The sequence below is a fragment of the Bosea vestrisii genome (genome assembly GCF_030144325.1).
GTDB classification, from domain to species: Bacteria; Pseudomonadota; Alphaproteobacteria; order Rhizobiales; family Beijerinckiaceae; genus Allobosea; species Allobosea vestrisii_A.
The window spans coordinates 4,037,654-4,151,114 of the sequence record NZ_CP126307.1 but is presented as its reverse complement, the minus strand read 5'-3'; the positions used below and the strand labels follow the sequence as shown (position 1 = coordinate 4,151,114).

Genomic DNA, 113,461 nt, shown 5'->3' with positions numbered 1-113,461 from the left:
ATCAGCGCCTTGGCCTCGGGCGTATTGAGATGCAGCCAATCCTTGTGCTGCACGGTGTAGTCGCCATCCCGGATCAGGATCGGTGGCCGGCGGTCGGGGATGATGATCGCTTCGAGCGCGAAGCGATGCTGCTGGTCGAGCGGCTCGCGATGGCGCAATCGGCGCAGCGTCTCCTCGGTGTCGGCGCGCAGGGAGTCAGGCGTCCCCTCCGGCACCAGCTCCTCGCTCGCCTCTCGGCGGGACTCCAGTGCCGCGGCGGCGCGCTCGCCCGAGGGCAGGCGTGCGAGCGGGCTCTCCCGCTCGCCGGCTGCATCCTGGGCCATGATGCTGCTGAAGAAGTCGACCGATGCAGATCCGCTCACGATGCATTTCCTGTCTCGGGTAGCCTTGTCGGGACGCTGTTCTCCCGTCAGCGATTCGCCGCCGTCAGGCGCGCTTTGCTCGCTCAGTCTTGCCGGCGACCTTTTTCTTCGGCGCTGCCGTGCGTCGGCGACGAGGCGCCTCCCGGCCGGCGGCAACCTCAGGCCGGCCTGGCTGAAGTGCCTCGAAGCCGTCCTGCAACTGCCGGGCGGGGACACTTTCCCGACCACCGGCGAGCGTGGCGACATAGGCGCCGATGCCGGCCGCGATGCCCGCGGCCACCCTGTCCTTGTAGGCCGCGGTCTGCAGCCGCCGGTCTTCGTCGGGCACGTCCATGAAGCTGACTTCGAGCAGGACGCAGGCTGTCGCGGCGTCGTGGGAGTTGGGGTTGAGGACGCCAAGGCCGAGTGTCTTGACGCCGCCCCTGTTACGGTCCTTGAGGCCTGTCGCGGCGAGGGCGGCGGCCTGCACCGCCTTGCACAGCGCTGCGGATTTCGGGAAGTGCGTCGTATGGCAGAAGGTCTCGGTCCCTTGCGTCGCGCCGTCGAAGCCGTTGAAGTGGATCGAGACGAAGACGGGGGCTTTGAGTCTCGCCGCGACCTTGGCGCGGGCGGCCAGCCCCAGATTGTCGTCGGTCGTCCGCGTCAGCACGGCGTTGTGGCCGGCGGCCGCGAGCGCCTTGGCGACGCGCTTGGCGACATCGAGAGTGGCGGTCTTCTCCAGCAGCCCGCTCGGCCCCGATGCATGGTTGGCGTCGGATCCGCCGACGTTCCTGCTGCCGCCGTGGCCGGGGTCGATCACGATATCCACCATTGTAGCCTCCCTCCTGCTTTAATTGGCGCGCGCCTCAGTGCCCGTCGCTCGACCAGTGCGGCGGGTCGCTGAGCAGCTTGATGACGCGGTATCCCTGGCCGATCGCGATCAAGCGCGAGTTCGAACCGTTGCGCGGGCCGGTGGTGATGGTCTCGATCGCACCATCGCTCCGTTTGATGGTCAGCGGCCCCGTCCATCTGAGCGTCATGTCGACGGCCAGCCCGTCGGTATGGCGCGAGTTGAGCGATGGCGGCTCGCGAAGTCCGGGCGAGATGCCGTAGGCTGCGACCATCGCGCGGGCGGCGGCGAGGGACTTCGCCGGCGTCGGGTGGCTCCAGGTGATAGGGACGCCGGCCATCGCCGGTATGATCATCGCGTCGAGTCCCTGCTTGGCGATCCGCCAGGCAAAGTGCATCAGATAGGCCCGCTCGGGTGGCCGCAGGGTCGCGGATATGGTGACGCTGGCGCCGGCATCCCGCAGAGCCTCGACGAAGGCCGTCGCGCGGTCGCGGAACGGCTGCGCGAGGTCATCGAGCGCGCGGCTTGTCGGAAAGAACGACACCCAGTGCGCGCCCGATAAGCTTGCCGGCGGCGCAGCGGCGCCTTCAAGTCCGCGCGCCGCGCCGCGGCGCTTTACTGGGCGCGTCAGCAAGGTTTCGAGGGCGGTGACCCGCCTGCGGACCGCCTCGGTGCTCGGCTTCGGCGGCACGAAGGCCTTCAGCGCGCGCTTGAAGTAGGTGCGCCGGTCGTCGAGGCCCTGCAAAGCGGGATTGATCCGCTTCGTCACCGCCACGATGTCCTTCTCGGCGATCCCCGTCGCGACATCGCTGATCTTGTTCCGCCGCCAGTAGGCCAATGCGATGGCGAGCGCGCTGTCGGCGGTGCGGCAGAGCTCGGGCATCTCCTCCAAGGGCATGCCGAGGAGGTCGCCGGCCTTCCGGAAGTTGCCGCGCCCCGTGAGCTGGATCAGGCCGCTGCCACGGTAGACCCAGCCGTCATCTGGGTTCACATTGCCATTGCGGCCGGCATAGACATAGTTGGCGAGCTTCTGCGGGCTCCTCAGATATCCTGCGGCGAAGGCCGCGCCCGGAAAGCGCGTCTGGCCGAACACCTTTATGAGCTGTGCGGCCTTGGTGTAGTGCAGGTTCTCGTCGAGGCGGCCGAGGCAATATGTCTCGGCGGCGATCTGCGCGATGAAGTGGGCGATCCGGACGGGCGTGTCGAGCCCGGCCTTCGGGAATTCTCGCGGCGCCTCCGTCAGAATTGCTTCGAGGATATCCGATGCGGCCGCGGGACAGACCATCTTCAGGCGCGCCGCGGTGACGAGCTCCATGACCCCCGATCCGGACATCCGTTCCTCCTGAAAACGAATGGCGAACACCTGCGCGGCGTGCACGCGTATACAATTCCATTACTCTTGCTAAAACTCAACGGAAGCTGCGTCACGATAACTTGCGAGCGTGCTTTACGACAATACCGACTCATGCTTGCATGCCCTCTAAACTTGTGCAAGTCAATTGAGGGAGCTTCGGGAGTGGCGCGATGGCGGTCGTGGAAGAGGGCACGGCGTTGCTGATTGGCGCACAGGGAAAAGAACTGACGCGGAGGCCCACGAGCGACCATATCAATATAGATTTCCAAGTGTTTGCGTGTAATGTTAAATATTAAAGTGTCATACTTGTAGTGCTTTTTTGACCTATAAATAGAATATTAAGATATTAAAATTCTATTTATACTATACAAAATATACTCTGGATTAAAGTTTATATCGAGGAAAATTTATTCAAAACTAAGATGTCTAAGACCTCTCTGTTATTGGTGTCAAATGACGATAGTATGCTTATGAGTGAGATATCCAGATCACGTCCATGTTGACGGCTCATATCGACCTTTCGCTGATCGGTCTCGCAGGAACCCTGAACCTGATGCGCGAACGACTGCATGACGCGCCTGGGACACGCCAGAGTGTATTGGCCAAGCGCTGCGGCTCATGCCGCCGACGATCGCCGACTATATCCCGGGCTGCAACTGCCGGGCTCTCGACCCATGAACGAAACGAAACCTCCCACGCGGGCATCGGGATGATGGGGAGTCTTGTTCTTAGTTTCTCCGGGTGAACAAATCGATCAGCAGGTGAACGCAATGGACTGGGATCAACTGTCGGGTTTGCAGCAGAAACTGTTAAGGGCGGCCATCCTCTCGTCATATGTCAACCAGACAAGCTTTAGCATGTTTCTCACGGCTGAGCTGAACAAGCCGCCGCTCGCGAATTTCACCGCGGGCAGAAGTTTCGAGGAGCGAATCTTTTCATTGATCCAGGTTTCCCAAGCCGAGGGCTGGACCGGCGACCTCGTCGACGCGTTGCAGCGCGACCGCCCGCGCAATCCTCTCATGAGATCTCTTTCCGACACGATCAGGCTGGCGGAGGTACGGCCGGCCGGTGGCGGAGACGCAGGGCGGGGCCGTTCCTTCGGACTAGAAAGGATCGTCAGCGGTGGAGGATTTGCCGATATCCGTGTTTGGGCGGAGAAACTCGCTCAGATCTGCGAGGCGGTTTGTCGGATCGAGTCGCCGGCCGGAAACCCCTGCGGCACGGGCATCTTGGTCGACCGCGACCTGGTCCTGACGAACTTTCATGTGGTCGAACCGCAATTGATCGGCAATGTTGCGGAAACGGATATCGTCTGTCGCTTCGACTTCGCCCGCGATGCCGCCGGAATCTCGGACGGCACGCCTATCGGACTCGCTGGTGGCAGCGGGTGGAACGTCTGGTCGAGCCCATACGATCCCCAAGCCGACATCGGCGGCGCAGGTCTTGCCAATCCGCAATGCCTAGATGCCGCATTGCTCCGTCTGCTCCATCCTGTCGAGTCGAGCCGCAAGCCGATTAGGTTGCAGCCGAACGCCACCACGCCGGACGATGGCCAGCCGGTCCTGGTGATCCAGCACCCAAGAGGCACGCCGATGGCCCTGGCGCTCGGTTCCTCCCTCGGCCTCAACCAGAATGCAGTCCGGCTGCGCTACAATGCCGATACCTTGGCGGGATCTTCCGGTTCGGGCGTCTTCAACCAATCCCTCGAATTAGTCGCGCTTCATCATGCCGGCGATCCCGCCGCGATCATCCGTGCGCGATACAATCAAGGCATTCCCATATCAGCGATCGCGAAAGCAATGCCCAAGTCCTTGCAGGCGAGTTCGCTCCGATAGTGTTGGAGCTCGCGGCCGCGCAGAGACCGTAACACCTTCGTTGCCGAGGCGTGGACGGCGGCAAACGCGTCGTTACGGCAGGGAAGTGTGCAGCCCCGTCAGTGGGCCAGGCGGATCATGATAACACTTGCTCTTTTCTATATACGCGACTGATAGTGTATCTGTTAGAACCCTCTGAGCCAATTTCCCAGTTGGGAGGCTAGAATGGCTTACCTTGACGGACAGGGCCTCGCAAGCCTACGGGACGCAATTTCAGGCGGCGGCAAATTCCAACGCGGATTTGTCGGGCAGGATGACTTTGCCACGTTTGTAAACGAAAGTTTCAGTCTAAATTTTAACAATATATCAAAGGGTGAGTCTTTTAGCGAAAAAGTATATAATTTTATCGACGAGCTAAATGTTAAAGGTGATATCGACGAATTTCTATATTTATTGTCTGAATACTGGGACAGGAAGGATCTTCTTCAACTGATTCGAAATCTGCTAGACGAGATAGAGGGTACCGAATGTGCACGTTCGTATTTCGTCAGCTATGCAGGCTTGGAAAAAGAATCCAAGACAAATCTCACGAGGGCCGGCGCTTTCAGTTCTCTTGACGGGTGGGCATGCCTTCCTTCAGGGGATCGCAAGATCATCAAGCTCACCGAAACGATCAAGGGAGAAATCGACCGGAGCGAATTGTTTGTCGCGCTCGTTGGACGTTACTATGTCCGATCGGATAAGCTACAGGGCGAGATCTTCGACTATGCCCTCGACAACTGGCGTGCGAGTCTGAACCCTGCCGATGGGCATCGGTCGAACCGCCGCTTTGCGGTTCTGTTCCTGGATCAGGCCGGGCGGAATTGGTGGGAAGATAGGTATGCCGCGAGCGTACGGCAGTCGGACTCACTGTTGATCGAGGACATCGGTGCGGACCTCGCGATGTCAGCGCCTTCGATCCGCGATTGGCTTGCAGGTGCGTCTGGGATTGGGCCTAAACCTGACGAGAGCCAGCTTAAGCCCGAAGGGGGGCGTCCAAATTAGATGGGGCGCCGCTTGAGCCGGAAGAGGTTCAACCTGAGCCCAATGGCACGCAGCCTCAGCCGAACATGCCCACTCCCGTCATTCTCCTCGGAGAACCCTTCGGGACGTCGCCGGACGAGGCGCAGCACGCACTGAAGGCACTCCAAGACATATTTGGTCAACAGGTCACCCGTTGGCCTGACAATTGGTATTTAGATCTACTGCTCCCGACCAACACGGCGCAGCAGATGCTGCAGCAAAAGATGATCTTCGTTCGTGCCGTCACCAATACAGCAGCAAGCGTCGGCGAGGTCCGCAACGCTCTCAAGCCATTCCTTCTGAACAGGTTCGGATTCCTGATCGGCGACGAAGAGGAATGGAGGCAGCGGTTGGGGACCTTCACCAGAATCTATTGGCGGCCCAGCGGTCCAAAATGGATCATGGATAGCGCCGAGCCCGCCGAGCTCGGCTGGACCGGCGAGGCTCAAAGTATCGGCATACGCCTGGCTCAGATCGCCAATCTCGCCGGGCTGCACGAAAGCGCCCGGGTGGTCCGCTACGAGGATCCCAAAGCAGACGATGCCGAGCAGACCCACAGAAACCGCAAAATTCTTGCCGACAGTCTGGAATACGCAGCCCGCGCGGGGAAGAACGGTGTCGCCACCAACACGGTGCGGATCTCGTTCTCCAATCTCGAGGACAGCGTGCGCCGCTTCGTTCCTGGCGGACTAAACGTCATTGCCCTCCATGATCTCGAGGCCCGCCCGCGAGATCGCGACGACACCCTGCTTCGATTTGCGGGAGCGGATGCCCGGATCGACAGCGTTATCCGGAGCCATTTTCCGCCGGGATTCGAGGACGAAATCATCAGGGTCGCGGTCTTGCTCAAGAATCCCTCCGAGTTCGACGGCTTGACCTTTAACCAGGAAACCGCTGTCTATCGCTGGAATCTTCTGAAATGTCCGACCGATCAAGCCGGAAAGGTATCGCCTGACCCAGCCGATCTCAATAACCTTATAACGGAGGCATCCTTCCGGCTGCAAAAGATGGGGACAGGCGCGTGACTGCGCGCGAGACCCCTCGTTCGGCCAGTCAGGTCATTGCGTTCATAGAGCGTTGGCGGAGCGGGGATCGAACCTGCGTACCGGCCAGCGCCGGCGCTTTAGTGGCGATGCCCTATCCCGGCCTGCGAAGCTTCAAGAAAGAATTGAATGAGTTCTTTTTCGGGCGGGAACGCCAGAAAGCGGACCTGAAGGCGTTTTTCACTGGCGAGAAGTCTGGGGCTCCATCCGGGGGCGGCGGATTACGTTCGTGGTCGGCGGATCGGGCAGTGGAAAGTCCTCGCTGACGCTCGCAGGTTTAATCGCAGAGCTCAATACCATTGCGATTCCCAATCAATCCGGCACTTGGTACGTCGCCGAGACGCGGCCACAACGGGATGCGACCAAGGAGTTCATAAACGGCCTTGCACAGGTCGTTATCGGATTCTTCGACAATGCGCGCGTTAGGTCGGAGACTCCCGAGGAAGGCGACGCCCGGATCAAGAGCCTGGCGGACGAATTTGGAATACAGATCGCAGACGCGCGCGATCGCAACGAGATTGCAACAGTCTGCCGCAGCGAGGTCGAGCGGCGCCTGGCTCCGGAGCCCGGCAAGGCCGAGCGGCGCAGCATCGATGTCAACGCGCTCTTCGCGTTCGTGGACGACATGGTCGACAGGCTCGATCAGATGGCATCGCAACTGCAGCGCTCGGGTAGCCCATGCCTTCTCATCCATATCGATCAGTTCGAAGAAATCTTCCGGGAGGAAACCGACCCTGACGGCCGCGAAGCCCTTCTTCAGGTCCTTCGCAGCATCCACGAATACTCGCCGCCGAATCTGTTTCTCGTCGCCACCCTGCGGAGCGAGGAACTCCATCGCTGTTCCGAGTACGAGGGGCTGTCGGATGTCATCAACAGCTCGATGTACCTCGTCGATCTCGTCTCGGCGGAGGAGATCGAGCGGGCCATCGTCGAGCCCGCGAGGAGGCAGGCGTCTCTGTGGGCATTGCCGACCACCCAGACTCGGACGTCGCCTTACACACTGGAAGCGTTGGGGCTCTTAAAGCGCGCCTATCAGCAAGCCGGATCCACCGTTGGTCACACGGCAGACCAACTGCCGCTCCTGCAGCACCTGCTGCCCCTGGTATGGACCGCAGCGGTCGACGACTGGCTCGGGAAGAGAGACCAGACGCCTTCGGTGGCCTTCGAGATCACAGGTCATCATATTCGGTCCATCAAGGGATGGAAGGCTCGCGCCCGCAGCTCCAGTAAGGAGCAGGCTCATAGCGATCTCGGGAACTGCCTTAATGCCCATGCCGATGAGGTTTTCAAGGAAGCCATCGAGAGGTGGCGAGGCGAGGCCATCGATTGGAAGATAGCCAATGACTCCCCCGAGAACCGGTACGCGGAGGCCGCGGCACTGGTCGCCGCCTTCACCGCACTGGCCCTGCTCGACGACCGCGGGCGTCCCGCCCGCAGGTTCGCCACTCTTGGCGACATGATGGCCACGATCGGAAAACCCGTCACCCGCGACGGCCTCGCGCGCGGCCTTTCAGCCTTCGAGGACGCAGGCTTCATCGAGCGCATCGGCGAAGGTTCGGGCGCCCAATACAACGTGAGCCACGAGGCGTTCATCCGCAATTGGAGCAAATACGTTTCGTGGCTGGAGGAAAAACGCTTCCTCGAACAGAGGTTGCGCGACATCGATTACGGCTTGCAGCGCAAACCCGGGCAGGGATCGGGATCGTTCCTGGATAGGGTCATGGCCACTCGGCCTCGTGATGCCTACAGTCTGATCCCGGATGAGACGGGAAAAAGCCTGCAGAAGATTTTCGGCGCCTCTCCCATCTACAGCAGAAGCTGGGCGGCCGCAGCCCTGCCAAAATCAGGTGCGTCCGGCAGAAGCGACGAGACCGTCCCGCTAGCAAGTCCCGGCGATCGCCTGGAAGCCGTCGAAAGCGCCTGGCAATTGGCGCAGTGGTGGCAGACCCATGGCCCTAAACGTCAAGCAATCGTTTCCTTGGCGGCTATCGCCGTTGCCTCCCTCGCCGTGCTGCTGGCGTTTCTTGCGGTTTTTTTATCGCGGATTGTTGAAGAGAAAACATTACTCGCCCAAGATTTGGAGAAGAAAAATGCGGAAAATGCGGAGCTGGCGGCACGAAATGAAAAGCTCGGGCAGCAGCTTCATCTCGCTCTGATCGCGCAGAGTTCTTCGACTCCAAGTAATAGCCGCACTTCCGTCAACGACCGCGAGGTTTTCGCTGCATTTAAAATCGCGGAAACCTTTGCGGATAATAAACTCGAACCTGATATTAGACAGAGATTGAGAGAAACGGTTTCACAGCTAGACAAGGGTACCAGGCAGATCCTCGGCCAGGAAATTTCCGTTCAGTCCAGGGCCAAGCTGAATCGCATGTCCCGTCAGCCAAAGCTCCTGCTGGAGAACTACCAGCAAGCTCACTGCGAAATCACCGAACCGGGCAGTACTGAGAAAGGTATCCATGCCCAAATTTCTGACAGCATGGCCGTAGGTTTCTGGACTGATGACGGACTGATGTGGACGCCACAGGCGCGCCCGCTGAATGCATTGCAGGAGCCGCAAGGCATTCCATCGGCCGCGCCCCTAAAGCTGGACAACGGCTACCTGATCTGCCTGTCACATGACGCAAGATGGCTGCTGTTCTGGTCCAATTTCGAGCAGTCGCCCGTACTGACACGGATCACTTGGCGCGAACACCAGGGTGTCTACAAAGTCAACATGTCCACAAAATTCCGCCAGGCGCGATCCGCGGAAGCATTTGCGCGGCTGCGCAGTGCGCCATTCAAGGCAACCTTCGGTGACATTACCGCCCGCAGGGATGCCCGCAGCCGCGTGGATCAAGTATCGTCCTTCAACAATGAAGGCGCGGCTGGGTTCGCCATAAAGGGCCCGGAAGGTGGGATCTTGATATGGACATCCAGTGGGTTGGACGACGCCAATGACGCTGTCGCCGCCGGTGACAAGGCAGCGTTGCCGCCGGATACTGCGATGAGCTCATGTCAGTATAAGCGGGTTTCGGCCAAGAGCGGGACCGGCGGCGGCGAGATCAACGAGTGTACAATTCCCGTCCCCGAACTTGATGGGCACAACCATATTCTCGCGATCTCGTACGATCCCAAGAGTTGCGAGGATCCAGAAAAATGCAGCTCGTCCATCGAGCTGCGGTTTGAAACAGATGCGTCACCGGACCAGGAGACGATCGTCAGAGCTAAAATCCCCCATTCCTATGAAACCATTAAGAAAGCCGGGGTCTGGAACGGCTGGCTTTGGCTGCAGGACACCGCCGGCCGACAATGGCGCTACATCGTATCGAAGCAAAGGGCAGATGCCCTTTTGGAGCTGCGGTGGCTCGGCGTGGAGTGGAAGACGCCGGACGGATCCGGAGAGGCTGAATACAGGCCCTCGATGAGCTGCATGCAGCTCGCATCTTGCAAGCGGATGATGGATGCGAGTGAAGATGACTGGCCCGGAGCTCCATCCAAACCTGGCGGACCAAAGCCATGAAGAAGACAAGTACAGTTGTACTGCTCGGCCTCGGCCTATCCAACGCTCACGCGCACGAGGTCGATACCGATCCGATGAGAGAGGAGCCACCTATCCAACGCATCGAGGAGATACGCCGGGCGTTTCTCAAAGCACTCAATGAACCACGGGACTTGCCGAGCTCCCTGACCCATAACCGGATGGCGCAGTATTGGCCGAACTGGCCGAATTTCAACAACTGGAACAATTGGGGCAATGGATGGCGGAACTTCTGAGATCAAAGCCCCCTCCCGGAAAGACCAGTCTTCTCGTCCTTCAGTCCACTTCGTTCTGCAATATCTCTTGCGAGTACTGCTATCTCCCGGACAGGAACAGACGCCACGTCATGTCCCTGGCAACAGTGCAAGACGCGATAGCGTTTATCTTCAATGAGAATTTGGCGGCACCGGACCTGACGGTATTGTGGCATTCCGGCGAACCGCTCGTTCTCAAACCGGACTGGTATCGCAAGGCCTTTGATGCCGTTTCGCAGGCCTGCCCGCAAGGCGTGGCACTCCCTCATGCCATCCAGACCAATGCCACACTTATTAATGGCGAATGGTGCGACCTATTCGAGGAATATGGAATCCGCGTCGGTGTCAGCCTGGATGGTCCGGCATCGATTCATGATGCACGTCGCAAGACTCGATCCGGTCGGGGAACGCACGATCAGGTCATGCGCGGGGTCAGCTTGCTGCAGAAGAGACACATTCCCTTCCACGTGATCGCGGTGGTCAGTGCGGCCAGTCTCGACGCAGCCGACGATATCATCGATTTTTTTGCATCGCATGGGATCACCGAGGTCGGGTTCAATATCGAAGAGATCGAAGGGGCATCCAAGACCTCGACATTGACAGCATGTTCAGCGGAGCGCGTTTACGACTTCTTCGAACGTGCGATCGAACGGGCGTTAACTTTCGATCCGCCCGTGATTGTCAGAGAAAAACGCGATTTTCTTCACTTTCTTGCCAGCCCAATCTTCGGGCGAATGTCGTCTAATGCCCAGAATAGCCCTTTTTGCATTGTCACGGTCTCGGCAAACGGGGAGCTGTTCACGTTCTCGCCGGAGCTGGCTGGCCTGACCGATGTCGAGGGAACGTCGTATTCTTTAGGATCTTTGCCAGGAGCCTCCCTGGAGGGGATTTTGAAGTCGGATCGATTCCAGTCGATGTCGCGAGAGATCCGGCTGGGTGTAGATCTCTGTCGCTCATCCTGCGCATATTTCGACGTCTGCCTCGGTGGCGCACCGGTCAACAAGCTGGCTGAGAATGGCACGTTCGCCAGTGCCCAGACGATGTATTGTCGTTTTGCCCATATGGCAGTGGCGGATGCCGTTCTCAACAATCTGGAGAAATCACTGACTCAGAGAGCGGTGAGAGCCAGCGACGGCGTGGACAACTGATGCCGGTCCCTGATGTGTGGCAGCCGCGTAATCCTAACCGCTTCGTCGGAAACCCAACTATGGCCGCCAAGCCCCCATGCATCAGACCAAAACCGGGCCACTTAATCGGGGCAGGCCAGAACTTGCCGTTGAACGACACGATGAAGCCCTTGTCCGGAAACTGCTGGGCGAAAGTATCGTAGCATCTCAGCAAATGCCTAGCCAACGAGGCGTGTTGAACGCGCCAAGCCGATTACACAGCATCCTCACAAGGCAGTTGGCCACCAAACTGGATCACTAGAATGCGGTCATTCTAGGCGTCAGGATGGAATGCGCCCCTTGAGGCGGACAGCGTGACGGTGAGCAATTGACCGGAGAGCCGGGCTTTCGAAGGATGAAAGCCCATGGCCCGACACCGCACTCACAGCATCGAATTCAAGCGTCAGGTGGCGCAGGATTACCTGGCCGGCGAGACGCTCCACAGCCTCGCCCGTCGGCATGACCTGTCGCGCAACCTGATCCGCATCTGGATCCAGAAGTTCGAGGGCGGCGCCTTCGACGCCGCCGCCGATACGGTCGAAGCCTACGGGGCGCGCATCGCCGCGCTGGAGCGGCTCGTTGGCAGACAAGCTCTGGAGATCGAGTTCCTAAAGGGGGCTCTGAAGCACGGACCGCGGCCGAGAAGTGCGACTACATCCGTCGTCACCGGCCCCGCGGCATCTCTGTCGCAGAAGGATGCCGGCTGATGGGATCGCGCGTTCGACGTACTACGACAAGCCGGCCATCAGCATCGACGACACCGCGCTCGTCGAGACGACGACGGCGATCTGGCCGAGCACGGTTTCGTCGGATCGATGGGGCGACGCGGCAATCCGTACGATAACGCCAAGGCCGAGAGCTTCATGAAAAAGCTCAAGGTCGAGGCCGTCTATCCGATGGCCTACGAGACCTTCGAGGATGTCGCTGCCGACCTTCCGCGCTTCATCGATCAGGCCTACAACGCCAGCCGATTGCATTCCGCGCTCGGCTATCTCAGTCCGCAACAGTTCGAGAATCAACACGCTCGGCTCACGGTCAAATCCGCAGCCTGATCCTGTCTACCCCAGGGGCGTACTCCAGGAATAGGCCAGCTTTGGCTGCGTAGCGCACCGCCCAAAACCGGACATTCCCAACGACTGCAAAGGGCCATTAGCTCCGCTTGGCACTTCCCGGTTCCGGGACTCCAGCTCCTTCGTGAGTACGATTTCGACACGCAAGAATCGGCTCCAAGATCAAGCCCGGCGCCTTCATTCCTCGCGCGTGGCAAGCGTCCCAACGAAAACAAGGACTTGCGTCCTTGCTCGCGCTAAGGATTAATAGGTCCGTTCATGAACAGGTTGTGGCCGCCGGCGGCGGCGATCTCGAGCACGCGCTTGGCGCTCTCCTGGCCCTTGATCTCGCGCAGGTCAGGCAGCCGCCCGCTCTGACGGGCGACGGCGGGCTCAGGCCGCGCCATCACCTGCGTGCCCTTGAAATGGTTGGCGAGCTGGATCAGCGAACGAGGCGCGAGGATGTCGAGGTCACGCGCCGCCCAGGCCGCTTCCGGCCCGCTCGCCGCCGGGCAGATCAGCCCCTGCCCTCTGCCATAGGCCGCGATTGCCGCCGGCAGCACGCCGGCGACGGGCGTTATCGAACCGTCGAGGGCAAGCTCGCCGAGCACGGTATAGCCCGCGAGCGCATCGACCGGGATCGCCCCGATCGCTGCCATGACGCCGAGCGCGATCGGCAGATCGTAATGGCTGCCCTCCTTGGGTAGGTCGGCAGGGGCGAGGTTGACGGTGATGCGCTTGGCCGGCAGCGCCAGTCCCGAGGCGATCAGCGCGGCGCGGACCCGCTCCTTGCTTTCGCCGACCGCCTTGTCGGGCAGGCCGACCAGGATGAAGGCGACGCCGCCCGGCGTCACCTGAACCTGGACATCGACGGCGCGTGCCTCGATGCCCTCGAACGCCACCGTCGCGACCCGCGTCACCATCTATTCGCCACCCCGACCCCGCGCAGTGACGCTAACGGAAGCGCGCTATGGTTGCAAGAACAGACAGGGAACTTTTTATGGCAAGCGCCTCGCTGCAGCCGGGCAGCATCGCGCCGGCTGCAGTGCGGTTCTCGCGCAGGAAGAACATGGCGGCCTCCGTCGGCAATGGACGCAGATATAGGTATTGGCCATACGAACGCCCGGCGCCGGCCGCGAGGAGGCCGCTTCACCGTCGCGTGACGATGCCGATCTCGGGTTTGCGCGCAGCACCGATCCAGAGCAGCAGGAAGCCGAGCAACAACCCGGCCGCCGCTGTCGGCATCTGCAACGCATGCACAAGCACCGGGTCCCAGAGCAAGGGATGAAGATTGCGCTCGACGGCAGGTTGCAGCAGGCGGAAGCGTTCGCCGACGAGCGTCAGCAAGGTCTCGCCGAGCGGCGTGAAGCGCAGGAGCGAATTGGCGATCGAGCGCGCCCCGTCGGTGAGCAGCGTGACGAACCCGCCCGCGACGAGAACATAGCCCAGAATCCTGACGAGAAAGCGCAATTCATCCCCCGATTCCCGCGATGGCCGGCACTGGCGCGGCCGGCCCGCATGTGTCCCCGCACCCGGAGCATTGCAACGGCAAAGGACAATTGCGCGCAACCCCGCCGAGCTGTGGCATTAGGCCTTGAAAGAAGCGCGCTTGGACGCCATAAGCAGCGCGCCGGACAGGTGGCCGAGTGGTTGAAGGCGCACGCCTGGAAAGTGTGTATACGGGAAACCGTATCGCGGGTTCGAATCCCGCCCTGTCCGCCAGCTAGTCTTCGAGTTTTCCTACGTACCGCAGAACCACGCAAAATGGCCGGTATATCCGGGCCCTGGACCGCGTCGCGCGCTTCTCTCCTTCACGCCGGTCTACAAAATTGGCACGTCCCCCGGGCCCAATTCGGCTCGGCCCCGCGCTACTGCGGTTCTCTGCGACAATCGCAATAGCCAAATTCGTGTCGCTAATTGGCCCTTTCCGGGCGCTCGGATTGTCTGTTTTCCGGCGGCGCGATCAGATACTCTGAATACTCGCGAGTCTCAGGGCCGCATCAGCGCGGCTTACGGGCCAGACTCGGCCAATTGGCGTCGGCTTGGGCGATGTAGGCCTGGGTTTTCGCCAGCCAGGTCTTTCGCACGCCGAGGTCGTAGTTCAGGTAGAGCCTGCCATCGACAATCGACCAGGCTTCAGGCTCGATCTTGACGAGATAGCCGCGCGAGGTGCCGTAGGCGCAAAAGCCGCCATAGGCCGGCAGATAGCGCTGCGGCTCCGCTTCGAACAGCATCTTGTGCTCGGCGCTGATGAAGCGCCAGGGTGGCGCCGCCATGGCTCGTCGAAAATTCCGGCTTGCCGAGCAGCGGTCCGCCATTGCGGAAATAGGCGACCGGGTCATAGCCGCGGATCGCGAGCCCGTCCGGCGAGCCCAGCGTATTGACCGGGTGGGGCATGTCGGCCCAGGCAGCCGGGCCGGCGAACATTGCGCCGGCGAGCAGGATGAAGCTGCGCCTGTCGAGCATGGCGTTTCTCCTTTGATGGGGCTGTTCAGGCGGCGCGCGCTTCCAGAGCCTCGAAGACATAGGCCGCGAGGTAGCCGTAGATCGCGTGTCCGACGAGACTCATGACGGACAGGCGCGGCACGTCGCTCAGCAGGAAGTGCTGCCCGGCCAGCGGGGCGAAGAAGGCGAGCGCGATGAAATAAGTAATCACCCCCCAGATCCAGCCGTCGGCCGGCATGCCGAAGCTCTTCACCCGGCGCGTCAGGAGCCAATAGCCGAGCGGATAGAACAGGAAGCCGGTGGCGAAGTGCAGCAGCTTGGCGGTTGGTGTCGAGATCGCCAGGCCGAACTGATGGGCGAAGAGCGACTTCACCAGCTCCGGTGGTTCCAGTGCGTATTCGGCGAACCAGGCGGTCGGCACGGCCGAGAACAGCTCCCAGAAGCCGAGCCCGGCGAAGCCGCCGAGGGCGAGGTTGATCATCGTGCGGGTAGAAGGCAGGGCGAACCCCTGGGACAGGGCAGTCGTTGTCATGGCTTTCTCCTGTGCTGCGCATCAATGCGAGATGGCGAGGGGCGTCGCCACGATTGCGAGCGCCGCGGTGCGGCCGGCTGACCGCTGTCGCAGCTGCGCCAATCTCCGGGCTGCGAACAGGTTGGAACCGCCGCGCTGGGCGATGCGCCCGCTGAGGACATGGTTCGCGCGGTCGTGGTCTCCGGAGCGGATCAGGCTTTCGATATAGGCCTGCTCGAACAGGTCGCGCTGGGCATGGCTGCCGCCGATCGCGACGAGCCCGCTGCGAGCGGCCCCGAGCAGGCGGGCGGCCTCGGCATAGTCGCCCTCGCGGAAAGCGATCAGACCGAAGGCCGCAAGCGCGCCGTTGCGGGCGGCCTCGCGCCGTTCTCCGCTGGGATGGGTATGGCAGTCCTCGACCAGCGTGCGGGCGATGCTCTCGGCGCCGTCATGGCGCCCGGCACCGAGCAGCGACACGGCATAGTGCAGGTCGGCGAAGACCAGGCGGCCGTCATCGACGCGGCCTTCGGCCTTGGCGGCGAGCTCCTCCCAGCGCGTGCCGACATCGACGCCGGCATAGTCGAGCCGCGCCAGCAGCGAGGCACCATTGGCGATGTCGCGGAAATCGTCGGTCTGCTCGCCGCGAATGTCCTCGTCATAGAGGCGCAGCACCTCGGCGGTTTCGCCGCGCTCCAGCCGGAACAAAGCGAGGTGCCAGACGATGTGGAAGCGCAGATTGTTGGCATGAGCAAAAGTGCGGCCATCGCCGAGCCAGGCGACGCCCTCATCGGCGCGGCCGGTCATTTCCATGACATGGGCGACGGCGTGGCGGCCCCAAGCATCTCGCGGACTCAACAGCACGGCGCGGCGGCCGGCGCGCTCCGCCTCGGCATAGAAGCCCTGCTCCTCGAGCGCGAAGGCGTAGCAGCCGTTGACATAGCCGGCGAGCGGATGGCTCTCGCTAAAGCCGGACATGACGCGGCGCAGGCTGGCCAGCATCTCGGGCTGGTCGCCGAGCATGAAGCGCAGGCCGTGCGCGAGCTTCAGCGCCAGCACGTCGAACGGGTGGGCTTCGAGAATCATCTCCAGCCGGTTCGCCGCCTGGCGTGGCGCGTCCGCGAGCCAGAGCGCCAGCGCCTCGGCGACCATCCGCTCGCGCCGCGTCACCGGCCGCTGCGCGGCTGAGGCCCGCGCCCTGGCGAGGCAGTCGCGCGCTGCACCGAGCAGTTCCGGTCGGGCCAGCGAGAGCAGCATCAGGCCCTTGGCGGCATGGGCGAGCGCGAAATCAGGGTCGGCTTCAAAGGTCCTGGCGAGATGTTCCGGCGCGGTCGCCGCATGGGCGAGCAAGGCCTCGAGCGTGTCGTTCCAGGCGAGCCTGGCGGCATCGCTCGCGACCGTGACGACATCGCCGGAGAGATCGTAATACATGGGCTGCTCCATTCGGGCGCCTCGACGAGGCGCTTGCAGGGGAGTTCGCAGGGCGCCGATCAAACGGTGTTCAACTCGCTTCACGGACCCGTGTTGGCGGGGCGGTCGCCACGGGCTCCGCCTGCGGCTGGGCCTCCGTCCTGGGCGTCGGCTTTGCCCAGGGCGCGCTCTTGAACCAGCCGACCACGACCGCGACGCCAAGGATCAGCGCAAAGCCGGTGAGGTTCAGCAGGGCGATGACCGGCTCGCTGCGCCCAGCCATTTCGGCGACGGTTCCGAGCAGCCGCGCCAGCACGACGCTGGCGAGGAAGGCTGCGAGCGATTGCCGGCCGATCAAGATGAGGAGATGGCCCGCCCCGCGGTCGAGCCGCTGGCGATAGGGCTCGATCAGGCTCAGCACCAGATAGGCCAGCGCCAGGAAGTGCAACACGCGCAGGATGTGCAGGTTGCTCTTCTCTGCCTCGGGCAGGATCAGGTCGCGCAGCGCCCTGCGCCGCCGGCCAATGCTCGAGGATGCCCCAGAAGGAGAGCGGCAGGCAGAGGACGATGAAGGCGGCCGCGGCCGGCACGAGGCGCCTGTCGCGAAGCTGCGGCACCGGCAGCCATGTCATGGCGGTGAAGAAGCCGATGAAGAAGATCAGCTGCCAGGCGAAGGGATTGAGGAACCAGCCGGCGCCGTTCCAGGGATTGCCGGGCAGGTTGAGGCCCCTCGTCCAGGCCAGCGCATAGAGCGCCCCGGATAGAGCAAACGGCAAGGCCGGATGCAGGCGCCGCAGCGCCATCATCACCGGCACCAGCGCCAGGATGACGAGGTACATCGGCAGGATGTCGAGATAGTCGGGCTGCCAGGTCAGCGCGACGAGGCCAAAGAGCGCGCCCTCCGGGTCGACCACGAGCGGGCCGAACTGCCTGGCAAGCTCGGCCAGGCCGAAGGCGCGGTCGAGCAGGCCGGCAAGGGCGATGATCGCCAGTACCAGCCCGAGCTGCGCCCAGTAGACCTGCCAGATCCGGTAGGCGATGCGGGCCGTGCCGAGCGCCAGCCCGCGCCGCACGAAGACACTGCCGAAGGCGAGCGCGCTGGCGATGCCTGAGCAGAAGACGAAGAGCTCGGCCCCGGACGAGAAGCCGAAGCGTGCGGGGATGAAAGCGTTCCAGCTGTTCGCCGGCAGATGCGCGACGAAGATGATCAGCATGGTCAGGCCGCGGAAGACGTCGAGCCGCTCGTCGCGCGGCCGCCTCGCGCTCGGCAGGGTTGGGCTCATCAGAAGGCTCCCTGGTAGCTCTCGGCGTCGATGCGGCAGGCGAGGAGCGTGAAGCCCTCGCGCCGGAAGGCGGCCTGCGCCTCGCGCTTCAGGCTGCCGCGATCCTCAACGGCAACGCCATGACCGCCCATGGCGCGGGCGACCGCGGCAAAATCGGTCGCGCCGAAATCGACGCCGGCGCGGGCAAGACCCATCTGGCGCTGCTTCAGCGCAATCAGCCCGAGGCTCTCGTCGACGAGCGTGACGATGACGACGGGAAGCTTGAGGTCGCGCAGGGTCGCGAGCTCGCCGAGCACCATTTCGAGCCCGGCATCGCCGACGAAGCAGAGCGTCGGCCGACTGGAGCCGAGCGCCGCACCGGTGGCGAGCGGCAGGGCGCAGCCCATGGTACAGAGCCCGGTCGATTGCAGCAGGCCGCGCGGCCGATCGCAGGCCCAGATCTGGCTGAGAAGGATGCGGTGCGCACCGGAATCGGCGGTTGCGACGGTGCCGGCCGGCGCGGCCTCGCGCAGCGTCGCGAACACCGCATGCGGTCCCCAGGCCGCGGATGCGGCAAAGGCTGCGCGGAACTGCGACCGAACCTTGTCCGGCTCATTGGCCGGCCATGGTCGGTTCGGCATCTCGCCCACGGCCAGCAAGGTCAGGATCGCACCGACATCGCCTTCAAGCCGCAGAGTCGCGCCATGCATGCCGTGCGGCATGTCCTCGGCGACGATGTCGATGACGCGCTTGTCGGTCGGCCAAGGATGGCGCCAGCCTTGCCGCATCTCGATCGGGTCGTAGCCGGCGAGCACGATCAGGTCGGCCGCCGCGATCAGCGGCTGCACGATCGCGTCGGCCCTGGGCGACAGGCCGACGCCGCCGATCACGCGCGGGTCGTTCTCGGGCACCAGCCCCTTGGTCTTGTAGGTGGTGAGCAGCGGCGCGCCGGTCAGCGTCAGGAAGCGGTCTAGCGCCGCCGCGCCATCCTGGTTGACGAGGTCGAGCCCGGCGATGACGAGCGGCGCCCGCGCCCCCGCGATCATCTCGCGCGCCGCGGAGAGATCGGCCGGGATTGCCGGCTGCTGTTTCGGTACGGCCGGTGGCGGCCGCCTCGTGACATGCCCCTCGGCGACGGAGATCGGCAGGTCGATATGGACGGGCCCCGGCCGGCCGCGCCTGGCGAGCGCGATCGCCTTCTCGACGACGAGGTCCTCGGTGCCCGGCGCAGCCCGGAAGCTTGCCTTGACCAGCGGACGCAGCACCGCCTGATGGTCGAAGACCTGATGCGTGTAGCTCTCGGCCAGCGCCTGGTCGACGCAGCCGGTGATGAAGATCAGCGGCACGCGGTCCTGCTGCGCATTGGCGACGACGTTGACCGCGTTGGCGACGCCGGGCCCGAGCGTCGCGACCAGCACCGGCAGAGCGCCCGTGGCGTGCCAGAGCCCCTCGGCCATGAAGCCGGCGGCGTTCTCGTGCTTGGCGAGCAGGAAGCGGATGCCGGCCCGCTCCAGCGCATCGACCAGTGCCAACACCTCGCCGCCGGGAATGCCGAAGGCATGGGTCGCGCCCGCTGCAGCGAGCCGGCTGGCCAGCAGGTCCGCGCCGGTGACGAGATCGCCTCGGACGGCGCTCGCGCCGGCTTCGGGAAATTTATCGTGGCGCATGCTGTCTCTCCGGCGCGCCGCAGGAGCGGCTTGCCGGAGAGATCGCGCGGCGAGGCGCTTTGGTTACATCTTCACGGGGATTTGAGGCTGGCGCCCAGCCATCAGGGGCGGCAGCGCTGTCTCGCCACCATGTTGAAAGCTCCTCCCGCGAGCGGCCAGCGTGGCGCTCCTCGCATGCGAAGTGCAACGGGCCGACCAACTGGCTTCATCGCCTCGTAACGGGCTTGTGAGCCCGGTGTCGGCATGCGACGGAATAAGCCGGATTCCGTCTTGCCATCCGGGAAAAGTGCTTCAACCTTTTGTCACTCGCTGAACTCGAAACGCAGCTGCGACCGGTCTTCCTCGCCGCGCTGGCCGGCGACGCCGCGGCCTACCGACTCTTCCTCGATACGATCAGTGCCCGGCTGCGCGGCTATCTCAGGCAGATGCTGGCGCGCGCCGGCCGCAGCGAACCGAGCGAGGCCGAGGACGTGCTGCAGGAGACGCTGCTGGCGCTGCACCTCTCCCGCCACACCTATGATCCGGCGAGCCCGGTCACCGCCTGGGCCCATGCGATCGCCCGCTACAAGCTCGTCGACCATCTGCGCCGCAGCGGACGTCATGCTGCAAACCTGCCAATCGACGACGAGACCTATCAGCTCGCCGCGCCGGGCGGCGACGCTCCGGATGCCCGGCTCGACCTGGAGCGCGCCATGCAGGCCCTGCCGGAGCGCACTCGCACGCTGATCGATCGGGTCAAGCTCCAGGGCGCGAGCGTGGCCGAGGCGGCCGGTGCCGCGGGCATGACCGAGACGGCGGCCAAGGTCGCGATCCACCGCGGCTTGCAGGCCATGGCCAAGTTCCTGTCGAAGCGCGGCCGGCGGCCAACATGAACCCGATGCGACATCGACGCCCCGTAACCTTTCGCCGGCTTGCCGCGAATTCCTTCCCGAACCGAACCCATCCGCAAGATCAGACATGCAAACCGACGACCTGATCTCCCTGATGACCGCGAGCCACCGGCCCGTGGACACCAACTGGCTGAGGCGCGCGGTCTGGATCGCCGCGCTCGCAGCGCTCGCGGCCACGGTCGCGCTCGTCCTTATCACGCTCGGGACGCGGCCTGATCTCGCGAGCGTGTGGATGACGCTTCCGGTCATGGCGAAGGCCCTGCTCGGCACCAGCGTCGCGACCATTGCCCTCGTGCTGTTCCAGAGGAGCCTGCGTCCCGGGCTGAAGACGGCGCGGCTTCTGCCGCTCGTCGCGATTCCACTGCTGCTGGCGGCGGGTTGGGCCCTGTTGACCCTAGCCCAGGCGCCGGCCGAGCATTGGAACGCGCTGGTCTTCGGCCGCTACTGGCGCGCCTGTCTCGTCGCGGTGCCGCTCTACGCGCTGTGCCCCCTCGTCATCCTGCTGATCCTGGCACGCCGGGGTGCGCCGATAGACGGGCGCCTCACGGGAGCTTGCGCCGGCCTGGCCTCGGCGGGCCTCGCCACGGTGGCCTACAGCGTGCATTGCCCCGATGATGCGGCGCCGTTCCTGGCTATCTGGTACACCCTCGCCATCGCGATCGTGACGGGCATCGGCGCCCTCGCCTTTCCGCGCTTGGTCCGTTGGTGAGGTAACGCAAGCGGCGGCATCGACCGACGTCATCGAACGATCCAATGTCGGCACCCGAGAAGAGCGAATACTTGGAATTTGCGCCGAGTGGCCAGATAGGCTCGGCACGCATCTATACGTGCGGCCAAATTCATCGCCACCGCTGCTATAGATGGGGCGAATGCCGGAGATGTCCCGGCAGAGCAGGAGCAGATTGTGAGCGAGCGATTCGAACGTCACCGCCAACCCTGGACACATGAGGAACTCGAGAAGCTAAAGTTGCTCGCCAAGAAGGGCATGGCACTGAAAGCGATCTCGAAAGCGATGACCCGCAGCGAAGAATCCATCAAAGACCGCGCCAAACTCGATGGCATCGGGATCGCCAAGCTCCGTTAGGGCGTGTTCACGGTACGGCTTTGGGGCGCAAAGCCGACGTCCGCTGTTGGGCGATGACGCAAGCTCAATTCTTGGCGCGTTCCGGCCCGCTGAACCTCGACAGGGGCGAAGAGCACGAAATTTACTCGCCTTCTCGAAGCGTTCCGCGACCTGCAACATCCCTGGCAGTCTGGCCGGCGAGAGGGACCAGCCCGGCTTGACGAACATGACGCCTGAGGGCGGGACCGGATACGGCTTGCGCTGAATCCCATATGTCGATAAGTCTCGACATATGGAAAATGAGCAAGTCATCCTTTCCCTCGCCGCGCTGGCCCAGAGCACCCGTCTCGACGTATTTCGCTTGCTGGTAACGGCCGAGCCTGAGGGCTTGCCTGCCGGCGAGGTCGCCCGGCGTCTGGATGTCCCGCACAACACGATGTCGTCGCATCTCGGCATCCTGAGCCGAGCAAGGCTGATCCGCTCCGAGCGCTTCAGTCGCTCGATCGTTTATCGCGCCGACCTCGACGCCCTTCGCTCGGTCGTCTCGTTCCTCCTCAAGGATTGCTGCGGCGGCCGCGCGGAAATCTGCGCGCCGCTGCTGGCCGAACTCACCCCCTGCTGCCCTCCGAAGGTCACGACCGATGCCTGACCGCATTCACAACGTGCTGTTTCTCTGCACTCACAACTCCGCCCGCTCGATCATGGCCGAGGCCCTGCTCAATCATCTTGGCGAGGGTCGCTTTCGCGCTTTTTCTGCTGGCAGCGAAGGCGGCCCTGGTCCGAAGCCGTTGGCGCTCAAGGTACTCGAGGCCGAGGGTATCGCGATCGCGGGCCTGTCTTCGAAGACCTGGGACGTGTTCGCGGCGCCCGGTGCGCCTGTGATGGACATGGTGATCACGGTTTGCGACCAGGCAGCCGGCGAGGCCTGCCCATTCTGGCCAGGCCAGCCGATCACTGCACATTGGGGGATCGAAGATCCCTCGCATGTCGAAGGCTCGGAGATTGAGCGCGAGCGCGCGTTCGTGACGGCGCTGCGCTACCTGCGAAATCGCATCAACGTACTTCTTTCACTGCCAGTTGCCAGTCTCGACGAGATGGCGCTGGCGCAGCGTGTTCGTCAGATCGGCGCGCTCGAAGGTGCAAGCAATCGCGCGTCAGGCGCCTGAGGTCATCATGTCGATTTTCGAACGCTACCTCACAGTGTGGGTCGCATTGTGCATCGTCGTGGGCATCGCTCTCGGCCATGTCATGCCCGGCGTCTTTCAGGCGGTCGGCGCGGCCGAGATTGCAAAGGTCAATCTGCCGGTGGCCGTGCTGATCTGGTTGATGGTCATCCCGATGCTGCTGAAGATCGACTTCGCCGCACTCGGCCAGGTCGGCAGGCATTGGCGCGGGATCGGCGTCACGCTGTTCATCAACTGGGCGGTCAAACCATTCTCGATGGCGGCGCTGGGCTGGTTCTTCATCGCCTGGCTTTTTCGCCCCTGGCTGCCGGCCGACCAGATCAACAGCTACATCGCCGGGCTCATCATCCTGGCGGCGGCCCCCTGCACGGCCATGGTCTTCGTCTGGTCGAACCTGACAAAGGGCGAACCGCATTTCACGCTGAGCCAGGTCGCGCTGAACGATGCGATCATGATCGTCGCGTTCGCGCCGATCGTCGGCCTGTTGCTCGGCCTGTCGGCGATCACGGTGCCCTGGGGAACCCTCGTCCTATCGGTCGTGCTCTACATCGTCCTGCCCGTGATCGTCGCTCAGCTCGTTCGCGGCCGTGTTCTGGCAAGCGGCGGACAAGCGGCGCTGGATTGCCTGCTCGGCCGGCTTGGCCCAGCCTCGCTCGTTGCATTGCTCGCGACGCTCGTCCTGCTTTTCGGCTTCCAGGGAGAACAGATCCTGGCGCAGCCGACGGTAATTGCGCTCCTTGCGGTGCCGATCCTGATCCAGGTCTACTTCAATGCCGGTCTCGCCTACCTGTTGAACCGTGTTGCCGGTGAACAGCACTGTGTGGCCGGTCCATCGGCGCTGATCGGTGCCTCGAACTTCTTCGAGCTTGCCGTCGCCGCCGCAATCAGCTTGTTCGGGTTCAATTCCGGAGCGGCGCTCGCAACTGTGGTCGGCGTGCTGATCGAGGTTCCAGTCATGCTCACCGTAGTCTGGATCGTGAACGGGTCGAAGGGCTGGTACGAGCGCGGAAGCGGCGTTCGAAAGGTGCAGGCCGCCGAATAATTCGACAATCGTCGAAATATGGCTTGACGACTTCTCGCGCGTGGCGCAGTTTACTTCCATGAAAGTCGAAGAAGCAGCAAAACAGCTTGAGGCGCTCGGCAATCCGACTCGCCTTGAACTCTACCGGGTGCTCGTGCGCGCTGGTCATGGCGGGCTACCGGTCAACCAAGTGCAGGAGCGTCTTGGCATCCCGGCCTCGACCCTCTCGCATCATCTTCAGCGCCTCGTGCAGAACGGACTGGTCTCGCAGGAACGGCAGGCCACGACGCTGATCTGCCGCGCCCAATACCCTGCGATGGCCGCCCTGCTCGGCTTCCTCGCGGATGAATGCTGCGCTGACGAAGCCTGCGCCGCGTCCGAGCAGGCCGCTTGAGGCGCCTTTTTATTTGCCTGATAATTCGATCCTTCTAGAAAAATAGGAGAGCTTGTGATGAGGGAACTTCCCGTAGCCGTCATCGGTGCCGGTCCAGTCGGCCTCGCTGCCGCCGCCAACCTCGTCTCGCGCGGCCTTGCCGTGAAGGTCTACGAAGCTGGCGCCGCGGCCGGCGCGAACATCAGCGATTGGGGCCATGTTCGGCTGTTCTCGCCGTGGACCTACAACGTCGATCCGGCGGCCCGCTCGCTGCTGGAAAAGGCGGGATGGCAGGCGCCAGATGAAGCCGCTTATCCCACTGGCGCCGAGCTTGTCCGGGAGTACCTCGCGCCCCTTGCGAAATCCCCTGCACTGACGCCGGTCATCGAGTACGGCGCGCGCGTCAAGGCGATCGGCCGGCGCGGTGTCGACAAGGTCGTCAGCCGCGATCGTGAACTGCATCCTTTCCAGCTGACCATCGTCGATAGCGATGGGCGCGTCCGCCGCGAGCTTGCGCGGGCGGTCATCGACGCTTCGGGAACCTGGACATCACCAAATCCGCTTGGGGCGGGCGGCGTGACCGTGGAAGGTGAAGAGACGTCCCGCGACCGGATCGCCTACAGCATTCCCGATGCGCTCGGCCGCGACCGGGTAAGCTATGCCAAGCGAACCACGGTGGTTGTCGGCGCCGGCCACTCGGCCGCGAACGTGCTGCTCGATCTGGCCGAACTTGCCGCAGCGGAGCCCGCCACCAAGGCGATCTGGCTGACGCGCGGCAGCAATCTTGCTCGCGTCTATGGCGGCGGCGCGAACGATCAGCTCGCAGCGCGCGGCGACTTGGGCCAGAAGCTGCGGCAGCTCGTCGAAAGCGGCCGCATCGAGCTCGTCGCGAGCTTCGCGATCACAGCCGTGCGCCAGTCGAACGGCCAACTCGCGCTCGACGGTGAAACACCGGAGGGCGCTCGCACGGTCGGGACCGTCGACCGGATCGTGGTTTGCACGGGCCAGCGCCCCGATCTGGCCCTGACCCGCGAACTGCGCATCGCGCTTGACCCGTGGCTGGAAAGTGCCAAGGCACTCGGGCCGATGATCGATCCCAACCTGCACTCCTGCGGCTCGGTGCCTCCGCACGGGCACCGTGTGCTTTCCCATCCGGAACCGGGCTTCTACACCGTGGGGATCAAGAGCTATGGCCGCGCGCCCACATTCCTGATGCTGACCGGCTATGAACAGGTGCGTTCGGTCGTCGCGGCGATCGCCGGCGACATGGCGGCGGCCGACAATGTCCAGCTGATGCTGCCCGAAACCGGCGTATGCACGAGCGCGCCTGAGAGTGCCGGTTGCTGTGGCGGGCCGGCTCCGAGCGACGCAGACGCCTGCTGCGTCGACGACGCTTCCGCCAAGGCACAAGGCAAGTCAGGTTGCGGCTGCAGCAGCTCCGCAAAAACGAGTGAATCCACCCAGGCGCAATGACGACGCTTGCTACCTCCGAAACGAGCCCGCCTCCGGCCACCGGAATCGGACTCATCATCGCTCTGGGCATCACTCAGGTCGCCGGTTACGGCGCGCTTTATTACGCGTTCGCCGTGCTCGCCCCTAGTATGACCAGGAGCATGGGTTGGGCGCCCGAATGGACCTATGGCGGCTTCGCTCTCGGACTGCTCGCCGGAGGCCTCGCTGCGCCGTTTGCAGGGCGCTTGATCGACAGATACGGCACGCGTCGGATGATGAGCATCGGCAGCGTGCTGGCGAGCCTATCCCTCTTTGCCTTGTCCAAGGCCGAGGGCTTGGTCAGTTACTATGCGGCGATGATCGCCCTCGAGGTCGTATCGACGCTGGTTCTGTACGACGCCGCGTTCACGGCTCTCACCCAAGCGCATGGCGCCGGAGCCAGGCGGGCGATCAGCAAGCTGACGCTGATCGGCGGCTTCGCCTCGACATTGTTCTGGCCACTCACAACCGCCCTGGTGGCGCAGGCCGATTGGCGCACGATCTACCAGGTCTACGCGGTCGGCTATCTCGCCGTGGCGCTGCCATTGCACGCTCTTCTATTGCCTTGCGGCCGGGCGACGTTCGCCGCAAAGCCAACTCAGCCGACCGAGACGCAAGATTCCGAAGCCTATCTTGCCGGCACGGCCCGCCGTCGCTCCTTTGTGCTGCTGGCGATCGCGTTCTCGCTGCAGGGCTTCGTCGTCTCGGCCATGTCGGTTCACATGCTGACGCTGCTGCAGGGCTTCGGCTTCAGCGCGGCTCTAGCGGTCGCCCTCGGCGCCATGGTCGGCCCGTCGCAGGTGACCGGACGGCTCATCGAGATGTTGTTCGGCACCAACGTGCCTCCAGTGACCACTGCATGGGTCTCGGGCGCGCTGATGCCGCTCGGATTCATGCTGCTTGCTTTCGGCGGTGGCACTGCCGTTATCGCGGGACTATTCGCGATCACCTACGGCGTCAGCATGGGCCTGAGTTCGATCGTCCGTGGCACCGTTCCGCTCCAGCTCTTCGGTCCGGCCGGCTATGGCGCCATGCTCGGCAAGCTGTCGGCACCAGGCCTCGTCATCCGCGCTGCTGCCCCGCTCGGATTTGCCGTGATGATGGAGCGGGCGGGGCTTTCAGCAAGCACGGCGGTCTTGGTCACGTTGTCTGGCGCGGCGGCGCTTGCGCTGCTGCTGCTCGCGCGGGGCGGGCGGCGGTAGAGCAGCCACGTTGGTGCTTAAAAGCACACCTCGCGAGTTTGGCGTTGAGTCGGGAGTCAACTCCGATCGGCTTAGTACTGATGTCCGGTTCCAGGCAGCATGCCAAACTCGGCTCCTGGCGCAGAGCTGACGGGTAGGGCTACTGTCCTTCGAAGAAATAGACGCCCTCGGCCAGTCCCCGGCCACAGCCATCAATGGCAAAGACGCTGCCCGAGAGCGGCGCTTCCGCGAGCTGCTGGGCGGAGAGGCGGATGCGCGCCGAGGTCACGTAGAGCGTCTCGCGATTGGGCCCGCCAAAGGTGCAACTCGTCGGGCGCGGCACCGGCAGATTGATTGTCTGGTCGATCCGCCCGTCGGGATCGAAGCGGATGAGCTGCCAACCATCCCATTGCGCGCTCCAGACATAGCCTTGCGCATCGACGGTCAGGCCGTCGGGAACGCCCATATGGTCGAGTGTCTGGGCGAAGACGCGGCGGTTTGTGATCGTCCCGCTCTCGGCGTCGAAATCGTAGACGAAGATCGTCCGGGCCAGCGAGTCGGTGAAGTACATGCGCCGATCGTCCGGGCTCCAGCCGAGCCCGTTCGAGATGCCGATGCCGCGTTCCAGGCAATGGACAGAGCCATCGCCATCGAGCCGATAGAGGCTGCCGGCGCCGGGAGCGACGCCCATATCCATGGTGCCGGCCCAGAAGCGCCCACGCGAGTCACATTTGCCGTCATTGAAGCGGTTGTTCGGCTTGTCGGCTTCCGGGTCGATCAGCGGCGTGGTCAGGCGGGTCTCGGGATCGAACAGGGCAAAGCCAGATTGGGCAGCCAGGACCAGTCCGCCGGTCGAGCAGTGGGTGAAGGCGCCGACGAGCTCCCCGAGTTCCACGACGCGATCCGTCCCGCCTACCGGATCCGAGCGATGCAGGGCGGGAGCGAGGATATCGACCCAGTCGAGCCGCTTCTCAGCCTCGTTCCAGACCGGCCCCTCGCCGAGGAAGGCCTGGGTCTCGACCACGCAGCGCGCTCTCGTCGTCGTCATTGCAGAACGTCTCGTTTCCGGTTGTGAGAAGGCGGCCTGGCCCGTAATGCGCGCCGCCGCTTTCAGCAGGTCGGCGCCAATCTCGTGCAGGCGCTCTGTCGTCAGGCGGAAGGCGGGGGCGACGACCGCCAGTGCGCCGATGGCGCGCCCGCCATGGTCGAGGATCGGCGCGGCGACTGAGCGCTGCCCCATGGCGAATTCCTCGTCCTCGACGGCGTAGCGGCGGGCCTTGGCGATATCGAGCTGTGCGTCGAGCAAGGGCAGTTCGGCCAGGCTGCGCGCCGTGTGCGGGACGAGCTTGAGTCGGGCCAATATGGCCGGCCGCAATGCCCGCTCGGCGAAGGCGAGGATCGCCTTGCCGGCAGCGGTACAGTAGCCGGGCAGGATGCTGCCTTCCGCGAGGACGATGCCCCCGTCGCGCGCGTCTCCAGCACTTTCGAGCAGACGATGTCGGGACCGTGCGGCAGGGCGACGAAAACCGTCTCGCCGGTCTGGACCTGCAGGCGGACGAGCTCCGGCTCAATAAGGGTCGGCAGATCGAGATCGGCCTGGGCGAAGCGCGCGAACTCGATCAGCTTCCACCCGAAGCGGTAACGGTCGTCGCGCCGCTCGAAACGGACGAGCCCGCGCTCCAGCAGCGCGGCGAGGATACGGTGCACGGTCGCCTTCGGCAGGCCCGACGCGCGCACGAGTTCGCTGAAGCTGGCGGCTCCGCCCGCCTCTGAGAGCGCCTCTAGCAGGCCGATGCCCTTCTGCAGCGCCGCCGTGCCGCGCGCTGGATCGCCGTCCCGTGATGCCTCTCCAGCAGTCTCGATCATCGCCTGCTTGACCTCCGCAATTCCCAACCCTACGATGTTCTACATTATAAAACAAGTTCTACATTGTAGAACAAATGGGAGGACGAGATGACGTTGATCGATCGACGCGCCGTTCTGGCAGGACTAGCCGCCGCAGCTGCGATGCCGGCAGCGGCGAATGCGCAGGCGCGCACCAAGATCACCTATTGGGCCTGGACCGAGCATGTCGCCGCCGCCAATGCGGTGAAGGGCGAGTTCGAGAAGCAGAACCCGGGCATCACGGTCGAGGTCGTCAACCTCAATCCCTTCGATCTGCAGGACAAGTTCCTGGTCGCGCTGGCGGCGGGCGCCGGCGGCCCCGACGTCGCGCTGATCCTGCAGCGCCGGTTCGATGGCTATCTGCCGACGGGCGGGCTGCTCGACACCACCGCGGCGATGGCGCCGCTCAAGGATAGTTTCCCCACCAGCGTCTATGCCTCGCTCGGAACCGGCGGCAAGACCTTCGCCGTCCCCTATGACCAGAACCCGGCCGTCTATTTCTATCGGGCGGACATCTTCGAGGCGAACGGCATCAAGGCACCGCTCGAAACCTGGGAGGATGTGGTGGCGGCCGGGCGGATCCTCGCCGCCAAGGGCATCTTCATCGGCCATGTCTCGAGCCCGAGCGGCGTGCCGGGCGTCGCCAACCTGGTGCAGTACCTGCAGTCGCGCGATGCGCAGATCTTCGGCGCCGACGGCAAGGTGATCCGCGACAACAAGCTCGCGCGCGAGACGCTGCAATTCTATTTCGACCTCGCCCGCAAAGAGAAGATCGTCTTCGAGTCGCGCAACAACGCGCCGGAGTTCTTCCAGGCGATCAAGGAGTCGAAGATCGCCGGCTATGCCGTGCCGGCCTGGGCCGTCTTCCGCCTGCAGAAGGAGGCCCCGGAGCACGCTGGCAAATGGCGGGTCATGCCCTGGCCGAAATGGGGCAAGGACCAGCCGGCGACGACCGGGGCCTGGGGCGGCAATGTGCTCGCCATCCCGAAAGTCTCCCGCAACAAGGAGGCCGCGCTGAAATGGGCGATGTTCATCGGCGCCAATGAATTGACCCAGGTGAAGATCTGGCAGGAAGGCCATCTTGTTCCGGCCTTCGCGCCGGCGCTGCGCTCGCCTGAACTGCTCAAGGGCGAGGATTATCTGTCCGGCCAGTCGATCTACGAGGCCGGGCTGAAGGATCGCACACTCAACGGCTTCAACTACTTCGACTGGGCTAAGGCCGAGGTGATCATCGGCAACGCGCTCGATCTGATGTTCGGCGGCAAGACATCGCCGGCCGAGGCCTGGGCCGAGATCGAAAAGCAGCTCACAGGCCAGCTCGGCCGATGAGCGCGACGACCGCAGCGAGGAGAGCCGGCGGGAGAGTGCTCTGGCCGCGGCTGCGTCGCGGGCTGACGCCCTATCTCTTCCTCGCGCCCTTCTTCCTGACCTTCATCGCCTTCTGGCTCGGGCCGATCATCGCTTCGCTGATCTATTCCTTCACCGACTGGCGCGGCTTTGCCTCGCCGCGCTTCATCGGCTTCGCCAATTACACCAAGCTCTTCGCCGATCCGCGCTTCTGGGTGGCGCTCAAGAACACGCTGTTCTACGGCGTCGTCTATGTGACGATCCTGAACCTCTCGGCGCTGGCGCTGGCGCTCTGCCTCGACAGCCTGTGGCTGCGCTTCAAGAACGCGGTCAAGGTCGGCTTCTTCCTGCCGGTGACGATCAGCCTGGTCGTCGCGGCGGTGATCTTCGAGATGATTTTCGCCAAGGGCGTCGGCCTGCTCAACATCGTGCAGAAGGGTCTCGGGCTCGGCGAGATCGATTGGCTCGGCGATCCGCGCTTTTCCATCTGGGCGATCATCATCCTGCGCGTCTGGCGGGCGCTCGGCTATTACGCCGTGATCTATTTCGCCGGCCTGCAGGGCATTCCCGGCGACGTCAAGGAAGCCGCGCGCCTCGACGGCTGCAGCCCGTGGCAGGTGACACGCCATGTGACGCTGCCGCTGCTCAAGCCGGTCATCCTGTTCGGCGTGATCATGTCGACAATCTGGGCGCTCGAGCTCTTCGATGAGCCCTGGGTGCTGACCAAGGGCGGCCCGGCCGACTCAACGCTGACCATCGTGATCTACCTCTACCAGGCCGGCTTCCAATACGTCGAACTCGGCTACGCGGCGGCGGTCTCCTATGTGCTGACGCTGATGATCGTCGCGATTGCGATCGTCCAGAAGCTTCTCTCCGGACGGGAGGTCGCATGAGCGGTCCGTCTCAGGCCGAGCAGCCGGCGCCCAGCCTCGCCGCCTATCTCGGAACCCTTGTCGTGCTTCTCGTGCTCGCGCTGGCGATGACGCCGGTGCTCTGGGCGGTGCTCTCCGCCTTCAAATCGCGAGCCGACATCTTCGCCGGCGATGTCTGGCCACGCCGCTGGTCGCTCGAGAATTTCGACGATCTCCTGGCGAAGACGCTCTATCTGCGCTGGATGGCGAACAGCCTGGTGGTCGCGCTCGCCAGCACGGCGCTCGGGCTGCTGTTCTGCTCGCTCGGCGGCTACGCCTTCGCCAAGTTCGACTTCCCGGGCAAGACGGTGATGTTCTGGGTCGTGATCGCCTCGGTCTCGATCCCGGCCTTCACCACAGTGATCCCGCTCTTCGGTTGGCTGGCCCGGCTCGGGCTGCTCGACACCTATATCGTGCTGATCCTGCCCTTCGCCGCCAATGCCTTCGGCATCTTCCTGATGCGGCAATATGCGGTGGCGATCCCGAACGAGCTGCTTGATGCCGGCCGCATCGACGGCGCGGGCGAATTCCGCCTGTACTGGAGCGTCGTGCTGCCGCTGCTGCGCCCGGCGCTCGGCACCGTCGGCGTGCTGATCTTCATCGCCTCCTGGAACAGCTACATCTGGCCGTTGGTGATGATGCGGACCGACGAGATGCTGACCCTGCCGGTCGGCGTCGCGACGCTGAAGAGCGACCAGCTGCCCGAATACGGGATGCTGATGGCGGCCTCGGTGCTGTCGAGCGTGCCGATCATCGGCGCCTTCCTGATCATGCAGCGCCAGTTCATCGCCGGCCTGACGCAGGGCGCGGTCAAGTAACCGCGGGGAGTGAGCGGAGCCATGGATCTCGGACTGAACGGCAAGGTCGTGCTGGTGACCGGCGCGGCCAGGGGCATCGGCCTGACGAGCGCGCAGCGCTTTGCCGCCGAGGGCGCGCTGGTGATGCTCGCCGACCGCGACGAAACCACTCTCACAGCGGCGGCCGCCTCGGTACCGGGTTCGCGGACGGTCGCGGCCGACCTCACCGAGGGCGGCGCTGCCGACCGGGTGCTGGACGCGACGCTGTCGGCCTTCGGCCGACTCGACGTGCTCGTCAACAATGCCGGCATCAGCGAGCCGGCGCCGATCGCCAAGACGACCCCGGAGTCCTGGCGCCGCGTCCTTTCTGTCAACCTCGACGCTGTCTACCTGCTATCGCGGGCGGCGATGCCGGCTCTCGCCGAGAGCAGGGGCACGATCGTCTCGCTCGCCTCCTTTGCCGGCAAGCGCGGCACATTGTTCGGCGACAACACCTCCTATTCGACCTCCAAGGCCGGCGTCATCGGCTTCACCCGGGCGCTCGCCATCGAGGCGGCCAAGGTCGGGGTGCGTGTCAATGCGGTGGCGCCCGGACCGGTCGCGACCGAGCTGATCAAGGCACTGACGCCCGAGCAGCTCAAGCGCGTCACCGATTTCGTTCCCCTGGGCCGCATGGCCGAGACCGACGAGATCGCCGATCTCCTGCTTTTCCTGTCGTCGTCGCGTTCGAGCTACATCACCGGCGAGGTGGTGAACGTGAACGGCGGCCTCTACATGGATTGAAAGCCGCCATGGCACTTCCCGACAACCCGCTCACCATCACCGCGACCCGGCACTGGCTGGTCTATATCCCCTTCGACAGCCCGATCGTCTGGGGCTCCGGCAAGCGCGCCGGCTCGACCCGGCTGATCGTCGAGGTGACGACCGCCTCCGGCCTCAAGGGCTATGGCGAGACGATCGCGCTGCTCGATTTCGTCCCGGTCGTGCTGGAGAGGGTCGTGCTCCCGCTCGCGCTTGGCCGGAGCGTCGCCGATGTCGAGCGCCTGCACCGGCATGTGCTCGGTGCCGGCTATTATCACCACGAGCGCGCCGTGGTGATGGCGCTCGCTGCGGTCGAGATGGCGATGTGGGATGCGCTCGGCAAGCATGCGCGCCTGCCGCTGCACGCCTTGCTCGGCGGCGCCTATCGGCGGGAGATCGAGCTCGCGGCCTATCTCTTCGTTGCCGATCCCAAGCCTTGCGCCGAGACCGCCGCACGCTTCCGCGACGAGGGTTACACCACCTTCAAGGTCAAGATCGGCCATGACGAGCGGAGCGATATCGCCCTGATGGAGGGCGTGCGCCAGGTCGTCGGCGACGCCCCCTTGCGCGCCGACGTCAATGGCGCCTGGTCGCCGGGCACGGCCCGACGCCAGCTCGAAAAGCTCAAGGGGCTCGACCTCGCCTATGTCGAGCAGCCGCTCGTCCTGCACGACATCGCCGGCCATGCCGAACTGCGCCAGGCGCAAACGGTGCCGATCGCGATCGACGAGGGCGCCTATACGCTCGGCGACGTCGGCAACATCGTGCGCGCCGGCGCTGCCGATGTGATCCTGCTCGACCCGCACGAGGAGGGTGGCATCTGGCAATGCGTCAAGGCCGCAGGCATAGCCGAAGCCGCTGGCATTCCGGTGACGCTGCATTCGGGTGGCGAGCTCGGCCTGTCACAAGCCGCTTACTTGCACCTCGCCGCCTCGATCCCGAACATGAATATCGCGATCGACACCGAGTATTATTACCACAGCGCCGACATCGTCACCGAGCCTTTCGCGATCCGCGACGGCCGCCTGCGCGTCCCGCAGGAGCCCGGTCTCGGCGTCGTGCCCGATCTCGATGCGCTGGAGCGTTTCGTCAGCAGCAAGGTGATCGGCGCCTATCTCGATCCCGACCGGCCCGGCTGGTTCGCCGAGAAGCCGAAATACTGAAAGAAACCGCAATGCGTTTCCGGGATCATGAGGTGGTCGTGACCGGTGCCGGCCGTGGCATCGGGCGGGCAGCGGTCGCGCGCTTCCTCGCTGAAGGCGCCCGCGTCGCTGCGATCGATGTGGAGCCGCCGGCAGGCGAAGGCGATACGGAACGCCTGTCCTGGCATGCCTTCGACATCACCGATGCAGGCGCCGTGGTCGACTTCTTCGCAAGGCGCAGCCGCTGCGACGTGCTCGTCAACAATGCCGGCATACCGGGCGAAGGCGCCTTGGCCGAGCTCACGGTGGCCCATTGGAACCGCGTCTTCGCCGTCAACGTCACCGCGCAGATGCTGATGGCGAAGGCGGCGCTGCCGCTGCTGTCGGCCGGGGCCAGCATCGTCAACCTCGCCTCTGTCGCAGCCCATCTCGGCTTTGCCGAACGAGCCGCCTATTGCGCCTCGAAATCGGCGGTGCTCGGCCTGACGCGCTCGCTCGCGGTCGAGCTCGCTGGAAGGGTACGGGTGAATTGCCTCTGTCCCGGCACCGTCGACACGCCCTGGATCGCCCGCCTCGCCGGTGATGGTGTCGATCGCGAGGAGCGCATGACGGCAATGGCGGAGCGCCAGGTGATCGGTCGTCTTGGTAGGCCGGATGAAATCGCTGCGGCGATTGCTTTCCTCGCCTCGCATGAAGCGAGCTTTATCACGGGGGCGGTCATCATGGCCGACGGCGGCATGACGATCGCCCCACGTTAAGCTGCCACGGAGCGACGTGCGGAGAAGCCGGGGCCGCGAGGTCATCTCTCATTCGCGAGCGACATGATGATCGAACATCGCGATTGTCTGCTCCCACGCTCTTTTTGCGGCGCCGGCGTCGAAGCACCAGCGTTCGGGGAAGGTCCAGCCATGATGGGCGGCGAAATGCTCGGTCACAGCGTTCGCGCCGTAAGCGGCGATCGTGCCCTCGATCACCACCTTGTGGGCGTCGGGACAAGTAATGTCGTTCGCGGCGAAGCCGAAATAGAGAGCTCCGCGGACCTCGGGGATGAAGCGGTGTGGCGAGCTTGGTCCCTCCCACACCAATCGCCCGCCATGCAGGCAGGAAGCCGCCTTGACCCGCTCGCCAAACCGAGCCGCGGCCGCGAGTGCATGTCGCGCGCCCATGCAATGGCCGACAGCCCCGAAGCGGAGGCCGGCGAGCTCCGTCTGCCTTTCCGCAAATTGCAGAACGGCGGCCGTGTCGACCAGGGAGCCTTCGATACTGGTCGCATCGTTGGCCGCATGCATGCCCGGATCGAGCGGCTCCTCCGCTGTCCGCGGCGGCGCAAAGCGGGGTGACCCTATGCGATGGAACAGGTCGGGAAGGAAGCCGACATAGCCCTGCTCGGCATAGCGCCGGCACATGTCGTCCAATTCCGGGCGCAGGCCAAAGGCGTCCATATAGAGGATGACGCCGCCGCGCCGAGCAGAGCCCGACGGCTTGAACATACGGGTTTCCATCGCGCCGTCCGGCGTCGCGATCTCCAGAACCTCCATCGCAATTCGATCGCTCATTGACCCAACTCCCGCCAGGCTTCGCCACTTCGCGCGGACGCGAAGGCGGCTTCGACGATCTCGACCGACAGCGCGGCGTCGGCGAAGCTGCACTCGGGCCGGCCGCCCCCGCGCACGGCGCGCAGGAAGTCGACCAGGGCAGCGCCGACCGCCTGGTCTGCGTCGAGCTGTTCATAGGCGCGCCCGCGCTCACGCGTCATCCGGAACTCCCAGCCCAAGGGGATGGTGAGTGGCCGGCGCAATTCGATCAGCCCGTCGTCACCAAAGAGGCGAACCTCGTCCCACATGTGCCAGCCCTCCTCGATGCAGGTGAGCTGCGCCTCGAGTTCGCCGAAGCGCAATTCGATGAAGCCACCCTGGTCGGAGCGAGGGCCGCCATCGCCACGCAAGCGGCTGCGGATACGATCGGGTGTGTGTCCGACGAGCCATGGCAGCAAATCCGCCATATGGCTGGCACGGCCGGTATAGGGACCACCGCCTCCGAGCGCCGGATCGAGGAACCAGCCTGCCCGCTCATAGCCGAGCTGGATGGTCTGGATAAAGCGGAGCTGGCCGATCTCGCCGGCGGCGAGGGCGGCCCGCGCGCGCAAGCAGCCGCGGTCGAAGCGGCGATTGAAGGCGACCGCATTGATGAGTTGCCGCTCTTTCGCCTCGGCGGCCAGTGATTTGGCCTCCGCAAGCTGCATGACGAACGGCTTGTCGCAGAGCACGTGCCAGCCACGCGCCAGCGCGAAGCGGACATGCTCGAAATGCAGCGTGTGCGGCGTCGTCACGATGGCGACGGTCGGCCGCGACGTCGCCGGCAGGTCATCGAGATCGGCGACCAGGACGGCCCCCTGCGCCAGTGCAAGCTGGCGAGTGCCGTCGCTGGGGACGGGATCGTAGATCGCGACGATCGCGGCATCGGCATCCGCCTCGATCGCCGGGACATGGTAGCGCCGGGAAAAATTCCCGCAGCCGATCATGACGATGTCGATGGTTTGGCCCATTCTCAATCCTTCTCGTGATCTGCGATGAGCTGGCGCCGGCCGGTGCGCGCCGCCTCGTAAGCGCTGATGATGAGGCGTAGCGCGCGGCGCCCGTCCTCGGCGGTGGCCGGTGGCGCTATGCCCTCGCGCAGGCAGCGGGCGAAGGCCGCGGCGTTCTGGTGATGGAACTCGCCCTGCTTGAAGCGGGGCACGAGATTATGGACCTGCCACTGCCGCTCCTCGCCCGCGATGAAACTGCGCAGGAAGCCACCGTGCGTGATGTCGCGCGAGGCGAGATCGACGGCCGAGAGCAGCATCGTCCCGCCTGTGCCGTAGATCTCGATCGAGGTGTCTGCGGCGACGAAGGCAATGCTGGCCGTGAGCTCGGCCGTCATGCCGTCGGCATAGGTGAAGAGCGCGGTGGCTCCGTCCTCGACGGCGAGGCCGGGGAGCACCGAGGACGTGGTCGCGACGACGCTCTCAGGCAGACCGAACAGCCAGCACAGCAGATCGGCGCCGTGTACGCCCTCGTCGATGAGCGCCCCGCCTCCGCCCAGCACCGGGTCGGCATACCAGTTTCGCCGAAACGCTTCGTCGAGCCCGTAATGATGACCGTGCCGGATGCGTACGAGATGGATGCGCCCGAGTTGCCCGCTCGCGACGGCCTCGCGCAGCGCCTGGGAGGCCGGATCGAGGCGCTTCGGGAAGCTCTGCATGAAGAGCGTCCCGGTCTCGCGGAGCGCTGCCAGAATTGCGTCGGCATCCGCCAGATTGGTCGCCAGCGGCTTCTCGCACAGGATGGCGCGGTCGGCCCTTGCGGCCCGGATGGCGAGCTCGGCGTGCCGGCTGGTCTCCGAGCAGATCGCCACCGCCTCGCAGGATGCAAGCGCCGCATCGAGATCCGGCTCATAGCGGGTCGCAAAGCGGCCGGCGGCTTCGCGGCCGCGTTCAGGGTCGTCGTCCCAAATGCAAGCGAGCGCAATGTCGGGCTCACGAGCGAACTGCTCGGCCCAGAAGTTCGCGTGGTAATGGGCGAAGCTGAGGATGGCGATCTTGTGGGGACGGGACACGGCCATCTCTCATTCTAACGAGACGGCGATGCGTTGCCCGCCTGCAGCCTGCGACTGTTCGATCGCCTCGGCGACGAGCAGGCCGCGCAGCCCGGCGCGGGCAGTCTGCTCTCGCGGCGCGAGGCCGGTCACGCCTTCGAGCCATGCCCGATGCTGGCGCTGGCCGAAGGGCGGCGTCGGCAGGTTCGGGACCGACCATTCCGACTGGCCTTTGCGGGCGAAGGCGAGTGCGCCTCGCTCGGAGCGGAGCCAGATCGTGCCCTTCGTCCCATAGATTTCCATGCGGAAGCGATCGCAGCCGGCCTGTTCAATCATCGAGACCTCGTGGCTCGCGATGACACCGTTCGCGAGTTCGTAGAGGCACCAGGCGCTGTCGGGGTTCTCGACCGGCACGATTCGGCCATCGCGAAGACGGCGCTCGCTGAGCAGCGTCGCGGTCCGGGCGCTGACGGCGGCGACCTCCCCGACCAGATGCTCGATGAGATCGATGCCGTGGATGCCGAGTTGCAGGATCGCGCCGCCGCCGACCCGATCGCGCCGGAAAAACCATTCCCCCAGTCAGGGCCCGGCGTGGCATTGCGCATACGCACGCTGGTGATGGTGCCGATGGCGCCTTCCGCAATGAGGCGGCGTGCGGCAACCACCTCCTCGAAATGCCGATGCATGAAGCTGACCTGCAGGTCGCAGCCGGTCTGGTCGGCGAGAGCGATCAAACGCCGGCAGGCTGCGCTCGATGTTGCCATCGGCTTCTGGAGCAGCACAGCCTTTCCAGCTTGCAGCGCGAGCGCGCCGATCGCCTCGTGGGTGTCGTCAGGGGTCGTCACCAGAACGGCATCGACATCGTCGCGGCCTATCGCTATCGCGACATCGGTCGTCGCGACGGCTCCCGGCAAGCTTTCGACAAGCTGCTGCGCGCCTGCGATGGAGCGGCTGGCCACGACTTTTACAGCGGCCTCCGGCACGGCCGCCAACCCGCCGAGATGGTATTCGGCGATGAAGCCGGCTCCGATCAAGGCCAGTCCGGTTTGCGGTCCGGGCATCACGGCTTCCAACGGCCCGGCAACTTGACCAGCTGCTCGTTCACAGCGGCGACCGCCCCCGAATAGGTATAGTCGAGCGGGTCCTTCGCCTCCTTGATACGCCCCGACGAGACGAGGTAGTCGGTCATCGCGCGCATGTCGGACAGATAAGAGAAGTCGAAAATGGGATCGAAGACGTATTCGTCCCAGATCGACGCGACCAGCGCGGCATCCTGCTTGGTCTCGCGGGCAACGAGCCCGACGACCTCGCCGCGGTTTGCAGGATTTGCCACGTAGGTCTGCGCGCGCACCAGTGTCGCCATCATTGCAAACAGCGCGGCTGGATTGCGTCTGGCAAAGGCGGCACTCGTCACGAAAAGCGAGCGGGTCGCGGATATCTGAACTTCGGCGCCCTTGTTCGCCGCAAAGCCGCTGGAGACGCCCGAGTGGATGAGCTCTGCCACGCCACCCTGCAAAGCGCGATAGCCCCAGGGTTGCCAGCACAGCATCGCGCCGATCTGCCCGGCATTCAGGGCCGCAAGTTGCTCCGGCGGCGGCATGTTGACGGTCTGCAGCCGGCTGGCGTCCAAGCGGTAGGTTCCGGCGAGCTTGTGCAACACAGCGCTCGCAGTGGAGCCGGCGAGAAGACCGATCTTGATCTTGTAGAGGTCTTCCGGGTTGCGGATGTTCGCATCCTTGCGGGCGACGAGCTTGTCGGCTGCCGCTGCGATGCAGTTCGTTCCCATCACGACGATCGGAACGCCGGTATGGGCCATCGAGATCGGCGGCAGATTGCCTGGCGTCCAAAGCTGGATCTCGTCGGCGAGGAGCGCTTCACCGGCCAAGGCGCCGCCCGAGAAGGACTTCGTGGCCACCTCGGTGAACCCGGCTTCCTTGAACCAGCCCTTCTCCGTGGCGACGATGTGCGGTGCAAAGACCGGGTCGAGGCCGAAGCCGAGCGTGATCTTGCCGAGTTGTGGCTTGGGCTGTGACAGCGCGGCGAGCGGGCTGAAAAACGCGCCTGCAGCACCGGCGGCAGCTCCTGTCATGAAATCCCGTCTCAACATGATTTATCCCCCTTTTTTGCTTGTTAGATCGAGCTCCAGCGTCCGACCGTTCTGCGAATGGCGAGAGCGAAGGCAGCATCCGCCACCAGATTCACGAGCCCGATGACCCCGATGGCGAAAACGGTGATGCCAAGCTGGCCGAGCTCGCGTCCTTGCATGACGAGGTAGCCGAGCCCGCTGCGGGCTGCGATCAGCTCGGCCGCCACCAGGATACCGAAGCTGAGGCCGAAGCCGATGCGCAGGCCCGACGCGATGTCCGGCAGCGCCGCCGGCAGGATGACGGAGCCGACCATCCGCAAGCGGCCGATATTCATGGTCCGCGCGGCGCGGACGAGAAGCGGCGGCGCCAGCGTCACGCCGCGCCAGCTGGCGGTGAAGATCGGAAAGACCGCACCAAGGAAGATCACGAAGATCTTCGAACCTTCGCCCAGACCGAACCAGATGATGGCGAGCGGAATCCAGGCGAGAGGCGGGATCGGCCGCAACAGGTCCATGACCGGCCGGATGGCAGCCGAGAACCCGCGCGACAGGCCGCAGGCGACGCCGAGCGCGATGCCGACAAGGCTCGCCAGGGCAAACCCGGCCAGGATCCGCCAGAGACTGATGGCGAGATGCTCGACGAATTCCCGCAGGCTCAGCATCTTCGTCGCCGCGACCAGTGCCTGGCTCGGCGAAGGCAATGTCCCCGGGTCACGCCAGAGATACCGGGCTGCGAGCTCCCAGGCGAGCAGGAGCAAGGCGGTGCCGATCGCACCGGCGAGAACGGGCGAGCGCGTCATCGGGATGCCTCCCGCTCCTGCCAGGGCATCAGCCTGGTCTCGAGCCAGGCCAGCCCGGCCGTCAGGCCGAACCCGATCAGGCCGATCAGCGCCATCCCGACCACCGTCAGGTCGCTCCGGTAGAAAGTGCGCGCCTCCATGATCAGGGCGCCGAGCCCCGTCGTCGTCCCGATCATCTCGGCACCGACGATCACCATGAAGCCGACCCCAAGCGCGATCCGCGCACCTGAGAACAGCCGGGGCAGCGTTGCCGGGAGCGAGACCCGCAGGAAGAGATCGCGGCGGCTCGTATCGAGGGTCCGGGCGGCGCGGATCAGCAGGGGATCGATCAGTTTGGCGGCGGCGACCGCGGCGGACAACATCACCCAGAAGCAGCCATAGCCGATCAGGAATATCTTCGAGGCCTCGCCTGTTCCGGAACCAGACCAGCGCCAGCGGCAGGAGGCTGAGGGTTGCGACCGAGCGGCAGAACGCGATGATCGGCGCCGTCATCTTGTCGGCGACGGAATTGCGCCCGATGGCCAACCCCAGGGGAATGGCGAGTGCGATAGCCAGGAGATAACCGCAGACGACCCGCTGCAGGGTGGCAGCGATATGGCTGCCCAGGCGCGTGCCCATTGGAAAGCCGTTGGTCGCGAGGTCGATGGCGCTTGCCCAAACACGGGAGGGTGGCGGAAACCGGAAAGTATTGAGCAATTCCATGCGACTCGCGGCTTCCCATGCCAGCAACCAGATGGCGATCACCGCAATCGGTAGCGCCATGTCGAGCAGCCGGTGCGGGAGATCGCGGGATATCATGCGACCTGTCTCGCTGCGGGGCGGCCCTGCTCGCGCAGGGCTTCGCGGATCTCCTCGTGAAGGCGCAGAAGCTCGAGGTCGGTGCGGGAGCGCGGTCGCCTGGCCTCGAGGCGGCGGTCGAGCACGATGCGGCCCGGTCGGGGCGCGAGGACGATGATCCTGTCGGCCAGCGCCAGTGCCTCCGAGATCGAGTGGGTGACGAACACCACCGTCTTGCGGCGCGCTGCCCAGACCCGAAGAAGCTCTTCCTGCATCTCGTCGCGTGTCAGCTCGTCGAGTGCGCCGAAGGGCTCGTCCATGAGCAGCACGGCAGGGTCGAGCGCCAGCGCCCGCGCGATGGCGACACGCTGCTGCATGCCTCCGGACATCTCGAAGGGGTATTTCTCCCCCTGCCCCGCGAGGCCGACGAGGTCCAGCAGCGACTCGGCCAGCGCGTCGATTTCGGCGCCGCGCAGCCCGCGATTTCGGGCCGCAAAGGCGATGTTTCCCTTTGCGGTCAGCCAGGGGAAAAGTGCGCTTTGCTGAAAGACCATGCCCTTGCCGTGGCCCGGCCCGGTCACCCGCTGGCCGTCGACGAGCACTTCGCCTTCCGAGGCGGCGGTCAGGCCGGCGATGATATTGAGAAGCGTGGTCTTTCCGCAGCCGCTGCGCCCGACAAGGACCACGAACTCGTTCTCGCCGATGGCGAGGTCGATATGCGCCAGGACGGGCGCTGCGCCGGGTTGATCGCCGGGAAAGCGCTGGCTGACCCCGCGCACCTCAATCATCGCCTTGGATGACGAGGGGCCGGTCACAGCGAAACCGTCACGTAGATTGGGCTCGACCAGGCCATAGCGCCGTCATCCTGCTCGACGCGCAGCCAGTAAGCCTGTTCTCCCGGCAGGTTTTCGGTTTCCGTCCAGCCGCCGCTCCAGTCTTCCGATGCCGGCAGGCGCGGCAGCCATTCGGCCCGCAGCTCGCGATTAGGGTCGGGCAAGCGATGCGAGGCTCCAGCCTCGATTTCCGCCGCCGAAAACGTATGCGCCATCGGGCCGGATTCGAACCGCAGGTTCACGGGGCCGGTCCGTTCAAGCTCGAGCTCGATCCCGTCCCAATCCCCCGCCGTGATCGAGGTCCAGCTGACGTTTTGAGCGGACCAGCCCGTCACGCCTTCGGCAGCCGTGTCCATCGCATAGGGCCTGACCGCGCGGATCGTTGCCCCCTGGATCGCGAGCGAACCGTCCCAGATCATCCTGGCGCGCTCCCAATTGCCGAAGCCGGACGCGCCGCGCCAAGCCACGCGCAGGACATCGCTTGGGCGCGGGTCCCTAGCCTGAATCGGAGCATGGAAGACAGGCGTGATGCCGCGAAAGATCTGCACAGAGCGCAATGGAGCGGTACCGGCGACATCGAGCTCGAAGCTCGGGGCCGTTTTCGTCCGCAGCGAATCGCCGAAGCCCGCCTGTCCGCAGGAAAACGCCAGCAGGATGCGCGGACCGGTCGTCGCATAAGTCCGCCGAGCGGCGAGGTGCGACCAGACCGAGGCGCGGCTGAGATCGGGCGCAGCGAGCGCGGCGAGCCCGCCGCCCAGATTGCGCACCGACATCCGGCCGGGGCGGCTGCGCCCGGGCCGTCCGTCGATTCCGTCGCTGCCGCCGGTCACGCCGAACTTCCAGCCGCGTGCGAGGGCATCGTGCAGGAACCATTCGGAGGTGGCATGGGTCGAATGAACCTCGATCAGGCGCTCGGTCGAAGGTTCGTGCCAGTCGAGATTCGAGGTGCGGCCCCCGACGTGGACCTGCATCAGCAGATCGCGACCGCGTACATGGTCGTGCAGATCGGTGATATGCGGCAGGTCGGTCGCCACATCCGAGACATCCGGGAGATGCCGATGGCTGCAGCGGCGAAGCTCGCCGTCGTCGCCGGGGAAATAGACGTTGTGATCGCCGCCGACAGTGGTCGTTCCGGACCATTCGTAGCCGAGCAGGGCAACGAAGCGGCCATCCTCGTTGAATTGACGCGTGACCTCGCAGCTCTCGGTCCATTCGGGATTTGAGACGAGGAAGCAATTGCCCTGATGACTGGCGAAATCCAGCGCGGCGACATCCCGTCCGAAGCGGAAATAGCCCGCGATCGACTGAGCCCCGCAACCGATCGCGGACTGGGCATGGATGTCACCCCAGTACAGGCGATGAGCCGGCGCGACATCACAGCGGATCGGATTGCTCAGCGCCCGCCAGCGACCCGCCTCGTCCTCGACCGCGAGACGGTACACGCCAGGAGCCGGCAGCGTCGCCTCGATGCGCGTGATCGAGCCGCCGGCGCTGGTCAGGCGGCCGCTCAAGCCGAGCTCCGGAACGCGCAGGTCGAGATCGACGCCAGAAGCCGGGTTGCCCCAGCAATCTTCCGCCAGGATATGAAGCGAGAAGCGCTCGCCCGGCCTGATGACGCTTGGCGCCGTCACCGCCAGCCCGGCGATCGGGCCGCCTATCACCCGTGTCCGCAGCCGCTCGATCTCGTGCCAGGCGCCGTCCGGCCTTGACCGCAGGCGCAGGCTCAAGGGTGAGGCATCTTCGACGAAGGTCTGCACGCGGTGCCCGGGGCTGTCGCCGGCGCCGAATGTCACCGTGAGATCCGACGTCAAACCGTCTGGAAGCTCGATGAGAAGGGCATGGTCGAAGGGATGCCACGACGATTGGCGACGCACCTCGACCTTCGTCGGACAGCCTTCCGCCGCGACGATCGTGACATAGTCCGCCGCATCCGGCCGGTCGAATTGCGGGCTGCCCCAATCGCTGGGCCAATGGCGCGCCAGGCCGATCGCCGCTCCCGGCGGGAAGGGAGCGGCCGGCTTCAGGGTCAAGCTCCAGCGGATCAGCGAATCCGCCGCGACGACGTCGGGTAGATCACTCTCGACAACAATCCGCACCTGCTCGATGGCGGCCTCGGCGGTCATCAGCGCAGCTCGATCTTGTAACGATGCGTATCGCCACGCATCACCGCCCGCCGGTATTCGCCGACCCGCCCATCGGCCAGATAGGTCTTGCGCTCGAGCTCGTAGACCGGCGTCCCCGGAGCGACCTCGAGATGACCGGCAACGAAAGCGTCTGCGATACCCGGATCGACATATTCGTCGGCATGCGTGAACTCGATGCCGTGGCGATCGCGCAGGACATCGATGAGGTGACGGGTGGTCAGCTCTTCCTTGGTCAGCTCCTGGCAGAGGTCGGCCGGAATGGCGCTCATCTGGATGGCCACAGGCGACGCGCCGACGAAGCGCACGCGATCAAGGGACCAGACATAAGCCGATTGCTTCAGGCCAAGGCGGTCGGCGATCTCGGCCGTCGCACGATGGCGCGACAGCGACAGGATGCGGCCGCCGGGATCGATGGGCGGGCCTTCCAGCCTGAATTGACGATAGGAGGCCGCGATATGGCCTTCGAACTTCGGCTGGCGCAGGAACGAGCCTCGGCCTGCGAAGCGTTCGATGATGCCTTCGCGCGCCAGTTCGAGCAGCGCGTGCCGCATGGTGCCCCGGCTGACGCCGTAATGTTGGCAGAGATCGCCTTCGCTGGGCAAGGCGGCGCCGGCGCCGAAGCGCCCTGAGCGAAGCTGAAGGGACAGATCGTTGCGGACCTGGAAATGCAGCGGCAGGAACGGGCCCTGCTCGAAGGGACGCAGCGTGATGACGCTTTCTCCCTGCCCCGCCGCCGGCTCTGCCGGCGCCGCTGTCGGCTTCGATGGCTGGGTACTACGTCGGGGCATCACGACCTCCCTCTATATCAGTCCAAATGTATGAACATTTAGACTTTGTCAATCTGCTATTTCACGGCGCCTGCGGTGAGGCCCCTGATGATTGTCCGCTGAGCCAGGATCAGGAAGGCAAGCGCCGGCACGATCGAGAGCAGTGAGGCTGCCGCCATCCCGGTATGCTGGATGACGTATTCCTGCGCGAAACTCGCAATCGAAACGGGCACGGTGGCCGTCCGCTCGGACGTCAGGTTGAGAGCGACCGGGAACTCGTTCCAGCTGAAAATGAAGACAAGCACGCCCGCGGCCAGCAACCCTGGCCGTACCAGCGGCAGGACGATACGGACGAGGATGACGGGCACCGAGGCACCGTCGATCCGGGCGGCCTCGTCGAGCTCGATCGGCAGATCGCGGACATAGCCAATGAGAATCCAGAGCGCGAGCGGCAGGTTGAGCGCGACATGGGCAAGAACAAGCCCGGTATAGGTGTTGTCGAGGCCGAGCGTCCGAAACAGCGTGAACCAGGCGCCGACCAGCGTGATCGGGGGATCATCTGGAAGACGAGCGCCCAGACCAGGATCAATCTGGTCAGCAAGGGCGGTGCTCCGAGCCGCACGAGCGCATAGGCGGAGGCGAGAGCCGAGGTCAGGACGAGGAGCGTCGTCAGGGTGGCCACGACCAGGCTGTTGGCGAAGCTGCGCGCATAGTTCGACGTGCTGGAAAAGAGCAGCTCGTGCAGATTCGACAAGGTCGGGGTGAACAGGACTTCGCCCATCATCAGCGAAATCTGGGTTCGGAAGGCAGCGGCGGCGATCCAGAGGAACGGCCCAAGCATCAGCGCTGCCGCGAGCAGGAGGACGAGATGAGGCCAGACGGCGCTGGCCCAGTCGCCGATATGTTGCCTGCGCACGATCATCTCAGGCCTCCCGGCGGCGGCGCGCCGCGCCCTGCGCCAGGATGACTGCCAGCGCGAGCAGGAAGAGGGTCACGATCGCCAGCGCCGAGCCATAGCCGGCCCGGTCTTCGGTGAAGAAGCGTCGATAGATGCTGAAGCTGACGACCTCCGTCGCCGTGCCGGGGCCACCGCCCGTCAGCAGATAGACCTCGTCGAAGACCTTGAAGGCCGTGATGAGGCGAAATGCGAGGGTGACCGCGATGGTGGGCATCAGCAGGGGCAAGGTCACGTAGCGAAAGCGTTGCCAGCCGGACGCGCCATCGATCTCAGCGGCCTCGTAGACGTCGCGAGGCAGGTTCTCGATCCCGGCGAAAAGGAGCAGGAAGCAGAACGGCGTCCAGTGCCAGACATTGACCGCGATGATAGCCGGCAATGCGAGCGCGCCTTCACCCAGCCAGTCGCGCGGTTCGATGCCGACGAGACCGACGATCTGGTTGATGGCGCCGAAATCCGGGCTGTAGAGCAGTTTCCAGATCGCGCCGACGACAATGCCGGGCACAAGGATCGGCAGGAGCAGGACGCCCCGGTAGAAGCCCCGGCCGCGCGCGACGCGACTGGTCAGAAGGGCCAGGCCGAGGCCGATCGTCATCTGCAGGCTCACGGCGACGAGCGCGAAGATCGTGGTGTTGACGAGCCCCTTGTGGAACAGGGCATCCCGCCAGAGGTCCGCATAGTTGCGCAGGCCAGCCCAGTCCCAGCGGGAGCGGCCCTCGCTCCAGGAAATCTGGTGCAGGCTCATCACGACGAGCTCGGCGATCGGCAGCAATGTCAGCGCTGCCAGGACGAAGAGGAGCGGCGCCAGCAAGGCCAGCCGCCATGTCCGGTCCGACCAGCCCGTGTCCGACCAGGATGCGCGGGCCATGGCGACAACGGCAGCGTCCGACGAAGGCATATTGCGCGCTCGCATCTCCAAGGCCTTAGAGCGGCGCCAGCATGCCGGTGCGGTAGCCGCCCTTGGCCGTGATCTCGTGGATTTCGCGCGCCGCCAGGTTGAGGGCTTCGGTCGCCGCGATCTCCCCCGATCACCGCCTGATTCAGGCGCAACTCAAGGACCGCGTTGATCTGCGCACCTTCCGGAATGGTGTGCATCATCCGGGCATGAGGCGCGCTGTCGAGAAGCGCCTTCATGAAGCGGAAGCGGGGTTCGTTGCTGAGCGGCCCGGCGAGCACATCGCGACGCACGGGCGGGGACCCGAATTCGGCATAGCGGGTCTGGGCTTCCCGCGTCTGAAACCAGGCCAGGAAGGCGAGAGCGGCCTTCTTGCGTTCCGGCGGGACGTTCCGGGGAATCGCGCCGATGAAGTGACCGAGTGTCGGAGCCGGCTTGCCACCCGGGCCGTGCGGGGCGACGGCGACGTCGATCTTCCCGACGACCGCCGAGCGCGCGGGATCGTCGACCTGCGACCAGGCCGCAATCACGTTTATAGCGTGGGCCGCCTTGCCGGTCAGAAGCTGCTGGACCACGGCCGTCTGCGTGAAACTGCCCGGATTGGGCGGCGAGACGGCCTTGGCGATCGCAAGATACTGGTCGAGTGCGGCCTTGGCCGCCGCATCGTTCAGGGTGACGGTGAAATCGCCGCCCTTCTCGTCGCGGAAGATCGCTCCGCCGAAGGAATGGAGATAGGGCATCCAGTCATAGGAGATGTCGGACGCGCTGCGGGCGGCACGCAGGACCATCCCGTAGACGCGCGGCGAATCGTGCAAGACCCGGGCATTGGCGAGCAACTGCTCCCAGGTCTTGGGGACCTTCAAGCCATGCTGATCGTACAGATCCCGGCGATAATAGAGGACCGGCACATTGCCGTTGACGGGCACACCATAGAGGCGCCCGGTCGCAGAGGTGTTGGCCTTGCGGGCGGCGTCCCACCATGAGGTGTCGTCATAAGAGATCATCTCCGGATCGAGCTTGAAGGCCGGGTCGATCTCGTTCAGCGGCGTCAGGAAGCCGCCATAGTAAAACTCGGCGAGATAGGCCGAGTTGATCGGGATGAGGTCGTAGAGCCCCTCGCTCGAGCGCACGGAATTCCGGGCCTTCTCGGCCGCGCCTGCGAAAGGATTGACGTCCAGCTTGACCGGATTACCGGTCTCCTTGGTGTAGAGCTCGACGAGCTTGGCAAAGCCACCGAGCCAGGGTGACTGATTGATCACGATCGTAATGCCGGGTGCCGCCGCCCATCCCGGCTGCGCCATAAGGCCGCTCGCCGCCGCAGCCACCAGAAACTCCCGCCTCGTCGTCGCCATGTCGTCCCCCAACATTCTATCTTTGATTATATGTTAGAATGTTTGAACATATAGATAGAGTCAAGGGCGCGCGAGCACTCGCGACGACAGGATGAAGGCGTCCCTGCCCTGCGCGGCTGCTCGCCTTCCAGCCTATGTCAGGCTGCGTCCTCCGCAGCTTGAGCGCGGGCAATGTCGTCGGAGCGAGCCAGGGCGGAGGACGTCATCGGCCTCCGGCAGCGATCGGTGCCGAGATGCCGCGGCGTCCCTACGGCCGCGCCCGAAGTGTGGGCGCGGCCAATGGCCCGCGCTTACGGCCGACGACTGACGACCCGAACCGCATCCGCCGCCTTGAAGCGGTCTTCGATCAATGCGGTGCCGAGGCCCGGGCCCTGCATTGGCAGCGCGTAGCCCTTTTCGAACACCGGCATCGTGTTCAGGATCTCCTTGTACCAGCCGGTATAGAAGGCCCGCACAGTCTCCTGCACGAGTGCATTCGGCGCGTTCAGCGCCAGATGGATCGACGCGATGAGCGTCACCGGGCCAACGCAATCATGTGGTGCGATCGGCAGATCGAAGGCTTCAGCCATGGTCGCGATCTTCTTTGCCTCGCTGATGCCGCCGACCCAGGACAGGTCGAGCATCACGATATCCGTGGCGCGGCGCTCCATCAGGTCGCGGAAGATCGGCCGCGTGGCGAGTGTCTCGGAGGCGCAGACTGGACTCCTGACCTTGGAACGGATTTCCGCCAACCCCGCAGGATTGTTCAGCTTGATCAGATCTTCCAGCCAGAACGGCTTGTAGTCGGCAATGGCGTGGGCGATCTGCAAGGCGGTCGGCACGTTCCACAGCGCATGGAACTCGGCCATGATGTCGATCTTGTCGCCGACCGCGCGGCGGATCTTTTCGAACGGCTCGAGCGCCTTCTTCATGTCGGCTGACGATATATAGAGGCCGCCGGTCTTCTCGGCCGGAATGTCGAACGGCCAGATCTTCATCGCCGTTATGTCCTGCTCCAGCAGGCTGTGGGCCAGTTCGTCGGCGTTGTTGAGGAAGGCGTCCAGATCTTCATACGGGCCTTCCTGCGCGGCATTGGCGAGGCCCCAATTCGCCGTGCTCTGGCTGATGCGCGAGCCGCGCACATATTTGTAGCCGGCGCAGGTGTTGTAGATGCGCACGCTGTCTCGCGAGAGTCCGCCGAGTAGCTGGTGGATGGGCTGGCCGGTGGCCTTTCCGAAAATATCCCACAACGCGATATCGATCGCCGAGGTGCCGCGCATCTCGACGCCGGTCCCCGAAAATCCAACGAAGGAATTCAGCAGGAAGCGGCTGTGCCGGTCAATCTGCAAAGGGTCTTTCCCGAGCAGATAAGGCGCCACCGTCTCGTGAATGTAGCTCTCGACCGCACGCGCGCCGAAGAAGGTTTCGCCGAGCCCGATGATGGAGTCGTCGGTCTTGACCTGAACCCAAAGCAGGTTCGGGAACTCTTCGAGCCGCAGCGTCTCGATGGCGTCGATCTTCAATGGAATATCCCTTCTTTTTGCCGGCGCGTGCCCGTCAGGACGTAGCCGTGCCTTTCGTCGCGAGCCGGGTCACGGCGCGGCGCATGTCGTCCTGAGCGGTTTTGATGATCGCGCACGCCGCGCGCTCAGCTGCGTCGGCATTTCCTTCGGAAATCGCCTCTGCCAGCGCGGCGTGCAGCGGCAGCGAAGCGCTCTCGATGTGCTCGGAATCCCACCCACCCTCGGCATAGAGGTCGAGCGTCGTCTGGATGAGGATCTCCACCAGCGGCGCCAATCTGCGCAGGAACGAATTGTGGCACGCGTCGAGGATCAGCGTGTGAAACGCGATATCCGCCTTGGAAAAGGCCTGAGAGCGCCCTTCGGCCTCGGCCATCTGCTCGTAGGCGTGACGAATGGCCCGCTTCTCGCTGTAGCTTGCCCTGGTTGCGGTGAAGCGGGCGGCGGCGGGCTCGAACAACAGCCGCAATTCCGTCAGGTCTTCGGCGACGACCCCGGCCTCGCGGAAACTGAGCCGCCAGCCCAGGACCTGCGGGTCGAACATGTTCCACAGGTTTTCCGGCAGCACGCGACTGCCGAGCTTGGGGGCGACCTCGACCATGCCCTTGGCGGCCAGCGTCTTGACCGCCTCGCGTACGATGGTGCGGCTGACGCCCAGTTCCTCACACAGCTTCTGCTCGATCGGCAGCGCCGCCCCGACCGGGAAGCGCTCGCTGACGATCCACTCGGCGATGCGGTCGACCGCGAACGAATGCATGTTGCCTTGTCTCACCGGCAGGTCCTCGTCATTTCAGGGCTATCGGCAGCCAGGTCGACAGCCCTGGCACCAGCATGACGACGGCGAGGGCGACGAGTACGGCCAGGAAGAACGGCGTCATGCTGGCGATGACGCGTCCGGAAGGTACCTGCAGCAACTGCGCCACCACGAACACGCACAGCCCCACCGGCGGCGTCACCAGTCCGACCGTCAAGGCGAAGATCATGACGATGCCGAAGTGGAGTGGATCGATGCCGAGCTGGGTGACGATCGGCTGGAAGATCGGCACCAGGAGCACGATCGCCGGACCCGGTTCGAGCGCGAGGCCGACCACCAGGAGCAGAACCACCGCCACGAACAGGAACAACAGCGAGCTGCCGATAAACAGAGCCACGACGTCGGCAATGAAGCCGGCAAGACCGCCGATCGCCATGACCTGCGCGAGAATATTCGAGGCGCCGAGGATGATGTAGATGGAGGCCGACAGCCGCGCCGTCGTAACCAAGGACGCGTAGAATTCCTTGAGATCGAGCGTCCGGTAGATCACGAAGCCGAGTAGCAAGGCATAAGCCACGGCGACGCCGCCGGCTTCGGTCACCGTGAACACGCCGGCGATTGCGCCGCGGAACAGCGCGATCGGCAAAAGCAGCACGAGCAGCGTATCCAGCAGTGTCTGGCCGATGGAGCGCCCGTGGGCGGTGCTCTGCGGGCGTGGAAGGCCGGCGCCGCGCACGGAATGAAGCCCGATGACGAAACACAGCGCAAGCGCCAGCACGATGCCCGGCAGGACGCCGCCGAGGAACAGGTCGATCACCGGCACATTGGCCATCAACCCGTAGATCACCATGATGATCGACGGCGGGATGATCGGCCCGAGCAGCGAGGCGGAGGCGATCAGAGCTGCCGTGTATTCGCGCCCGTATCCTTCAGCCGGCATACGCCTGCCGAACAACTGTCCGAGCACGGCGGCGTCAGCCACCGCCGCACCGGAAATGCCGGAGAACAGCAGGGCGCCCAGAACGACGGCGTAGGCGGTGCCGCCCCGCACGGCGCGCGTCACGATCGAGGCCAGGTCGATCAGGCGCCCGGTGACGCCGGCCTTGTGCATCAGGTCGCCGGCCAGCAGATAGAACGGTGCCGCCAGAAGGATGAAGCTGTCCATCCCGGCAAACATCGCGCCCGAAAGGCTGCGCAGGGGAATGCCGAGCTCGACTCTGCCGGCAAGTCCGGCGAGCCCGAGCGCAATGGCGATCGGCGCGCCCGAGATCAGCGTCAGCGCGAAGATGACGAGAGCGCTAAGCATCGCTGCCACCCCCGCCGACCGGCTCCTTCAGGAACATCAGCGCAACCGCCAGCAAGGCCATCAGGCCCGAGCCGATGAATACGGCAAGATAGGGATAGTGCAGCGGGATCTCGGCCGCCGGCGAAACGGCTCGAAAGGCGCGCTGCAGTGTTGGCCAGCCCGCGATGATCAGCGTCAGGCAGAATGCGCAAACCGCGAGAGCAGCAACGATGCCGGCGGCGCGCTTCAGCCCGACATTCGCGGAGTCCGCCATGAGGTTGACAGCTGGCAGTTCCGCACGGCCGAGAGCCGCGGCGGCACCGAGCATGGCGACCCAGACCATGGCGTAACGCATCACCTCTTCCGACCAGGGCAGCGGCGCATAGAAGAAGTAGCGGCAGGCGACCTGCGCCAGGTTCAAGCCGACGCAGACCAGCACTCCGAGTGCGGCAAACCATTCGCTCACGCGTACCGTGCCGTGGACGATCTTGCGCAGCATGGTCAGGATTTGCCGTTGGCCGCCGCCAGCAATTCTTCGACGCGTGCTCGCCCGAATCTCCCGAGTAGATAGTCGAGCACAGGCTTCTGCATCACCGCCTTGAAGGCCGCCTTTTCGGCAGGGGTGCTCTCATGCACCTCAACGCCCTTGGCGCGAATCTTCTGGATGTAATCCGCCTTGCGGGCCGCCTTCTGCTCGCGCACCACCTTGCCGAGTTCGGCGGCTGCCTCATCGACCGCCTTGCGCTGGTCGGCGGCCAGCTTCGCATAGGTTTCGTCGTTCATGATGATGAACAGAACGCCCATCACATGCTCGTTGATGGTGACGTATTTCTGGACGTCGGCCATGCCGAAATCATGGATCACCGACAGCGCATTCTCGGCGCCGTCGACCACGCCCTGCTTCAGAGCCATCAGCAGCTCGGTCGACGGAATTGGCGTCGGCGAAGCGCCCAGCGCTTCGATCATGCGCAGGTAGATCTGGCTTTCCTGCACGCGGATGCGCAACCCCTTGGCGTCCGCCGGCTTCACGAACAGTCGCTTGCTGCTGGTGAACGAGCGAAAGCCGAGTTCCGCCATGGTCAGGGTGCGGACGCCCGTCCGCTCGCGGATTTCCTCGCCGAGCCTGGCTGCGAACGGGCTCGCAAAGAATGACCACGCCGCATTCGCGTCGTCGAAAAGATAAGGCGCCGAGAGCAGCTGCACCTGAGCGTGGAAGCCGGCAAAGTCAGCGTCGCTGGACAGATAAAGATCCGCGACACCTTGTTGCACCGCTTCGATCGCGGCGCGGCCGCCCCCGCCCAATTGGCCGCCGGGGAAAATCTCGACCTTCACAGCGCCTTTGGTCTGCGCTTCGACCTGCCGCTTGAAGGCGGCGATCGCATTCAGCTCGGGATTGTCGCCTGGGGGAATCACGGTGCCGAACTTCAGCGTCACCGTCTGCGCCAAAGCCACATCCGGTGCCAGCCCGACCAGCAAAGCCAAGGCGGCCGCACAGGCGGCAGCCATCCAAGATTTCATCATTGCGTCCTCCCAGGCAGCGCCCATTCGAGTGGGCAGCATTGACCGACGCAATTCATATACATCATGTATGATGATTACAATCCGCTGCCATGGAAATTCGTCATGACCTCACGACCTGCGGCGCCCGCGATGCGTCGCCAGGCGCAATGCGTGCGGATTTCCGGCGTGTTTCCGGGCCGAGCATCGCCTTGAAGAGCTTCCATGAGGGCGCGTCCTCACCCGCCGGGGCGAACGATGAGTCGGGACGGCATGGACGGGTTGGCGAGAGTGCGGTCGAAGGAGGACTGTGCGGCTTTCGATTCCGCCCGCCCGCTGCTCTGTCGGCGGATCGCTCAGACTCTGCAGGCAGAGATCGAGGCCAGGATGTTCGCCGCCAGCTCGATGCGGCCGAGCGAAAGCGCACTATGCGCGCGCTTCGATGTAAGCCGGCACACGCTTCGCGATGCTTTGCGTGTGCTCGGGGAGTTGGTGTGCCTTTGTGGCTCCGGCTCGGCGTCAGCCTGCGCTGCCCACTTCATCCCAGATGCACGCCGCAGGCGTCCATCAACCGAAAGGCAGACGGTAGCGATCCGGATTCCGACCTCAGATGCCCCTGATCATGCCCCCATCGATGCGGATCTTGGCGCCTGTCACATAGCTCGCCCGCTCACTGGCGAGGAAGGCGACGACATCGGCGAACTCCTGCGGCTTGCCGTAACGGCCGGCGGGGATCGCCGCCATCGAAGCCTGCGCGACGGCGTCCCGCGTGCCGCCAGTACGGGCCGCAGCGGCATCGTCGAGCTGGTCGACGCGCTCGGTATGGATGCGGCCCGGCAGGACGATGTTGACGGTGACCCCGCTACCCGCGACCTCGGACGCCAGCGTCTTCGACCAGCCGACGACCGCGGCCCGGATGCCGTTCGAGAGCGCCAGGCGCGGGATCGGCTGCTCGACGCCGGACGAGGCGATGGTGACGATCCGCCCCCAGCCGCGCTCCGTCATGCCGGGCAGGAGGCGCTGCGCCAAATGGAAGAGATTGGCTGCCATGCCTTCGAAATGGACGAGCCAGTCGGCGCGCTTGGCATCGCGGGCCTCGCCCGGCGGCGGGCCGCCGGAATTGCCGATCAGGATGTCGACGCCGCCCTCCGCAATGAGGCGCTCGGCAAGCGCGTCGACCGAGCTGAGATCAGCCAAGTCGAGCTTCGCAGCGCTGACGCGACCGCGCTGATCCGCCGGCAGCGCAGCGATCCAGCTGTCCGTCAGATCGGTGCCGCGGGCCGCGGCGATGACGGTCGCGCCCTCGGCGGCGAGTGTCCGTGCGATCGTGGCGCCGAGGCCGCGGCTTGCGCCGAGGACGAGCGCGCGCCTTCCAACAAGTCCCAGATCCATCAGCCGATCTCCTTCAGGCGCCGTTCCTGCCGCGCGATGAGCCGTTCGATATCGGCGATGTCGGCCCTGGACAAGGTTCCGCCGGGCTTGCGCAGGGTGCCGGACGCAATCGCGCCCCGTTTGGCCAGGATGTGCTTGCGGATCGCGAGGCCGTGGCCCGGCTGCTGCTCGTAGCGGGCAAGCGGCAGATAGGCGTCGAAGAGGTCATGCGCCCGCTCGACATCGCCGCTCGCATGCGCCTTCCAGACATCGACCATCATCTCGGGATAGGCGAAGCCGGTCATGGCGCCATCGGCGCCGCGCGACAGCTCCTCAGGCAGGAAGATGCCGCCATTGCCGACGAGGATCGAGATCCGGCGGCTACCCCGATCGCTGGCTGAGCGCAGGGCCGAGATCTTGGCAAGACCCGGCCAGTCCTCGTGCTTGAGCATGACGCAGCTGAGATGAGCAGCGGCAATCTTCAGGATCACCGCCGGGGTCATCTGCACCTGCGTGACCAGCGGGAAGTCCTGCAGGACGAAAGGCACCTTCGATCCCAGCGTCTCGGCGACCAAGGCGTAGTAGGAGACAATCTGGTCGTCGGTCCGCAGATTCGACGGCGGTGCGACCATGACACCGGCGGCGCCATCGCCCATCACGCTTTCGCTGAGCTCGCGCATCGCGGCGAACCCGGAGGCGGAGACGCCGGCGACGACAGGCACGCGGCCCTGCACCCGTGCCAGCACGCGGCGCACGAAGATGTGGGACTCCTCCGCCGTCAGCTTGGGCGCCTCGCCCATCATGCCGAGCACGGTGAGACCGGTCGCGCCCTTCTCCAGATAGAAATCGACCATGCGGTCGGTGCTCTCCAGATCGAGCGCACCAGCCTCGGTGAAGGGCGTCACCGCGATGACGTAGACACCCCCAGCGGTTTCATCGAGCAGAGCCATGATCGTCCTCAGTTGGTGGCGGAAGCGGGTAGACGCTTGCCGGGCAGAAGCTTGCCCGGGTTGAGCAGGCCCGCCGGATCGAGCAGGTCCTTGAGCGAGCGCATCAGTTCGAGATCGAGCGGCGCCTTGCGCAGCGGCATCTCGGCGACGCGGAGCTGGCCGATACCGTGCTCGGCGCTGATCGAGCCGCGCCGCCGGCCGATCTCGTCATGGACGAGGCGGGTGAGCGCCGGGGCGAGAGCCGCGAAGGCGGCCGGATCCTGGCCCTGCGCCGGCAGCACGTTGTAGTGGAGATTGCCATCGCCGAGATGGCCGAAGACGATCGGCCGAACGCCAGGCGCGGCGGCGCGGACGGCAGCGTCCGCGGCAGCGACGAAATCGGCCATGGCCGAGACCGGCATCGAGACGTCGTGCTTGGCAGCCTTGCCTTCGCGTACCAGCGCCTCGGACACGCCTTCGCGGATGCGCCAGAAGGCCTTGGCCTGGGCGCCGTCCTGCGCGATGGCGGCATCGAGGATAAGGCCGGTTTCGACGCTGCCCAGCAGGGTTGCTTCGAGGCGGTCGCGCAAGCCGGGCTCGTCATCCTGATCGGAGAGCTCAATCAGCACGGCAGCAGGTGGCATCTCCCCAAGCGGCAGGCGAGCCTCGCCAACATGCCGCAGGATCAGCGCCAGGCAATCGCCGGTCATGAACTCGAATGCGGTCAGCCGGTCGCCGCAACGATCGCGGACCACCGCCAGCAAGGACAGCGCCGCGGCCACGTCCGGAACGGCAGCGAAGGCGGTGGCGCGGGCATGCGGCTGGGCGAAGAGCTTGAGAACGGCGCCGGTGATGACGCCGAGCGTGCCTTCCGAGCCGATGAAGAGGTCGCGCAGGGCATAGCCGGTATTGTCCTTCCGCAGCGCCGTCAGCCCGTCCCAGACCCGTCCGTCCGCCAGCACAACCTCGAGGCCGAGGGTGAGTTCGCGCATCGTGCCGTAGCGCAGCACGGCAACGCCGCCGGCATTGGCGGCAAGGTTGCCGCCAATGGTGCAGCTGCCTTCGGCGCCGAGGCTGAGCGGGAAGAAGCGCCGGGCTTCCTGCGCCGCCTGCTGGACTTTCGCGAGAACTGCGCCGGCGTCGACGGTGATGGTGTTGCCGATCGCGTCGAGCGCGCGGATGCGGTTCATCCGCGTCAGCGACAGCACGATCGCACGGCCGGAGCTATCAGGCGTCGCGCCGCCGGACATGCTGGTGTTGCCGCCCTGCGGCACGACCGGAACGCCATGCCGCGCGCAGAGCCGCATCACCGCCGCGACCTCCTCGGTCGAACCCGGTCTGACGACGGCTCGCGCGGCGCCGCGATACTTGCCGAGCCAATCGCTCAGGAAGGGAGCCTGGTCCTGTGCCGAGACGAGGACATGCGCCTCGCCGAGAAGCCCGGCGAGTTCCACGACGAGATTGTCCATGCTTCAGCCTCCGCCGAGAGGCCGGCCGCCCCAACCCAGCTGCACGCGCCCGATCGCCATCGTCACCGCTGCCTGCGTCGGCTCGACGACGGGAATCCCGAGCTCCCGCTCCAGCGGTTCGCGGAAGCGCGCCATGCCGGCGCAGCCCATGACCAGCACATCGGCATGGTGCGTATCGTGCAAAGTTCGACCGACCGCGATCATGCGGCCGAGCGTGAGTTCATCGTCGGCCATTTCCGCGATGGTGAGGTTGACCGGCAGGTCGCCGGCGAAACGGCTCATCACCCCCATGGCGCCGAGATAACGAAGATGGCGCGGGATCGAGTTCTGCAGCATCGCGACGATGCCGAAGCGCTGGCCCAGCGTCAGTGCCGTCAGCACGCCGCTTTCAGCGATGCCGAGCACCGGCCGCGTGCTCTGCTCGCGCAGCGCATGCATGCCGGGGTCGGAGAAGCAGGCGATGACGAAGGCGGCCGACTCGTTCTCCAGCCCGGCGGCGCGCTTCAGCAGGGCCGGGATCAGCCCGTCGACGTCACGCTGCGACTGGATGCCGGGTGGCCCCTCGGCGAGCGTCAGGCAGTCGAGCGCCGGGCCGCCGGCCAGGCGCAGCGGCGCGACGGCGGCGGCGATCTCCCTCGTCACGCGCTCGGTCGAGTTGGGATTGATGACGTAGATCGTGCCGCTCACGACGCCTCTCCTTCAGGGGGTGGTTCGCACGCGTCCGCGCCAGCCATCGAGCGTCTGGCGCGGCGCCTGGAAGCGGTCACGCAGCGTGACATACCAGTCGGCGCCGTGCAGCCGGCCGACAAGGTCCAGCTTGTCGATATCGACATGCAGGCGCTCGTCGACGATGCCGTCGCGGATGTGGATATGGCTGATCTCGCCGACGACCAGATTGCGATGCCGGGTGCCGAGCGAGAGCGAGACGGTCTCGCGGCATTCGAGCTGGACGGGGGACGCGGCAAGGCGCGGCGCTGCGATCGAGACGCCGGGCGCGGTCGTAAGTCCGGCCGTCGCGATCTCGTCGACATCGCCCGGAAAGTCGATGGCGCAGACCTGCATCGCCTCGACCAGGGCCCGGTCGACGAGATTGACGACGAAGCAGCCGGTGGCGCGGATGTTGCGCATCGTATCCTTCAGCGGCGCCTCGCCGGAGCGCCCCTCGATGCCGAGCACGACTAGTGGCGGCGCATGGCTGAAGACGTTGAAGAAGCTGAACGGGGCGGCATTGGCCCGCCCTTCGGCATTCGCCGTGGTGACGAGCGCGATCGGGCGCGGCAGCACCGTGTTGACGAGGAGCTTGTAGAGATCGCGTTCCGCAAGGTCTGCCGCTGCCCAGTCCATCGTGATCAGCCCAGGCTCGCATCGAGCAGGCGAACCGTCTCGGCCAGCACGCGGGCGCCGTCGCCGGCCTGCTGCGGCTCGATCGATTCCTCCGGCGCATGGCTGCGCCCGTCGAGGCAGGGCACGAAGATCATGCCGATCGGACCAGTCTTCGCGACGAAGACGCCGTCATGGCCGGCACCGCTCGGCAGGTCGCGCGTGGCGAGGCCGAGCGAGGCGGCCGCACTGGCGATGGCCGCACGCACCTGCGGCGCGCAGGCTGTCGGCGCGACATGGCTGATCGGCTCCATGGCGATGGTGAGACGTAAGTCCTCCAGCGCAGGACGCAGGTCGCGCACCAGCCCCTCGCCGAAGGCCTTGACCGCCGCCTCGTTGCCGGAGCGGACCTCGAGCGTCAGAACCGCCTCGCCGGGCACGGCATTGGCGGCATTGGGGCTGACCTCGATGCGCCCGAAGGTCGCGACCAAAGGCTGGTTGTCGCGCGTGGTAGCGAGCGCCCGCTTGTAGGCCGCCTCGACCAGCTTCGACGCCCCAACCAGCGCATCGGCCCGCAGCGGCATCGGCGTCGCACCGGCATGATCGGCCCGTCCCGTGACCACGATGCGCTCGCGCCGGATGCCGACGATATCGGTCACGATGCCGATCGGAATCCGCTCGTTCTCCAGCACGCGGCCCTGCTCGATATGGACCTCGACATAGGCCGCGACGCTGCCGGCGGGGCGCGCCACCGCCGCCAGCCGCTCCGGCAGCCCGCCGACGAAGGCAATGCCTTCGCGTAGCGTCACGCCGTCGGGCCGGGTCAAGGCAAGATGTGTCTCGCTCAAGGCCCCCGCGAATGCACGGCTGCCAACGCAGGACAGGCCGAATTCGCTCGGCTCCTCCGCCAGGAAGTCGACGACCTCCAGCGTGTGGCGCAGCCGGTCGCCGCGCTCGCTGAAGCTCTGCGCCACCTCCAGCGCGGCGAGCACGCCAAGAATGCCGTCATAGCGGCCACCCGATGGTACCGTGTCGGAATGCGAGCCGATCAGGATCGGCTGCAGCTTGGGATCGGCCCCGGCGAGCCGGCCGATCAGGTTGCCGGCGGCGTCGAGCTCCGTCTCCAGCCCGGCGGCGCGGAACTCCGCCGCCAGCCATTCGCGCCCCTCGAGGAAGCGTGGCGTGAACGAGCGGCGCGTCCACGGGCGCTCCGGATCGGTGATCCGCGAGAGCGCCTCGATCCGCCGCCAGAGCCGGTCCTGATCGATCGACATGATGCTTCAGGCCGCAGGGCGCAGGAAGCGGCCGTCGCCGGCCTTGTTGCGGATCTGCTCACCGTCCCAGGCGAGCTGGCCGCGAACATAGGTCGCCGCGACCCGGACGCGGAACTCGCGGCCCTCCATCGAGCTCCATTTCACCGCCGCCAGGCTCTTGCTCGGATCATGGATGAAGCGGCCCGGCTCCAGCACGGTGATGTCGGCATCGGCGCCGGCTTCGAGCCGGCCCTTGTCGGCGAGCAGGAAGGCCTTGGCAGGGCCCTCGCAGAGCTGCTTGACCACGATGGTCGGCGAGAGCCCGTGCTCCTCGCAACCGGTCCAGAGTGCCGGCAGCAGCGTCTCGATGCCCGGCCCACCCGAGGTGTTCTTGAAGATGTTGGGATCGCCCTTCTTCTCCAGCCCCCAGGACACGTGGTCCGAGGAGATGAAGTCGCAATGGCCGGCGGCGAGATGGCTCCAGAGCAGATCGCTCTCGGCCTTCGGCCGGATCGGCGGGTAGTGCTTGATCTTGGCGCCGAAGCGCGGCCCGTGCTCCTCGGCATTGAGCATGAAATACTGCACGCAGCTTTCCGCCGTCACCTTGTAGCCGGCCTGCTTGTAGAGGTTGCGGATCTCGAAGCCGCGTGAGGTCGAAACGTGCACGGCGTGCGCGCGTGCGCCGGTCTCGGCGCCGATCTCGTAGATGCGAGCGGTGGCGAGGTTCTCGACCAGCGGCGTGTGAGCGCGCAGGAAGGCGTCCTGCCCGGTATCGCCGGCCTCGGTCAGCCGGGCGATGTTGCGGCGCGTGATCTCCTGGTCCTGGTTGTGCACGCCGCAGAGCAGCCCGGTCGGCGCGATCAGCTTGAAGGCTTCGTAGATCGTGTCGTCGCCGATGCGCGGGAAGCGGGTCGCATTGGCCTCGAAGGTCGAGAACTTGAAGGCGCAGGCACCGGCCTCGACCAGGCCCGGAATGGCGTGGAGCCCGTTCTCGATCGTGATCGTCGCATAGAGCGCGACGTCGACATGAGCGTCGCGCTCGACCACCGCGACCTTCTCGTTGAAGAGCCTGGCGCTGGTGACCGGCTCCGGCTCGTCATAGGGCATGTCGACCATGACGGTGACGCCGCCGGCAGCCGCGGCGCGCGAGCACATGCCGATGCCCTCATGGTTGGCCTGGCTGCCGGAATGGACCTGCCCGTCGATGACGCCCGGAATGATCCATTGGCCGCGGAAGTCCTGCGTCTCGCGCGCCGAAGGCGGCGTGCCCGCCCCGACCGCGCCGATCTTGCCAGCGGTGACGGCGACGTAGCCGTCCTCGATGACCCGGTCGGACAGCACGACATTGCCGCGGAGGACGAGATCGAAATCGCTCATGGTCAGGATATCCCGGTTGAACCTGCGGGGTGGACGATTGCCGACTAGATGTCGCGGCCGAGCGCGTAGTCGGTGAAGTTCATGCCGAGCGCCTTCTCGACGATCGGATAGACGCTGGGATCGGTCACGCTCGAGCTCAACGGGATCTTGTCCTTGGGCACGCGCAGGACGGACAGAACCATGCCTTCGCGGACATGGCCGGCGCTGACCGGCTGCCCGTCCTCACCGAGCGTGGTGATGACGTCGGGGAAGCAGGCGTGGCGCGCGCCATCGCGATCGGTCACCGCCATGTACTCGTTCATGACGTGGATGATGCGCGCGGCCGCGCCGGTTCCGACCTCGATCGTGCCGATGTCGAAGGCCTCGTTGGTGTAGCGGACATCTTTCTTCGCGACCGGCCCATGCGCGATGATCGAGCCGCCGGTCTGATCGCAGATCGCGTCGATCACCGCCGTCCCGCCCTTCGGCTGCGCCGAGAGGATGCGCTCGCCCAGGGCCAGGGCCATCGAGATGCCGCCGAGCGCGGCGTTCTTGCGGACATAGGCCGCCGAGACCGGGTTGCGGCAGGAGGCGATGAAGCCGCCCGACATGTCCGAGGCCGTGCGCAGGATCGGCGAGACCTTCGCCGTGGCGCCGCGCGTCACCAGCTCGATGTACTGGTTCTTGGCGCGGTTGCCCCCGACCGCGACCTGGATCGTCGCCTCGGGGCTGTTGGCGAGGCCGATCGAGCCCATATCGCCGGTGGGATGGGCGCGGATGTCGCCGACCGCGTCCACCACCTTCACCCCGAGGATGGCGCTCGGCAGCCAGGCGTTCAGCGTGCTCGACATGCCGTTCTGGCCGATGATCAGGCCATAGATCGGCTTGCCGAGCGCTTCCTGCAGCAGCTGGACGGCCTTGACGTAGTCGACGCCCCACATCTCCCACTCGGTCGTGCCGGCGGGCGCGCCGATGGCGGCGGCGGTCGCGATGATCGCGTCGTCGGGAATCTCGTCCATGGTGACGAGCTCCGGTCGGCCGGTGTTGACAGCGGCGGTGCCGAGCATGCGGCCATGATCCGCCCAGCCGCCACCGCCGGCGGCGAAGACCGAGCCGCCGGCCACGGCAGCCTCGACATCCTTCATCGTCAGAAAGCGCCTCATCGGCCAGCCTCGTCCCGTATCGCATGCCGGTCGTTGCCGGTGCGGGCCGAGCTTAGAGCGCTATGCGCGAAATGAATCATGCTTATTATGCGGCCAACCATAATCGGATGTTATCGCCATGCGCCTCAATCTTCGGCAGATCGAAGTCTTCCGGGCCATCATGCTCACCGGCTCGATCAGCGGCGCGGCACGCCTGCTCTCGGTGTCCCAGCCAGCGATCAGCCGCCTGCTCGCCTATACGGAGGACCGGCTGGCGCTGCGCCTGTTCGAGCGTGTGCGCGGCCGGGTCCAGCCGACGCCGGAAGCGCGCCGGCTGTTTCAGGAGGTCGACCAGGTTCATCAGGGCGTGGTCCGGGTCAACGAGCTCGCCGAGGAATTGCGCGAGCGCGGCACCGGCTCGGTACGGATCGTCGCGAGCCCGAGCGTCGGCCAGGCGCTGGTCCCCGACGCCATCGCCCGCGTGCGCGAGCGCTTCCCGGATCTGCGGGTCGAGTTCGAGGTGCTCACTTTGCTCGAGATCGTCGCCAAGATCGTCAGCGGCCGGGCCGACCTCGGCGTGTCGATCCTGCCGATCGACGAGCCGACGCTCGACATGGAGGTGCTGACCGAGGGGCGCCTGATGGTCATCATGCCGCGCGACCACGAGCTCGCGCGGCTGCGTGTCGTCCGGCCGGCCGATTTGGCGCCTTACCCGCTGATCGGCTTCGGCCCACAGACGCCCTATGGCGACGTGGTCGGCCGGGCTCTGAAGTCCGTACCACTGCGCATCAATACCGTGGTCCGCTTCACCCCCGTCGCCTGCGCCATGGTGCGGGCCGGCGCCGGCATCGCGGTCGTCGATGAGTTCGTGCTGCGCGGGCGAACCTGGCCGGAACTGGTCTCGCGCCCACTCGCGCCGAAAACCAGGGTTCGCGCGCACCTGCTGACGCCGCGCTTTGAGCCGCTATCGCGGACGGCGAACGCTTTCGTCGACATTCTACGCGGACTGGTCCCGCCGCTCCCCAGCAGCAAGGAGCCCGAAGCGGCCGAAAAGGCTTAACACCGTGTTATAGGTGGCCGACAATAAATGATTGGCTTGGCATGATTTTGCCCTGTTAGGCTCCGCTCCAGACGTGGCCGGATTGTTGCAAGAACAGGGGTGCGACAGTCGCGGCGTAGCCGTCACTCGGAACGGGAGCGGGATTCATGAAGCTGAAGTCGATCAAGCCGGCGCGGATCGCGCTCGCGAGCACCGCGTTGGCGGCTTTTCTGGCGATGCCGGCGATGGCACAGGACGCCGACCACCCGAAGACCGAAAAGCTGAAGGTCGCCTGCGACCTCGGTTTCGCGCCATTCTGCTTCAAGACATCGACCGGCGAGACGACGGGCTTCACCTATGACATGTCGGCAGCACTCGCCCAGAAGCTCGGCCGGCCGGGCGTCGAGGTCACGGATTCGAACTTCTCGGCGATCTTCGCCGGCCTGTTCTCCAAGCGCTACGAGATGATCCCGGCCCCCACCAACATCACGACCGAGCGCGCGGCGCAGATGCTGTTCTCCGAGCCTTATATGCCGACGGGCCTCGGCTTCCTCGTCAAGAAGGGCGGCAAGATCGCCAATGTCGAAGAGCTGAAGGGCAAGGCGCTGAGCGTCAACAACGGCTCGATCTCGGATAAGTGGCTGACGGACAACGAGGCCAAATACGGCTTCACCATCCAGCGCTACAACAAGAACGCCGACGCCGTGCAGGCGGTCATGATAGGCCGCGCCTTCGCCAATGTCGCCGATGCGCCGGTCTCGCGCTACGTCTCCACCCAGACGCCGACAGCGGAAGTCGCCTATGTGCTCGACGGCGGCCGGAACTTCGGCATCGCCTTCCGCAAGGAGGACACCGCCTTTCGCGCCCAGGTCGAGGCGGCGCTGGAATGCATCAAGGCCGACGGCACGCTCGCGAAGATCCACGAGAAATGGTTCGGCGTGAAGCCGGATGCCGCCTCCTCGACGACGAAGGTCTATCCAGGCATCGGCGCGCCCGACTTCGAGGGCTATGACGCGACCCCGCACAAGGCAGAGTGCAAGTGAGCGCACAGCCCGCAAGGACGGCCGCGCCCTCCGAGACGATCGTTTCGATCGAGGGACTGCGCAAGAGCTTCGGCGAGATCGAGGTTCTGCGCGGGGTCGACCTTCGGGTCGGCAATGGCGAGGCCGTCGTGATCGTCGGCTCCTCCGGTTCGGGCAAGAGTACCTGTCTGCGCTGCATCAACCGGCTCGAGGAGCCCACAGCGGGCACGATCCGCGTCGGCGGGCAGGAGGTTACCGGTCCGAAGGTGGATCTCAACCTCCTGCGCCGCCGGATCGGCATGGTCTTCCAGGGCATCCATCTCTACCCGCACAAGACGGCGCTCGGGAACGTGACGCTGGCGCTGCGCAAGGTCGTCGGCCTCGGCAAGGAGGAGGCGGAGCGCAAGGCCAGGCATCACCTCGAAGTGGTCGGCCTGGCGCAGAAGGCCGATTCCTATCCGGCCGAGCTTTCCGGCGGTCAGCAGCAGCGCGTCGGCATCGCCCGCGCCATGGCGCTGGAACCGCAGGTCATGCTCTTCGACGAGCCGACCTCGGCGCTCGACCCCGAGCTCGTCGGCGAGGTGCTCAACGTTATGGTCCGCACCAAGGAAATGGGCATGACCATGATCGTGGTGACCCACGAGATGAAGTTCGCCCGCGATGTCGCCGACCGCGTCGTCTTCATGGACCATGGCGCGATCCTGGCCGAGGGCACGCCGCAGGAGATCCTGATCAACCCGCAGCACCAGCGCATCCGCGACTTCGTGATGCGCTCGCACAGCTGACGGCGTTACATGGACCAGATCGTCCGCTACTTCTTCGATTTCCAGCTGATGTCGGCCTATTGGCCCGACATCCTGCGCGGCTTCCTCATCACCGTTCAGATGTCGATCCTGACTGTCGTGATCGGCATCCCGCTCGGCCTCGCCCTTGCTGTCCTGCGGCTCTATGGCATCCGGCCGCTGAACTGGCTGATCATCTTCTACATCGATTTCTTCCGCTCGATCCCGCAACTCGTCCTGATCGTGCTGGCCTATTTCGCCCTGCCTTATTTCGGGCTGGTGCTGGAGCCTTTCACCGCGACGGTGCTGGCGCTCGCGATCGTGCTCTCGGCCTTCGCCGAGGAGATCTTCTGGGCCGGCATCAACGCCGTGTCGAAGGGGCAATGGGAAGCCGGCCGCTCGACCGGCCTGAGCTTCACCAAGACGCTCGCCTACATCATCCTGCCGCAGGTCGTGCGCATCTCGATCCCGCCGCTGACAAACCGCGCCATCGGCATCAGCAAGGGCACGACGCTGGGCTCCGTCGTGGCCGTGCCCGAGCTGCTGAACGTAACGTCGAGCATCCAGTCCAACGTCGCCAATCCGACTGCGCTGACCGTCGGCGCGCTGCTCTTCCTGCTGCTGTTCCTGCCCTTTGTGCGCTTCACGCGCTGGCTGGAAAAAGCCTACTCGCATCCGAGGTCATGATGGACGATCTCGTCACGACCTTCTTCAATCTCGACGTGCTCAGGCAGGTCTGGCCGCTGCTCCTGCAGGGCTTCTGGATGACGCTGGCGCTTGCCGCCGTCGCCGTGCCGCTCTCGGTGCTCGCCGGCGTCGCCATCGCCATGGCGCAGGATGTGCCGAGCCGGCTGCTGCGCTTCCTGCTCATCGCCTATGTCGACGTGATGCGCGCCATCCCGCCGCTGGTGCTGCTGATCTTCATCTTCTTCGGCCTGCCCTTCCTGGGCTTGAAGCTCAACGAATTCACCGCGGCCGTGCTGGCGCTGACGCTGAACGGCTCGAGCTACTTTGCCGAGATCTTCCGGGCCGGCATCGAATCCGTGGCGAAAGGCCAGCGCGAAGCGGCACGATCGACGGGGTTGAGCTGGTATCAGAGCATGGTCCATGTCGTCGTGCCGCAGGGCACGCGCAATGTGCTGCCCGACCTGATCAGCAACACGGTCGAGCTGGTGAAGCAGACCTCGATCGCGTCGGCCGTCGCCTTGCAGGAATTGCTGCGCTCGGCCCAGCTCGCCCAGGGGCTGCTCTACAATCCAACGCCGCTGATCGCGGTGGCGCTCGTCTACTTCCTGATGTTCTGGCCCTTCGTGCGCCTGGTCTCCCGCCTGCAGAACCGCACCGCCATCTCGGCCGCCTGATGCCGGCCCGTCGCGCTATGGCGTGACGGGGAAGAGCCGCGTGATGCGGTTGGGATTGGTCTCGGCGAGGAAGATGTCGCCGGAGGCGCCGAGCCAGAGACCGTGCGCCCCGTTGAGGACGGGCCGGCAGCGACCTAGCAAGGCGCCGTCGGGCGAGAGCAGGCTGAGCGTCGGGATCGAATCGCAGACATGAATCCGGTCATCCGCATCGGCGACGACATCCTGGGGACGCAGAAAGGCGTCCCATACCGCCAGCAACCGGCCATCGGCCGTGAAGCTCTGGACGCGGCTGTTCTCGCGATCGGCGACGATGACGCGCCCGTCGCTGAGCACGCAGATTCCGTGCGGCGTCAGGAAAGCGCCCGGCGCGGTACCGACCGAACCCCAACTCGCAATCAGGCTGCCGGCCCGATCGAAACGGTGGATGCGGCCATGGCCGTAGCCATCGGCGACATAGAAGCCGCCATCCGGCGCGAAGGCGATGTCGCTGGGGTGATTGAAGGGCGCGCCGGGCCTATGGCTCTCGCCGATCTGTTGCCGCACCTGTCCTTGCGCATCGCAAAACAGGACGCGATGCGCATCCCGGTCGACGATGGCGATCACACCGTCCGGCCCGGTCGTTATCTTGTGGGCATCGAGGCACAGCGTTTCGCCCCAGCTGCGAACGAATGCACCGTCCGCCGACAGGGTAACGACGCAAGGCCCGGCCGGGTCGACGGCGCTGTCGCGGCGCAGCAGGACATGGACGAGCCCGCCCCGGTCGACAGCAAGGTCGGTGATCCGGCCGGGCGTCGGTGGCAGGGCGCCCCAAGGCCGCTCTATGCCGAACAGCCTATCGCCAAGCTGCACACGCAGTTCCGTTTTCATCCTGACCTCGTCGTTATCTGGCGAGTCGCGGGCCGCCATTGCGTCGGTGCCCCGGCCGCTCCGGGAGCAAGACCATGAGCGATTTCGATCTCGTCATCCGCGGCGGAACGGCCGTGACATCCTCCGATATCGGAGCCTTCGATATCGGCGTGAGCGATGGCGTCATCGTCGCGATCGGCGAACGGCTCCCGCGCGGTCGCGAGGAGGTGGACGCGCACGGCCTGCTCGTGCTGCCGGGCGGCGTCGACAGCCATGTCCATCTCGACCAGCCGTTTTCCTCGGGCGCGGACATTGCCGACGGTTTCGACAGCGGCACGGCCTCTGCCGCGGCGGGAGGCACGACCACGGTCATCTGCCATGCGCCTCAGGTCAGGGGCGGCTCGCTGGCTGGCGCCGTCGCCGCCTATGTCGAAAAGGCCAGACAGGCGCGGATCGACCACGCCTTCCATCTCCTGGTCAACGATCCGACGCCGGAGGTGCTCGAGCACGAGCTGCCGGCGCTGGTCGAGGCCGGGCACCGCTCGGTCAAGATCTTCATGACCTATGACAGCAACCGCCTGGGCGACGCGCAGATCCTGCAGACGCTCGCGGCGGCACGCCGCGCGGGCGCCCTCGTCTGCGTCCATGCCGAGCATCACGAGTTGATCGGCTGGCTGACGCAGGCGCTGCTGGATGCCGGCCTGACGGCGCCGCGCCACCTCGCCTGGGCCAAGCCGATGGTGGTCGAGCGCGAGGCAACGCACCGCATCCTGGCGCTGGCCGAAGCGCTGGATACGCCGATCCAGATCTTCCACGTCTCGGGTACGCAGTCGGGCGAGGAGGTGGCGCGGGCGCAGGCGCGCGGGCAGAAGGCCTGGGCCGAGACCTGCACGCAATATCTCGTGCTCGACGAGGCCGACATGGACAGGCCGGGCTTCGAGGGCGCGAAGTTCATGATCTCGCCGGCGCTGCGGTCCGCCGCCGATCGCGAAGCGCTCTGGCAATTCCTCCGTGACGGCGTGATCGACATCGTTTCGTCCGACCATTCGCCGCTGCGCTATGACGATCCGCGCGGCAAGAAGCAGCATGGCGAGACCGCGCCCTTCAACAAGATCCCGAACGGCGTGCCCGGTCTCGCGGCCCGGCTGCCGATCCTCTATTCGGAAGGCGTCGCAAAGGGGCGCATCGACCTGCGCCGCTTCGTCGACCTCGTCGCGACCAACCCGGCGCGGCGTTTCGGGCTGGGCCCGCGCAAGGGCGCGATCGCGCTCGGGGCGGACGCCGACATCGTCCTGCTCGATCCGGAGAAGCGCGTTGAGCTCACCAACGCCCAGCAGCATCACGGCAGCGACTACACGCCCTATGAGGGCATGACGGTCCAGGGCTACCCGACCGCCACCTATCAACGCGGCCGCCTCGTCTTCGACGGTGAGCGCGTGCTTGCCCAGCCGGGAGATGGCCGATTGCTGGCGCGCGGCCCTTACCCCGAGATCGCGCCGACCGGGCATTTCCCGACGCCGTTCGACCCATTCCGGTAAGGCATTCACGCTGGAGCGCTCAGGCGCCCTCCGTCTTTCCAGGGAGAGGCTTGCCAAGCGGGTCGCCGGCGCCGGTGCGCTCCGTCAACAGGCCATAGTGCTCGATGCGGCGATGGCGGGCGAAGTCGAAGATCGTGGCCTTTCCGAAGCGGGTGTCGTCGAGATCGCAGGCGTGGACGAGTACGCCATCTTCCTCATGGTCGAGCTCGCCGACGATCTTGCCGTCAGGCGCCGCGATCAGCGTGCCGCCGATCAGGTGATGGCCGTCCTCGCTGCCGGCCTTGGCGACGGCCACGACCCAGGTTGAATTCTGGTATGCGCCGGCCTGCACCGAGAGGCGGTGATGGAAGAGGCGATCGGCAGCCGTCTCGTTTGCGGATTGCGAGTTGGCTGACGGTGTATTGTAACCGAGCACAACCATCTCGACGCCCTGCAGCCCCATGACGCGATAGGTCTCGGGCCAGCGCCGGTCATTGCAGATCGCCATCCCGAACAGGCCGCCCTCGAACTCCCAGACCGGGAAACCGAGATCGCCAGGCTCGAAGTAGCGCTTCTCGAGATGCTGGTGCGCACGCTCGGGGTCGAATTCGACATGACCCGGGAGATGCACCTTCCGATACTTGCCGACGATCCGGCCGGTGTGATCGACCAGGATCGAGCTGTTGAAATGACGGCCCTGCGGCGTGAGCTCGGCATAACCGAAGCTCATGGCCATGCCGAACTCTCTCGCCTTGTCGAAGAGCGGCTGTGTTTCCAGCCCGGGCATGGCGCGCTCAAACCAATGATCGGCCTCGGCGCGATCCTGATGATACCAGCGCGGGAAGAAGGTGGTCAGCGCGAGCTCCGGGTAGACGATGAAGGTCGCGCCCTGCGCCTTGGCCGTTTCCATGAGCGCGACCATGCGGTCGACGACCTCGTTGCGACTGTCGGCCCGCTGGATCGGGCCCAGTTGAGCGGCAGCGACTGTAACGATGCGTGGCACGGGGCGTTCCTGGTCAAATGACGCCTGAGGCGGCAGGCTGGGCGCGAACCAAGCGCGTTCGAGGCCCGATGCGCCGCCGATGAGCGTGGCTTTCGCCAAGGCTGCCCCTTGGCTGTCTGATGGAGCCAGAGCCTTAGATCGCTCTCTCTCCATTCTTCATATGCTTTGTTTGAGATCGGCTATAATCCGATGTTATGCCCCATGCGCCGTTCGATCGCGCTCATGGTGTGGTCGACCAGGCTCGGCCGACGCTTTGAACAACCGGCCGCGTCTCAGCCGATGATCAAAGATGGGCCCAGACATCATCCTTGGGCCGGTAACCGATCAGCTTCTCGCTCTCGCTGAGATCCCAGGGCATGCCGCGATTGGCCGACATGCCGTTGACGACGATCCCGGGAGCTGGCCAGCCGGCGGCATCCGCCAGCAACGCTCCTTCCATGACCGCGGCGTAATCGCGGTCCGACAGCCACATGTTGCGGAACCAGCGCAGGTCGCGTTCGGCCTCCGCTCCGGCACCGGGCTGTTCGCCGGGTAGTCCGGAGGTATTGAGGGTATGCGGATCATTCGCGCCCGGCTGGCACCAGCCGATGCGCACCGAGACAGACGTGAACCTTCCATCGGACAGGTTGGCCTTGGCGCAGCAGGCGCGCTCGCCCATCAGCTTCGAGGCGCCATAGGCGAAGCCCTGCACGATCTCATGACCATTGAAGAAGCGCGTGCCCGGTCCCGGTGGCAGATCGGTCCGCAAGTCTCCCGGGCCGATCGTGCCGGCAAGCGGCTCGTCCTTGTACTGGCCCATTGTGTGGTTGGAGGAGGCGAAGACGAAGCGCCGCACGCCGGCTGCCACCGCCGCCTCGAGCAGATGCAGCGTCATGTCGAAACCGACGCAGGAATCGCTCCACGGCGCATCCGGCAAAGGATTGCTGGCAGCGAGATGGACGATCGCATCGATGCCCTGAACAGTCTCGCGCCAGCCTGCATCATTCGCGTCGGCGAGGTCGGCCTCGATCGCGATGAGCCGCGGGTCGGACGTAGCGGGCACCGCCAGGCGGTCGACCGCGACGAGACGCTTACACCAGGAACCGGCGAGCAGATGGGTCGTCAGCTTGCGACCGAGATTGCCTCCGGCGCCGGTGATCAGGACGGATTGGATGGCGGCTTGCTGTGTCATCAGGATCCCCGATTGGGAAGGGCGCAGGAAGCGCAGCGGTCAGCGGCCAAACAGCTTGAGCGCGATCTCGATGCTCGGTGCCCTCAGCACTTCCATGCTGGTCCAGCGCGTGCCTTCGATGATGACGATCGTCATCGCGGCGTTCGCTGCGGCGGCGTCGCGCGCGACGATCGCATCGAGAATGTCACGGTGCTGACGCAGCGCCAGGGCGAAGCGCTCGGGATCGTCGACCGGCGCGCTCAGCGCGAAGGCCGCTGCGAGCGCGGTCTCGATGACCGAGCCGATCGAATGCAGGAAGGGATTGCCGGACGCGTCGAGGATGGCGCGGTGGAAGGCGAGATCGGCCGAGGTGAAGCCCTCGCGCGTCTGGTCCGGCGGGCCCATGCGGCGCCAGGCTGCCTCGATCCGGCAGATGTCCTCGTCGCTGCGGCGTAGCGCTGCCGAGGCCGCCGCGAGCGGCTCGAGCGCCTGACGGATGTCGAACAGGTTCTCGAAGAAGGGCGCGTCGGCCCCGCGCTGCAACCGCCAGCTCAGAATGTCGGCGTCGAACATGTTCCAGCGCTTCTCTTCGAGAATGCGCGTGCCGACGCGGGTCTTGGGCTCGACCAACCCTTTCGCGGCGAGCGTCTTGAGCGCTTCGCGCAGGACCGAGCGCGAGACGGAAAAGCGCTCCGTCAGGTCGGCGTCGCCCGGCAAAGTGCTGCCGATCGGATACTGGCCGGCGACGATCCGGCGCCCGATGCCGTGCACGACGAACTCGTGCGCGGAACGGGAGGGCATTGGTGGAGCCAGGGCGGGCTGCGGCGAATTCATGATGCGGGCGCAACTCTTCGCCCGGGCACGCCGGGCAGCACCCGGCCGCCCGTGAGGAGCATCGCAGGATTATTTCTTCTTGTTGTAGACATCGATTGAAACCGCCGCGAGCAGGACCAGGCCCTTGATGACCTGCTGATAGTCGATGCCGATGCCGAGGATCGACATGCCGTTGTTCATCACGCCCATGACCATGGCGCCGATCACCGCGCCGGTGACCTTGCCGACGCCGCCTGACGCCGAGGCGCCGCCGATGAAGCAGGCGGCAATAACGTCGAGCTCGAAGCCGAGGCCCGCCTTCGGCGTCGCGGTGTTGAGGCGCGCGGCAAAGATCAGCCCGGCGAGCCCGGCGAGCACGCCCATGTTGACGAAGGCCAGGAAGGTCAGGCGCTCGGTCTTGATACCCGACAGCCTCGCCGCCTTCTCGTTGCCGCCGAGCGCGTAGATGCGTCGGCCGATCACGGTGCGGTTGGTGACGAAGGCGTAGAGGGCGATCAGCAGGATCATGATCACCAGCACGTTCGGCAGGCCGCGATAGGTCGCCAGCTGATAGCAGAAGGCGACGACCAGCAGTGCCAACAGCGCGTTCTTGGCGGCAAAAAGCGTGAAAGGCGAGGTCTCCACGCCGTGGCGGACCTGGTTGTTGCGGCTGCGCAGGCTGAAATAGACCATGGCGACGACGCAGGCGGTGCCGAGGAAGAGTGCGGTCAGATTGAAGCCTTCCATGCCGAACAGGTCCGGGATGAAGCCGGAGGAGAGCTTCTGGAAGGTCGGCGGGAACGGGCCGACCGACATGCCGCCGAGCAAAGCGAGCGTCAGCCCCTTGAAGACCAGCATGCCGGCGAGCGTGACGATGAAGGACGGTACGTGGAAATAGGCCACCCAATAGCCCTGCGCCGCGCCGATCAGCCCGCCGACGATCAGGCAGATGATGATGGTCGGCACGAAGTGGACGCCGTAGCGCACCATCAGCACCGCGGCGAGGCCGCCGACGAAACCGACCACCGAGCCGACCGAGAGATCGATATGCCCGGCGACGATGACCAGCAGCATGCCGAGCGCCATGATGACGATATAGCTGTTCTGCAGGATCAAATTGGTCAGGTTGAGCGGCTTCAGCAGCGTCCCGTCGGTCATGAACTGGAAGAACAGCATGATCGCCAGGAGCGAGAGCAGCATGCCGTAATCGCGGAAATGCGACTTGATGAAGCTCAGCGAGGACGCACCCTTCGAGCCGCGCACGTCGTCGGTCAGGCTCGTATCCATCAGCGTCTCCCCGATCTCATGATGGCCTGCATGATCTTTTCCTGGGACGCCTGCGCAGCGTCGAGCTCGGCGACGAACGCCCCTTCGTTCATCACATAGATGCGGTCGCACATGCCGAGCAGCTCCGGCATCTCCGAGGAGATCATCAGTACCGCCTTGCCGGCCTCGGCCAGCTGGTTGATGATCGTGTAGATCTCGTATTTGGCGCCGACATCGATGCCGCGTGTCGGCTCGTCAAGGATCAGCACCTGCGGGTCGGCGAAGAGCCATTTGCTCAGCACGACCTTCTGCTGGTTGCCGCCGGACAGGTTGACGGCCTGCTGGTAGACGCTGGGACTGCGGATCCTGAGCTTGGCCCGATAATCGTTGGCGACGGCAAGTTCGCGCATGTCGTCGATCACGCCGCGCTCAGCGACACCAGCCAGATTGGCGAGGGTGATGTTCTTGCGGATGTCCTCATCGAGGACGAGGCCGAGGGATTTGCGATCCTCGGTCGCGTAGGCAAGGCCGCTGGCGATGGCGCGCTCGACCGTGCCGACATCGATCGCCTTGCCGGCGAGCTTCGCCGTGCCGCTGATCTTCTGGCCATAAGAGCGGCCGAACAGGCTCATCGCGAATTCGGTGCGCCCTGCCCCCATCAGTCCGGCGATGCCGACGATCTCGCCGCGGCGGATGCTGAGGTTGACGTTCTTCACCATCTGCCGCTCGGCGTGGATCGGATGGTGCGCGGTCCAGTTCTCGACCTCGAACAGGACTTCGCCGGGATGACTCTCCCGCCTGGGGTAGCGATCGGCCATCTCGCGCCCGACCATGCCCTTGATGATGCGGTCCTCGCTGACCGCCTGCGCGCGGCAGTCGAGCGTCTCTACCGTGGCGCCGTCGCGCAGCACGGTGATCGCGTCGGCGACCTTCGCGATCTCATTGAGCTTGTGCGAGATCAGGATCGAGGAGATGCCCTGTCTCCTGAATTCGAGCAGGAGCTCGAGCAGCGCGTCGCTGTCGCTTTCGTTCAGGCTCGCGGTCGGCTCGTCGAGGATGAGCAGTCTGACTTTCTTCGACAGCGCCTTGGCGATCTCGACGAGCTGCTGCTTGCCGACGCCGAGAGTGGTGACCAGCGTCTCCGGCTTCTCCTTCAGCCCGACCTTGGCGAGCAGCTCCTTGGCACGGGCCGAAACCGCCGACCAGTCGATGACGCCATGGCTCGCCTGCTCGTTGCCGAGGAAGATGTTCTCGGCGATCGAGAGCAGCGGCACCAGGGCAAGCTCCTGGTGGATGATGATGATGCCGAGGGTCTCGCTATCGGCGATGCCACGGAACTGGCGCTCCTGACCGTCGAAATGGATCGCGCCGGAATAGGAGCCGTGCGGATAGACGCCGCTCAACACCTTCATCAGCGTCGACTTGCCGGCGCCGTTCTCACCGACCAGAGCGTGGATCTCGCCTGCCCTGACGGTCAGGTTGACGTTGTCGAGCGCGTGCACGCCCGGAAACGTCTTGGTGATCCCCCCGCATGTCGAGAATCGCTTGCATCAATCCATCCCGCAGCAAGGGAGGCGCGGGCGAGCAGGCGCCCGCGCGGAGATGGCGAATGGATCCGGCGCGGGGCGAGCGCGCCGGGTCGGGCTCACTTCACCTGGTTCTCGGTGTAGTAGCCGCTGGCGATCAGCGTCTCCTTCCAGTTCGACGCGTCGACGCTGACCGGCTTCAGCAGATAGGAGGGCACGGTCTTGACGCCGTTCTCATAGGTCTTGGTGTCGTTCACCTCGACCTCTTTGCCCGAGAGCGAGGCGTCGACCATGTTTGCCGCGATCTTGGCGAGCTCGCGCGTGTCCTTGAACACGGTCGAGGTCTGTTCCTTGTTGAGGATCGACTTGACCGACTGGACCTCGGCATCCTGCCCGGTGATCACCGGCATGGCCTGCTTGCCGCTGCCATAGCCGACGCCCTTGAGCGAGGAGATGATGCCGATGCTCAGGCCGTCATAAGGCGAGAGCACGGCGTCGACCCGCTTGTCGGGGTAGTAGGCGCTGAGCAGGTTGTCCATGCGGGCCTGGGCGACCGCGCCGTCCCAGCGCAGTGTCGAGACCTTGTCCATGCCGAGCTGGCCGCTGCGCACCACGAGCTTGCCGCTCTTGATGTAGGGCTCCAGTACCGACATCGCGCCGTTGTAGAAAAAATAGGCGTTGTTGTCGTCGGGCGAGCCGCCAAAGAGCTCGATATTGAAGGGCCCCTTGCCTTCCTTGAGGCCGAGCGCCTTCTCGATATAGCTCGCCTGCAATACGCCGACCTGGAAATTGTCGAAGGTCGCGTAGTAGTCGACATTCTTGGAATTGCGGATCAGGCGGTCATAGGCGATCACCTTGACCCCCTTGCTCGCGGCCTGCTGCAGCGCATCCGACAGGGTGGTGCCGTCGATGGCGGCGATGACCAGTACCTTGACGCCCTTGGTGATCATGTTCTCGATCTGGGCGAGCTGGTTCGGGATGTCGTCATCCGCGTATTGCAGGTCGACGGCGTAGCCCTTCTCCTTCAGCGACTTCACCATGTTGTCGCCGTCGGCGATCCACCGCGCGGAGGACTTGGTCGGCATCGAGACGCCGATCGTGCCCTTCTGCTGGGCCTGGGCCAGCGGTGCAAAAGCGAAAGCGCCAAGAGCAAGCGCCATCATCCAACGGAGTGCCTTCATGCGTCTTCTCCCAGATTGCTCTGTGGCTCGACTCTTTGGTCGATCAATCCAATTAGTCATATAATATGCCATTGGACGCGGCCATCAGGGCAGAGCCGATCCAGCTTGTCAATCGCGCAAAGTCCGCTTTCGGTCAGCGGCTCGATGTCCGTTCCCGGGCGCCTGCCCGCGCTTGGAACTCCACGCTTTTTGCGGCGACGTAACGTCATAACGCGTGTGGTAGAGCGTCCATGCCGCGCAAATACAGCCGCATCTTGATGTCCTGATTGTGGTTCCCGAAGCCGCGTCCGAAAATATTGACGCCCCCCGGCCGCCCCTCCTTGTCGTCGATGCCGATGCGCAGCCGGATAGAGTGATGACGATCGAGGTCGAGATCCGTGGTCGCGATGTCGCTGAGTTTGCGTTCGCCGAGGAATGTACCGTCGGCCGTGATGCGCCACGTCGTCAGGATGCCGTATTGCGAGCCTTCGAGCTTCCACCAGTGCGGCGTATATGTCCCGCGGCGGTCGCCATAATCACCGGGGCAGGTCCAGGTGCCGACCTTGCGTTCGTTGACCCAGAGGCTGATGTCGGAGGGCCAGTCGGCATTCGTGCCCGGCACCTCCGATGACATCTCCATCTCGAAATCCAAGGCCGTGATCGCCTGGTTCAGTACCTTGGCGTTGTTCGGAAACTTGTATTCGACATAGCCGCGGCCGAACCAGATCAGCGCGGCCTGGACCCGGCGCGGATCGAGGAACAGCTCCGGCACGTCGAGCACGCCGAGAATGCGTTCGGTCGAGCAGAACCCGCAAGGCGCCGAGACGTTCGAGCTGGTATAGAGCCCGAGCGGCATTTCAACCTCGACAATGTTACGGTCGCGGCTCGGATCGTCCGGGTCGAGATTGACGACGATCTCGGAATATCGCGCTGCGCAGATCTTCTGCTGGCCTTTCGCCGCCTTGCCGAGCGAGGTTGAGATCAGCTCAGACTCTTCGAGCACCTGCACATTGGTGGCGATCGTCGACTGCGGCAGGCCCAGCGCCTCAGCGATCTGGTTGATGTTCTTCGGACCCTGCCGGTTGAGCAGTTTCAGGATGCGCAGCCTGACCGGGGAGGCCAGGCCGCGCAGCACCTGATATTGCCGGTCGGCGTTGACGACGAGGAAGCCGAGATCCCGCCGGCCTTCGGCGCGCGACGGCCTGCCGCCATTGCTGCGGCGTCCGCGAGGTGGTGATGGCGGGCTCTCGTTCATCCTGGCGGCGCCGTCCGGTCAGCTTTCGAGCCTGATCACATTCCACGAGGCCGGCTGCAATTCCAGCGTGATGCTGTCCGACGTCGTCGAGACGCCCTTCAGCGTCGCGGGCTTGACCTTGAGCGGCTCCTGCCTGCTGTTGACCGCCGTCAGATCGCTGTGGCGCAGTTCGGTCGCCTCGGTCACCTTGAGCTTGCCGAAGCCGCGCGCATCGACCGTGACGGTGAGCCCGCCTTCCAGGTCGCGGTTGAGCAGGAAGAGCGAGACGCCCTTGTCGTCGGCGACCACCGACGCCTTCAGATAGGGCGCGTCGATCGGATAGAAGAGGTCCTGCTTGCCGCGCGGGTCGAAGTAGCTGGCCTGGTAATTTTCGGATTTGACGATCGCCTTGAGCACAGTGCCGCGCCCGAGACGGCTCATCTGGGCGAAGGGCCAGAAGATCGTCTGACGCCAGGCCGGGCCGCCGGTTTCGGTCATGATCGGCGCGATCACATTGACGAGCTGCGCGAGGCAGGCGGCCTTGACCCGGTCGGCATGGTTGAGGAGTGAGATACAGGCGCCGCCGAAGACCAGCGCGTCCTCCATCGAATAGATCTCCTCGAGAATCGGCGGCGCCACCGGCCAGCCCTCCTTGACGCGGTCGGCCCTGACGCGGCGGGTGCGGTACCAGACGTTCCATTCGTCGAAGCTCAGCATGATGCGCTTGTCGGAACGGCGCCGCGCCGCGACCGCGTCCGAGATCGCCACCACCTCCTCGATGAAGTTGTCCATCAGGTCAGGACTGGCGAGGAAGGCCTTGGTGTCGCCGGCGTAGTTGTTGAAGTAGGTGTGCAGCGAGATGAACTCGACCTGATCGAAGGTGTGCTCCAGCACCTCGTCCTCCCAGCGGCCATAGGTCGGCATGTTGCGGCCCGACGAGCCGCAGGCGGCGAGCTCGATCGACGGGTCGATCCAGCGCATCATCTTCGCCGCCTCATGCGCGACGCGTCCGTATTCCGTCGCGGTCTTGTGCTCCATCTGCCAGGGGCCGTCGACCTCATTGCCGAGGCACCAGAACTTGATGTCGTGCGGCTTCTTCCAGCCATGCTTGATGCGAAGATCCGACCAGGCAGTCCCGCCGGGGTGGTTGCAGTATTCGACGAGATTGCGCGCTGCGTCGCCGTCGCGCGTGCCGAGATTGACGGCGAGCATGGGCTCGATCTTCGCCGCCCGGCACCAGTCCACGAACTCGTTGGTGCCGAAGCTGTTGGGCTCGGTTGTGAACCAGGCGAGGTCGAGCCTGGCAGGCCGGTCCTTGACCGGGCCAACGCCGTCCTCCCAATTGTAGCCGGAGACGAAATTGCCGCCCGGATAGCGCATGATCGTCGGGCCGAGTTCCTTGACCAGCTCGAGCACATCCTTGCGGAAGCCGCGCTTGTCGGCGGTGGGGTGGCCGGGCTCGTAGATGCCGCCATAGACGCAGCGGCCGAGATGCTCGACGAAGGCGCCAAAGAGCCGCGGATCTGTGTCGCCGATGGTGAAGGCGCGGTCGAAGGTGATGCTGGCTTGTCTCATGACGTGACTCCGGGTGTGGCAACGGCTTTGCGTGGATAATCGGCACGAAAGGCCACGGCGCTGTCGGGCGTGAGCACGGCGTCGCGGAGCTGGCGGGAATAGGGATGCGTCGGCGCCAAGAGCACGGCACGCGCCGGCCCCTGCTCAACCACCACGCCCTTCTGCATGATGATCAGCCGGTCGCTGATGTAGTAGGCGGTGGCAAGGTCGTGGGTGATGTAGACGATCGACAGGCCGAGATCGTCGCGCAGGCGCCCGAACAGGTTGACGATCGACATGCGCAGCGAGGCGTCGACCATCGAGACCGGCTCGTCGGCGACGATCAGGCGGGGCTTGGCGACGAGCGCGCGGGCGATCGCGACGCGCTGGAGCTGGCCGCCGGAAAGCTCGTGCGGAAAGCGCCCCCGATCTCGGCCAGCGACAGTCCGACCTGCCTGAGGGCTTCGTCGGCCTGCTCCCCGGCCGCGATCTTGCCCGAGGCACCGCCGAAGCGTTCGGCGGTCATGAACAGATAGCGGTCGAGCTGCTTCAGCGGATTGAACGCCTCGAACGGATTCTGGAAGATCGGCTGGACCTCCGCCATGAAGGCGCGCCGCTCATAGGTCTCGACATCGCGCCCGCCGAGCCGGACCTGGCCGGAGCTCGGCGTATGGATGCCGAGGATCATCCGCGCCAGGGTCGACTTGCCCGAGCCCGACTCGCCGATCACGGTGAAGATCTCCGGCCTGTCCGTATTGAGCGTAAAGCTCACCTCCTTCACGGCCTCGACGCGTTGCGTCGAGAACAGCCCGCCGCGCGAGAAGCTCTTGCTGACCCGGTCGAGCTCGATGAGCGCACTCATGCCGCCATCCCCGGATTGACCGCATGGCAGGCGACGCGATGGCCGGGCAGCGTCTCGACCATGGCCGGCACGGTCGTCGTGCAGACGGGCATGGCGAGCGGGCACCGCGGATGGAAGCGGCAGCCCGGCGGCGGGGCGGCGAGGTTGGGCGGCGTGCCTTCCAGGCCCTCGCGCTGCTCGGTGTCGCCAATGCGCGGCAGGCTCCCGATCAAGTGACGGGTATAGGGATGCAGTGGGCGCGCGAAAATCTCGGGCGTCTCGCCATCCTCGACAAGGCGCCCGGCATACATGATGCCGAGCCGGTCGGTCAGCGCCGCGTGCACGCCCATGTCGTGCGTGATGAACAGCACGCTCGATCCCATCTCCTGCTGGATCGTGCGGATCATGCCCAGCACGTCCTTCTGCACGATCACGTCGAGTGCTGTCGTCGGCTCGTCGGCGATGATGAATTCCGGTTTGCAGATCGTCGCGAGCGCGATTGTGACCCGCTGGCGCATGCCTCCGGACAGCTCGTGCGGATAGGCATCGAGCACGGACGGATCGAGCTTGACGCGTTCCAGATGCGCCGCCGCCCTCAAGTCGAACTCGGCCTGCGCACCACCTCCGGCGGCGCCCGCCCGACCGCCTCCCAGCCCGGCAGGAACGAAAAGCGGGCCGAGCCGCCGACCATTTCGAGCGGCGGCTTCAGCAATCCTGCGATCGTCTTGATCAGCGTCGTCTTGCCCGAGCTGGACTCGCCCGCCAGGCCATAGATCTCGTTGTGGTTCACGTCGAAGGTGACGCCGTCCACCGCCCTGACCTCGCGGTTGACGCCGAAATAATGGGTGCGGAAATGCGCCTGGAGGTCGCGGACCTCGAGCACCGGCACAGGATCGGCCGCGCCGCTCATCGGCTGCCTCCCATCCGGGCCAGACGGCTGCGCGGGTCGATGTATTCGTTCATCGAGACGGCGAGCAGGAAAAGGCCGACGAAGGTCATCACCACGAGCGCGATCGGAAAGGCGATCCACCACCAGATGCCGGCGACCAGCGCCGTGTGCTGGTTGGCCCAGTAGATCATCCCGCCGATGGTCGGCGTGTTGATGTCGGTGAAGCCGAGGACGGCGAGAGTGACCTCGATGCCGATCGACCAGTTCATGTTGTTCATCGTGGTCGAGAACACGATGGGCAGCACGTAAGGCAGATGCTCGCGCGCCAGGATCTCGTGCGTCTTCATGCCCGAGAAGATGCTCGTCTGGGTGAATTCGCGCGTCTTGAGGCTGAGCGCGACCGAGCGGATCAGGCGGGCGTCATAGGCCCAGCCAAGACAGGCCATGATGGTGGCGAGCAGCGGCGTCGACATCGAATCGCGCAGCACGAAGTAGAACAGGATCAGGATCGGGAAGAGCGGGATGATGATGAAGGTGTCGTTGATCGACATCAGCACCCGGTCGATCCAGCCGCCGCTGTAGCCGGCGAGCAGCCCGACCACGAGCGCGATCACCCGCGACAGCGCCGCCACCATGATGCCGAAGAACAGCGTGTTGCGGATCGCCGCCGTGAGCTGCCAGAACACGTCCTGCCCGCGCGAGGTCGTCCCTAGCCAATGGGCGGTGGACGGCGGCAGGTCGGGCGGCACGACATAGACGTCGCCCGCCGGATAGGGCGAGACGACGGAGAGCGCCGCCATCACCACCACGATGGAGACAAGGAACAGCCCGATCCGGAACTCCAGATTATAGCGGATCAGGTCGCGCAGGATCGCCAGCATCAGCGCAACTCCACGCGCGGGTCGATCAGCGGGTAGAGCAGGTCGATGACCAGGACCCCGACCGAGACGGCGATGATCGAGACAGTGGTGACGCCGAGGACGAGGCCGTAATCGCCGGCATAGACCGCATCGACGAGCAGGGTGCCGACGCCGGGATAGCCGAAGACCTTCTCGGTGATCACCGCGCCGTTGAAGATGCCGCCGAGCGACATGGCGAGCCCGGTCACCTGCGGCGCCAGGGCATTGCGCATGACGTAGGAGCCCAGCACCCTTCGGCTGTCGAGCCCGGCCGTCTCGGCATAAACCACGTAATCCTCGGTCACGATGTTCGAGACCAGCGAGCGCATGCCGAGGAACCAGCTGCCGAGCCCGATCAGGATGAGCGAGAGCGCCGGCAGGATCGAATGCCGAGCGACGCTCGAGACGAAGGGCCAGTTCCAGCCCTGCTGCAGGTTCATCGCCGAGCCGCCGGTGATCGGCAGCACCGGCCAGAGGAAGCCGAAGACGATGAGCAGCAACAGCGCGACGATGTAATAGGGGATCGGGTGCACCCCCATGGCGACGACGCCCATCAGCTTCAGCGTGCGGCTGCGCTGGTAATAGCCGGCGAGCCCGCCGAGCAGATTGCCGAGAACCCAGGTGATCAGCGTCGAGACGATCAGCAGCCCCGCCGTCCAGGGCAGCGCCCGGCCGATCAGGGCTGAGACGGGGGTCGGAAAAGCAGAGAGGGAGGGGCCGAAATCGCCGCGCAGGACCCGGCTCCAGAAGGTGACATACTGCTCGGCGAGCGTTCCCTTGAGCCCGTAGAGTTCCTGCAGCGAGGAGCGCATCGCCGCGATCGCATCGGGCGCGGTGCTGCCGAAGGACGTCACCGCCGCGATCGACTGCTCGACCGGATCGATCGGCGAGGCATGGGTGATCACGAAGGCGAGGTTGACGCCGATGAAGACGACCACCACGAACTGGACCAGCCGTTTCGCGAAATAGGCAAAATAGGCGTTCATGCAATCCCGAAAGTTCGACCGGCCCGGGCGGCGCGGTGCCGCCGGCTGGTGATTGTCCTTGCAAGGAAGGCGGGCCGCCGCCGAGCAGCAGCCCGGTCGTTTAGTTTGCCGGCTTCAACCGCACGAACATGTAGCGGGAGTTACCCCAGTTCGTGACCGGGTTGGCGTAAGGATCATCGGCGGTCGGGTAGCCCTTCCAGTAGGTCTGATCCATCGCGGTGAAGACGTTGTAGGCCATCAGCGGGATGATCGGCATTTCGCGGGTCATCAGCTTGACGTAGTCGCGGCCGAGCTCGACGCCCTTGGGATCGTCGAAGTCGATCTTGCGGATGTCCTCGATGATCTTGTCGAGCTCGGGATGGGTCCAGCGCTGCCAGTTGCGCAGCGGCTGCGGCTTGCCAGGCTCGGCGACGAACTGGGAATGCCAGCTGTCCATGAAATAGGACAGGTCCTGGTGCCCGCCCCAGGTCTCGACGCTCCAGCCGATGAAGGCATCGAAATCGCCGGCCGCGCGCCGCGTCAGCAGCGTGCCCTGCGCGACGTCGATGCGCGCATCGATGCCGGCCTGCTTCCATTGCTGCACGATCATCGTGCCGGCCCGCGTCATCACCGGCCGAAGGTCGCCCTCGACCATCAGCCTGACCACGAACGGCTTGCCGTCAGGCGTCAGCCATTGGTTGCCCTGCTTGCGGAAGCCGGCGCGCGTCAGCAGTTCGCCCGCCCCGGCGACATTGGTCTTCCACCAGCCAAGGCCGAAGGAATTGCCGATCACCGCTGGATCGGAGGGGATCTGATCGCCCATGGACGGACGCAGCATATCGGCGATCTGCTTGCCCACCGTCGGATCATAGGGCTTGATCTTGCTCTTGCCGGTGTCGATCTCGAAATCCTTGAGCCAGGCCTCCATCGGCTTGTGATAGGCTTCGGGATGGATGCCGGTCGGCGGCACGGCGATCGCCGAGATGGTCGCGGCGCCGCGATAGGCCGCCATCGTCACCGCCTTCACGTCGATCATCAGCGCCAGCGCCCAGCGAACGTCGCGGTTCTTCAGGTGCTCGTTCTGGGTGTTGAAGATCACCGCCGGCAGGGTTGGATCCGGGTGGCCGTAGGGGAAGCCCTTGAACCAGGCGCGCGTGCCCTTGTCCTGCTTCGCCAGCGTGAACATGCCTTCGGGGGCGATGTCGTGGATGACGTCGAGCTCATGGTTGAGCTGCGCGATCACGCGCTTGTCGGGAGGGCCGGGGTCGATATAGGCGAGGTATTTCGGGCCCGGCTTGCCATGACGGCCAAGCGAGCTGCGCTGCCAGTCCTCGCGCAGCTGCCAGATGTACCATTTCCCGTCGGGATCGAAGGATTGCAGCGTATAGGCGCCAAGCGAGACCGGCTTGTTGAAGTCGAACTTCGCGGGATCCTCGACCTTCTCGAAGACATGCTTCGGCAGGATCCAGATCGCGCCCCAGCGCACGGTGAAATTGGTGTGGAAGCGGGAGTTCGACTTCTTCAGCTTGAAGATCACCGTCTCAACATCGGGCGTCTCGACGGAGGCGACATTATTGGCCAGCACCGCCGAGAAGCGCATGCCGGGATTCTTGACCTGGATATCGACCGTCGCCTTGACATCGGCCGAGCTGAACTCGACGCCGTCGCTCCAGAACAGGCCGCGCCGCAGCTTGACCCGCATCTCGGTGAAATCGGCGTTGTAGACCGGCTTCTCGGCCGCGAGCGAATTGTCCCAGGCGCCGTCGAGGCCCTTCTCGGGATCGATGTACCAGAGCGTATCGAGCGCCGCCTGCTGCAGCCCGTTCGACTGGCTGCCGGCATTGATCGCCCAGATGTTGAACCAGCCCGCGTTCTTGATCGTTCCTTCCGGATTCTCGAGGATCAAGAGTTCCTTGCGCGGAATGTTCTGCGGAATGCCCTGCGCCGTCGCAGGCGGAAGCGAAACCGCCATCGCCGGAACCATTATCGCAGCGGCAAGCAGCCAGGCGCTGAGACGCGTCATCGTCACCTCCCCTGAAGACGGGGCGTTTCTCGCCCTTCGTGCCAAGGAGCTTAGGCGGCGCCCGAAAAAGGGCAACGACAGACATGATCCATATCATCATGTTAGATATGAATAATGTAAGTAACTGATATTAAACGAAACAATTATGCAGTTTCAGCGAAGATCGGCAGCGCCACGACCCGCGAAGGTGGGCCGACATCCGGAACCCCTCACATTTTTCAGACGCCATGACCGCGATCACCAGGGACAGAAAGATCGCCGGCCCGCCCCTGCCTTGCGCCTGCAGCACGAAGCAGACGAAGAACAGGCCGAGCAGCAACAGGAGCTGCATTGGGCGGTCGCCGAATATACCGGTCACGATGATGAAGGCCTGCCCCATCACCAGGACGAGGCCGGTCATGCCGATCGCCTTCGCGAGCGGCAGTGGCCTTGCACCCCCGAGCAGGAACTGCGTTGCGAACAGCGGCCCCAGGAAGGGAATGACGGCGCCCGTCGCGATGCTGAACGTCAGTCCGGCCGAGATGGCGAGCGCGGCACGCAAGCCCATGCGTCGCTGCCGCGCCAGAACTCCAGCCGGGACGGACGCCTCGGCTTGCATAGGTCAGGACCGAGATGATCCGGATCCAGGCCGTTCGCCGGTGGAAGTCGAGAGGTCGATGTCGAGATCGTCGATGTGGACCGGCCGAGCGCATGGTGGCGGTGGTAGGGCTGCCAAACATGGCCGGTGGCCGTGCCGGAAGTATTCGGAAACCCGGAAGCGAACGCTGAAATTAAGAATTAGGGGCAGCCAGCCCCTCGCGTCAGCCTTCGGGCTGCCAGGGCTCAATGCGCAACAGGTGGCCGCCAAGCTGCGAGAATGCCCGCTGGCGGCAGGAAAACACGATGATCTGTTGGTCCGCCGCCTGCCGATGGAGGGCGTCGAACATCTTCTCGATGCGGTCGTCGTCGGAATAGACCAGGGCATCGTCGAGGATGACGGGGGCAGGCTGGCCATCCTTGGCAAGCAGGCGAGCAAAGGCCAGCCGCGTCAGCACGGCGAGCTGCTCGCGCATGCCGCCGCTCAACACGCCGACCGGTTCTTCCAGCCCGTTGCGCAGCACCGAGCGCGGCAGCAGCGTATCCTCGTCGAAGGTGACGGTCGCGTCCTCGAAGAGCAGCCCCAGCAGCGGACGCAGCTCCCGCAGCACCGGCGCGAAATAATGATCCCGCGCCTCGGAGCGTGCTGCCTCCAGCGCATCGCGCAGCCGGGTGAGAAGCGCAGCTTCCCGCCCCAGGCCGGCAACCTGCCGCTCCGCATCGCCCAGCTTGTCGCGCGCCTCCTGCCAGGTCTCCTCGACGGCACCCTCGGCGCGGGTCTGGATGCGCCCGTTCAGGGCAGCCGCCTCCTCGCGCAGCCGCGCGATCTGGTCGCGCGCTGCCTCGGCCACCGAGCGCATCCGGCGCTGGCGCGCTTCGGCGGCGGCAAGGTCCGTCGTCTGCGCCGACAGGTGCTCGAAACGCAGCTGCACGGTCCCAAGCTCGCGCTCGGCCCCTTCGTAAGCCGTAACGAGGCGCTCCTCGCGGGATCGACGCTCGTCCTCCGGGCCAAGGCTCTCGGCGAGCGCCGACAAGGAGGATGCGAGCCCAGCGAGCTCGCGCTCCGCTTCGACCACAGCGACGCCGGCGGCATCCGAGCGTGCCTGCTGCTCGCGCGCCGCCTCTCGCGAGGACAGAACGCGGTTCTCTGCTGCCTGGAGAGACGAACGCTGAGTGGCCGAATCACCCAGCGGCTCCGCCGCGCTGCCTGCTTCGGCTTCCAGCCTCGCGATCTCTTCGCGCAGGGCCGTCATGCCTTTGGGGGCAAGCAAAGCGAGGCGCTGGCGAGCGAGATCGAGTTTAGCCGAGAGCTCGCGAACCTGCGTTTCGCGCAGGCGGGCCGCCGCCAGACTTTCGACACGAAGCTCGCCCAGCAGAGCCTGTTGCGCTGCCTGCGCCTTCGCGCGCTCCTGCTGGCCTTCGGCGGCCTGCGGAACCGTTATCGTCAGCCGCCCGACTCCGTCGATCTCGACCAGCGCCGTGTCGACCAGGGTCCGTTCTTCGCCATCCCCAAGTGCGGCGCCATCGAGCTTGATCCCGGCGGCCCTGCCCACCGTATAGTCGACGCGGATCTGCGCGGCGCGTGCGCTGGCAGCAGCATGCAGCCGAAGCAGCTGGTCCTCCACACGCTCCAGCTCGGCGAGCTTGCCGGCCGGGAGGGACAGGCTCTTGAGCAAAGCCTCGGTGCTCTCGACCTCGGCGCGCGCGGCCTCGGCCTGCGCGTGGGCAGCCCGCGCCGATACCAGCCGCTCGGCCGCCGCGCGGGCGCTCAAGGCCCGCTCCAGCCGGGTGAGCAACTCACGCTGCTCACGTTCGTCACGCTCCGACGTGCTGACGGTGGCGGATGCCTCCTTGCTGGCGACGGCGGCGTCTCTCCGGCGCGCATGGGCTGCTTCGCGTCGACGTTCTGCGGCGGCCGCGACCTCGCGCAGCTCGGCATGACGTGCGAGCGCTTGCCGGAAGCTCGTCAGCGCCTGGCTCGCCGCGTCGCGGCGGTTTCCCGCCAGCGCAGCATCACTTTGCGCCGTCCTGAGAGCCTCGCTCTGCGTCCTTGCGACGGCCAGCTCCGCCTCGGCCTGGGCGAGAGCGGCCTGGCGTTCCTGCGTCTTCTCAGGCGTGCCGATCTCGGCCAGCTGAGCCCGCACCGAGCGGCGGCTGTCGAGAGCGGCGCGAAGATCCGTCACCTCCGCCGCCAGTCGCCGCTCCTGCTCCACGAGCCGATCGTGCTCGGCGATGGCGGCTGCGTAGACGCCGGTCGGCGTCTGCCGCTTGCTCGTCACCAGCCGCGCCAGCTCCTCTTCGCACGCCGCAAGTGCCTGGGCCATGCGCCGGCCGCCGGTCAGCGCCTCGACCTCGCCCTGAACCGAGGTCAGCACCGATGCGCGCGCCCGCTTTTCCGCCTCTTCGTCAGGTTTGGCCCGCCTCTCGATGCCGGTGATGCCCTGGCGCACCCAAAGCAGGCCGGCCGGGCCACTGGTGCCGCCTTTCACAAGGCCTGCGATGAACCGCTCAGCCTCATCGGCCTGGGCAATGATGCGACCGGTGTCGCGCTCGCGGACTTCGGCGCGGCGGCTCCCATAAAACTGTTTCGTCAGCCGGAAAGCGCCGTCTCCGGTCACGAGATCGGCCTCCACCAGGGGGTTTCCGCCGCTATAGGGCCGGAGCGCCTGGACCGCTCCGGGCGTTCCCGTATGCGGCTGGAAGAACAAGGCGTGCAAGGCATCGAAGCTGGTCGACTTGCCGAACTCGTTGGCGGCACAGAGCACGTTGACTCCACTGCCGATGTTCTCGATCCGAACGCCCCGCCCCGCGAAGCGGCGGACATTGTGCATGCGCAGCGCCGTGAGCTTCATCAGGACATCGCCGCGCAATAGGAAAACAGGCGCATCAGCGCGTCGCGCGCCGCCTCGCGCTCGCCTTCCGAGCGGGTGGTGTCGCGGCTTTCGACGAGCAAGGCATCGGCGGCCTGGCGCAAGGCTCCGGCGCGGTCGATCCGGTCAAGGTCATCGGTTTCGCATTCCGTCACCAGTGCCTGCGCCTCGAGCTGCATCAAAGCGAATTCCGGCGCGACGGCCGCGATGGCGGTCTCCAGTTCGGCGCGCGCCTGGGGACGGGCTCTGCCGGAGGCGACGACACGCAGAAGCGTCCGCCGCCTGGTGGTGCCGGACGGCAGGAGGGGCGCAAGGCGTTCCGTCGCTTCATCGCCCGGGAGAAAAGCGAGCGGCAGCATCCGCCAGTCGAACAAACCGGTCTCGACCGGCTCGACGGTCGGCTCGGCTCCCGCCGCGTCGAGGGCCACGAGCAGCGCTCTGCCGGGCGCATCATGTTTGAAACGGTCCGGCTCCGGCGTGCCGCTGTACCAGATGCGGGTTCCGATCCGCATTTGACCGTGCCAGTCGCCAAGCGCGAGATAGTCCAGCCCCGCTCGCGCCGCTCGATCGGGCGCGATGACGTCGCTGGCCCCACCATCCTCAGAGAAGCTCTGTACGGCGCCATGGGCAAGCCCGATCCGGAGCGATCCTTCCGGCGTCGCTGCGGCTCCCATCCATTCAGTGAGATCGCGGCCGGGCCGGCGCGTCGTGCAGGGTGCGGGCAGAACGATGACGCCCTGCGCCAGCTGGATCGGCGCCGGTTCCATGGCGAGGAGGACGTTGGCCGGCAGCGACCGTCCGGTCGTCGCCCATAATTCCTCGGCGACCAATGAGTCGTGATTGCCCGGCAGGATCACCCAGGACAGACCATCATGACCGGCCATGGCGGCCAATGCCTGACGCAGCACCGATGGACTCGGCGTCTCCGTGTCGAAGACGTCGCCTGCGAGCAAGATCGTCGCCGCACCGCCCTCTCGCGCCTTGATCGCCAACCGATCCAGGACGGTGTGGCGCGCCTCGCGCAGCCGCCCGCGCAACTCGTCCGGCATGGAACCGTAGGGTTTGCCGAGATGCAGATCGGCACTGTGGAGGAAGCGAACCATTTCCCATCTATCCGCCATCCGCTTGAGTCGAAGCAAGCGGGCGGAGACTAGCTGGAGTGCATCTCCTAATAGCTGACCTGCGCCACCGCGCGGAGCTCGTCAGGCGTCGCCGTGGGGAAGCCGAAGAACTCCAGATAAGCCGGAATCTGCTCGAACAGCATGTCGGTGCCGACCTGGAACTCGCAGCCGCGAGCGCGGACCGCCGCAAGGAACGGCGTCACTTCCTGTTTCATCACCACCTCGCCAACGAAGGTCGTGGGTGCGATCCGGCTCACATCCATCGGAAGCGGGTCGCCCGCCTTCATGCCGAGCGGGGTCGCGTTGACGACGATGTCGAAGCCGGCGGGGTCGGCGGAGCCCATCGCGACCTGAAGCAGCGGATAGTGCAGCCGCAGGCGCTCGGCGAGGCCGACGGCCAACGGGGCGTAGGCGTCGAACAGCGCAAGCTCGGCCACATCAGCCTTGGCCAGCGACGCGGCAATGGCGGAGCCGACGCCACCGCAACCGACGACGAGAACGCGCGCACCGGCGAGCTTGCGGCCCTTGCGCAGGACGCCGCGGACGAAGCCCTCGCCGTCGAACATGTCGCCGACCAGCTTGCCGTCCGGCCCCAGGCGCACGGCATTGCAGGAGCCCGCAACCTTTGCCGTCGTCAACACCTCGTCGAGCATCGAGACGGTCGTCACCTTGTGCGGCATGGTGACCAGGGCGCCGTGGATGTTGGAGAGCCTGAAGACCAGCTTCAGGAAGCGGGGATAATCCTCCGCCTTGCAGCCCATCGGCACCACGACGGCGTCGATGCCGTGCTTCTCGAAATAGGGATTGTAGATCATCGGAGCTTTGAACGACTCCGTCGGATAGCCAAGATGGGCGATAAGCTTGGTGGTGCCGCGGATCATGGGAGAATGCGCTTTCGAATTGCGGCCCTAGGCGGCAATGCGCACGGAAGCGCCGGACCGGGCGCTCTCGAGGATGGCGTCCAGTGTCAGCGCGATGTCGATGGATTCCTCCGGCGTCGCGCCCGTCCAATGCTCCGGCCCCAGCCTGAGCAGCCGCTCGAAGGATTCCGCCTCGGCGAGGAAGCCGTTGCCCGGAGTGACCTCGACGATCTCGGGGACGACGGTGTTGAGCGTGCCGCGTCGCAAGGTCAGGATCGGCGGTCCGCCGACCGGCGGATGGTTGAGGTAGGTCGTCTCGATCGTGCCGGCATCGCCCGCGATCAGCGCATTACGATGAAAGGCCGTGGCAAAACTGGCCGAAATCTGTGCCAGCGCACCATTTGGAAATTCGAGCGTCGCCACCGTGCTCATGTCGACGCCAGTCTCGCTCCAGCGCGCTGTGGCGCTCACGCGCTCCGGGCGCTCGCCGGCGGCGAGGAGCGCGAGGCTGACCGCGTAGCTGCCGGCATCGAGCAGCGCGCCGCCACCGACATCGGGCTTCAGGCGGATATTGGTCGGATCGGAAAAGGCGACGCCGAAACTCGAGCGGATCAGCTGGACCTTGCCGATCGCGCCTGCGGCCAGCAATTCGCGCAGCTTCAGCGTCTGCGGTTGGGCGCGGTAGGGATAGGCCTCGACGAGATGGCGGCCGAGGCGCGTCGCGGCCGCGAACATGGCGCGGGCGTCAGCCGCGCTGGTCGCCAGCGGCTTTTCGCACAGCACGTGCTTGCCCGCCTCCATGGCGCGGATCGACCATTCGGCGTGGAGCGAATTCGGCAGCGGATTGTAGATCGCGTCGATCGCGGGGTCGGCCAAAAGGGCCTCGTACGAGCCATGAAAGCGCGGGATGCCGCACTCCCTGGCGAAGCTTTCGGCTTTCGTCACGTCGCGGCTGGCGACCGCCGCGACCTTCACGGCCGCCGAGGGCGCGACGCCGCTGGTAAACGCCCGTGCGATGTTCGCTGCGCCAAGGATGCCGAGTTGCAGCGGCTTTGTTCCCACATCACTCATTTTTAGTCTCCTCGCAGGCTCGGTCCGTCAGGCGGTTGTAGAGGCAACGGCTCGGGACAAGCCAGGCGATGCTGTTCTCGTCAGTGCTTGCGAAGGATCTCGCCCAGGAACTTCCGGGTGCGCTCCTGCCGGGGCGCCGAAAAGAACTCTTCCGGCGGCGCCTCCTCGACGATCGCGCCGCTGGCCATGAAGATGACCCGGTCCGCAACCTGGCGGGCAAAGCCCATCTCGTGGGTGACGCAGATCATGGTCATGCCCTCCTCGGCCAGGCCGATCATGGTGTCGAGCACCTCCTTGACCATCTCCGGGTCGAGCGCCGAGGTCGGCTCGTCGAACAGCATGACCTTCGGCTGCATGCAAAGCGCGCGGGCGATCGCGACGCGCTGCTGCTGGCCGCCCGAGAGCTGGGCCGGATACTTCTCCGCCTGCTCCAGGATCTTGACACGGGCGAGCAGCCGGCGGGCCGTCGCCTCGGCCTCCGCCTTGCTGGCCCGCAGCGAGCGCATCGGCGCCAGCATGCAGTTCTGCAGCACCGTCATATGCGGGAACAGGTTGAAGTGCTGGAAGACCATGCCGACTTCGCGGCGGATGGCGTCGATCGTCCTGGCATCGTCGCCCAGCAAGGTGCCGCCGACCCGGATCTCGCCCTTCTGATAGGCCTCGAGGTGGTTGATGCAGCGGATCAGCGTCGACTTGCCGGAGCCCGACGGTCCGCACAGGACGATTCTTTCGCCCGTACGGACCGACAGGTCGATGTCGGTCAGAGCCTTGAAATCACCGTACCATTTCTCGACGCCGGCCATGCTGATCATGGCGTCGCCGGCTGCTTGCGCAGGCGAGGATTGGCTTGTCATCTCGAGGCTCCGATCCATTCCTGAGCGCTCAGCTGGCGGTGAAGGTGATGCCCTCGAGGCTGTCCGGGAACTTATGGACAGGGACCTTCATCCACTTGTCGTAGACCTTCTGCAGCTCGCCACTGGCCTTGATCTTGTCGATGAAGATATTGATCGCGGCGTTGATCTCCTTCTCGCCGAGACGAGTGCAGGCGCCGTTGTAGAGGTTCTGGAACTCGAGCTTGTTCTCGAACTCGCCGGGGCGGCCCTGCTCGATGCGCTGCAGGTAGAAGATGTTGCCGCCGAGCGCCTGGACCTGGCCGGAGACCAGCGCCTGAATGCTCGGTGCATCGCCGTCATAGCGCCGGATCGTCGTGCTGGACGGCGCATTCTTGGTCACTTGGGTATCCTGGGCCGCGCCCTTGGCGACGCCGATGGTGAACTTGCCCATGTCCTCATTGGTCTTGATCGTGTCGCTCTTCTTCCCGATCAGCACGATCGTGTTCGCGACATAGGGCTTCGAGAACTGCACCGCTTTGGCGCGCTCCGGCAGCATCGCCATGGTCGCGAACAGCACGTCGACACGCCCCGTGGTCAGCGCGGGAATCCGGTTGTTGACCTCTAGCGGCACGAACTCGACGGGAACGCCGAGCTCCTTGGCGAACAACGTGGCGATGTCCGCGTCGAGCCCGTCCTGCTTGCCACCGCTGGTCACGAAGCCCCAGGGCGGGTTGTCGCCCTGGATACCGACGACGAGCTTGCCCTTCGCCTTGATCTCGGCCGGCGTGATCGCGAAGGCCGACTGCGAGAGCAGTGCCGGCGCGGCAAGCGCGAGCGCGCCCCCGAGCAGCAGATGGCGGCGGCTGGGCAGTCCCTTGATCAGCTTCTTCATAACGTCTCTCCCTCGGTTGAAATGGCCTTGAGGCCTTGGTGATCGGTGGCGTGCTAGCGCGTCGTCGCGGCGAACTGGCGCTCGAGGCGCGCGCCGTAAAGCGACAGCGGCCAGCACATGATGAAGTAGAGGATGCCGACGATCCCGAAGACGAGCAGCGGCGCGAAGATCTGGTTCGAGATGATGTTCCCGGCCCTGGTCAGCTCGGTGAAGCCGACGATGGCGGCCAGCGAAGTGCCTTTGATCAGCTGGACGAGGAAGCCGATGGTCGCGGGCAACGAGATGCGGATCGCCTGCGGCAGGACGACGTCCTTCATCCGCGAGACGTAGTTCAGGCTGAGCGCCTTGGCGGCTTCGGTCTGGCCTTTCGGCACCGCTTCAATCGAGCCGCGCCAGATCTCGCCGAGATAGGCGCTGGCATGCAGCGTGAACCCGATCGACACCGCAACCCAGGCGTCGAGCCTGAGCCCGATCAGGGCCAATCCGTAATAGACCACGAAGAGCTGCATCAGCAGCGGTGTGCCTTGGAACAGCGCGATATAGCCCGCCGTCACGCGCTCCAGCAGCGGAAGTTCGGATGTTCGCGCCAGCGCGACGGCGAGTCCGGCGATGCCGCCGCCGAGGAAGCCGACGGCCGACAGGGCCACCGTCCATTTCAGGCCGGTGAGGAGGAAGAGGAACTCGTCGGACCCCATGACGTCGTCCTCACTTGACCGGGTAGCTGAAATAGCGCGTCGAGATCAGCCCGAAGCCGCGCATCATCAGCCAGGAGATGACGAGGTAGAACACCGTCACCACGCCATAGACCTCGAAGCTGCGAAAGCTGGAGGTTTCGATCTGCTGAGCGACCGAGGTCAGCTCATAGGCCGAGATCGCCGAGGCGATGCTGGTCGTCAGCGTGAGCAGCACGAACTGGCTGGTCAGCGACGGGAAGATCGCCCGCAGCGCCGGCTTCAGTACGATCAGCCGGAAGACCTGCGTCTTGTGCAGGCCGAGCGCGAGCCCCGCCTCGATCTGCCCGCGGCTGATCGACTGGACGCCGCCGCGGATGATCTCGATCGCGTAGGCGCCGCCATTGATGCCAAGCGCGATGATCGCGGTGGGTGTCGGGTCGAGCCGAAGGCCCGCCAGTGGCAGCGCAAAATAGATGAAGTAGATCTGCACCAGGAAAGGCGTGTTGCGGATGACTTCGACGAAGGACTTGATGAACCAGCGCACCGGCGCGATGCGGGAGTCGCGCAGCATCACGCCGCCGATGCCGATGACGATGGCGAGGGCCATGCCGCCGAGCGCCAGCGCGAACGTGCCGAGGCAAGCAGCGAGCAGGCTTGGCAGCCCATCCAGTACCGGCGTGAAATCGAGCTTGTAGTTCATGGCGTTTCCCTGAACGGCCGACCTTCTGGAGGGTCGGTCCACGTCCCGTCATTCCAAGTCCCGTCCTGGCAACGGCGTCTCGTCTCGGACGCTTTGATCGCAATCGGCAGAAGAGGTTGCACGGCCGGCGATCGATGCTAAATGTACGAACTAGTTCAATTGGTCAAGTCAAATTAACCGCATGGTCCATTTCCCATTGCTCCGGATGGGTGGATGGCCAGGCGGCCGGAAGGTGACATGGAAGAGATGGCTCCGGCCACAACTCGACGGGCAGGCAGCGGCAGGAAAGCCGCGAGCTGGACCCAGGATCCCGAGGGCGTCCGCCGCGACATCCTCGCGGTCGCACGCGCCGAATTCGTCGAGAACGGGCTGAGCGGAGCGCGGGTCGACGAGATCGCGGCCAAGACCTCGACCAGCAAGCGGATGATTTATTATTATTTCGGCGACAAGGAGGGGCTCTACCGCGCCGTCCTCGAGGAGATGTACGCCCGCATCCGCAATTTCGAGCGCAGCCTCGACCTTGCGGCCCTGCCCCCGCGCGAAGCGATCGCGACGCTGGCGGGCTTCACCTTCGATTATCACGCCGACAATCCCGACTTCGTCCGGCTGGTCATGGTCGAGAACATCCACCATGCCCGGCACCTGGAGAACTCGGCCAAGATCGGCGAGCTCAACCTGTCCGCGATCGACATGATCCGCGAGATCTACGAGCGCGGCCTGCACGAAGGCGTGTTCCGCGCGGGGCTCGACCCGATCGACATCCACCTGACGATCAGCGCGCTCAGCTTCTACAACGTCTCGAACCGGGCCAGCATCCGGCAGGTTTTCGGGCACGACATGGGCGCGCCAGGCGCCCGCGAGCGCCGGCGCGCCAGCACGATCGATACGGTGTTGCGCATGCTCGCCCGTTGATGGGCCAGGCTGCCAGCGCGCCATCGATTCCATTTCTATTTTGGCAACGGGCTGTTCCATGGCGTGAGCGCGGCTGCCTCAGCTTCGCTGGACCAGCTCGGCCATCGCCTGAATGGCCAGTTCATATCCGGCAGCTCCGAGCCCGATGATGATGCCGGTCACGGTCCGGGAGATCAGCGAGGTGTGGTAGATGCTCTCGCGGGCGTGGACATTGGAGATGTGCAGCTCGATCTTCGGCCCGTCGAACATCTTCAGCGCATCCAGAAGCGCGACCGAGGTGAAGGTGTAGCCCGCCGGGTTGATGATGATGCCGCAGGCCTCGTCGCGAGCCTGATGCACGCTCTCCACCAAGGCCCCCTCGAAATTCGTCTGGCGAAAATCGATCTCGAAGCCGAGCGTCTCGGCCTTGCCTACGCAGCGCTGACGGATCTCGTCGAGCGTGGTCGTGCCGTAGATGGCCGGCTCGCGCTGGCCGAGCAGGTTCAGGTTCGGGCCATTGAGAACGTAGATGCGATTGCCCATGCCCGAATTCCTGCCGCCACGACACAGGCGTTGTCGCATCGGCTCGAGCGAATATCAACTGATAATATTAGTATCATCAGCTGATTCATTTTATACCAGACATTGATTGATCCGACTTTGCGCGTGCGACGCGTCGTAGTATCGGTCCGGAAAGATGCGAGTAGCGGCATGGCGGATTTGACGACGGACATCGTGGGTGACGAGATCGCGCCCGTCTCGACGGGCGAGCAGGCCTATGAGCGTATTCGCTCCGACATCATCTTCGGGCGGCTGCGCCCCGGGCAGCGCCTGACGCTGGAAAAGCTGCGCCCGGCCTACGGCGTCGGCATCAGCACCCTGCGCGAAATCCTCAGCCGACTTACACCCGAAGGGCTCGTGACTGCGGAGGGACAGCGCGGCTTCCAGGTTGCGCCCTGCTCGGCCGAGGATTTGAAGGAGATCGCGGCGCTTCGCCTTCTGATCGAGAAGAACGCACTCGTGAAGTCGTTTCAGGCTGGCGACATGGAATGGGAAGGCCGCGTCGTCGCTTCCCATCACAAGCTGGCACGACTGGAGGCGAGCCTTCTGGCGGGCGATGAATCCCGCACACAGCAGTGGAAGCGCTATGATTGGGAGTTCCATCAGGCACTTGTCTCGGCCTGCGGGTCAAAGGCCCTGCTCGACCTCCACTCCGGCATCTATGACCGTTATCTGCGCTATCAGATGGTCTTTGTGATCTTCCGCGGCCCCGTCGCGGCTGACGAGCATAAGGCCCTGCTCGAATGCGCCCTGAACCGGGACGCGGAGAAAGCAGAGGCGATCCTCGAGCGGCATGTCCAGGGCTGCCTCGACTTCGCCTTTCAAAATAACCTCATTTGAACGGGCCGCGGCAGAGATGCTGCTGTCGCACCTAGTAAGTGGGCGGCGTGATCGCGCTTACGATCTCACTCGGCTCCTTCGAGGCGTTGCGGAACCGATGCGGCTCCCGGCTGTCGAAATAATAACCATCGCCGGGTTCCAGGATCGATGTCCGGCCGGCAACGGTGACCTCGACAGCTCCGCGGATGACAAGCCCGCCTTCCTGAGCCGAATGGGAGAAAGCCTCGCCTGTATCGGCCCCCGGAGCATAGGTTTCGTGCAGCATCAACATTGAACGGTTGGGAAAGCCCGTTCCGATGACGCGATAGGAGATGGCGTCGACCCGGCCGATCTCTGCCATGTCTTCCGCACGGCAGAACGGATTCGGCGGCGATACGGACTGAAAATCCAGAAAAAAGCCCGATAAGGTCGTACCAAGCGCGTCGAGGACGGCGTGCAGCGTGTCGAGCGACGGGCTGATCAGATCGCGCTCGATCAGCGAAATCGAGGAATGCGAGATCCCTGAACGGAGCGCGACCGCGCGCACGCTCAGTTTGCGGCGCGAGCGCAATTCGCGAAGCCTGTCGCCGATCTTCATGGTCGTCCTTCGCCTCCGAATGGTCCGTTGCCAGCCCATCCCTCTAGAGCGAATGGTGAATATCCTCAACACGGGCCCCGCACGCTATTGCCTGCGAAGCTGGAAGCGCCGCCAATGTCTGGGTTTCCCCACGACCCAGGCGGACCATTCATGACGAAACTCGACCCACAGCTTGCAAGCCGGCTGACACACATCAAGCAGCCCGGCCGCAGCGCATGGAGCGACAACGCCCCGGTCGAGGCGACAGTAAAGCAGATCCTCGACGCGGTGCGGCAATCGGGTGACGCGGCGCTGCGCGACTATTCCCGCCAGTTCGACAAGATCGAGATCGAGACGTTCGAGGTCAGCGCCAAGGAGCGCGAAGAGGCAGTCGCTGCGCTCGATCCACAGACCCGGGCCGACACCGAATTCGCGATCGAGCGCGTCAGATCCTTCGCCCAGGCGCAGCGCGAGACGATCCTGCCGCTCGACGTCGAGCCGCTACCCGGCCTGCATCTCGGACACCGCATCATCCCGATCGCCCGTGTCGGCGCTTACGTCCCAGGCGGACGCTACCCGCTGCTTTCAGCGCCGATCATGACGATCGTGCCGGCGAAAGTCGCGGGCTGCGACGAGGTCATCGCCTGCCTGCCGCCGGGCGCGCACCAGGCGATGATCGCCGGCTGCCATCTCTCCGGCGCCGATCGCATCTTCCGCGTGGGCGGCGCGCAGGCGATCGCGGCCATGGCCTTCGGCACGCAGAGCATCCCGGCCGTCGACAAGATCGTCGGGCCCGGCAACGCCTATGTGAACGAGGCCAAGCGCCAGGTGTTCGGGCTCGTCGGCATCGACCAGCTTGCCGGCCCCAGCGAAATCTTCGTCGTCGCCGACGAGACCGGAGACGCCGTCACCATCGCGATCGACCTCCTCGCCCAGGCCGAGCATGACGTGCGCACCCGTGTCGGCCTGATTACCACCGACCGCGCACTCGCCGAGGCGACGCTGGCCGAGGTGGAGCGCCAACTCGGCAATCTCTCGACCGCGGGCGTCGCGGCCGAGGCCTGGCGCGACTATGGCGAGATCGTCGTCTGCGAGGACGAGGCCGCGATGCTGGCCTATTCCGACCACATCGCCGCCGAGCATCTCGAGGTCCACACTCGCGACGCCCAGGCGACCGCCAGGAAACTGCGCAATTACGGCTCGATCTTCATCGGCGTCGCCGCCAGCGTGGTCTATTCCGACAAATGCTGCGGCACCAACCACACGCTGCCGACGATGGCGGCCGGACGCTATACCGGCGGACTCTGGGTCGGTTCCTATCTCAAGACCTGCACTCATCAATGGCTGGACGAGCGCGGTGTCGCGGCGGTCGCGCCGCCTGCGATGCGCCAGAGCGCCAGCGAGGGGCTGGAGGGCCATCGTCGCGCCGCCGCTCTGCGGCTGGCTCCCGCGCAATTGCTGCAGGAGATCGGCGCCTGAATTCGACGGACAGGTCTGCGGAAGCTCTAGCGCGAAAACGCGATCGGGGCTCCAATGATCGGCAAGGACTGGTTCGGCGTTCGCGAGGGGCGAATTCCGAGGCGGCAAACACAAGGGAGACCAACATGGCCAGTTTCAAACGGGTGATACGTTCCGCCGGTCTTGCGGCGGGGTTGATGCTGTCGGCTTTCGGGGCCGCCTCCGCGCGTGACCTCACCGTCGTGTCCTGGGGCGGCAACTATCAGGACGCCCAGCGAAAAATCTATTTCAAGCCCTTTGCCGACAAGACCGGCAAGCCGGTGCTCGACGAATCCTGGGATGGCGGCGTCGGCGTGGTGCAGGCCAAGGTCAAGGCTGGCGTGCCGAACTGGGATGCCGTGCAGGTCGAGGCCGACGAGCTCGCGATCGGCTGCGCCGACGGCATCTACGAGAAGATCGACTGGGCTAAGCTCGGCGGCAAGGACAAGTTCCTCGACAGCGCGGTCAGTGATTGCGGCGTCGGTGCCATCGTCTGGTCGACGATGCTGTCCTATGATTCCGACAAGCTGAAGACCGCGCCGACCTCCTGGGCCGATTTCTGGGACACCAAGAAATTCCCCGGCAAGCGCGCGCTGCGGCGCGGCCCCAAATACGCCCTCGAATTCGCTCTGATGGCCGATGGCGTCGCTGCCAAGGACGTCTACGCGACCCTGCGGGCGGCGGGCGGCGTCGATCGCGCCTTCAAGAAGCTCGACGAGATCAAGGGCGACATGATCTGGTGGGAATCCGGCGCCCAGCCGCTTCAGCTGCTGAAGTCCGGCCAGGTCGTGATGACCTCGGCCTATAACGGCCGCATCAGCGGCATCAACAAGACCGAGGGCACCAAGTTCAAGACCGTCTGGCCCGGCAGCATCTACGCCGTCGACAGCTGGGTCATCCTGAAGGGCAGCCCGAACAAGGATGCGGCGATGGATTTCATCGCCTTCGCCAGCCTCCCCGAAAACCAGTCGAAGCTGCCGCAGGACATCGCTTATGGCCTGCCCAACAAGGCTGCTGCCGCGGCAGTGCCGGCCGACCTTGCGGCTGATCTGCCGACCTCGCCCGCCAATCTCTCGGGCGCGATCTCGATCGATATCGACTTCTGGAACGACAACATCGAAGACCTGACCAAGCGCTTCAACGCCTGGCTCGGCAAGTAGTCCAGGCCTCAAGGCTTGGCGCAACCGAGACGTATGGTCACAATGGCTGGCGCATCGCGCCAGCCATTCAGGTGAAGGACTTCCATTTGCCCGGTTCGGCAGCGTTCATCCAGTTCGAAAACGTCAGCAAGGCGTTCGGAACGGCCAGAGTCGTCGATGCGCTCGACCTTCATGTCAGGCAGGGCGAATTCGTCAGCCTGCTCGGCCCGTCCGGCTCGGGCAAGACCACGCTGCTGATGATGCTGGCCGGGTTCGAGGCGCCAACGGGCGGCGCGATCCATGTCGATGGCAAGCGCGTCGAACGCCTGCCACCCTACAAACGCGACATGGGCGTGGTGTTCCAGAACTACGCGCTCTTCCCGCATATGACGGTCGCGGAGAACATCGCCTTTCCGCTGAGGATGCGCGGCATCGGCAAGGCGGAACGCGAGGCGCGGGTGACGCGCGCGCTCGATCTCGTCCAGCTCGGCCATCTCCGGGATCGCAAGCCGGCGCAGCTTTCAGGCGGCCAGCAGCAGCGCATCGCGCTCTCGCGCTCGATCGTCTACGAGCCGAAAGTCGTGCTGATGGACGAGCCGCTCAGCGCGCTCGACAAGCAGCTACGCGAGCATATGCAGCTCGAAATCCGCGAGCTGCACCGCAAGCTCGGCCTGACGGTGATCTTCGTGACCCATGACCAGGGCGAGGCGCTCACCATGTCCGATCGCGTCGCGGTGCTGAACCGCGGCAAGATCGAGCAGCTCGATACGCCGTCGGGCCTCTATGACCGCCCACGCACGCGCTTCGTCGCCGAATTCATCGGCGAGACCAACCTGCTCGCCGGCACCGTCTCAGCCCGGGCGGATGGCCTTGCCACGGTCGCCCTCGCCAATGGCGGCTCGGTCTCCTGCACCGCGCCTGACGGGTTCGCCACCGGCAGCCCGGCCCTCGTCTCGATCAGGCCGGAAATGCTGCATCTCGGCAACGACCCGGCGGCCATGAACGCGCTGCCGGTCACGGTCGAGGATGACGTCTACCATGGCGACCATGTCCGCGTGCATCTCGCCTGCCAGGGCCAGCGCCTCGTCGCCAAGGCGGGGCGCCGCGATGTCGTGCTGCCCGTCGGCTCGCAGGCTTTCGCCAGCTTCAACCGCGACGATTGCACGCTGGTGGCGCCATGACCGTTGCGCGCCTGAAGGCGTCGCTCCTCGTCCTGCCGCTGATCGTCTTCCTCGGCCTGTTCTTCGTCTGGCCGCTCTGGATGATGATCGCGACGTCGGTGCAGGGTGGCACGGTGCGCCTCGCATTTCCGGCCACGGCCGTGGCGATCGCGCAGTGGAACGGCGACGGCCTGCCGTCTCCGGAGGTTCAGGCGGCGCTGATCCAGGATCTGCGCGCCGAAGTCGCGCAGGAGGTGTTCGGCGACGCCGTGCGCAGCCTGAACAGCCAGCAGGCGGGCTTTCGCACCTTGCTGCCGCGCACCGTCACGGCATTACGCAATGCCGCCAACGATCCAGCTCCGAAGCTCGAAGGCATCGATCCGCGCTGGAGCCAGCCGCCCTTCTGGCTCGCGCTGAAGCGCGGCATGCCGCCCTATACCGATGCCAATCTGCTTGCCGCCGTCGATCTCAAGCGCGGCGATGACGGCACGATCGCGCATGTCGCGCCGGATATGGCGGTCAATCGCGCGATTATGCTGCGGACCTTCATCATCGCGGCCCAGGTGACGCTGGCCTGCGCCGCGATCGGGCTGCCCTTCGCCATGCTGGCGGCGAGCCTCGTCGGCTGGAAGCGCAACCTGCTGCTGCTGGCAGTGCTGCTGCCGCTCTGGACCTCGTTGCTGGTCCGCACGGCCGCCTGGATGATACTCCTGCAGGACCAGGGGCTGATCAACCAGACCCTGAAGGCGCTCGGTCTGATCGATGCCTCGCTGCCGCTGATCTACAACCGCACCGGCGTGCTGATCGCCATGACGCATGTGCTGCTGCCGTTCATGGTGCTGCCGATCTATGCCAGCCTGATCGCGATCCCGCGCAATCTGATGCCGGCGGCCGCCGCGCTCGGCGCGCGCCCGTTGCAGGCCTTCCGCCATGTCCTGCTGCCGCTGGCGATGCCCGGACTGCTTTCCGGCTCGCTGCTCGTCTTCATGGTGGCGCTCGGCTACTACATCACGCCGGCGCTGACCGGCGGCGCCGGCGACCAGATGATCTCCTCCGTCATCGCCTTCTATGCGACCGGTACGGCCAATTGGGGCATGGCCGGTGCGCTCGGCCTGTTCCTGCTGGTGCCGACGACCGTGCTCTACATCGTCTATGGCCGGCTCTCGCGCACGCCTCTGGTGCAGGCATGAGCGCAACCTCGCCGAATCTCGCCGCGACGCCCGGCGCGCTCGCCTTCGGTGCGGTGCGGCTGGCCTTTGCGGCGCTGGTGGTGGCGTTCCTGCTGCTGCCTCTGGTCGCGATCCTGCCGCTCGCCTTCACCGACAGCGTCTTCCTGACCTATCCGATCAGCGGTCCCTCACTGCGCTGGTTCGATACGCTGGCGACCAGCGACGCCTGGAAGCGCTCGATCGTCAACTCCCTGATCATCGGTTCCGGCGCGACACTGCTGTCCACCGTGGTCGGAACGCTGGCGGCGCTCGGCCTGCGGCGCGAGCTCGTGCCGTTTTCCGGCGTGCTGCGCTCGATCTTCCTGCTGCCCATGGTGGTACCCGCCGTCGTGCTCGGCGTCGGCATGCAGATTCTCTATGCTCGCATGGGACTGGCGAGCAGTTATCTCGGCGTGATCGTCGCCCACGCGGTGCTCTGCGTGCCCTTCGTGCTGGTCAACGTCTCAGGCTCGCTTGCGAGCATCGATCCGGCGCTGGAGAAGGCGGCCTCGAGCCTGGGCGCGCCGCCAACCGCGGTCTTCCGCAATGTGACCCTGCCGCTCGCGATGCCTGGTATCCTCACCGGCGCGGTCTTCGCCTTCGCGACCTCGCTCGACGAGGTCGTGATCACGCTTTTCGTCGCCGGTCCCAACCAGACGACCATGGCGCGCCAGATGTTCGCCTCGCTGCGCGAGAACATCAGCCCCGCTATCGCAGCCGCCGCGTTTGTCATCATCATCCTGACCTTCGCGCTGCTCCTTGTGGTGAAGGGAGCTTCGCTGTTCCAAACCCTGCGCAACAGGCAGAAACTTGAGCGAAACTAGGCTGTCGAAGCGCCGTCGCGACCTGGGCTACACATCCCGCCGAACGGTCCCGAATGGGATCACTTCGCCTTCTGAAGCTTGGTGACGGTGATCTGGCCGTTGACCCGATCGGCGTCGAACTTGACCTTGGTTCCTGCTTTCAACCCCTTCAGCATGGCTGGGTCTCCGGCGCGGAACACCATGGTCATGGCGTCCATATCGAGGTTCTTGATCGGGTCGTGATTGATGGTGAGCTTGCCTTGCGGCTCGTCGACCTTGGTGACCGTGCCGCTGACCGACTGCGCCGCGGCCGGCAAAGCGATGAGGACGAATGCGAGGGTGGTTGCCGTCCTGAGCATGGGATGCTCCTTTCGCGAGGCTTACTTGACGATGATCTTGCCGGTCATGCCGGCTTCGCGGTGACCGGGGATCAGGCAGGAGAAGTCGAACTCGCCCACCTTGGTGAAGGCCCAGACGATCTCGCCGGTCTTCTTCGGCTGAAGGCGCTTGGCGTTCGGGTCGTCATGCTCCATGTCGGGGTTCTTCTGCATCTCGACGGCGTGCTTGAGGTTCTCCTCGAGCGTCGCCAGGACGAGCTCATGGTCGAGCTCGCCATTGTTGCGCAGCTGGAAGCGGACCTGCTCGCCGCGGCGCACCTCGATCCGGTCGGGGATGAAGGACATCTTGCCGTCGCGCTCGGCCATCGCCACCGCGACGATGCGCGCCGGCTTCTTCGGGTCGCCGGGCTTGCCGTAGGCGGTCTCGTCGCCATGGCCATGGCCGGCGCCGCCGGGGCCAGCCATGGCTGTGCCGGCAGAGAAGAGGACCGCGATTGCGGCGAGCTTGAATGCTGCTGTTTTCATGAGGCTCTCCTGCTGGAAGGTCGATGTCTTCAGTGATTGGAATGTGGCTTCTTCGCTGCCGGCAGCGGCTTGCCGTCCGGCCCGAGGCTCGGCTTGCGCGGGTCCTTGACCTTCCATTCGGTCGGCTCGATGCCGCTGTCGGGGGAGGTGCCGCGCGCTGCTTCGGCGAGCTTCTGTCCCTTGTACTCGAAGGCGACGGTGCCTTCCGGGTGCTTGAACCAGCCGGGGTCCTTGTAGTCGTTCTTGGCGAGTCCCTCGCGGACCTTCACCACCGAGAACATGCCGCCCATCTCGACTGGCCCGAACTGGGCGAAGCCGGTCATCATCGGCAGGGTGTTGTCGGGCAGCGGCATCTCCATCGAGCCCATCTCGCCCATGCCGTTCGAGCCCATCGGCATGTAGCCGGGCGCGATCCTGGCGATGCGCTTGGCCAGGTCCTTCTTGCTGACGCCGATATAGTTCTTCACCGAATGCCCCATGGCATTCATGGTGTGGTGCGATTTGTGGCAATGGATCGCCCAGTCGCCGGGCTCGTCGGCGACGAAGTCGAAGGCACGCATCTGGCCGACGGCGCAGTCGATCGAGACCTCGTCCCAGGCCGCCGCCGGATCGACCCAGCCGCCATCGGTGCAAGAGACCTTGAACTCGTAGCCGTGCATGTGGATCGGGTGGTTGGTCATGGTCAGATTGCCGAAGCGGATCCGGACCTTGTCGTTCTTCGCCACGACGAGTGGGTCGATGCCCGGGAACACGCGGCTGTTCCAGCACCACATGTTAAACTCGGTCATTTCGGCGACGCGCGGCACATAGGAGCCGGGCTCGATGTCGAAGGCATTGAGCAGGAAGACGAAGTCGCGGTCGACGCGGCGGAAGGCCGGGTCCTTCGGGTGGACGACGAAGAAGCCCATCATGCCCATCGCCATCTGGACCATCTCGTCCGAATGCGGGTGGTACATATAGGTGCCCGAGCGCCTGAGCTGGAACTCGTAGACGAAGGTCTTGCCAGATGGGATGTGCGGCTGGTTCAAGCCGCCGACGCCATCCATGCCGTTGGGCAGGCGCTGGCCGTGCCAGTGGATCGTGGTGCTCTCCGGCAGCTTGTTGGTGACGAAGATGCGGACCTTATCGCCCTCGACCGCCTCGATGGTCGGGCCCGGCGACTGACCGTTATAGCCCCAGAGATAGCCCTTCATGCCCGGCGCGAGCTCGCGCACCACCGGCTCGGCGACGAGATGGAACTCCTTCCAGTCGCCGTTCATCCGCCAGGGCAAGGTCCAGCCGTTGAGCGTCGCGACCGGCTGGTAGTCGGGGCCGGTGGTCGGCACCAACGGCGCCTGCGTCGTTGCTTCCGCCATGGTCGGAGCCTCAGGCACAGCGGCGAAGGCCGTACGTCCGGACACGGCGCCGGCCGCGGCGACGACGAGGCCGGAGGTGCCGATGAAGCCTCTGCGCGATAGCGTGGTCATTGGTTCTGCTCCTTCCGCCCGCTCAGTGTCCGCCGCCGCCGGCTTCGCCGCCGCCTGCAGCGGCGACCGTGGCCGAGCCTCCGCCTCCGCTGCCGCCGCCGATCAGTGCGTGCTTGAAGTCGGTATGGGCGATCCAGAAATCGCGACGGGCATTGATCGCCGCGACGTTGGAGAGGATGCGGTTGCGTGCGTCGGTGATGAGGTCTGTGACGTCGTTGAGCATGCCGCTGTATTGCAGTAGCGACTGCTCCTGGATGATCTTGCGCAGCGGCAGGACGTTGTTCTGGTACTGCCGTGTAATGTCGTAGTTGGCACGGTAGGCGGTATAGGCTTCGCGCGCCTCGGAGCGGGCATTGACCGCCTTCTCCGCCAGCCTGTTCGCCGCCTGCATGTAGGTCTGTTCGGCGAGCGCCACCTTGGACTGACCGAAATCATAGATCGGGATGTCGATCTCCAGCTCCAGCGTGCGGCTGCGGCTGGATTCGCGCTCGACATGGCCGTCGGCGCCGATGCTGCGGCCGCGGTCATAGGTACGCCGCCCGAGCAGATCGATGTCGTTGACGAAGCGCGTCGCATTGGCGAGGCCGAGGGACTTCGCCAGCGTGTCGAGCTCGGCGCGCGCGATCTGGATGTCGATGCGCTTGCGCAGCGCCTCGGCCTCGATCGCCTTGACCGATTGCAAGCGCGGCAACGGCGGCAGGCTGCCAAGTCGGAACTTCAGCTCGTCGCCCCATAGCCCGAGCTGGCGGATGAGCCGCTCGCGCTCCTGGCGCTGCTGCTGGCGCGCCTGGGCGAGCTGCACGGTCAATTCGGCCTCGAAAGCGAATTCGCGGGCCTGATCGATCTTGTTGACGCCGCCGGATTCGCCGAGACGCTTGAACAGTTCGGAGGCAGCATCGGCAGAGGCCTTGGCCTCCTGGTAGAAGGCGACCTGCGCGTTGGCGGCGACGGCGCGGTAGTATTGGCGGCGGGCATCGGCCGCGAGCCGCAACACGGACTCGACTGCGCGCAATTGCGCGGTCCTGAAGCGGTCGCCGGCGATCTCGGCCCTGGCCGGCAAGGTGATGAGCGCGAGCAGGCTGCCGACGATCTGGCGCTCGACCTCGACTTCGAAACGCCCAGACAATTTGGAGATGCCGAAGCGCGGATTGGGCGGCAGACTGGCGGCGACCATCTGCATCTCGGCGATGCCGAGCTCGTTGAAGGCAGCCTGCAGCCCGCGGTTATTGAGGAGCGCGATCTGGACGGCGCTATCGGCCGTCAGCGGCTTGCGCAGAAGCTGGTCGACCCGCGCCTTCGCGGTCAGCGCGACCTGGTCGTCGCCGATCTTGACGACATCCTTGCCGATCTCCGCATAGGCGGCAGCCTGGATCGGCGTCATGCCGCCATCGGGAGAAAAACCGGCGCAGCCGCCGAGCAGGGCCGCCGTCCCGGCGAGCAGGCCCCAACGCAGCAGGCGGCGGGCATTCGGCGTGGTCGAAGCGGTCAAGGTCGGCCTTTCCAACGATGGAGCGAACGAAGCGGTCGGAGCGGCGGGCGGCATCATGATTTCGGCCCGACCTTTTGGTTGAGCTCGCGCCAATCCTTGGGCTCGGCGGGGCGGAAGGTCGCGGCACCGGCCGTCACGCTGCGATAGGCGACAGCCGGAACGCGGGCGTTCGGATCGGCCGGCCGCGCCAGATGGTCTGGGACCGTGGCGGCGCAGGCGCCAAGCACCAGAGCGACGGCCATCAGCAACGGCACCTTCACCAAAGTCACGATTCGGCATCCCCCTGTTTCGATGCGACAGGGGTAGCAGCGGCGTTTTGCGGGCGTCCGTTACAAATTGTTTCAAAGCGATGCGGGCGGTCGACCCGCTGGCGCGCTATTGTGCCGGCGATCAGATGGCCGGGACCCGTTCGCGGGGAGACGGACATTCCAACCGAAGCACAGCCAGAAATGGAGCAGGCTCCCGTCACGACGACTGTCGACGATCACGGCCATATCCTGGTGGTCGACGACGATCCGCAGATCCGGCTGCTCGTCGCGCGCTTCCTGCAGCGGCATGGCTATCAGGTCACCGGCGCGCCTGATGGGCGCGCCATGCTGGAGGCGTTGGCGCACAGCGCCATCGACCTGATCGTGCTCGACCTGATGCTGCCCGGCCGTTCCGGGGTCGAGCTCTGCCGCGACGTGCGCACGACCTCGCAGGTGCCGATCGTGATGCTGACGGCCCGGACCGAGGAGAGCGATCGCATCATCGGCCTGGAAGGCGGGGCGGACGACTACGTCACCAAGCCGTTCAGCCCACGGGAGTTGCTGGCTCGCATTCGGGCGCTGCTGCGTCGGGTAAGGGCGAGACAGGGCGCCACCACAACGCAGACGAATGCAATCGTGAGCTTCGACGGCTGGCGCATGGACCTGCGGCGGCGCGAGTTGCAATCGCCTTCGGGGACCTTGATCGACCTGTCGACCGGCGAGTTCGACCTGCTCTTCGCCTTTGTCGAGCACGCCAACCGGGTGCTGTCTCGGGAGGCGCTGATGCAGTTCGCCAAGACGCGAACGAGCGACGACCCGTTCGACCGCACCATCGACGTCCAGATCAGCCGTTTGCGCCGCAAGCTCGAGGCCGATGCGCGCGGGGGCCACTTGATCAAGACGGTTCGCGGCGCCGGCTACCTCTTCGCCTCGCAGGTCGACCACCAGCAAGGACAGCCCGCTTGACGAACCGCGCCAAGCGGCTCTGGCCCGATACGGTCGCCAGCCGCGCCATCCTGATCCTGGTCGCAGCGCTGCTCGCCTTCCATCTGCTCGGCTACTGGGCCTACCGCGTCGGCGTCGAGAACCTCGCCACAGCAGGTCAGGACCGCGGCCTCGCCGAGCGCATCGTCTCGATCAAGCGGGCGATCGCCAGCCTGCCGCAGGCGCCGGAGCGCGACCGCGTCGCGCATGACCTGTCGAGCGCCAGCCTGGAAGTGCACTGGAGCAAGGTCAGCCTCGTCCTCGGCACGGCGCCGATGACCGAGCGCACCCGGGCGATGGAAGCCCGGCTCAAGGAGCTCGCGCCGGAATTGGCGGCGGAATCCTTCCGGGTCGGCTTCGCCGACGATGGCGCGCTCGGCGCCGGCGAGGCCAATGCCTACAAGCACATGATGCTGGTTTCGGTCCGGCTCGACGACGGCTCCTGGGTCAACTTCTCGTCGTCAGCTCTGGGCGCCTCGCAGCATCTCGACTGGGGCCTGACCGCGATCATGATCTGCTTCGCCGTTGCCATCGTCGTCGTCGCGCTCCTGCTGCTGCGCTGGGCGACGCGGCCCCTGCGCGATCTCGCCCTGGCGGCCGAGCGCTTCAGCCTCGACCAAGCCCCGCAACCGCTTCCCGAAACCGGCCCCGTCGAGGTGCGCCGCGCTGCGCGGGCGTTCAACACGATGCGGGACCGCATCCGGAACCTCGTCACCGAACGGATGCAGGCGATGGCGGCGGTATCGCATGATCTGCGCACGCCGATCACGCGCCTGCGGCTCCGCTCCGAATTCCTGGAGGATGAGGCGACCCGCAGCCTGATCGACGCCGACCTCGGCGAGATGGAGGCGATGATCGACTCGACCCTCGACTATCTGCGCGGCGGAACCTCGAGCGAGCCGCTGCGCCCGGTCGATCTCGCCTCGGTGATCGAGACCATTGTCGACGAGCATGTCGATCAGGGCCTCCGCGTCTCATTGGTCGGGCTGAATTCCGCTCCGGTGCAAGGCAGGGTGCTCTCGCTGAAGCGCGCGGCATCAAACATCATCGGCAATGCGGTGAAGTACGGTCAGACGGCGAAGGTCAGCATCACCGATGTCGGCGACAGCTTCGCCGTCCTGGTCGAGGATGAGGGACCCGGCATTGCCGAAGCCGATCGCGAGCGCGTGTTCCACCCCTTCGTCCGGCTGGAGGAATCGCGCGGCCGCCAGACCGGCGGCTCCGGTCTTGGGCTAACGATCGCGCTCGCCATCGCACGCTCGCATGACGGCTCGGTCACGCTGGAGAACCGGGCCGAAGGTGGCCTGCGCGTTACACTCTCCTTGCCGAAGCTGGAGCTCTCATAGCCGCATGCCACCATCGACCGCGAGCTCGGCGCCGTTAATGTAAGCGCCCTCGGGCGAGCAGAGCAAAAGGGCCAGGCCCGCGCAGTCCTCGGCACCACCGAGCCTGCCGAGAGGGATGCGTGCGAGCACCTGCTCCTCCCGTCCGGGCTGAGTCAGCACGGAGCGGTTACGATCCGTCAGGATCGCGCCGGGCTGGATGATGTTGCAGGTGACGTCCGGGGCGCGCAGGGTCCGCGCCAGATTGAGGATCATGTTGGTCTGCGCCGCCTTGGTCGCCGCGTAGTAGAAATGCGTCGGATTGGGGCGCACCTCCTGCACGCTGCCGATTGCGATGACCCGGCCGAAGCCGCGGGCCAGCATGCCCGGCAGGAAAGCCTGCAGCAGCCGCACCGTGGCGTGGAGGTTGATCTGCGTCTGGGCAGCCATCGCGGCTTCGGAGACCGCATCCCAGATCTCGAGGGTTTCGACCGACGCGCAGAGCACGAGGATGTCGGGCTCGGTGCCGGTCGCCGTCAGCTCCGCCACCATGGCGGCAGGGGCGGCAGCCTCGGCAAGGTCGGCGATCAGGGGTGATGCCGCGAGGTTCGATGTTCGCAGGTCCAGGACCGCCGTGGTCGCGGCCGCTGCGTCCCGGTCGTGAATGACCGCGTGCGCGCCGGCCTCAGCGAGCCTTGTGGCGATCGCGAGCCCGATCCCGCGCGCTGCGCCGGTGACCAGCGCGGTCCGTCCAGCCAGAACGCCCGCCATCAGCCGAGCAGCGGCTTCACGCGCGAGACCGCATCGTCCATCGCCTGCTGCGGCGGCTTGCGACCGAGCACGGCTGCCTGCGTCTCCTCGATGAAGATGTCATGGGCGCGTGCCTGCTCGTCGAAGGCGGGCAGATGGATGCGCGAGGCCTTCAGCGCCGCGGCCTCGTCGGCCGCATAGGGCATCGCCGCCTTCAGCTTGTCGTCGGCATAGGTCGAGATGCGGGTCGGGCCGTTGCCGTTGAGCGCCATAGCCGTCGTGCCGGCCTTCGAGGAGAGCGCGCGGATGAATTCCCAGGCGAGCGGCTTCTGCTTGGCGTTCTTCGGAATCATCAGCGACCAGAACTCGACCGTCGGCGCGAACGCCATCTTGCCGGCAAGATCGGCCGCCATCGGCGGCAGCAGCGACTTGAAGCGCCCGCCATATTTGCCCTTGGCCGGATCGTTGTAGGAGACCAGCCGCGCGAAGGGGTTGATCGTCATCGCCGCCCTGCCCTGCTGCATCCAGGTGGTGATCTCCTCATTGTTCACCGTGGCGAAGTTCCGCGGCAACACGCCGGCCTTGTAGAGATCGGCGAGGATGGTCAGCGCCTTGACCATCGGAGGTTCGTTGGCAGTCAGCTTGCCGTCGGCCGTCATGTAGTCGCCGCCGAGGCAGCGCGAGAACGTCAGGAAGTTCGAGGCGAAGACCGCAGTGAAGGCGAGACCATGAACCTGCGTGCCGTCCTCGCGCTTGAAGGTGAGCTTGCGCGCGACCTCGACCAGCTCCTCGAAGGTCGTCGGGAGCTTGCTGACACCGCGTTCCTCCAGCAGCGCCTCATTGTAGATCAGCGCATTGGTGGCATGGCGGACCGGGATGCCATGCAGCGCGCCATCGACCTTGAGCGGCGCAATCAAGCCGGGCGCGAAATCCTCAAAGGCCTCGATCGGCGCGTCCTTCAAGAACGCATCGAGCGGCTCGAACAGCTTGAGATTGCGCGGCACGGCGCGACCGTTGACCAGATAGGCGACGTCGATCGAGGTCTCGGCCAGCGAAGCCTCGCGCAGCAAGCGCTCATGCACGGCGTTGACGTCGCCGAAGGTGACCCAGTTCAGGTTCGCCCCGCTCGCCTTGCGGAAGGCCTCGGTCGCGTCGCCGCCCGGGCCGGTCGTGGCGGCGGTCTGGTGGACACGGTGGCCGAGCGCCGTCAGCGTTTTCGCCTGCGCCAGCGTCTGTCGGGGCAGGGTAAATGTGGCAACGGCACCCAAGCCAAAGGCGCGGCGAGAGAGAAAGGTCTTCGACATGGCTCTTCTCCTGATCTATCGCCCGCGCCGTCTTTCCGGGGCTTCGCGCAGCGAAGAGCCCGGAATCCAGAACCACAGGCCGAGATCGCCTACATGCTACAGATCGAGCGCCTTCATTCGACGCTTCGGCGCTTCTGGATTCCAGGCTCGCTGCTGCGCAGCGCCCCGGAAAGACGAGAGTGGTTCACGCCGGCAGCAGCGGCTGCACGCGCTTGACCAGTGACGCCATCGCCTCCTCCGGCGTCTTCATGCCGAGCACGGCGGCCTCCGCCTCTTCCTTGAAGAGGTCGCCGGCGCGGGCCGCCTCGTCGAAGGCCGGCAGCGGCACGCGTGCCACCTTCAGCACCTTCAGCTCCTCGGCTGCATAAGGCACGGTTCCGGCGAAGCTCTGGTCGGCATAGGTCGAGGCGCGCACCGGCCCATTGCCGTTGAGCGCGGCCTTGAGGGTCGCCTCCTTCGAGGCCATCGCCTTGATGAAGTTCCAGGCGAGGTCCTTGCGCTTGGCATTCTTCGGGATGACCATGCCCCAGAACTCGACCTTGGCCGGAGCGGCATCATACTTCCCCGCCAGCGTCTTCGAGGCCGGCACGGCGATCGTCTTGATCTTGCCCGAGAATTTCGACTTCTGCGGATCGTTGTAGATGCGGTTGCGGCCCATGCTCTGCAGGCTCATCGCCGCCCGGCCCTGCTGCATCCAGACATTGACGTCCTCGGGCGAGAGCGTCGCGAAGTTGCGCGGGAAGGCACCCGCCTGGAAGAGCTCGCGCAAGGTCCTGATCGCGGTCAGCATCGGCGGCTGGTCGGCGGCGCATTTGAAATCGGGCGTGATGAACTCGCCATCCCAGGCGCGAGCGAGGTCGATCACGTTGGGATAGGTCACGCCCGGCATGCACAGGCCGACGACCTGCGTGCCGTCATAGCGGCGATAGCTGCAGGCCTTGGCGATCTCGATCATCTCCTCGATCGTCACTGGGGGCTTGGAGAAGCCCTTCTCCGCCAGGATCTCCTCATTGTAGTGCAGGCCGGAGGAGGCATGCCGGAACGGGACGGCGAGTTGCTTGCCGCCGACGGTCATGCCCTGCATCAAACCGGAAAAGATGTCGGCCGGGTCCTCCAGCGGGTCCCGCTTGAGATAGTCGTCGAGCGCCTCGAACAGGTTTGCGGCGCGCGGCACGACCTGCGTGTTGAGGACGAAGCCGACATCGACCGAGGTCTCGCCGAGGCTCGCCTCGCGGAAGAGCCGCTCCTGCAACGGGCCGGTGTCGAAGGTCGTCCACTGGACGCCGACGCCGTTCTTCGCGGCCCAGTCCTTGGTGATGTCGCCTCCCTGCGCACCGGTCGCGACCGTCTGCATGACGCGATGGGTGAAGACGTTGAACGGCCCGCCTTGCTGAGCGCGAGCACCTCCAGCGCCAAGCGCCGTGAAGCTCACCCCGAGAATGCCGGCGCCGAACTGCCTACGGTTCAGTCCTGTCTCCGTGCTCATGCCTGTCCTCCCGATGGTTCGCGAGTTCCGCGATGGCGGCTTCTGCCGCTTCGAAATGCTTGTTCATGGCGGCGAAAGCCGCAGCCGGATCGCCGGCGCGGATCGCCTCGACGACGCGCACATGTCGCTCGAAGGTGCGCCGCCAGTCGTCCTTGGTGCGCTTCTCGCGCGAATTGAAGATCTCCATGACTTCGCGGATCACTGGCCTGAGGCCCCTGATCTGGAAGTCGAGCAGGCGGTTGCCCGAGGACGCCGCGATGGCCTCATGGAAGTCGAGATCGGCCTCGATCCAGCGCGGCACATGGCCGAGCGCATCCTCCATGCGGGCGAGGATCAGCGCGAGCTTCTCGACATCCTCCGCCGAGCGACGCGCGGCGCTATGGGCCGCGATCGGCGGCTCGAGGATGCGGCGCAGCTCGACCGCCTCGGTCAGGCCATTGGCACGGCCACGCACGGCGAAACGATAGAAGCGGTCGAGCGGGGCGGCGTCGAGCGCCTGAACCTTCGTCGGCTTGCCCTGCTGGATATGCACGACGCCCATCGCCGCGAGCTGGCGGATGGCCTCGCGGGCGATCGGCTTGCTGACGCCGAAAGAGGCGGCGATCCGCGCTTCCGACGGCAGGGCGTCGCCCGGCTTCAGCCTGCCGTCCTGGATCGCCTGGGTGATGCGCTGGATCACGGCGTCGCCCAGCCGCATCGGCACGACGTCGCCGCCGGCGAATGGGTCGTCGCCACCCAGCAGGGATGAAGCGGCATCGCTCATCGATCACCTCCGTTCGATGATCATTGACAGATGCCGCTGAGCTTGGCAACTGTTCAACCTATCAGATAAGTTAAGCACTCAAGAGGACGCCGCCGCATGCCGGCCAGCCGCATCTCAAAGGTCGTCGCACATCCCTTGCGGGCGACGCTGCCCAAGGTCCAGCGGACGTCGCAGGGCGACTATCCGGCGATCGAGCTCGTCGTGGTCGAGATCGAGACCGAGGACGGCGTCGTCGGCTTCGGCGAGGGCCTCTGCCGCCGCGGCGCGGCCGGCTATGCCCGCTTCATCGAGGAGGCGATGGTGCCGCGCCTGATCGGGCGTGATGCAGCCGATCGGCGGGCGCTCTGGAGGACGATGCGCGCCGCGCTATCCGGACGCCCGGGCGGCCAGGTCGTCGAGGCGATCGCGGCGGTCGACATCGCGCTCTGGGACATCGCCGGAAAGCAGGCGGGCCAGCCGATCCACAAGCTGCTTGGCGGCATGGGCCGCACCGAAGTCGCGGCCTATGCCTCCTCGATCAACTGGCTCGACGATGCAACGGTCGAGGCGGAGGTCGCCACCGTGCTGAAAGCCGGTTTCCGCGAGATCAAGGTCAAGCTCGGCCATCCGCTGCGCGACGCGATCGCCCGCGCCAAGCTCGTCCGCAAGCTCGCCGGGGACGACATCGCGCTCCATGTCGATGCCAACTGGGCCTATGACGTCGACGACGCGCTGATCGTCGGGCGCGCGCTGGCCGATCTCGGCTACGGCTTCTTCG

General features: G+C 65.4%; 106 protein-coding genes, 1 tRNA gene and 10 pseudogenes (2 of these 117 cut by a window edge). 42 read left to right on the top strand and 75 right to left on the bottom strand.

Annotation, left to right across the window (positions count from 1 at the left end; genetic code table 11):
• From QO058_RS20440 to QO058_RS20430, 3 genes and pseudogenes are all read right to left on the bottom strand, one after another.
• Positions 1–323 (bottom strand): annotated as a pseudogene (locus tag QO058_RS20440) (S1 family peptidase) (its annotated part extends 601 nt beyond the left edge of the window); the annotation flags it as partial.
• Positions 324–426: 103 nt separating this feature from the next.
• Complete coding sequence (locus QO058_RS20435; protein WP_284168085.1) at positions 427–1,173, bottom strand: N-acetylmuramoyl-L-alanine amidase; 747 nt, start codon at positions 1,171–1,173, stop codon at positions 427–429.
• A gap of 34 nt (positions 1,174–1,207) precedes the next feature.
• Positions 1,208–2,524, bottom strand: a complete 1,317-nt coding sequence (locus QO058_RS20430) for a glycoside hydrolase family 19 protein (protein WP_284168083.1) — start codon at positions 2,522–2,524, stop codon at positions 1,208–1,210.
• Between the two features lie 743 nt (positions 2,525–3,267).
• Here QO058_RS20430 and QO058_RS20425 point away from each other — a divergent pair.
• The 8 genes and pseudogenes from QO058_RS20425 (at position 3,268) to QO058_RS20390 (ending at position 12,456) form a co-directional block, all read left to right on the top strand.
• The gene (locus tag QO058_RS20425) at positions 3,268–4,380 is read left to right on the top strand and encodes a trypsin-like peptidase domain-containing protein (RefSeq protein ID WP_284168082.1); all 1,113 of its coding nucleotides are present in this window, start codon (positions 3,268–3,270) and stop codon (positions 4,378–4,380) included.
• 204 nt (positions 4,381–4,584) lie between these two features.
• Complete coding sequence (locus QO058_RS20420) at positions 4,585–5,403, top strand: hypothetical protein (protein WP_284168081.1); 819 nt, start codon at positions 4,585–4,587, stop codon at positions 5,401–5,403.
• A 65-nt stretch (positions 5,404–5,468) separates the two neighbouring features.
• A complete protein-coding gene (locus tag QO058_RS20415; protein WP_284168080.1) occupies positions 5,469–6,446 on the top strand; it encodes a hypothetical protein in 978 nt (325 codons plus the stop codon).
• A gap of 220 nt (positions 6,447–6,666) precedes the next feature.
• Positions 6,667–9,966, top strand: a pseudogene (locus QO058_RS20410) (nSTAND1 domain-containing NTPase); the annotation flags it as partial.
• Positions 9,963–10,220, top strand: a complete 258-nt coding sequence (locus QO058_RS20405; protein WP_284173090.1) for a hypothetical protein — start codon at positions 9,963–9,965, stop codon at positions 10,218–10,220. The pseudogene QO058_RS20410 and the gene QO058_RS20405, both read left to right, overlap by 4 nt.
• Positions 10,205–11,386, top strand: coding sequence for a cyclophane-forming radical SAM/SPASM peptide maturase GrrM/OscB (gene grrM / locus QO058_RS20400; protein ID WP_284172968.1), 1,182 nt, complete (start codon positions 10,205–10,207; stop codon positions 11,384–11,386). Before QO058_RS20405 ends, grrM begins: the two co-directional genes overlap by 16 nt.
• Positions 11,387–11,769: 383 nt before the next feature.
• A complete protein-coding gene (locus QO058_RS20395; RefSeq protein WP_284168078.1) occupies positions 11,770–12,111 on the top strand; it encodes a transposase in 342 nt (113 codons plus the stop codon).
• 108 nt (positions 12,112–12,219) lie between these two features.
• A complete protein-coding gene (locus QO058_RS20390; protein ID WP_432211958.1) occupies positions 12,220–12,456 on the top strand; it encodes an integrase core domain-containing protein in 237 nt (78 codons plus the stop codon).
• Between the two features lie 266 nt (positions 12,457–12,722).
• On the opposite strand, the pseudogene QO058_RS20385 reads toward QO058_RS20390, so the two are convergent.
• Together QO058_RS20385 and QO058_RS20380 are read right to left on the bottom strand one after the other, a co-directional pair.
• Positions 12,723–13,376 (bottom strand): annotated as a pseudogene (locus tag QO058_RS20385) (magnesium chelatase domain-containing protein); the annotation flags it as partial.
• Positions 13,377–13,602: 226 nt separating this feature from the next.
• Positions 13,603–13,923 carry a hypothetical protein gene (locus QO058_RS20380; protein ID WP_284168077.1) on the bottom strand — a complete coding sequence of 107 codons (321 nt, stop codon included), beginning with the start codon at positions 13,921–13,923 and terminating at the stop codon, positions 13,603–13,605.
• A 162-nt stretch (positions 13,924–14,085) separates the two neighbouring features.
• Here QO058_RS20380 and QO058_RS20375 point away from each other — a divergent pair.
• Positions 14,086–14,175 (top strand) — tRNA-Ser (locus QO058_RS20375).
• Between the two features lie 278 nt (positions 14,176–14,453).
• Here the strand turns inward: QO058_RS20375 and QO058_RS20370 are convergent.
• The 6 genes and pseudogenes from QO058_RS20370 to QO058_RS20350 form a co-directional block, all read right to left on the bottom strand.
• Entirely contained in the window at positions 14,454–14,771 is a 318-nt protein-coding gene (locus QO058_RS20370; RefSeq protein WP_284172967.1) for a YHS domain-containing (seleno)protein, read from the bottom strand.
• A gap of 173 nt (positions 14,772–14,944) precedes the next feature.
• Complete coding sequence (locus QO058_RS20365; protein ID WP_284168076.1) at positions 14,945–15,430, bottom strand: DUF6789 family protein; 486 nt, start codon at positions 15,428–15,430, stop codon at positions 14,945–14,947.
• 21 nt (positions 15,431–15,451) lie between these two features.
• Positions 15,452–16,849 (bottom strand): tetratricopeptide repeat protein, encoded by a 1,398-nt coding sequence (locus tag QO058_RS20360; RefSeq protein ID WP_284168075.1) that lies wholly within the window; start codon positions 16,847–16,849, stop codon positions 15,452–15,454.
• Between the two features lie 58 nt (positions 16,850–16,907).
• Positions 16,908–17,273: an OpgC domain-containing protein gene (gene opgC / locus QO058_RS31500; RefSeq protein ID WP_432212073.1), complete on the bottom strand. Its 366-nt coding sequence runs from the start codon at positions 17,271–17,273 to the stop codon at positions 16,908–16,910.
• 76 nt (positions 17,274–17,349) lie between these two features.
• A pseudogene (locus tag QO058_RS31495) lies at positions 17,350–18,099 on the bottom strand (OpgC family protein); the annotation flags it as partial.
• Positions 18,099–19,745 (bottom strand): thiamine pyrophosphate-binding protein, encoded by a 1,647-nt coding sequence (locus QO058_RS20350; RefSeq protein ID WP_284168073.1) that lies wholly within the window; start codon positions 19,743–19,745, stop codon positions 18,099–18,101. The gene QO058_RS20350 and the pseudogene QO058_RS31495, both read right to left, overlap by 1 nt.
• A gap of 299 nt (positions 19,746–20,044) precedes the next feature.
• Between QO058_RS20350 and QO058_RS20345 the strand changes: the two genes are divergently transcribed.
• From QO058_RS20345 to QO058_RS20305, 9 genes are all read left to right on the top strand, one after another.
• On the top strand, positions 20,045–20,617 hold the full coding sequence (locus tag QO058_RS20345; RefSeq protein ID WP_284168072.1) for a sigma-70 family RNA polymerase sigma factor: 573 nt from the start codon (positions 20,045–20,047) through the stop codon (positions 20,615–20,617).
• 85 nt (positions 20,618–20,702) lie between these two features.
• Entirely contained in the window at positions 20,703–21,344 is a 642-nt protein-coding gene (locus QO058_RS20340) for an NrsF family protein (RefSeq protein ID WP_284168071.1), read from the top strand.
• 195 nt (positions 21,345–21,539) lie between these two features.
• Positions 21,540–21,719 carry a Myb-like DNA-binding domain-containing protein gene (locus QO058_RS20335; RefSeq protein WP_284168070.1) on the top strand — a complete coding sequence of 60 codons (180 nt, stop codon included), beginning with the start codon at positions 21,540–21,542 and terminating at the stop codon, positions 21,717–21,719.
• A gap of 271 nt (positions 21,720–21,990) precedes the next feature.
• A complete protein-coding gene (locus QO058_RS20330) occupies positions 21,991–22,347 on the top strand; it encodes an ArsR/SmtB family transcription factor (RefSeq protein WP_284168069.1) in 357 nt (118 codons plus the stop codon).
• Positions 22,340–22,864 (top strand): arsenate reductase ArsC, encoded by a 525-nt coding sequence (locus tag QO058_RS20325; RefSeq protein WP_284168068.1) that lies wholly within the window; start codon positions 22,340–22,342, stop codon positions 22,862–22,864. Before QO058_RS20330 ends, QO058_RS20325 begins: the two co-directional genes overlap by 8 nt.
• Before the next feature lie 7 nt (positions 22,865–22,871).
• Complete coding sequence (gene arsB, locus QO058_RS20320) at positions 22,872–23,924, top strand: ACR3 family arsenite efflux transporter (RefSeq protein WP_284168067.1); 1,053 nt, start codon at positions 22,872–22,874, stop codon at positions 23,922–23,924.
• 58 nt (positions 23,925–23,982) lie between these two features.
• The gene (locus QO058_RS20315; protein ID WP_284168066.1) at positions 23,983–24,297 is read left to right on the top strand and encodes an ArsR/SmtB family transcription factor; all 315 of its coding nucleotides are present in this window, start codon (positions 23,983–23,985) and stop codon (positions 24,295–24,297) included.
• Positions 24,298–24,354: 57 nt separating this feature from the next.
• Positions 24,355–25,749, top strand: coding sequence for an NAD(P)-binding domain-containing protein (locus tag QO058_RS20310; RefSeq protein WP_284168065.1), 1,395 nt, complete (start codon positions 24,355–24,357; stop codon positions 25,747–25,749).
• Entirely contained in the window at positions 25,746–26,969 is a 1,224-nt protein-coding gene (locus QO058_RS20305; protein WP_284168064.1) for an MFS transporter, read from the top strand. Before QO058_RS20310 ends, QO058_RS20305 begins: the two co-directional genes overlap by 4 nt.
• A gap of 139 nt (positions 26,970–27,108) precedes the next feature.
• Here the strand turns inward: QO058_RS20305 and QO058_RS20300 are convergent, their stop codons facing one another.
• Positions 27,109–28,404 carry an SMP-30/gluconolactonase/LRE family protein gene (locus QO058_RS20300; protein WP_284172966.1) on the bottom strand — a complete coding sequence of 432 codons (1,296 nt, stop codon included), beginning with the start codon at positions 28,402–28,404 and terminating at the stop codon, positions 27,109–27,111.
• Between the two features lie 50 nt (positions 28,405–28,454).
• Between QO058_RS20300 and QO058_RS20295 the strand changes: the two genes are divergently transcribed.
• Positions 28,455–28,721, top strand: coding sequence for a hypothetical protein (locus QO058_RS20295; protein ID WP_284168063.1), 267 nt, complete (start codon positions 28,455–28,457; stop codon positions 28,719–28,721).
• On the opposite strand, the pseudogene QO058_RS31490 reads toward QO058_RS20295, so the two are convergent.
• Positions 28,659–28,814 (bottom strand): annotated as a pseudogene (locus QO058_RS31490) (helix-turn-helix domain-containing protein); the annotation flags it as partial. The gene QO058_RS20295 and the pseudogene QO058_RS31490 sit on opposite strands and share 63 nt — an antisense overlap.
• A gap of 87 nt (positions 28,815–28,901) precedes the next feature.
• Between QO058_RS31490 and QO058_RS20290 the strand changes: the two are divergent.
• The 6 genes from QO058_RS20290 to QO058_RS20265 are packed head-to-tail and all read left to right on the top strand — an operon-like array spanning position 28,902 to position 34,588.
• Positions 28,902–30,161, top strand: coding sequence for an extracellular solute-binding protein (locus tag QO058_RS20290; RefSeq protein ID WP_284168062.1), 1,260 nt, complete (start codon positions 28,902–28,904; stop codon positions 30,159–30,161).
• A 35-nt stretch (positions 30,162–30,196) separates the two neighbouring features.
• Positions 30,197–31,072 carry a carbohydrate ABC transporter permease gene (locus QO058_RS20285; protein ID WP_284168061.1) on the top strand — a complete coding sequence of 292 codons (876 nt, stop codon included), beginning with the start codon at positions 30,197–30,199 and terminating at the stop codon, positions 31,070–31,072.
• Complete coding sequence (locus QO058_RS20280) at positions 31,069–31,908, top strand: carbohydrate ABC transporter permease (RefSeq protein ID WP_284168060.1); 840 nt, start codon at positions 31,069–31,071, stop codon at positions 31,906–31,908. Before QO058_RS20285 ends, QO058_RS20280 begins: the two co-directional genes overlap by 4 nt.
• Before the next feature lie 21 nt (positions 31,909–31,929).
• Positions 31,930–32,670, top strand: coding sequence for an SDR family NAD(P)-dependent oxidoreductase (locus tag QO058_RS20275; protein WP_284168059.1), 741 nt, complete (start codon positions 31,930–31,932; stop codon positions 32,668–32,670).
• An 8-nt stretch (positions 32,671–32,678) separates the two neighbouring features.
• Positions 32,679–33,851 carry a mandelate racemase/muconate lactonizing enzyme family protein gene (locus QO058_RS20270; RefSeq protein WP_284168058.1) on the top strand — a complete coding sequence of 391 codons (1,173 nt, stop codon included), beginning with the start codon at positions 32,679–32,681 and terminating at the stop codon, positions 33,849–33,851.
• Between the two features lie 11 nt (positions 33,852–33,862).
• Entirely contained in the window at positions 33,863–34,588 is a 726-nt protein-coding gene (locus tag QO058_RS20265) for an SDR family NAD(P)-dependent oxidoreductase (protein ID WP_284168057.1), read from the top strand.
• A 48-nt stretch (positions 34,589–34,636) separates the two neighbouring features.
• On the opposite strand, the gene QO058_RS20260 is transcribed toward QO058_RS20265, so the two are convergent.
• The 19 genes and pseudogenes from QO058_RS20260 to QO058_RS20170 all read right to left on the bottom strand — a co-directional run bounded on the left by QO058_RS20260 (position 34,637) and on the right by QO058_RS20170 (position 53,071).
• Positions 34,637–35,386, bottom strand: coding sequence for a dienelactone hydrolase family protein (locus tag QO058_RS20260; RefSeq protein WP_284168056.1), 750 nt, complete (start codon positions 35,384–35,386; stop codon positions 34,637–34,639).
• Positions 35,383–36,375 carry a Gfo/Idh/MocA family protein gene (locus tag QO058_RS20255; RefSeq protein ID WP_284168055.1) on the bottom strand — a complete coding sequence of 331 codons (993 nt, stop codon included), beginning with the start codon at positions 36,373–36,375 and terminating at the stop codon, positions 35,383–35,385. Before QO058_RS20255 ends, QO058_RS20260 begins: the two co-directional genes overlap by 4 nt.
• Before the next feature lie 2 nt (positions 36,376–36,377).
• Entirely contained in the window at positions 36,378–37,424 is a 1,047-nt protein-coding gene (locus tag QO058_RS20250) for a Gfo/Idh/MocA family protein (RefSeq protein ID WP_284168054.1), read from the bottom strand.
• Between the two features lie 9 nt (positions 37,425–37,433).
• Positions 37,434–37,922, bottom strand: coding sequence for a Gfo/Idh/MocA family oxidoreductase (locus tag QO058_RS20245; protein WP_432212072.1), 489 nt, complete (start codon positions 37,920–37,922; stop codon positions 37,434–37,436).
• Positions 37,923–38,104: 182 nt separating this feature from the next.
• Positions 38,105–38,464 (bottom strand): annotated as a pseudogene (locus QO058_RS20240) (Gfo/Idh/MocA family protein); the annotation flags it as partial.
• Entirely contained in the window at positions 38,464–39,492 is a 1,029-nt protein-coding gene (locus QO058_RS20235; RefSeq protein WP_284168053.1) for an ABC transporter substrate-binding protein, read from the bottom strand. The pseudogene QO058_RS20240 and the gene QO058_RS20235, both read right to left, overlap by 1 nt.
• Positions 39,493–39,533: 41 nt before the next feature.
• Positions 39,534–40,289 (bottom strand): ABC transporter permease, encoded by a 756-nt coding sequence (locus tag QO058_RS20230; RefSeq protein WP_284168052.1) that lies wholly within the window; start codon positions 40,287–40,289, stop codon positions 39,534–39,536.
• A pseudogene (locus tag QO058_RS20225) lies at positions 40,286–40,702 on the bottom strand (ABC transporter permease); the annotation flags it as partial. The gene QO058_RS20230 and the pseudogene QO058_RS20225, both read right to left, overlap by 4 nt.
• A 381-nt stretch (positions 40,703–41,083) precedes the next feature.
• Positions 41,084–41,854 (bottom strand): ABC transporter ATP-binding protein, encoded by a 771-nt coding sequence (locus QO058_RS20220; protein ID WP_284168051.1) that lies wholly within the window; start codon positions 41,852–41,854, stop codon positions 41,084–41,086.
• A gap of 23 nt (positions 41,855–41,877) precedes the next feature.
• The gene (locus QO058_RS20215; protein ID WP_284168050.1) at positions 41,878–44,022 is read right to left on the bottom strand and encodes a DUF3604 domain-containing protein; all 2,145 of its coding nucleotides are present in this window, start codon (positions 44,020–44,022) and stop codon (positions 41,878–41,880) included.
• Positions 44,022–44,831 (bottom strand): GntR family transcriptional regulator, encoded by an 810-nt coding sequence (locus QO058_RS20210; protein ID WP_284168049.1) that lies wholly within the window; start codon positions 44,829–44,831, stop codon positions 44,022–44,024. Before QO058_RS20210 ends, QO058_RS20215 begins: the two co-directional genes overlap by 1 nt.
• Before the next feature lie 161 nt (positions 44,832–44,992).
• Positions 44,993–45,265, bottom strand: a pseudogene (locus QO058_RS31485) (ABC transporter permease subunit); the annotation flags it as partial.
• 468 nt (positions 45,266–45,733) lie between these two features.
• The gene (locus tag QO058_RS20200) at positions 45,734–46,576 is read right to left on the bottom strand and encodes a carbohydrate ABC transporter permease (protein WP_284168048.1); all 843 of its coding nucleotides are present in this window, start codon (positions 46,574–46,576) and stop codon (positions 45,734–45,736) included.
• The gene (locus QO058_RS20195) at positions 46,540–48,012 is read right to left on the bottom strand and encodes an ABC transporter substrate-binding protein (protein WP_284168047.1); all 1,473 of its coding nucleotides are present in this window, start codon (positions 48,010–48,012) and stop codon (positions 46,540–46,542) included. Before QO058_RS20195 ends, QO058_RS20200 begins: the two co-directional genes overlap by 37 nt.
• Before the next feature lie 290 nt (positions 48,013–48,302).
• On the bottom strand, positions 48,303–49,514 hold the full coding sequence (locus QO058_RS20190) for a mandelate racemase/muconate lactonizing enzyme family protein (RefSeq protein ID WP_284168046.1): 1,212 nt from the start codon (positions 49,512–49,514) through the stop codon (positions 48,303–48,305).
• 34 nt (positions 49,515–49,548) lie between these two features.
• Positions 49,549–50,268 carry a FadR/GntR family transcriptional regulator gene (locus QO058_RS20185; RefSeq protein ID WP_284168045.1) on the bottom strand — a complete coding sequence of 240 codons (720 nt, stop codon included), beginning with the start codon at positions 50,266–50,268 and terminating at the stop codon, positions 49,549–49,551.
• A gap of 28 nt (positions 50,269–50,296) precedes the next feature.
• Positions 50,297–51,571, bottom strand: coding sequence for a TRAP transporter large permease (locus tag QO058_RS20180; protein WP_284168044.1), 1,275 nt, complete (start codon positions 51,569–51,571; stop codon positions 50,297–50,299).
• Entirely contained in the window at positions 51,564–52,049 is a 486-nt protein-coding gene (locus QO058_RS20175; RefSeq protein WP_284168042.1) for a TRAP transporter small permease, read from the bottom strand. Before QO058_RS20175 ends, QO058_RS20180 begins: the two co-directional genes overlap by 8 nt.
• A 2-nt stretch (positions 52,050–52,051) precedes the next feature.
• Complete coding sequence (locus QO058_RS20170) at positions 52,052–53,071, bottom strand: TRAP transporter substrate-binding protein (protein ID WP_284168041.1); 1,020 nt, start codon at positions 53,069–53,071, stop codon at positions 52,052–52,054.
• A 201-nt stretch (positions 53,072–53,272) separates the two neighbouring features.
• Here QO058_RS20170 and QO058_RS31480 point away from each other — a divergent pair.
• Positions 53,273–53,518: pseudogene (locus QO058_RS31480) on the top strand (GntR family transcriptional regulator); the annotation flags it as partial.
• Between the two features lie 135 nt (positions 53,519–53,653).
• Here the strand turns inward: QO058_RS31480 and QO058_RS20165 are convergent.
• Genes QO058_RS20165 through QO058_RS20130 form a run of 8 tightly spaced genes read right to left on the bottom strand, consistent with a single transcriptional unit; the run spans position 53,654 to position 61,908 of the window.
• Positions 53,654–54,439, bottom strand: a complete 786-nt coding sequence (locus QO058_RS20165) for an SDR family oxidoreductase (protein WP_284168040.1) — start codon at positions 54,437–54,439, stop codon at positions 53,654–53,656.
• A complete protein-coding gene (locus tag QO058_RS20160; protein ID WP_284168039.1) occupies positions 54,439–55,368 on the bottom strand; it encodes a dihydrodipicolinate synthase family protein in 930 nt (309 codons plus the stop codon). Before QO058_RS20160 ends, QO058_RS20165 begins: the two co-directional genes overlap by 1 nt.
• 8 nt (positions 55,369–55,376) lie before the next feature.
• Positions 55,377–56,816 (bottom strand): FAD-binding oxidoreductase, encoded by a 1,440-nt coding sequence (locus tag QO058_RS20155; RefSeq protein ID WP_284168038.1) that lies wholly within the window; start codon positions 56,814–56,816, stop codon positions 55,377–55,379.
• A 3-nt stretch (positions 56,817–56,819) separates the two neighbouring features.
• A complete protein-coding gene (locus QO058_RS20150; protein WP_284168037.1) occupies positions 56,820–57,503 on the bottom strand; it encodes an aspartate/glutamate racemase family protein in 684 nt (227 codons plus the stop codon).
• A 12-nt stretch (positions 57,504–57,515) separates the two neighbouring features.
• Positions 57,516–58,160: a flavin reductase family protein gene (locus QO058_RS20145; protein ID WP_284168036.1), complete on the bottom strand. Its 645-nt coding sequence runs from the start codon at positions 58,158–58,160 to the stop codon at positions 57,516–57,518.
• A gap of 5 nt (positions 58,161–58,165) precedes the next feature.
• The gene (locus tag QO058_RS20140) at positions 58,166–59,410 is read right to left on the bottom strand and encodes a Zn-dependent hydrolase (RefSeq protein WP_284168035.1); all 1,245 of its coding nucleotides are present in this window, start codon (positions 59,408–59,410) and stop codon (positions 58,166–58,168) included.
• A 6-nt stretch (positions 59,411–59,416) separates the two neighbouring features.
• Positions 59,417–60,766, bottom strand: a complete 1,350-nt coding sequence (locus QO058_RS20135) for a dihydroorotase (RefSeq protein WP_284168034.1) — start codon at positions 60,764–60,766, stop codon at positions 59,417–59,419.
• A gap of 44 nt (positions 60,767–60,810) precedes the next feature.
• Positions 60,811–61,908 carry a DUF917 domain-containing protein gene (locus tag QO058_RS20130; RefSeq protein ID WP_284168033.1) on the bottom strand — a complete coding sequence of 366 codons (1,098 nt, stop codon included), beginning with the start codon at positions 61,906–61,908 and terminating at the stop codon, positions 60,811–60,813.
• Between the two features lie 118 nt (positions 61,909–62,026).
• On the opposite strand from QO058_RS20130, the gene QO058_RS20125 reads away from it, so the two are divergent.
• From QO058_RS20125 to QO058_RS20105, 5 genes are all read left to right on the top strand, one after another.
• On the top strand, positions 62,027–62,947 hold the full coding sequence (locus tag QO058_RS20125) for a LysR family transcriptional regulator (RefSeq protein ID WP_284168032.1): 921 nt from the start codon (positions 62,027–62,029) through the stop codon (positions 62,945–62,947).
• A 146-nt stretch (positions 62,948–63,093) separates the two neighbouring features.
• Positions 63,094–63,969, top strand: a complete 876-nt coding sequence (locus tag QO058_RS20120; RefSeq protein WP_284168031.1) for a substrate-binding periplasmic protein — start codon at positions 63,094–63,096, stop codon at positions 63,967–63,969.
• Positions 63,966–64,733: an amino acid ABC transporter ATP-binding protein gene (locus QO058_RS20115; RefSeq protein ID WP_284168030.1), complete on the top strand. Its 768-nt coding sequence runs from the start codon at positions 63,966–63,968 to the stop codon at positions 64,731–64,733. The genes QO058_RS20120 and QO058_RS20115 overlap by 4 nt, the downstream gene beginning before the upstream one ends.
• 9 nt (positions 64,734–64,742) lie before the next feature.
• Positions 64,743–65,417, top strand: a complete 675-nt coding sequence (locus QO058_RS20110) for an amino acid ABC transporter permease (protein WP_284168029.1) — start codon at positions 64,743–64,745, stop codon at positions 65,415–65,417.
• Positions 65,417–66,091, top strand: coding sequence for an amino acid ABC transporter permease (locus QO058_RS20105; RefSeq protein WP_284168028.1), 675 nt, complete (start codon positions 65,417–65,419; stop codon positions 66,089–66,091). The genes QO058_RS20110 and QO058_RS20105 overlap by 1 nt, the downstream gene beginning before the upstream one ends.
• Before the next feature lie 15 nt (positions 66,092–66,106).
• On the opposite strand, the gene QO058_RS20100 is transcribed toward QO058_RS20105, so the two are convergent.
• Positions 66,107–66,958, bottom strand: a complete 852-nt coding sequence (locus QO058_RS20100; RefSeq protein WP_284168027.1) for an NHL repeat-containing protein — start codon at positions 66,956–66,958, stop codon at positions 66,107–66,109.
• A gap of 74 nt (positions 66,959–67,032) precedes the next feature.
• Here QO058_RS20100 and hydA point away from each other — a divergent pair, with 74 nt between their 5' ends.
• Positions 67,033–68,475 carry a dihydropyrimidinase gene (gene hydA / locus QO058_RS20095; protein WP_284168026.1) on the top strand — a complete coding sequence of 481 codons (1,443 nt, stop codon included), beginning with the start codon at positions 67,033–67,035 and terminating at the stop codon, positions 68,473–68,475.
• A gap of 19 nt (positions 68,476–68,494) precedes the next feature.
• Here the strand turns inward: hydA and QO058_RS20090 are convergent, their stop codons facing one another.
• The 23 genes and pseudogenes from QO058_RS20090 to QO058_RS19985 all read right to left on the bottom strand — a co-directional run bounded on the left by QO058_RS20090 (position 68,495) and on the right by QO058_RS19985 (position 93,374).
• Entirely contained in the window at positions 68,495–69,457 is a 963-nt protein-coding gene (locus QO058_RS20090; protein WP_284168025.1) for an N-carbamoyl-D-amino-acid hydrolase, read from the bottom strand.
• Between the two features lie 283 nt (positions 69,458–69,740).
• The gene (locus QO058_RS20085; RefSeq protein WP_284168024.1) at positions 69,741–70,628 is read right to left on the bottom strand and encodes an NAD-dependent epimerase/dehydratase family protein; all 888 of its coding nucleotides are present in this window, start codon (positions 70,626–70,628) and stop codon (positions 69,741–69,743) included.
• A 39-nt stretch (positions 70,629–70,667) separates the two neighbouring features.
• Positions 70,668–71,408: a FadR/GntR family transcriptional regulator gene (locus QO058_RS20080; RefSeq protein ID WP_284168023.1), complete on the bottom strand. Its 741-nt coding sequence runs from the start codon at positions 71,406–71,408 to the stop codon at positions 70,668–70,670.
• Positions 71,409–71,510: 102 nt separating this feature from the next.
• On the bottom strand, positions 71,511–72,707 hold the full coding sequence (mmsB, locus tag QO058_RS20075) for a multiple monosaccharide ABC transporter permease (protein WP_284168022.1): 1,197 nt from the start codon (positions 72,705–72,707) through the stop codon (positions 71,511–71,513).
• Positions 72,707–74,188, bottom strand: coding sequence for a multiple monosaccharide ABC transporter ATP-binding protein (gene mmsA, locus QO058_RS20070; protein WP_347975455.1), 1,482 nt, complete (start codon positions 74,186–74,188; stop codon positions 72,707–72,709). Before mmsA ends, mmsB begins: the two co-directional genes overlap by 1 nt.
• 143 nt (positions 74,189–74,331) lie before the next feature.
• Positions 74,332–75,393: a multiple monosaccharide ABC transporter substrate-binding protein gene (chvE, locus tag QO058_RS20065; protein ID WP_284168021.1), complete on the bottom strand. Its 1,062-nt coding sequence runs from the start codon at positions 75,391–75,393 to the stop codon at positions 74,332–74,334.
• A gap of 205 nt (positions 75,394–75,598) precedes the next feature.
• Complete coding sequence (locus QO058_RS20060) at positions 75,599–76,627, bottom strand: ArsR/SmtB family transcription factor (protein ID WP_284168020.1); 1,029 nt, start codon at positions 76,625–76,627, stop codon at positions 75,599–75,601.
• Between the two features lie 18 nt (positions 76,628–76,645).
• Positions 76,646–78,181, bottom strand: a complete 1,536-nt coding sequence (arfA, locus tag QO058_RS20055; protein ID WP_284168019.1) for an arabinosylfuranosidase ArfA — start codon at positions 78,179–78,181, stop codon at positions 76,646–76,648.
• Positions 78,178–79,022 (bottom strand): annotated as a pseudogene (locus QO058_RS20050) (ABC transporter ATP-binding protein). The gene arfA and the pseudogene QO058_RS20050 overlap by 4 nt, the downstream one beginning before the upstream one ends.
• On the bottom strand, positions 79,019–79,654 hold the full coding sequence (locus QO058_RS20045) for an ABC transporter ATP-binding protein (protein ID WP_432212071.1): 636 nt from the start codon (positions 79,652–79,654) through the stop codon (positions 79,019–79,021). The pseudogene QO058_RS20050 and the gene QO058_RS20045 overlap by 4 nt, the downstream one beginning before the upstream one ends.
• Complete coding sequence (locus tag QO058_RS31475; RefSeq protein ID WP_432211957.1) at positions 79,597–79,911, bottom strand: ATP-binding cassette domain-containing protein; 315 nt, start codon at positions 79,909–79,911, stop codon at positions 79,597–79,599. The genes QO058_RS20045 and QO058_RS31475 overlap by 58 nt, the downstream gene beginning before the upstream one ends.
• A complete protein-coding gene (locus QO058_RS20040; protein ID WP_284168018.1) occupies positions 79,908–80,771 on the bottom strand; it encodes an ABC transporter permease in 864 nt (287 codons plus the stop codon). The genes QO058_RS31475 and QO058_RS20040 overlap by 4 nt, the downstream gene beginning before the upstream one ends.
• Positions 80,771–81,775, bottom strand: coding sequence for an ABC transporter permease (locus tag QO058_RS20035; RefSeq protein ID WP_284168017.1), 1,005 nt, complete (start codon positions 81,773–81,775; stop codon positions 80,771–80,773). Before QO058_RS20035 ends, QO058_RS20040 begins: the two co-directional genes overlap by 1 nt.
• A 100-nt stretch (positions 81,776–81,875) precedes the next feature.
• Complete coding sequence (locus tag QO058_RS20030; protein ID WP_432212070.1) at positions 81,876–83,726, bottom strand: ABC transporter substrate-binding protein; 1,851 nt, start codon at positions 83,724–83,726, stop codon at positions 81,876–81,878.
• 181 nt (positions 83,727–83,907) lie between these two features.
• Complete coding sequence (locus QO058_RS20025) at positions 83,908–84,324, bottom strand: hypothetical protein (protein ID WP_284168016.1); 417 nt, start codon at positions 84,322–84,324, stop codon at positions 83,908–83,910.
• Between the two features lie 253 nt (positions 84,325–84,577).
• Positions 84,578–87,205, bottom strand: a complete 2,628-nt coding sequence (locus QO058_RS20020) for an AAA family ATPase (RefSeq protein ID WP_284168015.1) — start codon at positions 87,203–87,205, stop codon at positions 84,578–84,580.
• Positions 87,205–88,326 carry a metallophosphoesterase family protein gene (locus QO058_RS20015; protein ID WP_284168014.1) on the bottom strand — a complete coding sequence of 374 codons (1,122 nt, stop codon included), beginning with the start codon at positions 88,324–88,326 and terminating at the stop codon, positions 87,205–87,207. The genes QO058_RS20020 and QO058_RS20015 overlap by 1 nt, the downstream gene beginning before the upstream one ends.
• A 65-nt stretch (positions 88,327–88,391) precedes the next feature.
• Positions 88,392–89,225, bottom strand: a complete 834-nt coding sequence (locus tag QO058_RS20010; RefSeq protein WP_284168013.1) for a shikimate dehydrogenase family protein — start codon at positions 89,223–89,225, stop codon at positions 88,392–88,394.
• 27 nt (positions 89,226–89,252) lie between these two features.
• Positions 89,253–90,275, bottom strand: a complete 1,023-nt coding sequence (locus QO058_RS20005) for a Gfo/Idh/MocA family protein (protein ID WP_284168012.1) — start codon at positions 90,273–90,275, stop codon at positions 89,253–89,255.
• Between the two features lie 80 nt (positions 90,276–90,355).
• On the bottom strand, positions 90,356–91,129 hold the full coding sequence (locus QO058_RS20000) for an amino acid ABC transporter ATP-binding protein (protein ID WP_284168011.1): 774 nt from the start codon (positions 91,127–91,129) through the stop codon (positions 90,356–90,358).
• Positions 91,130–91,157: 28 nt separating this feature from the next.
• Positions 91,158–92,000, bottom strand: a complete 843-nt coding sequence (locus QO058_RS19995; RefSeq protein WP_432211956.1) for a transporter substrate-binding domain-containing protein — start codon at positions 91,998–92,000, stop codon at positions 91,158–91,160.
• A 53-nt stretch (positions 92,001–92,053) separates the two neighbouring features.
• Positions 92,054–92,695: an amino acid ABC transporter permease gene (locus QO058_RS19990; protein WP_284168010.1), complete on the bottom strand. Its 642-nt coding sequence runs from the start codon at positions 92,693–92,695 to the stop codon at positions 92,054–92,056.
• A 10-nt stretch (positions 92,696–92,705) separates the two neighbouring features.
• Positions 92,706–93,374 (bottom strand): amino acid ABC transporter permease, encoded by a 669-nt coding sequence (locus tag QO058_RS19985; protein ID WP_284168009.1) that lies wholly within the window; start codon positions 93,372–93,374, stop codon positions 92,706–92,708.
• Positions 93,375–93,611: 237 nt separating this feature from the next.
• On the opposite strand from QO058_RS19985, the gene QO058_RS19980 reads away from it, so the two are divergent.
• Positions 93,612–94,286 carry a TetR/AcrR family transcriptional regulator gene (locus QO058_RS19980; protein ID WP_284168008.1) on the top strand — a complete coding sequence of 225 codons (675 nt, stop codon included), beginning with the start codon at positions 93,612–93,614 and terminating at the stop codon, positions 94,284–94,286.
• Between the two features lie 78 nt (positions 94,287–94,364).
• Here QO058_RS19980 and aroQ read toward each other — a convergent pair whose 3' ends face one another.
• Entirely contained in the window at positions 94,365–94,808 is a 444-nt protein-coding gene (gene aroQ / locus QO058_RS19975; protein ID WP_284168007.1) for a type II 3-dehydroquinate dehydratase, read from the bottom strand.
• A gap of 168 nt (positions 94,809–94,976) precedes the next feature.
• Here aroQ and QO058_RS19970 point away from each other — a divergent pair, with 168 nt between their 5' ends.
• Positions 94,977–95,666, top strand: a complete 690-nt coding sequence (locus QO058_RS19970) for a GntR family transcriptional regulator (protein WP_284172960.1) — start codon at positions 94,977–94,979, stop codon at positions 95,664–95,666.
• A gap of 31 nt (positions 95,667–95,697) precedes the next feature.
• Here the strand turns inward: QO058_RS19970 and QO058_RS19965 are convergent, their stop codons facing one another.
• The gene (locus QO058_RS19965; RefSeq protein WP_284168006.1) at positions 95,698–96,243 is read right to left on the bottom strand and encodes a cupin domain-containing protein; all 546 of its coding nucleotides are present in this window, start codon (positions 96,241–96,243) and stop codon (positions 95,698–95,700) included.
• A 150-nt stretch (positions 96,244–96,393) separates the two neighbouring features.
• On the opposite strand from QO058_RS19965, the gene hisD reads away from it, so the two are divergent.
• From hisD to QO058_RS19940, 5 genes are all read left to right on the top strand, one after another.
• A complete protein-coding gene (gene hisD / locus QO058_RS19960; protein ID WP_284168005.1) occupies positions 96,394–97,701 on the top strand; it encodes a histidinol dehydrogenase in 1,308 nt (435 codons plus the stop codon).
• A 176-nt stretch (positions 97,702–97,877) separates the two neighbouring features.
• Complete coding sequence (locus tag QO058_RS19955; protein ID WP_284172959.1) at positions 97,878–98,879, top strand: ABC transporter substrate-binding protein; 1,002 nt, start codon at positions 97,878–97,880, stop codon at positions 98,877–98,879.
• 86 nt (positions 98,880–98,965) lie between these two features.
• Positions 98,966–100,039 carry an ABC transporter ATP-binding protein gene (locus QO058_RS19950; protein WP_284168004.1) on the top strand — a complete coding sequence of 358 codons (1,074 nt, stop codon included), beginning with the start codon at positions 98,966–98,968 and terminating at the stop codon, positions 100,037–100,039.
• Positions 100,036–101,208, top strand: coding sequence for an ABC transporter permease (locus QO058_RS19945; RefSeq protein WP_284168003.1), 1,173 nt, complete (start codon positions 100,036–100,038; stop codon positions 101,206–101,208). The genes QO058_RS19950 and QO058_RS19945 overlap by 4 nt, the downstream gene beginning before the upstream one ends.
• Positions 101,205–102,050 carry an ABC transporter permease gene (locus QO058_RS19940; protein ID WP_284168002.1) on the top strand — a complete coding sequence of 282 codons (846 nt, stop codon included), beginning with the start codon at positions 101,205–101,207 and terminating at the stop codon, positions 102,048–102,050. Before QO058_RS19945 ends, QO058_RS19940 begins: the two co-directional genes overlap by 4 nt.
• Before the next feature lie 59 nt (positions 102,051–102,109).
• Here the strand turns inward: QO058_RS19940 and QO058_RS19935 are convergent, their stop codons facing one another.
• From QO058_RS19935 to QO058_RS19915, 5 genes are read right to left on the bottom strand one after another with little or no spacing between them, the layout of a single operon-like run.
• Positions 102,110–102,388, bottom strand: coding sequence for a copper-binding protein (locus tag QO058_RS19935; protein WP_284168001.1), 279 nt, complete (start codon positions 102,386–102,388; stop codon positions 102,110–102,112).
• A gap of 21 nt (positions 102,389–102,409) precedes the next feature.
• Positions 102,410–102,892 (bottom strand): cupredoxin domain-containing protein, encoded by a 483-nt coding sequence (locus tag QO058_RS19930; protein ID WP_284168000.1) that lies wholly within the window; start codon positions 102,890–102,892, stop codon positions 102,410–102,412.
• A 29-nt stretch (positions 102,893–102,921) separates the two neighbouring features.
• A complete protein-coding gene (locus QO058_RS19925; RefSeq protein WP_284167999.1) occupies positions 102,922–104,358 on the bottom strand; it encodes a multicopper oxidase family protein in 1,437 nt (478 codons plus the stop codon).
• A 22-nt stretch (positions 104,359–104,380) separates the two neighbouring features.
• The gene (locus QO058_RS19920; RefSeq protein WP_284167998.1) at positions 104,381–105,847 is read right to left on the bottom strand and encodes a TolC family protein; all 1,467 of its coding nucleotides are present in this window, start codon (positions 105,845–105,847) and stop codon (positions 104,381–104,383) included.
• A gap of 53 nt (positions 105,848–105,900) precedes the next feature.
• Positions 105,901–106,116: a hypothetical protein gene (locus tag QO058_RS19915; RefSeq protein ID WP_284167997.1), complete on the bottom strand. Its 216-nt coding sequence runs from the start codon at positions 106,114–106,116 to the stop codon at positions 105,901–105,903.
• A 180-nt stretch (positions 106,117–106,296) separates the two neighbouring features.
• Here QO058_RS19915 and QO058_RS19910 point away from each other — a divergent pair, with 180 nt between their 5' ends.
• Both QO058_RS19910 and QO058_RS19905 read left to right on the top strand, forming a co-directional pair.
• Entirely contained in the window at positions 106,297–107,061 is a 765-nt protein-coding gene (locus QO058_RS19910) for a response regulator (protein WP_284167996.1), read from the top strand.
• Positions 107,058–108,425: an ATP-binding protein gene (locus QO058_RS19905; RefSeq protein ID WP_284167995.1), complete on the top strand. Its 1,368-nt coding sequence runs from the start codon at positions 107,058–107,060 to the stop codon at positions 108,423–108,425. The genes QO058_RS19910 and QO058_RS19905 overlap by 4 nt, the downstream gene beginning before the upstream one ends.
• Here QO058_RS19905 and QO058_RS19900 read toward each other — a convergent pair.
• From QO058_RS19900 to QO058_RS19885, 4 genes are all read right to left on the bottom strand, one after another.
• Positions 108,420–109,172: an SDR family NAD(P)-dependent oxidoreductase gene (locus tag QO058_RS19900; protein WP_284167994.1), complete on the bottom strand. Its 753-nt coding sequence runs from the start codon at positions 109,170–109,172 to the stop codon at positions 108,420–108,422. The two genes, QO058_RS19905 and QO058_RS19900, sit on opposite strands and share 6 nt — an antisense overlap.
• Complete coding sequence (locus tag QO058_RS19895; protein WP_284167993.1) at positions 109,172–110,455, bottom strand: ABC transporter substrate-binding protein; 1,284 nt, start codon at positions 110,453–110,455, stop codon at positions 109,172–109,174. Before QO058_RS19895 ends, QO058_RS19900 begins: the two co-directional genes overlap by 1 nt.
• Positions 110,456–110,639: 184 nt before the next feature.
• Positions 110,640–111,941: an ABC transporter substrate-binding protein gene (locus QO058_RS19890; RefSeq protein ID WP_284167992.1), complete on the bottom strand. Its 1,302-nt coding sequence runs from the start codon at positions 111,939–111,941 to the stop codon at positions 110,640–110,642.
• Positions 111,913–112,704, bottom strand: coding sequence for a FadR/GntR family transcriptional regulator (locus QO058_RS19885; protein WP_284167991.1), 792 nt, complete (start codon positions 112,702–112,704; stop codon positions 111,913–111,915). Before QO058_RS19885 ends, QO058_RS19890 begins: the two co-directional genes overlap by 29 nt.
• A 96-nt stretch (positions 112,705–112,800) precedes the next feature.
• Here QO058_RS19885 and QO058_RS19880 point away from each other — a divergent pair, with 96 nt between their 5' ends.
• Positions 112,801–113,461, top strand: the 5' portion of a protein-coding gene (locus QO058_RS19880; RefSeq protein ID WP_284167990.1) for a mandelate racemase/muconate lactonizing enzyme family protein. It continues 464 nt past the right edge of the window; the window shows 661 of its 1,125 coding nt (coding positions 1–661); it begins with the start codon at positions 112,801–112,803; its stop codon lies beyond the right edge, outside the window.

Coding starts and splice junctions, on each gene's coding strand:
- QO058_RS20085 (WP_284168024.1), bottom strand. CDS start 70,628: ATGACACAGCAAGCCGCCATCCAATCCGTCCTGATCACCGGCGCCGGA.
- QO058_RS19980 (WP_284168008.1), top strand. CDS start 93,612: ATGGAAGAGATGGCTCCGGCCACAACTCGACGGGCAGGCAGCGGCAGG.
- QO058_RS20260 (WP_284168056.1), bottom strand. CDS start 35,386: ATGAGCGATCGAATTGCGATGGAGGTTCTGGAGATCGCGACGCCGGAC.
- QO058_RS20370 (WP_284172967.1), bottom strand. CDS start 14,771: ATGGCGGACCGCTGCTCGGCAAGCCGGAATTTTCGACGAGCCATGGCG.
- chvE (WP_284168021.1), bottom strand. CDS start 75,393: ATGAAGGCACTCCGTTGGATGATGGCGCTTGCTCTTGGCGCTTTCGCT.
- QO058_RS19995 (WP_432211956.1), bottom strand. CDS start 92,000: ATGAAGAAGCTGATCAAGGGACTGCCCAGCCGCCGCCATCTGCTGCTC.
- QO058_RS20290 (WP_284168062.1), top strand. CDS start 28,902: ATGACGTTGATCGATCGACGCGCCGTTCTGGCAGGACTAGCCGCCGCA.
- QO058_RS20120 (WP_284168031.1), top strand. CDS start 63,094: ATGAAGCTGAAGTCGATCAAGCCGGCGCGGATCGCGCTCGCGAGCACC.
- QO058_RS20030 (WP_432212070.1), bottom strand. CDS start 83,726: ATGGCGGTTTCGCTTCCGCCTGCGACGGCGCAGGGCATTCCGCAGAAC.
- QO058_RS20275 (WP_284168059.1), top strand. CDS start 31,930: ATGGATCTCGGACTGAACGGCAAGGTCGTGCTGGTGACCGGCGCGGCC.
- QO058_RS20040 (WP_284168018.1), bottom strand. CDS start 80,771: ATGCTGGCGATCCTGCGCGACCTGATCCGCTATAATCTGGAGTTCCGG.
- QO058_RS20010 (WP_284168013.1), bottom strand. CDS start 89,225: ATGATCCGCGGCACCACCAAGCTTATCGCCCATCTTGGCTATCCGACG.
- QO058_RS20330 (WP_284168069.1), top strand. CDS start 21,991: ATGGAAAATGAGCAAGTCATCCTTTCCCTCGCCGCGCTGGCCCAGAGC.
- QO058_RS20110 (WP_284168029.1), top strand. CDS start 64,743: ATGGACCAGATCGTCCGCTACTTCTTCGATTTCCAGCTGATGTCGGCC.
- QO058_RS19910 (WP_284167996.1), top strand. CDS start 106,297: ATGGAGCAGGCTCCCGTCACGACGACTGTCGACGATCACGGCCATATC.
- QO058_RS20060 (WP_284168020.1), bottom strand. CDS start 76,627: ATGAACGAGAGCCCGCCATCACCACCTCGCGGACGCCGCAGCAATGGC.
- QO058_RS20315 (WP_284168066.1), top strand. CDS start 23,983: ATGAAAGTCGAAGAAGCAGCAAAACAGCTTGAGGCGCTCGGCAATCCG.
- QO058_RS20390 (WP_432211958.1), top strand. CDS start 12,220: ATGGGGCGACGCGGCAATCCGTACGATAACGCCAAGGCCGAGAGCTTC.
- QO058_RS20155 (WP_284168038.1), bottom strand. CDS start 56,816: ATGGACAATCTCGTCGTGGAACTCGCCGGGCTTCTCGGCGAGGCGCAT.
- QO058_RS20430 (WP_284168083.1), bottom strand. CDS start 2,524: ATGTCCGGATCGGGGGTCATGGAGCTCGTCACCGCGGCGCGCCTGAAG.
- QO058_RS20195 (WP_284168047.1), bottom strand. CDS start 48,012: ATGGCGACGACGAGGCGGGAGTTTCTGGTGGCTGCGGCGGCGAGCGGC.
- QO058_RS20080 (WP_284168023.1), bottom strand. CDS start 71,408: ATGCCCTCCCGTTCCGCGCACGAGTTCGTCGTGCACGGCATCGGGCGC.
- QO058_RS19985 (WP_284168009.1), bottom strand. CDS start 93,374: ATGAACTACAAGCTCGATTTCACGCCGGTACTGGATGGGCTGCCAAGC.
- grrM (WP_284172968.1), top strand. CDS start 10,205: ATGGCGGAACTTCTGAGATCAAAGCCCCCTCCCGGAAAGACCAGTCTT.
- QO058_RS19970 (WP_284172960.1), top strand. CDS start 94,977: ATGGCGGATTTGACGACGGACATCGTGGGTGACGAGATCGCGCCCGTC.
- arfA (WP_284168019.1), bottom strand. CDS start 78,181: ATGAGACAAGCCAGCATCACCTTCGACCGCGCCTTCACCATCGGCGAC.
- QO058_RS20325 (WP_284168068.1), top strand. CDS start 22,340: ATGCCTGACCGCATTCACAACGTGCTGTTTCTCTGCACTCACAACTCC.
- QO058_RS20340 (WP_284168071.1), top strand. CDS start 20,703: ATGCAAACCGACGACCTGATCTCCCTGATGACCGCGAGCCACCGGCCC.
- QO058_RS19930 (WP_284168000.1), bottom strand. CDS start 102,892: ATGAAAACAGCAGCATTCAAGCTCGCCGCAATCGCGGTCCTCTTCTCT.
- QO058_RS19890 (WP_284167992.1), bottom strand. CDS start 111,941: ATGAGCACGGAGACAGGACTGAACCGTAGGCAGTTCGGCGCCGGCATT.
- QO058_RS20255 (WP_284168055.1), bottom strand. CDS start 36,375: ATGGGCCAAACCATCGACATCGTCATGATCGGCTGCGGGAATTTTTCC.
- QO058_RS20170 (WP_284168041.1), bottom strand. CDS start 53,071: ATGATGAAATCTTGGATGGCTGCCGCCTGTGCGGCCGCCTTGGCTTTG.
- QO058_RS20210 (WP_284168049.1), bottom strand. CDS start 44,831: ATGCCCCGACGTAGTACCCAGCCATCGAAGCCGACAGCGGCGCCGGCA.
- QO058_RS19925 (WP_284167999.1), bottom strand. CDS start 104,358: ATGACCACGCTATCGCGCAGAGGCTTCATCGGCACCTCCGGCCTCGTC.
- QO058_RS20220 (WP_284168051.1), bottom strand. CDS start 41,854: ATGATTGAGGTGCGCGGGGTCAGCCAGCGCTTTCCCGGCGATCAACCC.
- QO058_RS20405 (WP_284173090.1), top strand. CDS start 9,963: ATGAAGAAGACAAGTACAGTTGTACTGCTCGGCCTCGGCCTATCCAAC.
- QO058_RS20035 (WP_284168017.1), bottom strand. CDS start 81,775: ATGAACGCCTATTTTGCCTATTTCGCGAAACGGCTGGTCCAGTTCGTG.
- QO058_RS20365 (WP_284168076.1), bottom strand. CDS start 15,430: ATGACAACGACTGCCCTGTCCCAGGGGTTCGCCCTGCCTTCTACCCGC.
- QO058_RS20420 (WP_284168081.1), top strand. CDS start 4,585: ATGGCTTACCTTGACGGACAGGGCCTCGCAAGCCTACGGGACGCAATT.
- QO058_RS20100 (WP_284168027.1), bottom strand. CDS start 66,958: ATGAAAACGGAACTGCGTGTGCAGCTTGGCGATAGGCTGTTCGGCATA.
- QO058_RS20025 (WP_284168016.1), bottom strand. CDS start 84,324: ATGGGCTTGCGTGCCGCGCTCGCCATCTCGGCCGGACTGACGTTCAGC.
- QO058_RS19900 (WP_284167994.1), bottom strand. CDS start 109,172: ATGGCGGGCGTTCTGGCTGGACGGACCGCGCTGGTCACCGGCGCAGCG.
- hisD (WP_284168005.1), top strand. CDS start 96,394: ATGACGAAACTCGACCCACAGCTTGCAAGCCGGCTGACACACATCAAG.
- QO058_RS20145 (WP_284168036.1), bottom strand. CDS start 58,160: ATGGACTGGGCAGCGGCAGACCTTGCGGAACGCGATCTCTACAAGCTC.
- hydA (WP_284168026.1), top strand. CDS start 67,033: ATGAGCGATTTCGATCTCGTCATCCGCGGCGGAACGGCCGTGACATCC.
- QO058_RS20020 (WP_284168015.1), bottom strand. CDS start 87,205: ATGAAGCTCACGGCGCTGCGCATGCACAATGTCCGCCGCTTCGCGGGG.
- QO058_RS20265 (WP_284168057.1), top strand. CDS start 33,863: ATGCGTTTCCGGGATCATGAGGTGGTCGTGACCGGTGCCGGCCGTGGC.
- QO058_RS31475 (WP_432211957.1), bottom strand. CDS start 79,911: ATGAGCGGCGCGGCCGATCCTGTGCCGGTGCTCGAGGTCCGCGACCTC.
- QO058_RS20415 (WP_284168080.1), top strand. CDS start 5,469: ATGCCCACTCCCGTCATTCTCCTCGGAGAACCCTTCGGGACGTCGCCG.
- QO058_RS19935 (WP_284168001.1), bottom strand. CDS start 102,388: ATGCTCAGGACGGCAACCACCCTCGCATTCGTCCTCATCGCTTTGCCG.
- QO058_RS20180 (WP_284168044.1), bottom strand. CDS start 51,571: ATGCTTAGCGCTCTCGTCATCTTCGCGCTGACGCTGATCTCGGGCGCG.
- QO058_RS20140 (WP_284168035.1), bottom strand. CDS start 59,410: ATGTCGATCGATCAGGACCGGCTCTGGCGGCGGATCGAGGCGCTCTCG.
- QO058_RS19990 (WP_284168010.1), bottom strand. CDS start 92,695: ATGGGGTCCGACGAGTTCCTCTTCCTCCTCACCGGCCTGAAATGGACG.
- QO058_RS20215 (WP_284168050.1), bottom strand. CDS start 44,022: ATGACCGCCGAGGCCGCCATCGAGCAGGTGCGGATTGTTGTCGAGAGT.
- QO058_RS19965 (WP_284168006.1), bottom strand. CDS start 96,243: ATGAAGATCGGCGACAGGCTTCGCGAATTGCGCTCGCGCCGCAAACTG.
- QO058_RS20015 (WP_284168014.1), bottom strand. CDS start 88,326: ATGGTTCGCTTCCTCCACAGTGCCGATCTGCATCTCGGCAAACCCTAC.
- QO058_RS20160 (WP_284168039.1), bottom strand. CDS start 55,368: ATGGCTCTGCTCGATGAAACCGCTGGGGGTGTCTACGTCATCGCGGTG.
- QO058_RS20270 (WP_284168058.1), top strand. CDS start 32,679: ATGGCACTTCCCGACAACCCGCTCACCATCACCGCGACCCGGCACTGG.
- QO058_RS20000 (WP_284168011.1), bottom strand. CDS start 91,129: ATGACAAGCCAATCCTCGCCTGCGCAAGCAGCCGGCGACGCCATGATC.
- QO058_RS19945 (WP_284168003.1), top strand. CDS start 100,036: ATGACCGTTGCGCGCCTGAAGGCGTCGCTCCTCGTCCTGCCGCTGATC.
- QO058_RS20305 (WP_284168064.1), top strand. CDS start 25,746: ATGACGACGCTTGCTACCTCCGAAACGAGCCCGCCTCCGGCCACCGGA.
- mmsB (WP_284168022.1), bottom strand. CDS start 72,707: ATGGATACGAGCCTGACCGACGACGTGCGCGGCTCGAAGGGTGCGTCC.
- QO058_RS20130 (WP_284168033.1), bottom strand. CDS start 61,908: ATGAGGCGCTTTCTGACGATGAAGGATGTCGAGGCTGCCGTGGCCGGC.
- QO058_RS20105 (WP_284168028.1), top strand. CDS start 65,417: ATGGACGATCTCGTCACGACCTTCTTCAATCTCGACGTGCTCAGGCAG.
- QO058_RS20360 (WP_284168075.1), bottom strand. CDS start 16,849: ATGGAGCAGCCCATGTATTACGATCTCTCCGGCGATGTCGTCACGGTC.
- QO058_RS19940 (WP_284168002.1), top strand. CDS start 101,205: ATGAGCGCAACCTCGCCGAATCTCGCCGCGACGCCCGGCGCGCTCGCC.
- arsB (WP_284168067.1), top strand. CDS start 22,872: ATGTCGATTTTCGAACGCTACCTCACAGTGTGGGTCGCATTGTGCATC.
- aroQ (WP_284168007.1), bottom strand. CDS start 94,808: ATGGGCAATCGCATCTACGTTCTCAATGGCCCGAACCTGAACCTGCTC.
- QO058_RS20230 (WP_284168052.1), bottom strand. CDS start 40,289: ATGACGCGCTCGCCCGTTCTCGCCGGTGCGATCGGCACCGCCTTGCTC.
- QO058_RS20310 (WP_284168065.1), top strand. CDS start 24,355: ATGAGGGAACTTCCCGTAGCCGTCATCGGTGCCGGTCCAGTCGGCCTC.
- QO058_RS20235 (WP_284168053.1), bottom strand. CDS start 39,492: ATGACAGGAGCTGCCGCCGGTGCTGCAGGCGCGTTTTTCAGCCCGCTC.
- QO058_RS20395 (WP_284168078.1), top strand. CDS start 11,770: ATGGCCCGACACCGCACTCACAGCATCGAATTCAAGCGTCAGGTGGCG.
- QO058_RS20175 (WP_284168042.1), bottom strand. CDS start 52,049: ATGCTGCGCAAGATCGTCCACGGCACGGTACGCGTGAGCGAATGGTTT.
- QO058_RS19885 (WP_284167991.1), bottom strand. CDS start 112,704: ATGAGCGATGCCGCTTCATCCCTGCTGGGTGGCGACGACCCATTCGCC.
- QO058_RS20185 (WP_284168045.1), bottom strand. CDS start 50,268: ATGCATTCGTTCGCGGTCGACCGCATCGCCGAGTGGATCGTCAGCGAG.
- QO058_RS19895 (WP_284167993.1), bottom strand. CDS start 110,455: ATGTCGAAGACCTTTCTCTCTCGCCGCGCCTTTGGCTTGGGTGCCGTT.
- QO058_RS20135 (WP_284168034.1), bottom strand. CDS start 60,766: ATGAGCGATTTCGATCTCGTCCTCCGCGGCAATGTCGTGCTGTCCGAC.
- QO058_RS20280 (WP_284168060.1), top strand. CDS start 31,069: ATGAGCGGTCCGTCTCAGGCCGAGCAGCCGGCGCCCAGCCTCGCCGCC.
- QO058_RS20125 (WP_284168032.1), top strand. CDS start 62,027: ATGCGCCTCAATCTTCGGCAGATCGAAGTCTTCCGGGCCATCATGCTC.
- QO058_RS20005 (WP_284168012.1), bottom strand. CDS start 90,275: ATGAGTGATGTGGGAACAAAGCCGCTGCAACTCGGCATCCTTGGCGCA.
- QO058_RS19955 (WP_284172959.1), top strand. CDS start 97,878: ATGCTGTCGGCTTTCGGGGCCGCCTCCGCGCGTGACCTCACCGTCGTG.
- QO058_RS20350 (WP_284168073.1), bottom strand. CDS start 19,745: ATGCGCCACGATAAATTTCCCGAAGCCGGCGCGAGCGCCGTCCGAGGC.
- QO058_RS20165 (WP_284168040.1), bottom strand. CDS start 54,439: ATGGATCTGGGACTTGTTGGAAGGCGCGCGCTCGTCCTCGGCGCAAGC.
- QO058_RS20435 (WP_284168085.1), bottom strand. CDS start 1,173: ATGGTGGATATCGTGATCGACCCCGGCCACGGCGGCAGCAGGAACGTC.